Annotated in this window: 109 protein-coding genes and 1 pseudogene (1 of these 110 running past the window's edge); 53 read left to right on the top strand and 57 right to left on the bottom strand. The window is 33.5% G+C overall.

The window, feature by feature from the left end:
• The 4 genes from nadC to priA all read left to right on the top strand — a co-directional run.
• On the top strand, positions 1–271 hold the final stretch of the coding sequence (gene nadC, locus BMW63_RS11945; RefSeq protein WP_074723702.1) for a carboxylating nicotinate-nucleotide diphosphorylase. The gene continues 587 nt to the left of window position 1, outside the view; 271 of the gene's 858 nt are visible here — the last part of the coding sequence; its start codon lies beyond the left edge, outside the window; its stop codon occupies positions 269–271.
• Between the two features lie 56 nt (positions 272–327).
• Entirely contained in the window at positions 328–1,260 is a 933-nt protein-coding gene (locus BMW63_RS11940) for a YihY/virulence factor BrkB family protein (protein WP_074723701.1), read from the top strand.
• Positions 1,261–1,398: 138 nt separating this feature from the next.
• Positions 1,399–1,827, top strand: a complete 429-nt coding sequence (locus tag BMW63_RS11935) for a DUF2147 domain-containing protein (RefSeq protein WP_074723700.1) — start codon at positions 1,399–1,401, stop codon at positions 1,825–1,827.
• A gap of 48 nt (positions 1,828–1,875) precedes the next feature.
• On the top strand, positions 1,876–4,329 hold the full coding sequence (gene priA, locus BMW63_RS11930; RefSeq protein ID WP_074723699.1) for a replication restart helicase PriA: 2,454 nt from the start codon (positions 1,876–1,878) through the stop codon (positions 4,327–4,329).
• 8 nt (positions 4,330–4,337) lie between these two features.
• Here priA and BMW63_RS11925 read toward each other — a convergent pair whose 3' ends face one another.
• A complete protein-coding gene (locus tag BMW63_RS11925) occupies positions 4,338–5,033 on the bottom strand; it encodes a LytR/AlgR family response regulator transcription factor (RefSeq protein ID WP_074723698.1) in 696 nt (231 codons plus the stop codon).
• 164 nt (positions 5,034–5,197) lie between these two features.
• Here BMW63_RS11925 and rpsF point away from each other — a divergent pair, with 164 nt between their 5' ends.
• The 6 genes from rpsF to BMW63_RS18685 all read left to right on the top strand — a co-directional run bounded on the left by rpsF (position 5,198) and on the right by BMW63_RS18685 (position 9,852).
• Positions 5,198–5,539 carry a 30S ribosomal protein S6 gene (gene rpsF / locus BMW63_RS11920; RefSeq protein WP_074723697.1) on the top strand — a complete coding sequence of 114 codons (342 nt, stop codon included), beginning with the start codon at positions 5,198–5,200 and terminating at the stop codon, positions 5,537–5,539.
• Between the two features lie 5 nt (positions 5,540–5,544).
• Positions 5,545–5,841, top strand: coding sequence for a 30S ribosomal protein S18 (gene rpsR, locus BMW63_RS11915; RefSeq protein ID WP_074723696.1), 297 nt, complete (start codon positions 5,545–5,547; stop codon positions 5,839–5,841).
• 65 nt (positions 5,842–5,906) lie between these two features.
• Positions 5,907–6,344 carry a 50S ribosomal protein L9 gene (gene rplI, locus BMW63_RS11910; protein ID WP_074723695.1) on the top strand — a complete coding sequence of 146 codons (438 nt, stop codon included), beginning with the start codon at positions 5,907–5,909 and terminating at the stop codon, positions 6,342–6,344.
• 284 nt (positions 6,345–6,628) lie between these two features.
• Positions 6,629–7,102: a DUF6495 family protein gene (locus tag BMW63_RS11905; protein WP_074723694.1), complete on the top strand. Its 474-nt coding sequence runs from the start codon at positions 6,629–6,631 to the stop codon at positions 7,100–7,102.
• 76 nt (positions 7,103–7,178) lie between these two features.
• Entirely contained in the window at positions 7,179–9,182 is a 2,004-nt protein-coding gene (gene ligA, locus BMW63_RS11900; protein ID WP_074723741.1) for an NAD-dependent DNA ligase LigA, read from the top strand.
• Entirely contained in the window at positions 9,172–9,852 is a 681-nt protein-coding gene (locus BMW63_RS18685) for a lysoplasmalogenase family protein (protein ID WP_074723693.1), read from the top strand. The genes ligA and BMW63_RS18685 overlap by 11 nt, the downstream gene beginning before the upstream one ends.
• On the opposite strand, the gene BMW63_RS11890 is transcribed toward BMW63_RS18685, so the two are convergent.
• Both BMW63_RS11890 and BMW63_RS11885 read right to left on the bottom strand, forming a co-directional pair.
• The gene (locus tag BMW63_RS11890) at positions 9,849–10,760 is read right to left on the bottom strand and encodes a bifunctional metallophosphatase/5'-nucleotidase (RefSeq protein WP_074723740.1); all 912 of its coding nucleotides are present in this window, start codon (positions 10,758–10,760) and stop codon (positions 9,849–9,851) included. The genes BMW63_RS18685 and BMW63_RS11890 overlap by 4 nt on opposite strands.
• 121 nt (positions 10,761–10,881) lie before the next feature.
• On the bottom strand, positions 10,882–11,661 hold the full coding sequence (locus BMW63_RS11885; RefSeq protein ID WP_074723692.1) for a 5'-nucleotidase C-terminal domain-containing protein: 780 nt from the start codon (positions 11,659–11,661) through the stop codon (positions 10,882–10,884).
• Positions 11,662–11,708: 47 nt separating this feature from the next.
• Here BMW63_RS11885 and BMW63_RS11880 point away from each other — a divergent pair, with 47 nt between their 5' ends.
• The 13 genes from BMW63_RS11880 (at position 11,709) to BMW63_RS11820 (ending at position 24,488) form a co-directional block, all read left to right on the top strand.
• Positions 11,709–12,227: a DUF6913 domain-containing protein gene (locus BMW63_RS11880; RefSeq protein ID WP_074723691.1), complete on the top strand. Its 519-nt coding sequence runs from the start codon at positions 11,709–11,711 to the stop codon at positions 12,225–12,227.
• A gap of 6 nt (positions 12,228–12,233) precedes the next feature.
• Positions 12,234–13,115 carry a 4-hydroxy-tetrahydrodipicolinate synthase gene (gene dapA, locus BMW63_RS11875; RefSeq protein WP_074723690.1) on the top strand — a complete coding sequence of 294 codons (882 nt, stop codon included), beginning with the start codon at positions 12,234–12,236 and terminating at the stop codon, positions 13,113–13,115.
• 137 nt (positions 13,116–13,252) lie between these two features.
• Complete coding sequence (locus BMW63_RS11870) at positions 13,253–14,047, top strand: outer membrane protein assembly factor BamD (protein ID WP_074723689.1); 795 nt, start codon at positions 13,253–13,255, stop codon at positions 14,045–14,047.
• An 8-nt stretch (positions 14,048–14,055) separates the two neighbouring features.
• A complete protein-coding gene (locus BMW63_RS11865; RefSeq protein ID WP_026709525.1) occupies positions 14,056–14,373 on the top strand; it encodes a DNA-directed RNA polymerase subunit omega in 318 nt (105 codons plus the stop codon).
• Positions 14,374–14,380: 7 nt separating this feature from the next.
• Positions 14,381–15,592, top strand: a complete 1,212-nt coding sequence (coaBC, locus tag BMW63_RS11860) for a bifunctional phosphopantothenoylcysteine decarboxylase/phosphopantothenate--cysteine ligase CoaBC (protein WP_074723688.1) — start codon at positions 14,381–14,383, stop codon at positions 15,590–15,592.
• On the top strand, positions 15,585–16,469 hold the full coding sequence (gene porD, locus BMW63_RS11855) for a type IX secretion system protein PorD (protein ID WP_074723687.1): 885 nt from the start codon (positions 15,585–15,587) through the stop codon (positions 16,467–16,469). The genes coaBC and porD overlap by 8 nt, the downstream gene beginning before the upstream one ends.
• 57 nt (positions 16,470–16,526) lie before the next feature.
• Complete coding sequence (gene recN / locus BMW63_RS11850; RefSeq protein ID WP_074723686.1) at positions 16,527–18,179, top strand: DNA repair protein RecN; 1,653 nt, start codon at positions 16,527–16,529, stop codon at positions 18,177–18,179.
• Between the two features lie 91 nt (positions 18,180–18,270).
• Positions 18,271–19,461, top strand: a complete 1,191-nt coding sequence (gene fabV / locus BMW63_RS11845) for an enoyl-ACP reductase FabV (protein ID WP_074723685.1) — start codon at positions 18,271–18,273, stop codon at positions 19,459–19,461.
• Between the two features lie 113 nt (positions 19,462–19,574).
• Complete coding sequence (locus BMW63_RS11840) at positions 19,575–20,381, top strand: enoyl-ACP reductase FabI (RefSeq protein WP_074723684.1); 807 nt, start codon at positions 19,575–19,577, stop codon at positions 20,379–20,381.
• A gap of 127 nt (positions 20,382–20,508) precedes the next feature.
• On the top strand, positions 20,509–21,507 hold the full coding sequence (locus BMW63_RS11835) for a glycosyltransferase family 2 protein (RefSeq protein WP_074723683.1): 999 nt from the start codon (positions 20,509–20,511) through the stop codon (positions 21,505–21,507).
• Positions 21,508–21,509: 2 nt separating this feature from the next.
• Complete coding sequence (coaE, locus tag BMW63_RS11830; RefSeq protein ID WP_074723682.1) at positions 21,510–22,106, top strand: dephospho-CoA kinase; 597 nt, start codon at positions 21,510–21,512, stop codon at positions 22,104–22,106.
• A 59-nt stretch (positions 22,107–22,165) separates the two neighbouring features.
• Positions 22,166–23,749, top strand: a complete 1,584-nt coding sequence (locus BMW63_RS11825; protein WP_074723681.1) for a sensor histidine kinase — start codon at positions 22,166–22,168, stop codon at positions 23,747–23,749.
• 22 nt (positions 23,750–23,771) lie between these two features.
• Complete coding sequence (locus tag BMW63_RS11820) at positions 23,772–24,488, top strand: response regulator transcription factor (protein WP_074723680.1); 717 nt, start codon at positions 23,772–23,774, stop codon at positions 24,486–24,488.
• 162 nt (positions 24,489–24,650) lie between these two features.
• Here BMW63_RS11820 and BMW63_RS11815 read toward each other — a convergent pair whose 3' ends face one another.
• From BMW63_RS11815 to BMW63_RS11780, 8 genes are all read right to left on the bottom strand, one after another.
• Complete coding sequence (locus tag BMW63_RS11815; protein ID WP_074723679.1) at positions 24,651–25,391, bottom strand: acyl-[acyl-carrier-protein] thioesterase; 741 nt, start codon at positions 25,389–25,391, stop codon at positions 24,651–24,653.
• Positions 25,392–25,467: 76 nt separating this feature from the next.
• Positions 25,468–26,385 (bottom strand): tRNA (adenosine(37)-N6)-dimethylallyltransferase MiaA, encoded by a 918-nt coding sequence (gene miaA, locus BMW63_RS11810; RefSeq protein ID WP_074723678.1) that lies wholly within the window; start codon positions 26,383–26,385, stop codon positions 25,468–25,470.
• A gap of 155 nt (positions 26,386–26,540) precedes the next feature.
• Positions 26,541–27,377, bottom strand: a complete 837-nt coding sequence (locus BMW63_RS11805; protein WP_074723677.1) for an ion transporter — start codon at positions 27,375–27,377, stop codon at positions 26,541–26,543.
• A gap of 28 nt (positions 27,378–27,405) precedes the next feature.
• Complete coding sequence (locus tag BMW63_RS11800; protein ID WP_074723676.1) at positions 27,406–28,767, bottom strand: exonuclease domain-containing protein; 1,362 nt, start codon at positions 28,765–28,767, stop codon at positions 27,406–27,408.
• Positions 28,768–28,838: 71 nt separating this feature from the next.
• Positions 28,839–29,501, bottom strand: a complete 663-nt coding sequence (locus tag BMW63_RS11795; protein WP_074723675.1) for a YggS family pyridoxal phosphate-dependent enzyme — start codon at positions 29,499–29,501, stop codon at positions 28,839–28,841.
• Between the two features lie 37 nt (positions 29,502–29,538).
• Positions 29,539–30,759: a DUF1015 domain-containing protein gene (locus tag BMW63_RS11790; RefSeq protein ID WP_074723674.1), complete on the bottom strand. Its 1,221-nt coding sequence runs from the start codon at positions 30,757–30,759 to the stop codon at positions 29,539–29,541.
• A 62-nt stretch (positions 30,760–30,821) separates the two neighbouring features.
• Positions 30,822–31,709: a 3-hydroxyacyl-CoA dehydrogenase family protein gene (locus BMW63_RS11785; RefSeq protein ID WP_074723673.1), complete on the bottom strand. Its 888-nt coding sequence runs from the start codon at positions 31,707–31,709 to the stop codon at positions 30,822–30,824.
• Between the two features lie 58 nt (positions 31,710–31,767).
• Positions 31,768–32,733 carry a Gfo/Idh/MocA family protein gene (locus tag BMW63_RS11780; RefSeq protein WP_074723672.1) on the bottom strand — a complete coding sequence of 322 codons (966 nt, stop codon included), beginning with the start codon at positions 32,731–32,733 and terminating at the stop codon, positions 31,768–31,770.
• A gap of 143 nt (positions 32,734–32,876) precedes the next feature.
• Between BMW63_RS11780 and BMW63_RS11775 the strand changes: the two genes are divergently transcribed.
• Entirely contained in the window at positions 32,877–33,518 is a 642-nt protein-coding gene (locus tag BMW63_RS11775; RefSeq protein WP_074723671.1) for a protein-L-isoaspartate(D-aspartate) O-methyltransferase, read from the top strand.
• 25 nt (positions 33,519–33,543) lie between these two features.
• On the opposite strand, the gene BMW63_RS11770 is transcribed toward BMW63_RS11775, so the two are convergent.
• Positions 33,544–34,593, bottom strand: coding sequence for a Fic family protein (locus tag BMW63_RS11770; protein WP_074723670.1), 1,050 nt, complete (start codon positions 34,591–34,593; stop codon positions 33,544–33,546).
• Positions 34,594–34,676: 83 nt separating this feature from the next.
• The gene (smpB, locus tag BMW63_RS11765) at positions 34,677–35,129 is read right to left on the bottom strand and encodes an SsrA-binding protein SmpB (protein WP_074723669.1); all 453 of its coding nucleotides are present in this window, start codon (positions 35,127–35,129) and stop codon (positions 34,677–34,679) included.
• 149 nt (positions 35,130–35,278) lie between these two features.
• On the opposite strand from smpB, the gene BMW63_RS11760 reads away from it, so the two are divergent.
• Both BMW63_RS11760 and BMW63_RS11755 read left to right on the top strand, forming a co-directional pair.
• The gene (locus BMW63_RS11760; RefSeq protein WP_074723668.1) at positions 35,279–36,790 is read left to right on the top strand and encodes a S8 family peptidase; all 1,512 of its coding nucleotides are present in this window, start codon (positions 35,279–35,281) and stop codon (positions 36,788–36,790) included.
• A 90-nt stretch (positions 36,791–36,880) separates the two neighbouring features.
• Complete coding sequence (locus BMW63_RS11755) at positions 36,881–37,102, top strand: VF530 family protein (RefSeq protein WP_074723667.1); 222 nt, start codon at positions 36,881–36,883, stop codon at positions 37,100–37,102.
• An 8-nt stretch (positions 37,103–37,110) separates the two neighbouring features.
• Here BMW63_RS11755 and BMW63_RS11750 read toward each other — a convergent pair whose 3' ends face one another.
• The 3 genes from BMW63_RS11750 to BMW63_RS11740 form a co-directional block, all read right to left on the bottom strand.
• The gene (locus tag BMW63_RS11750; RefSeq protein ID WP_074723739.1) at positions 37,111–37,662 is read right to left on the bottom strand and encodes a DUF3575 domain-containing protein; all 552 of its coding nucleotides are present in this window, start codon (positions 37,660–37,662) and stop codon (positions 37,111–37,113) included.
• Between the two features lie 119 nt (positions 37,663–37,781).
• Complete coding sequence (locus tag BMW63_RS11745; RefSeq protein ID WP_074723666.1) at positions 37,782–38,333, bottom strand: GNAT family N-acetyltransferase; 552 nt, start codon at positions 38,331–38,333, stop codon at positions 37,782–37,784.
• Between the two features lie 21 nt (positions 38,334–38,354).
• Entirely contained in the window at positions 38,355–39,206 is an 852-nt protein-coding gene (locus tag BMW63_RS11740; RefSeq protein ID WP_074723665.1) for an aldose 1-epimerase family protein, read from the bottom strand.
• Positions 39,207–39,390: 184 nt separating this feature from the next.
• Here BMW63_RS11740 and BMW63_RS11735 point away from each other — a divergent pair, with 184 nt between their 5' ends.
• The gene (locus BMW63_RS11735) at positions 39,391–41,661 is read left to right on the top strand and encodes a M1 family metallopeptidase (RefSeq protein WP_074723664.1); all 2,271 of its coding nucleotides are present in this window, start codon (positions 39,391–39,393) and stop codon (positions 41,659–41,661) included.
• A gap of 77 nt (positions 41,662–41,738) precedes the next feature.
• Here the strand turns inward: BMW63_RS11735 and BMW63_RS11730 are convergent, their stop codons facing one another.
• Complete coding sequence (locus BMW63_RS11730; RefSeq protein ID WP_074723663.1) at positions 41,739–42,779, bottom strand: agmatine deiminase family protein; 1,041 nt, start codon at positions 42,777–42,779, stop codon at positions 41,739–41,741.
• 197 nt (positions 42,780–42,976) lie between these two features.
• On the opposite strand from BMW63_RS11730, the gene BMW63_RS11725 reads away from it, so the two are divergent.
• The gene (locus tag BMW63_RS11725; RefSeq protein WP_074723662.1) at positions 42,977–44,506 is read left to right on the top strand and encodes a choice-of-anchor I family protein; all 1,530 of its coding nucleotides are present in this window, start codon (positions 42,977–42,979) and stop codon (positions 44,504–44,506) included.
• Between the two features lie 80 nt (positions 44,507–44,586).
• Here the strand turns inward: BMW63_RS11725 and BMW63_RS11720 are convergent, their stop codons facing one another.
• Both BMW63_RS11720 and BMW63_RS11715 read right to left on the bottom strand, forming a co-directional pair.
• Positions 44,587–45,474 (bottom strand): carbon-nitrogen hydrolase, encoded by an 888-nt coding sequence (locus BMW63_RS11720; RefSeq protein ID WP_074723661.1) that lies wholly within the window; start codon positions 45,472–45,474, stop codon positions 44,587–44,589.
• A 257-nt stretch (positions 45,475–45,731) separates the two neighbouring features.
• Positions 45,732–46,664: an NAD-dependent epimerase/dehydratase family protein gene (locus BMW63_RS11715; protein WP_074723660.1), complete on the bottom strand. Its 933-nt coding sequence runs from the start codon at positions 46,662–46,664 to the stop codon at positions 45,732–45,734.
• Positions 46,665–46,850: 186 nt separating this feature from the next.
• Here BMW63_RS11715 and BMW63_RS11710 point away from each other — a divergent pair, with 186 nt between their 5' ends.
• Positions 46,851–47,570 carry a hypothetical protein gene (locus BMW63_RS11710; protein ID WP_074723738.1) on the top strand — a complete coding sequence of 240 codons (720 nt, stop codon included), beginning with the start codon at positions 46,851–46,853 and terminating at the stop codon, positions 47,568–47,570.
• A 49-nt stretch (positions 47,571–47,619) separates the two neighbouring features.
• On the opposite strand, the gene BMW63_RS11705 is transcribed toward BMW63_RS11710, so the two are convergent.
• The 8 genes from BMW63_RS11705 to clpB all read right to left on the bottom strand — a co-directional run bounded on the left by BMW63_RS11705 (position 47,620) and on the right by clpB (position 57,033).
• A complete protein-coding gene (locus BMW63_RS11705; RefSeq protein WP_074723659.1) occupies positions 47,620–47,970 on the bottom strand; it encodes a hypothetical protein in 351 nt (116 codons plus the stop codon).
• Positions 47,970–48,317, bottom strand: coding sequence for a DoxX family protein (locus tag BMW63_RS11700; RefSeq protein ID WP_074723658.1), 348 nt, complete (start codon positions 48,315–48,317; stop codon positions 47,970–47,972). Before BMW63_RS11700 ends, BMW63_RS11705 begins: the two co-directional genes overlap by 1 nt.
• 368 nt (positions 48,318–48,685) lie before the next feature.
• A complete protein-coding gene (locus BMW63_RS11695; protein ID WP_074723657.1) occupies positions 48,686–49,372 on the bottom strand; it encodes a M24 family metallopeptidase in 687 nt (228 codons plus the stop codon).
• Positions 49,373–49,697: 325 nt separating this feature from the next.
• Positions 49,698–50,150, bottom strand: a complete 453-nt coding sequence (locus BMW63_RS11690) for a Gmad2 immunoglobulin-like domain-containing protein (protein WP_074723656.1) — start codon at positions 50,148–50,150, stop codon at positions 49,698–49,700.
• Positions 50,151–50,319: 169 nt separating this feature from the next.
• The gene (locus BMW63_RS11685) at positions 50,320–51,117 is read right to left on the bottom strand and encodes a DUF1853 family protein (protein WP_074723655.1); all 798 of its coding nucleotides are present in this window, start codon (positions 51,115–51,117) and stop codon (positions 50,320–50,322) included.
• A gap of 796 nt (positions 51,118–51,913) precedes the next feature.
• On the bottom strand, positions 51,914–52,468 hold the full coding sequence (locus BMW63_RS11680; protein ID WP_175460282.1) for a toxin-antitoxin system YwqK family antitoxin: 555 nt from the start codon (positions 52,466–52,468) through the stop codon (positions 51,914–51,916).
• A gap of 374 nt (positions 52,469–52,842) precedes the next feature.
• On the bottom strand, positions 52,843–53,934 hold the full coding sequence (locus tag BMW63_RS11670) for a hypothetical protein (protein ID WP_074723652.1): 1,092 nt from the start codon (positions 53,932–53,934) through the stop codon (positions 52,843–52,845).
• Positions 53,935–54,426: 492 nt separating this feature from the next.
• A complete protein-coding gene (gene clpB, locus BMW63_RS11665) occupies positions 54,427–57,033 on the bottom strand; it encodes an ATP-dependent chaperone ClpB (RefSeq protein WP_074723651.1) in 2,607 nt (868 codons plus the stop codon).
• Positions 57,034–57,191: 158 nt separating this feature from the next.
• Between clpB and ytxJ the strand changes: the two genes are divergently transcribed.
• Positions 57,192–57,584, top strand: coding sequence for a bacillithiol system redox-active protein YtxJ (ytxJ, locus tag BMW63_RS11660; protein WP_074723650.1), 393 nt, complete (start codon positions 57,192–57,194; stop codon positions 57,582–57,584).
• Positions 57,585–57,659: 75 nt separating this feature from the next.
• Here the strand turns inward: ytxJ and BMW63_RS11655 are convergent, their stop codons facing one another.
• The 15 genes and pseudogenes from BMW63_RS11655 to BMW63_RS11585 form a co-directional block, all read right to left on the bottom strand.
• Positions 57,660–58,820: a hypothetical protein gene (locus BMW63_RS11655; protein ID WP_074723649.1), complete on the bottom strand. Its 1,161-nt coding sequence runs from the start codon at positions 58,818–58,820 to the stop codon at positions 57,660–57,662.
• On the bottom strand, positions 58,804–59,802 hold the full coding sequence (locus BMW63_RS11650; protein WP_074723648.1) for a DUF2157 domain-containing protein: 999 nt from the start codon (positions 59,800–59,802) through the stop codon (positions 58,804–58,806). The genes BMW63_RS11655 and BMW63_RS11650 overlap by 17 nt, the downstream gene beginning before the upstream one ends.
• 152 nt (positions 59,803–59,954) lie before the next feature.
• Positions 59,955–61,235 (bottom strand): argininosuccinate lyase, encoded by a 1,281-nt coding sequence (gene argH / locus BMW63_RS11645; RefSeq protein ID WP_074723647.1) that lies wholly within the window; start codon positions 61,233–61,235, stop codon positions 59,955–59,957.
• Between the two features lie 172 nt (positions 61,236–61,407).
• Positions 61,408–62,484 carry a M20 family metallo-hydrolase gene (locus tag BMW63_RS11640; protein ID WP_074723646.1) on the bottom strand — a complete coding sequence of 359 codons (1,077 nt, stop codon included), beginning with the start codon at positions 62,482–62,484 and terminating at the stop codon, positions 61,408–61,410.
• Between the two features lie 118 nt (positions 62,485–62,602).
• Positions 62,603–63,388, bottom strand: a complete 786-nt coding sequence (gene argB, locus BMW63_RS11635; RefSeq protein WP_074723645.1) for an acetylglutamate kinase — start codon at positions 63,386–63,388, stop codon at positions 62,603–62,605.
• Complete coding sequence (locus BMW63_RS11630; protein WP_074723644.1) at positions 63,378–64,325, bottom strand: N-acetylornithine carbamoyltransferase; 948 nt, start codon at positions 64,323–64,325, stop codon at positions 63,378–63,380. Before BMW63_RS11630 ends, argB begins: the two co-directional genes overlap by 11 nt.
• Positions 64,326–64,437: 112 nt before the next feature.
• Positions 64,438–64,820, bottom strand: a pseudogene (locus tag BMW63_RS11625) (GxxExxY protein).
• A gap of 68 nt (positions 64,821–64,888) precedes the next feature.
• Positions 64,889–65,650: a glutamate 5-kinase gene (gene proB, locus BMW63_RS11620; protein ID WP_074723643.1), complete on the bottom strand. Its 762-nt coding sequence runs from the start codon at positions 65,648–65,650 to the stop codon at positions 64,889–64,891.
• Positions 65,651–65,849: 199 nt separating this feature from the next.
• Positions 65,850–67,046, bottom strand: coding sequence for a glutamate-5-semialdehyde dehydrogenase (locus BMW63_RS11615; protein WP_074723642.1), 1,197 nt, complete (start codon positions 67,044–67,046; stop codon positions 65,850–65,852).
• A gap of 5 nt (positions 67,047–67,051) precedes the next feature.
• Positions 67,052–68,188, bottom strand: coding sequence for an aspartate aminotransferase family protein (locus tag BMW63_RS11610; protein WP_074723641.1), 1,137 nt, complete (start codon positions 68,186–68,188; stop codon positions 67,052–67,054).
• Positions 68,189–68,258: 70 nt separating this feature from the next.
• Complete coding sequence (gene argC, locus BMW63_RS11605) at positions 68,259–69,236, bottom strand: N-acetyl-gamma-glutamyl-phosphate reductase (RefSeq protein ID WP_074723640.1); 978 nt, start codon at positions 69,234–69,236, stop codon at positions 68,259–68,261.
• A gap of 252 nt (positions 69,237–69,488) precedes the next feature.
• Positions 69,489–70,682, bottom strand: coding sequence for an argininosuccinate synthase (locus BMW63_RS11600; RefSeq protein WP_074723639.1), 1,194 nt, complete (start codon positions 70,680–70,682; stop codon positions 69,489–69,491).
• A 68-nt stretch (positions 70,683–70,750) separates the two neighbouring features.
• Complete coding sequence (locus BMW63_RS11595; RefSeq protein ID WP_074723638.1) at positions 70,751–71,368, bottom strand: GNAT family N-acetyltransferase; 618 nt, start codon at positions 71,366–71,368, stop codon at positions 70,751–70,753.
• A gap of 456 nt (positions 71,369–71,824) precedes the next feature.
• Positions 71,825–73,009 carry a hypothetical protein gene (locus BMW63_RS11590; RefSeq protein WP_074723637.1) on the bottom strand — a complete coding sequence of 395 codons (1,185 nt, stop codon included), beginning with the start codon at positions 73,007–73,009 and terminating at the stop codon, positions 71,825–71,827.
• A gap of 145 nt (positions 73,010–73,154) precedes the next feature.
• Positions 73,155–74,816 carry an MFS transporter gene (locus BMW63_RS11585; protein WP_074723636.1) on the bottom strand — a complete coding sequence of 554 codons (1,662 nt, stop codon included), beginning with the start codon at positions 74,814–74,816 and terminating at the stop codon, positions 73,155–73,157.
• A 323-nt stretch (positions 74,817–75,139) separates the two neighbouring features.
• On the opposite strand from BMW63_RS11585, the gene nagB reads away from it, so the two are divergent.
• The 3 genes from nagB (at position 75,140) to BMW63_RS11570 (ending at position 81,023) form a co-directional block, all read left to right on the top strand.
• Entirely contained in the window at positions 75,140–77,077 is a 1,938-nt protein-coding gene (gene nagB, locus BMW63_RS11580; RefSeq protein ID WP_074723635.1) for a glucosamine-6-phosphate deaminase, read from the top strand.
• Positions 77,078–77,109: 32 nt separating this feature from the next.
• On the top strand, positions 77,110–79,134 hold the full coding sequence (locus BMW63_RS11575; RefSeq protein WP_074723634.1) for a beta-N-acetylhexosaminidase: 2,025 nt from the start codon (positions 77,110–77,112) through the stop codon (positions 79,132–79,134).
• 269 nt (positions 79,135–79,403) lie between these two features.
• Complete coding sequence (locus BMW63_RS11570; protein ID WP_074723633.1) at positions 79,404–81,023, top strand: ABC-F family ATP-binding cassette domain-containing protein; 1,620 nt, start codon at positions 79,404–79,406, stop codon at positions 81,021–81,023.
• Positions 81,024–81,092: 69 nt separating this feature from the next.
• On the opposite strand, the gene BMW63_RS18150 is transcribed toward BMW63_RS11570, so the two are convergent.
• Positions 81,093–81,266, bottom strand: coding sequence for a hypothetical protein (locus BMW63_RS18150; protein WP_175460281.1), 174 nt, complete (start codon positions 81,264–81,266; stop codon positions 81,093–81,095).
• 208 nt (positions 81,267–81,474) lie between these two features.
• On the opposite strand from BMW63_RS18150, the gene pyrR reads away from it, so the two are divergent.
• From pyrR to BMW63_RS11525, 8 genes are all read left to right on the top strand, one after another.
• A complete protein-coding gene (gene pyrR / locus BMW63_RS11565) occupies positions 81,475–82,014 on the top strand; it encodes a bifunctional pyr operon transcriptional regulator/uracil phosphoribosyltransferase PyrR (RefSeq protein WP_074723632.1) in 540 nt (179 codons plus the stop codon).
• 60 nt (positions 82,015–82,074) lie between these two features.
• Positions 82,075–83,001 (top strand): aspartate carbamoyltransferase catalytic subunit, encoded by a 927-nt coding sequence (locus BMW63_RS11560; RefSeq protein WP_074723631.1) that lies wholly within the window; start codon positions 82,075–82,077, stop codon positions 82,999–83,001.
• Between the two features lie 52 nt (positions 83,002–83,053).
• A complete protein-coding gene (locus tag BMW63_RS11555; RefSeq protein WP_074723630.1) occupies positions 83,054–83,386 on the top strand; it encodes a ribonuclease Z in 333 nt (110 codons plus the stop codon).
• Between the two features lie 58 nt (positions 83,387–83,444).
• A complete protein-coding gene (locus tag BMW63_RS11550; protein ID WP_074723629.1) occupies positions 83,445–84,350 on the top strand; it encodes a ribonuclease Z in 906 nt (301 codons plus the stop codon).
• Between the two features lie 101 nt (positions 84,351–84,451).
• Positions 84,452–85,096, top strand: a complete 645-nt coding sequence (gene pdxH / locus BMW63_RS11545; protein WP_074723628.1) for a pyridoxamine 5'-phosphate oxidase — start codon at positions 84,452–84,454, stop codon at positions 85,094–85,096.
• 225 nt (positions 85,097–85,321) lie between these two features.
• Positions 85,322–85,825: a CAP domain-containing protein gene (locus BMW63_RS11540; protein ID WP_245744950.1), complete on the top strand. Its 504-nt coding sequence runs from the start codon at positions 85,322–85,324 to the stop codon at positions 85,823–85,825.
• A gap of 622 nt (positions 85,826–86,447) precedes the next feature.
• Positions 86,448–87,137 carry a CAP domain-containing protein gene (locus tag BMW63_RS18450; protein WP_245744948.1) on the top strand — a complete coding sequence of 230 codons (690 nt, stop codon included), beginning with the start codon at positions 86,448–86,450 and terminating at the stop codon, positions 87,135–87,137.
• A 495-nt stretch (positions 87,138–87,632) separates the two neighbouring features.
• Positions 87,633–88,136, top strand: coding sequence for a CAP domain-containing protein (locus tag BMW63_RS11525; protein ID WP_074723626.1), 504 nt, complete (start codon positions 87,633–87,635; stop codon positions 88,134–88,136).
• 121 nt (positions 88,137–88,257) lie between these two features.
• Here BMW63_RS11525 and BMW63_RS18680 read toward each other — a convergent pair whose 3' ends face one another.
• On the bottom strand, positions 88,258–88,521 hold the full coding sequence (locus tag BMW63_RS18680; protein WP_074723625.1) for a transposase: 264 nt from the start codon (positions 88,519–88,521) through the stop codon (positions 88,258–88,260).
• A 757-nt stretch (positions 88,522–89,278) separates the two neighbouring features.
• Between BMW63_RS18680 and BMW63_RS11515 the strand changes: the two genes are divergently transcribed.
• Complete coding sequence (locus tag BMW63_RS11515; protein ID WP_074723624.1) at positions 89,279–89,782, top strand: CAP domain-containing protein; 504 nt, start codon at positions 89,279–89,281, stop codon at positions 89,780–89,782.
• Here the strand turns inward: BMW63_RS11515 and BMW63_RS11510 are convergent.
• Positions 89,779–90,030 carry a hypothetical protein gene (locus BMW63_RS11510; RefSeq protein WP_074723623.1) on the bottom strand — a complete coding sequence of 84 codons (252 nt, stop codon included), beginning with the start codon at positions 90,028–90,030 and terminating at the stop codon, positions 89,779–89,781. The two genes, BMW63_RS11515 and BMW63_RS11510, sit on opposite strands and share 4 nt — an antisense overlap.
• A 90-nt stretch (positions 90,031–90,120) precedes the next feature.
• Here BMW63_RS11510 and BMW63_RS11505 point away from each other — a divergent pair, with 90 nt between their 5' ends.
• Both BMW63_RS11505 and BMW63_RS11500 read left to right on the top strand, forming a co-directional pair.
• Positions 90,121–90,669 carry a DUF1697 domain-containing protein gene (locus BMW63_RS11505; protein ID WP_074723622.1) on the top strand — a complete coding sequence of 183 codons (549 nt, stop codon included), beginning with the start codon at positions 90,121–90,123 and terminating at the stop codon, positions 90,667–90,669.
• A 365-nt stretch (positions 90,670–91,034) separates the two neighbouring features.
• The gene (locus BMW63_RS11500) at positions 91,035–91,493 is read left to right on the top strand and encodes an SRPBCC domain-containing protein (RefSeq protein ID WP_074723621.1); all 459 of its coding nucleotides are present in this window, start codon (positions 91,035–91,037) and stop codon (positions 91,491–91,493) included.
• A gap of 112 nt (positions 91,494–91,605) precedes the next feature.
• Here the strand turns inward: BMW63_RS11500 and BMW63_RS11495 are convergent, their stop codons facing one another.
• A complete protein-coding gene (locus tag BMW63_RS11495; protein ID WP_074723620.1) occupies positions 91,606–92,349 on the bottom strand; it encodes a Dph6-related ATP pyrophosphatase in 744 nt (247 codons plus the stop codon).
• Between the two features lie 102 nt (positions 92,350–92,451).
• Between BMW63_RS11495 and BMW63_RS11490 the strand changes: the two genes are divergently transcribed.
• A complete protein-coding gene (locus BMW63_RS11490) occupies positions 92,452–94,518 on the top strand; it encodes a M1 family metallopeptidase (RefSeq protein WP_074723619.1) in 2,067 nt (688 codons plus the stop codon).
• Positions 94,519–94,577: 59 nt separating this feature from the next.
• Here the strand turns inward: BMW63_RS11490 and BMW63_RS11485 are convergent, their stop codons facing one another.
• Positions 94,578–95,099 (bottom strand): DUF7935 family protein, encoded by a 522-nt coding sequence (locus BMW63_RS11485; RefSeq protein ID WP_074723618.1) that lies wholly within the window; start codon positions 95,097–95,099, stop codon positions 94,578–94,580.
• A gap of 138 nt (positions 95,100–95,237) precedes the next feature.
• Between BMW63_RS11485 and BMW63_RS11480 the strand changes: the two genes are divergently transcribed.
• From BMW63_RS11480 to BMW63_RS11470, 3 genes are all read left to right on the top strand, one after another.
• Positions 95,238–96,005, top strand: coding sequence for a sulfite exporter TauE/SafE family protein (locus BMW63_RS11480; protein WP_074723617.1), 768 nt, complete (start codon positions 95,238–95,240; stop codon positions 96,003–96,005).
• Positions 96,006–96,116: 111 nt separating this feature from the next.
• Positions 96,117–98,450, top strand: a complete 2,334-nt coding sequence (locus BMW63_RS11475; RefSeq protein WP_074723616.1) for an ATP-dependent helicase — start codon at positions 96,117–96,119, stop codon at positions 98,448–98,450.
• A gap of 73 nt (positions 98,451–98,523) precedes the next feature.
• On the top strand, positions 98,524–99,144 hold the full coding sequence (locus tag BMW63_RS11470) for an L-threonylcarbamoyladenylate synthase (RefSeq protein WP_074723615.1): 621 nt from the start codon (positions 98,524–98,526) through the stop codon (positions 99,142–99,144).
• Between the two features lie 255 nt (positions 99,145–99,399).
• On the opposite strand, the gene BMW63_RS11465 is transcribed toward BMW63_RS11470, so the two are convergent.
• From BMW63_RS11465 to BMW63_RS11455, 3 genes are all read right to left on the bottom strand, one after another.
• On the bottom strand, positions 99,400–100,233 hold the full coding sequence (locus BMW63_RS11465) for an OmpA/MotB family protein (RefSeq protein ID WP_074723614.1): 834 nt from the start codon (positions 100,231–100,233) through the stop codon (positions 99,400–99,402).
• A 72-nt stretch (positions 100,234–100,305) separates the two neighbouring features.
• Positions 100,306–101,292 (bottom strand): glycosyltransferase family 2 protein, encoded by a 987-nt coding sequence (locus BMW63_RS11460; protein ID WP_074723613.1) that lies wholly within the window; start codon positions 101,290–101,292, stop codon positions 100,306–100,308.
• A gap of 9 nt (positions 101,293–101,301) precedes the next feature.
• The gene (locus BMW63_RS11455) at positions 101,302–101,748 is read right to left on the bottom strand and encodes a type I restriction enzyme HsdR N-terminal domain-containing protein (RefSeq protein WP_074723612.1); all 447 of its coding nucleotides are present in this window, start codon (positions 101,746–101,748) and stop codon (positions 101,302–101,304) included.
• 101 nt (positions 101,749–101,849) lie between these two features.
• Between BMW63_RS11455 and holA the strand changes: the two genes are divergently transcribed.
• Genes holA through ettA form a run of 3 tightly spaced genes read left to right on the top strand, consistent with a single transcriptional unit; the run spans position 101,850 to position 104,820 of the window.
• Entirely contained in the window at positions 101,850–102,854 is a 1,005-nt protein-coding gene (gene holA / locus BMW63_RS11450; RefSeq protein ID WP_074723611.1) for a DNA polymerase III subunit delta, read from the top strand.
• 45 nt (positions 102,855–102,899) lie between these two features.
• The gene (locus tag BMW63_RS11445; protein ID WP_074723610.1) at positions 102,900–103,082 is read left to right on the top strand and encodes a CAL67264 family membrane protein; all 183 of its coding nucleotides are present in this window, start codon (positions 102,900–102,902) and stop codon (positions 103,080–103,082) included.
• A 43-nt stretch (positions 103,083–103,125) separates the two neighbouring features.
• Entirely contained in the window at positions 103,126–104,820 is a 1,695-nt protein-coding gene (gene ettA, locus BMW63_RS11440; RefSeq protein ID WP_074723609.1) for an energy-dependent translational throttle protein EttA, read from the top strand.
• A gap of 448 nt (positions 104,821–105,268) precedes the next feature.
• Here the strand turns inward: ettA and BMW63_RS11435 are convergent, their stop codons facing one another.
• Both BMW63_RS11435 and BMW63_RS11430 read right to left on the bottom strand, forming a co-directional pair.
• Positions 105,269–105,685 (bottom strand): thiol-disulfide oxidoreductase DCC family protein, encoded by a 417-nt coding sequence (locus BMW63_RS11435; protein ID WP_074723608.1) that lies wholly within the window; start codon positions 105,683–105,685, stop codon positions 105,269–105,271.
• A 71-nt stretch (positions 105,686–105,756) separates the two neighbouring features.
• Positions 105,757–107,925, bottom strand: a complete 2,169-nt coding sequence (locus BMW63_RS11430) for an endonuclease MutS2 (RefSeq protein ID WP_074723607.1) — start codon at positions 107,923–107,925, stop codon at positions 105,757–105,759.
• A gap of 217 nt (positions 107,926–108,142) precedes the next feature.
• Here BMW63_RS11430 and BMW63_RS11425 point away from each other — a divergent pair, with 217 nt between their 5' ends.
• Positions 108,143–108,835: a uracil-DNA glycosylase gene (locus BMW63_RS11425; RefSeq protein WP_074723606.1), complete on the top strand. Its 693-nt coding sequence runs from the start codon at positions 108,143–108,145 to the stop codon at positions 108,833–108,835.
• 512 nt (positions 108,836–109,347) lie between these two features.
• On the opposite strand, the gene BMW63_RS11420 is transcribed toward BMW63_RS11425, so the two are convergent.
• The 5 genes from BMW63_RS11420 to porX all read right to left on the bottom strand — a co-directional run bounded on the left by BMW63_RS11420 (position 109,348) and on the right by porX (position 113,773).
• Entirely contained in the window at positions 109,348–109,722 is a 375-nt protein-coding gene (locus BMW63_RS11420; protein WP_074723605.1) for a DUF4258 domain-containing protein, read from the bottom strand.
• A gap of 35 nt (positions 109,723–109,757) precedes the next feature.
• Positions 109,758–110,957 carry an alanine dehydrogenase gene (locus tag BMW63_RS11415; protein WP_074723604.1) on the bottom strand — a complete coding sequence of 400 codons (1,200 nt, stop codon included), beginning with the start codon at positions 110,955–110,957 and terminating at the stop codon, positions 109,758–109,760.
• 97 nt (positions 110,958–111,054) lie between these two features.
• Entirely contained in the window at positions 111,055–111,525 is a 471-nt protein-coding gene (locus BMW63_RS11410) for a GNAT family N-acetyltransferase (protein WP_074723603.1), read from the bottom strand.
• 212 nt (positions 111,526–111,737) lie between these two features.
• Positions 111,738–112,145 (bottom strand): tRNA (adenosine(37)-N6)-threonylcarbamoyltransferase complex ATPase subunit type 1 TsaE, encoded by a 408-nt coding sequence (tsaE, locus tag BMW63_RS11405; RefSeq protein ID WP_074723737.1) that lies wholly within the window; start codon positions 112,143–112,145, stop codon positions 111,738–111,740.
• A 74-nt stretch (positions 112,146–112,219) separates the two neighbouring features.
• Positions 112,220–113,773, bottom strand: a complete 1,554-nt coding sequence (porX, locus tag BMW63_RS11400) for a T9SS response regulator signal transducer PorX (RefSeq protein WP_074723602.1) — start codon at positions 113,771–113,773, stop codon at positions 112,220–112,222.
• 660 nt (positions 113,774–114,433) lie between these two features.
• Between porX and BMW63_RS11390 the strand changes: the two genes are divergently transcribed.
• The gene (locus BMW63_RS11390) at positions 114,434–115,117 is read left to right on the top strand and encodes a hypothetical protein (protein WP_074723600.1); all 684 of its coding nucleotides are present in this window, start codon (positions 114,434–114,436) and stop codon (positions 115,115–115,117) included.
• Positions 115,118–115,343 lie beyond the last annotated feature (226 nt).

Genomic DNA, 115,343 nt, shown 5'->3' with positions numbered 1-115,343 from the left:
TTTAAAAATTATCGTGGAAGCCAGAGATTTAAACGAGGTCAAGGAAATAGTTGCCTGCGGTGGAGTTTACAGAATACTTTTGGACAATTTTGATTATCAAATGACTAAAGATGCAGTAGCTTTTATTGGAAATAAAAGCTTGACGGAATCCTCGGGAAACATTAATGAAGAAACTATAAGAGCATATGCTGAATGTGGCGTGAATTATATATCTTCGGGCGCGCTAACACATTCTGTGTATAATATGGATTTAAGTTTAAAAGCGATATAAAATAGCTATTTTCGCAACCTTATCCCGATAGTTATCGGGACTGTAACCTGAATACAATGAGTCAAGAAATTGAAAATAGAATTGAAAAAATCCCGCTACTTCGTAATTTCGCCCATTACTTAAAGGGTATTAAATTAAAGTGGTTGGCTGGCTTGTCTCTTTATGATTTAATGGAATTATACGTCATCGGTATTGCCGAAGGTGCTTTGTCAAATAGGGCAGGATCTATTGCATTTAGTTTTTTTATGGCTTTGTTTCCCTTTGCCTTGTTCATTCTTAACCTTATCCCATACATTCCTATTGAAGGTTTTCAACAAGATTTCTTGAAATTTGTATCTGAAGGAGTACCTCCTAACACTTATTATGCGATTGAAAACATAATAAATGACATACTACACAACAGTCACTCTGGTTTATTGTCTACGGGTTTTATATTGTCTATATTTTTAATGGCAAATGGATTAAATGCGATTTTAGGTGGCTTTGAAACTTCAAAGCATGTACTTGTAAAGAGAGGTTTTTTTCGTCAATATTTGATTGCCGTGGGAATGTCGGTTTTTTTATCCATGTTGTTATTGGTTACCGTAGGTATCATTGTTGTTTTTGAAGTATTTATTCATAAACTAACTGCGGATCAGGTCTTAAATGAACAAATTCCGTTGATAGTTATGGGGCGGTATGGCTTTTTAATTATGATGATCTTAATTACGACGTCAATACTTTTCAAGTTTGGAACAAAACATGATAAAACAAGAGCTTTCATTTCCATTGGTTCTGTATTTACTACAATTCTGACCATCATTATTTCCTACTTTTTTGGAATTTGGGTCATACAATTCTCTCAATATAATCAACTTTATGGTTCTATTGGGACTTTATTAATTGTGATGTTTTATATTTGGATTAATTGTATGATTTTACTTCTCGGATTTGAGTTAAATGCCGCAATAAATAACTTAAAAAGAAATAATAATATTAAATTAATATAAATGTTTTTTGCTAATTTTATAGTATGTTTGGTGAAAATTAGGTGCTTTTCTGCCAGATAAATGGACTGGTTGTAAGTAACACGCTTCAAATTATAAATAGAAATAGGTTTTCTCTCCATTTGAATTATAAAAAAAATTATGAAAAAAAGTATCACATTCGTATTGCTGTTTGTATCAACATTGTTTTACGCTCAAGGTCAGGGAGTTATTGGAAAATGGAAAACGATTGATGATCAATCCGGTGAGGAAAAGTCAGTTGTAGAGATTTATGAAAAATCAGGAAAAATTTACGGAAGAGTACTTGAAATCTTTGACGCAAGTCATAGAAAAGACCGCTGTATTGACTGTGAAGGAGAAGATAAAAATAAACCTGTAATAGGTTTAACAGTGATAAAAGGGCTTAAAAAAGATGGGGACGAATATAATTCAGGAAAAATTTTAGATCCAAAAAACGGAAAAGTATATAAATGTTTTATTACTTTAGAATCAAAAGATAAGCTTAAGGTACGTGGTTATATAGGCTTTGCTTTATTGGGAAGAACTCAATATTGGTATAGAGTTAAATAATTTATTTTATATAAGTAACTACATTAATTAACGTCCAATATCCAAATAATGCTTTTTTTTGCCGAAGTAATTTTACCGCTTTCCCTTGCCAAAACGTTCACGTATAGTATATCGGAAGCAGAGTATCATTATATCAAGAAAGGAATGCGAGTAGCGGTTCCTTTCGGTAAAAGTAAGGTATATACCGCACTTGTGGTTGAAACACATCAAAATCAACCCACATTATACGATGCTAAAGAAATTCATCAAATACTTGATGAATTTCCTATTGTAACTGAGATTCAGATTGCGCATTGGCAATGGATTGCATCCTATTATATGTGCGCCATCGGCGATGTTTATCGCGGTGCGATGCCAAGTGCATTGTTACTAGAAAGCGAAACCGTAATTTCTCAAAAAACAGATGTCTTAGTTGATGAACGTGGGCTTTCTGATGATGAGTTTTTAGTATATCAGGCTTTGCAGCAGCAATCATCGCTTAAGGTTCAGGATGTCATCTTAATCTTAAATAAAAAAAATATTTTTCCTGTCATTCAAAAACTGATTGATAAAAATATACTTGTGCTTCAGGAGGAGGTGCTTGAGAGTTATAAACCTAAATTAGTCCGTTACATTCGTTTACATTCTAAATATGAATCGAATGAAGGTTTGGCAGTGTTATTAGAAACGCTAAAAAATGCCAGTAAACAAAAAGAAATTGTTCTAAGATATTTTCAATTAAATGCTAGCAGTAAGGAGCCTATTACTGTAAAAAAATTAGTGGAGGCTGCTGGTTCTACCTCTGCAATTGTAAAAGCTCTTATAGAAAAAGAAATATTTGAAGATTACTATATCCAAGAGGATCGTGTTAATTTTACGGGAAACTCAAGCAGAAAGGAATTGCACCTGAGTGGAGCGCAACAAAATGCTTTTTCAGAGATTAAAGATAGTTTTAACCAGAAAGAAGTTTGTCTTTTACATGGCGTAACTTCTAGTGGGAAAACGGAGATCTATATCAGGCTTATAGAGGAGCACCTACTTACCGGAAAGCAAGTCTTGTATTTGTTACCAGAAATTGCACTTACCACTCAATTGGTCGGGAGATTAAGAGCTTATTTTGGAAATAAAGTGGCTGTTTTTCATTCGAAATACAATAATAATGAGCGTGTAGAAGTGTGGAATCAAGTTTTACAATATTCCGAAAAAGCACAAATAGTAATAGGAGCGAGGTCGGCCTTATTTTTGCCGTTTGCTGACTTAGGATTTGTAATCGTGGATGAAGAGCACGAGCAAACCTTTAAACAAGTTGATCCTGCGCCTAGGTACCACGCCCGTGATGCTGCAGTGGTGTTGGCAAATTTTCATAAAGCAAAAGTTTTATTAGGTTCGGCAACGCCAAGTATCGAAACGTATTTTAATGCTAAGTCGGATAAATATGGTTTGGTCGAAATAAAAGAACGATTTGGCAATGTAAAAATGCCTAATATTGAGCTGGTTGATTTAAAAGATAAATATTTCCGAAAAAAGATGAAAGGTCACTTTAGTGATGTATTGATCGAAGGGATTACTAATGCTGTTGCACTAGGAGAACAAGTAATTTTGTTTCAAAACAGAAGAGGGTACTCTCCTGTAGTGGAGTGTATGACTTGTGGGCACGTACCGCATTGCCAGCAATGTGATGTAAGTTTGACGTATCATAAGCATAAAAATCAATTGCGATGTCATTATTGTGGGTATTCCATTGCTAAGCCTACTCATTGCCACAGCTGTTCTAGCGTTGATTTGGCCACTAAGGGTTTTGGAACAGAACAAATCCAGCAAGAATTGACGATTATTTTTCCTGATTATAAAATAGGAAGAATGGATCAAGACACTACTCGCGGCAAATTTGGGTTCGAAAAAATCATTGATAATTTTAAAAACAAGGAAGTTGATATTCTGGTAGGAACTCAAATGCTAGCCAAAGGACTTGATTTTGATAACGTAAGTTTAGTAGGAATCATGAATGCCGATAATATGCTGTATCATCCCGATTTTAGGGCTTTTGAAAGAAGTTTTCAAATGATGACGCAAGTGTCAGGACGTTCAGGGCGGTCAGAAAAGCAAGGAAAGGTAATTATTCAAACGTATAATCCAGAACACAACACGATACAGCAGGTGACTAATAATGACTATATAGGGATGTATAACGAACAATTATATGACAGGCAAATTTATAAATATCCCCCATACTTCAGGATTATTAAAATCACATTAAAGCATCGTGATTTTGACAAACTTAAAGAAGGTGCTTTGTGGTTGTATCAGGTAATGAGCCAAAATCTAAATATTCCAGTTTTGGGACCTGAAGAACCTGCTATAAATAGGATAAGAAACGAATACATCAGAACAATAGTCATAAAGATTCCAACAAATATCTCAATAGGAAGTAATAAAAATATTATACAGAAAATTTTAAATAGCTTTGATTCAGTTGCTCAATACAGAGCAATTAAAGTAGCGATAAACGTTGATTTTTATTAGAGTAAATTTTATGCAAATGAAAGTGCTTTTACTAAATCTTCTTTTTTGTTTCTACTTAAAGGTATTTTAGTCACACCTATTTCAGCAAATTTACTATTGAAACGTTCTACTTTATCAATGTTAATGATATAGGATTTGTGAACCCTTACAAATTTCTTTTTCGATAAATCGTTCTCAAAAGATTTCATAGTAGAAAGAACTAGATTGCTGTCATCTTCGGTCACGACTCTTACATAGTCACCAAAAGCTTCAATCCATTTTATTTTAGCAGTAAAAATCTTTAGTTTTTTCAAATTACTTTTGATGAAAATATGTTCACCTTCTTCTTCTTTGGTATCTTTTCTAAGTAGATATAAATCCATAGCTCTTTTTACAGATGCATTAAATCGATCTAATGCAATCGGTTTTTGAAGATAATCCGTAGCGTCATAATCAAATGCTTTCATAGCATACTCGGCTTTGGAAGTGATAAAAATAATTTGAGGTTTAATTTTTAATCCATCCAAAAAATCGAAGCCACTAATTACAGGCATTTCAATATCAAGAAATATTAAATCTACATTATGTATGGACATACAACTTTTTGCTTCTATCGCATTTGAAAAATCTCCTATCAAATGTAAATTTTGATGATTATTTACTAACTTCGAAATGATCATTCTTTGGATTGAACTATCATCTACAACAACACAGTTTAGCTTCATAATGTTAGCATTTAAGATTTGGAACAGTAAATATATCTTTTTTTTTCAAATAAATATATTTTTAGATCATTTTTTTGTCATACGTCGATTAAATTAAAATTATTGTTGATTATTGAAAAATAAAGGCTACTTTTGCAGCCAAATTAACAATAAAATAAATTTTTATGAATCATTATGAAACTGTTTTCATTTTAAATCCCGTTTTATCTGATGTTCAGGTGAAGGAAACAGTAAGCAAATTTGAAGATTTTCTTACTAGTAGAGGTGCTACGTTTGTCTCTAAAGAGGACTGGGGTCTTAAAAAAATGGCTTACGAAATCCAAAACAAAAAATCTGGATTTTACCATTTGTTTGAATATAACGTATCAGGAGAGGTTTTAATCGCTTTTGAAACTGAATTCAGACGTGACGAAAGAGTTATGCGTTTTTTAACGGTAAGTCTTGACAAACATGCTATCTCTTGGGCTGAAAGAAGAAGAGCAAAACTTAAATCTCAAAAAGCTTAATTATTATGGCAACATTACAACAATCTGCTTCAGGAAAAAAAGACGGAGATATCAGATATCTTACTCCTTTAAACATAGAAACTAACAAACAAAAGAAATACTGTCGTTTCAAAAAATCTGGTATCAAGTATATCGATTTTAAAGATGCTGATTTCTTATTGAAATTCGTGAATGAGCAAGGAAAAATTCTTCCTCGTCGTTTAACTGGTACTTCATTGAAATACCAAAGAAAAGTGTCTGTAGCTGTAAAGCGTGCACGTCACTTAGCTTTAATGCCATACGTGGCCGATTTACTTAAATAATATTTTAACTCAGTTGTTGGTTTTCTGAAACATGAAACCTAACTTCTATAATAAAGGACAACAACATGGAACTTATATTAAAACAAGACGTTCAAAACGTCGGATTTAAAGATGATGTAGTAACTGTAAAAAATGGTTATGGTCGTAATTTTTTAATCCCACAAGGATTTGCTCATTTAGCTACCTCTTCTGCAAAGAAAGTATTAGCTGAAAACCTAAAACAAAGAGCACATAAAGAAGCTAAAGTGGTAGGTGATGCGCAAGTACTTGCTGAAGCCTTAAAAGCTATCGAAATTAAAATTACTGCAAAAGCGGGTGGAGAAAAATTATTCGGTTCAATCACGAATATCGACATCGCTAATGTATTAGCAAAAGGTGGTCAAGTAATTGATAGAAAATTCATCACTAGTGGTATCGTTAAGCGTACTGGTAAATACACTGCAAGTGTTCGTTTACACAGAGATGTAATTATCGAATTGCCTTATGAAATTGTTGCAGAATAATTTCATTTAGTTAACGTTTTTATAGATAAATTTAAAAATCACTCCTCGGAGTGATTTTTTTTTGCCGGTTTTTGATGTTACACAAACTAAACATTTAATTACGATGCTATTTTACTGTTAAGATGGCAAGTACAATTTGGAATTATATATACTTTCTTGTCTCAATTATTAAATAAAAATAGAAAAGCCTTCTTGTAAAAGAAGGCTTTTCTATTTTTAAATTTTAAATTTGCTGCAAAATTAAAACAACAAAAGCGAAATGCTTTGTAGTAAAATAAAATTTAATGAAATATACAAGATTAACAAAAGAACAATTTGAAGAGTTAACGCAAGAGTTTACTACTTTTTTGGCAACTCAAACAATTGATAAAGCAGAATGGGATATCATTAAAAAAGACAAACCTGAGGTGGCCGAGCAAGAACTAGACGTTTTTTCAGATTTAGTTTGGGAAGGGGTTTTGACAAGAGCTGAATATTTAGAGCATTTTTCAAAAAACCACATTTTTCTTTTCCAGAGTTATGATACGCACGTACAGTCTATAGTTCTAAAATCATTGGTTCCTGAGGTTGACTTTTTAACGAAAGAAGGGTTGCAATGGCTTAGTGATAATATGTTTACAGAAACAATCGAAATGAAAGTGGGTAAAAAGGAGTTTACAGAAGAGCGTAATACTTCTATTTTTGCTTTGATACAACAGGGTGCTTTTTTAAGTGATGGGCAATTGTATAAGCAAATAAATTCAATTATTGAAGGGTAATAATTCATAATATTTCTTTTAAATTGGTTATTTTAGTATGCGATTTTCAATTACTAAAATAGCCAATTTTTTTTCTATGGATGTTCAAAATACGATTCAAAAATTAAGGGATGAATTAAACCAACACAATTATAATTACTATGTATTGGACAGTCCTACCATATCGGATTATGAATTTGATATAACACTAACACAACTTCAAGATTTAGAAAATAAGCATCCCGAATATTTTGATGAAAGTTCCCCTACGCAACGCGTGGGAGGTACAATCACGAAAAATTTTAAAACAGTGCGTCATGAGTATAGAATGTATTCTTTGGATAATTCTTATTCTAAGGAAGATCTAATTGATTGGGAAAAACGCATACAGAAAGTATTAGGAGATGTTCCATTAGAGTATACCTGTGAATTAAAATATGATGGGGCATCCATTAGCATTACTTACGAGCACGGAAAATTAAAAAGAGCCGTGACCAGAGGAGATGGATTTCAAGGGGATGATGTTACTAGTAATATCAAAACAATAAAATCAGTTCCACTGCAATTAAAAGGCAATTTTCCAGAAAAATTTGATGTACGCGGTGAAATTATTCTGCCTTTTGCGGGCTTCGAAAGAATGAATCAAGAACTCATTGAAATTGGGGAAACTCCTTATTCGAATCCTAGAAATACGGCTTCGGGTAGTTTAAAGCTTAAAGAAAGTGCCGAAGTAGCAAAAAGACCATTGGATTGTTTATTGTATTTTTTAATTGGAAACAATCTCCCTTTTAACACACAGTTTGACGGCTTAGAAAAGGGCAGGAACTGGGGATTTAAAGTGCCAAAAGAAGCTAAATTAGCGAATAACTTAGAAGAAGTTTTTCAGTTTATCGATTATTGGGATGTACACAGGCATGAATTGCCTTATGAAACGGATGGGGTTGTACTAAAAGTAAATAGCTTTCAGTATCAGGATGAATTAGGCTATACTGCTAAATCTCCGCGTTGGGCGATTGCCTATAAATTCAAATCAGAACAAGTTTCGACGAAATTAAATTCTATTTCTTACCAAGTGGGAAGAACAGGAGCGATTACTCCAGTTGCTAATTTAGAAGCAGTACAGTTAGCAGGAACAGTTGTAAAACGAGCCTCATTACATAATGCAGACCAAATAGAAAAATTAGATATCAGAGTTGGCGATACTGTTTTTGTAGAAAAAGGAGGCGAAATAATACCAAAAATAATAGCCGTTGATTTAAGCAAACGCCCGGAAAATACTGAAAAAACAAAATATATAACGAACTGCCCAGAATGCAATACGAAATTAGTTAGAAATGAAGGAGAAGCAAATCATTATTGTCCTAATTTCTATGGATGTCCGCCGCAAATCATAGGCCGAATTCAACATTATATTTCGAGGAAAGCCATGGATATTGAAGGGCTCGGTGGGGAAACAGTGGCCTTATTATTCAATAATGGTCTGGTGCATAATTATGCGGACTTATATGAATTAACTGTAGATCAAATACTTCCTCTAGAAAGAATGGCGCAAAAATCAGCCGAAAACTTAGTTAATGGCGTACAAAAATCAAAAGATATTCCGTTTGAAAATGTTTTGTATGCATTAGGGATTCGATTCGTGGGAGAAACAGTGGCTAAGAAATTAGCCAAGCATTATAAAACTATCGTTTCTTTAAGTCAAGCTACGTTAATGGATTTAGTTTTAGTTGATGAAATTGGCGAACGCATCGCGCAAAGTGTACTTGATTTCTTTTCTAATGAAGAGAATGTTAGGATCATCAACCAACTTAAGCAACATGGTGTACAATTTGAAATCATAGAAAAAGTAAATCCTAATGCAACAACTATATTAGCAGCTAAAATTTTTGTAGTTTCAGGTGTTTTTGAAAAATTTTCTCGGGACGAATTAAAAAAAGCAATTGAAGAAAATGGAGGTAAAGTAGGAAGTTCTATTTCGTCAAAAACAGATTATGTAATAGCGGGGGACAACATGGGTCCCGCTAAATTAGAGAAAGCAGCGAAGTTAAATATTTCAATCATAAGTGAAACTGATTTTATAAAAATGATAAATGAAGCTTAAATCAGTTATTAAGGTTTTGTATTTTTTAGCCTGTATTTTTACAATAATATTTAGTACAATTGGCAAGATTGATTGGATGCTATGGTCGAAGGCTTTTGTGTTGCCTTCAGCTTTATGGTACTATTTAGATGCTACAAATTATAAAATAGATTTTCTACAAGCAGCCGTTTTCTTATCCTGTTTTAGCGGTGATATTTACAGATTACTATGTCCAAATAATTATGTAACGGGGGAAGTTTTATCTTTTCTCACCGCCTATATTCTTTTGCTGTATTATATTTTTCCTAGCTTTATAAAAATTAATCTAAAATACAGGTATAATTTACTCTTAATTGTATTAATCCTCCTTAGCCTGAGTACTTTATCTTATTTTATATTGACCTTGAAATTTGAAAAAATGCAAATTAATATATTGTATTTGATTCTTTATAGCGTCATATTAGAAACCTTATTTTGTGTTGCAATGGTTGAATATAATCGTAGAATTACCCTTGTCTCAGTAAATTTATTAATGTTAATAATTTTCTTTATCTTTTCAGACATGTTTTATATGATTAATAAATTTTACCTATCATTTAGTGTTTTCAACTTTACTCAAATATTTACACAGGTTTTTTCCTATTATTTTTTAGTCAATTTCTTTATTCTAAATGGCAAGCAAATCAATTAAACTAAAATGGATTTTCCTTCCGATGCTTTTCTTTTATTGGAATCAAAATAAAAATCAATTCGACCAAGGTTGATTCCATAACAACCTACTTGATTCACTAAAACTTCATTTCCAATACTGTTTTTCGTAACGGTTGGTTTATCAAGAAAAGTGTGCGTGTGTCCACCGATTATCAGATCAATATCTTTTGTTAAGGCTGCAAGTTGCAAGTCACAGATTTTCGTTGGCTCGTTTTTATAGTTATATCCTAAATGTGACAAACAAATAATTAAGTCGCATTTAAGTTCTTCCTTTAATATTCTAGCCATTTCCTGTGCTGTTTCAACAGGATTGTTGTAGACCGTTTCTTGATACATTTTTTTATCAACTAAACCGTCAAGTTCAATTCCAATACCAAAAACACCAACTTTAATTCCGTTTTTATTGAAAATTTTATACGGTTTAATCAAGCCATCCAATTCTGTATTCTTAAAATCATAATTAGCAGATAAGAATTCGAATTTTGCATGTGGGATTTGCGCGTATAGACCGGCAACGCCATTATCAAAATCATGGTTTCCTATGGTCGAGGCATCATATTCCATCATGCTCATTAATTTAAATTCCAGTTCACCGCCATAATAATTGAAGTAAGGCGTCCCTTGAAAGATATCACCCGCATCAAGTAGTAATACATTTTCATCTTCCTTTCTGATTTTTTGGATCAATGCCGCTCTTCTGGCAACACCGCCCATATTAGGATTTCTGGGATCATCTGCAGGAAAAGGATCAATATGGCTATGGACATCGTTAGTATGGAGTATGGTGATTTTTTTGACATTCAAAGATACAAAACTGCTTAATGATACACCTAAACCTAATACTGCAGTACTTACGGCCGTTTTTTCTAAAAAATCTCTTCTTTTCATTTTTTCTTTTTTGGAGCTTAATACCGCTTTCCGTTGCAATCTTTTTCTTTTTTTTAAAAATAAAAAGGATTTTCACTACAATCGGGGATAGGGCTATGATTATTTTAAGAATATTTGATACTTATTCGACAGTGATGCGAATATCTTTAATTACAGGTATAGTGTCTACTTCTTTAAAGTAATCAATCAAGATATTTCGTAATTTATAATCCAAATTATATTTTTGAATCCCTTTGCTGAAAAAAGACATATTGTCTCCTCCATTCGATAAATAGTCGTTAGTTCCTACATAGTATACTTTATCTTTTTCCAGTGGTTTATCTTGTACCAGAATATTTTTAGCATGATTATTTTTGTCGATAGTAAACGACATACCAGACAAAGGATGGGGTTGCTTTTCAGAGAGGAAATAATCTACAATTTCATAAATTTGTTCGCCTTTTAACGCTACAACAACGAGGCTATTTTCAAAAGGCATAATTTGGAAAGCGTTTCTACTCGTTACATTTCCTTTTGGAAGAATAGATCTTATCCCACCTTGATTGAGTAAACAGATATCAATACTCTTATTTTCTCTTTTAGTAAAGACACTATTTCCTCTTTCTAAAACAACATCGGCCATTAAGTTGCCAATAGTTGTTTGCCATTTTCCGGTACTTTTTTCTAAAGTTTCAGGGCAGTAGGCCAAAACACTGTCTAAATCTTTAGTAATATGCTCTCTGTAGGGTTTGATAAAGTTTTCAATTTCAGATACTTGAGATTCTTTCTCGGTAATGGGTAATTGTTTGCCTTCAATTCGCGTTAGCCTCAGTGTTTTAGTTCCACAAGAGTGGATGAAAAAAAATGTTAAGAATATAACAAAAAGTTTTAAAACATCGTTATACTTTTTTAGATTTACCATTTGTTATGAGACTTAATTAATTAATTTTGTAAAACAGTAAAAGTAGAATGTTTTTAAATTATATAAAAGAATTCTCTGTAAAAAAAATATTAAAAAACAGTTTGCAAAATGTAAATAGCGATTCGGTGTCTGAAATAATTAAGACTGTAGGTGTAGTTATAGATCAACGCCATTTTTCAGAATCAAAATCTTTTATAAACGAGTTAATTGCAAATGGTATTTTAAAAGAAAATATAGATGTTATTGTTTACAGAGAAACATTAAAAAATAGCACTAACAATGTGCGAGCTATTTTTAGTTCTAAACATTTAAAGTGGAATGGCAAAATAGATAATTCTGCTGTTAACGATTTTATTGACAAAGAATTTGATTTGCTGATTAGTTATTATGATATTGAAAAATCAATTTTATTAATAGTAACTCATAATTCCAAAGCACATTTCAAAGTTGGTTTTGCGGCTATTGATAAAAGATTAAACAATTTAATGATCAATACCAATGCAGAGAATTATAAGGTTTTTACTCATGAATTATTTAGGTACTTAAAAATATTAAACAAAATATAATTTAACATGCAAGCATTAATAGGAACTGGTGTTGCTCTTGTGACTCCATTTAAAGCAGATTTCTCAATTGATACAGAAGCATTATGCAGAATCGTAAACTTTTCAGTAGACGGAGGGATTGAATATCTTGTAATTTTGGGGACAACAGCAGAGAATGCTACATTATCTCAAGAGGAAAAAGAGTTGGTTATTAAAACAGTGGTTGACTGCAATAAAGGCCGTTTACCTTTAGTATTGGGAGTAGGAGGAAATGATACAAGAAGGATTGTTGAAGAATTACTAACTAAGGATTTATCTGATTTTATTGCAATACTTTCAGTTTCTCCTTTTTACAATAAACCTACGCAAGAAGGTATATATCAACATTTTAAAGCCATTTCGGAAGCATCTCCAATTCCTGTAATCATTTACAATGTTCCAGGAAGAACTTCAAGTAATATGTTGCCAAAAACAGTACTACGTTTAGCAAATGATTTTGAAAATATTGTTGCTATCAAAGAAGCAGCCGGAGATATGGTGCAGGCCATGCAGATAATAAAGAATAAGCCAAAAGACTTTCTGGTAATTTCAGGGGATGACATGATTGCTTTACCCATTGTTTTAGCAGGTGGTGCAGGAGTTATTTCTGTAATTGGGCAAGGTTTTCCGAAAGAATTTTCTGAAATGATTCGTTTGGGATTGAATCGCAAAGTAGATGAGGCCTTTAAAATTCAATACCTTTTGTCTGATTGTGTTGATATGATTTTTGAACAGGGGAATCCTGCTGGAATCAAACAAGTGTTTGAGGCACTGGGAATAGCAGATAGTTTTGTGCGTTTACCATTAGTTCAGGTTGATGAATCTTTATCTCAAAGAATAGCTCAATTTGTTAAAAATACAGCTAAATAAGTGAGTAAAATCCCGCTTATTTTTAAGCGAAGAAATATTTTGTAGTAGCTAAATTAATAACTAAATTTGCCACCGAAACTTCGGTATGATTTTTTGTGGGTTATGCGTAACCTATTAAGTCAATTAAAATAAATAAAATGAAAAAAATTATATCTTTATTGCTTGTTGTTGTTTTTTTTGCTTCATGCAATGAATATCAAAAGGCATTGAAAAACGATGATGTATCCGTTAAATTTGAAGTGGGTACTAAATTATATGAAGCTGGAAAGTATACTAAGGCAATACGAATTTTTGAACAAATTGCACCTGCTTACAGAGGAAAACCACAAGCAGAAAAGTTGTTTTATATGTTTGCACAGTCCTATTACAAAACAAAACAGTATTATTTAGCAGGGTATCAGTTTGAAAGTTTCGTTTCAGGATATCCTAAAAGTGAAAAAGTCCAAGAAGCTGCTTATTTAGGGTCAAAAAGCTATTCTATGTTATCACCAGTCTACAGCTTAGACCAAACAGATACGTTTAAAGCGATAGATAAATTACAGGTTTTTATCGATACCTACCCTAATTCAGAATATTTAGGTGAGGCAAATAAAACGGTAAAGCTTTTAACTGAAAAAATAGAGCAAAAAGTGTATGAAAATGCCAAAGGATACAATACAATTTTAGATTATAAATCAGCAATTGTAGCTTTAGATAATTTCATCACTGATTATCCTGGGACACCATTTAAAGAGGATGCATTGTTTTATAAATTTGATTCTGCATACCAATTAGGAATAAACAGTGTTCCTTCAAAAATGGAAGAAAGGTTGAATGTAGCAAAAACAGCCTATTCAAGTTTGATTAAATTTGATGCCGAAACGAAATATAAAGAGAAAGCGAACGAAATGTTAGCTCGAATTGAACAAGATTTACAAAAATTTACTAAATAAATAAAGTCATGGATTTAAAAAAGACGAATGCTCCGGTAAATACAATAACATACAATAAAACTGTTATTGAAGAACCTACTGGAAACGTGTATGAAGCGATAACCATTATGGCTAAAAGAGCAAATCAAATCAATTCTGAAATTAAAAAAGAATTAACTGAAAAACTAGAAGAGTTTGCTACATATAATGATAGTCTTGAAGAAGTTTTTGAAAACAAAGAACAGATTGAGGTTTCAAAATTCTATGAAAAATTGCCAAAGCCACACGCTTTAGCTGTTCAAGAATGGTTAGACGGTAAAATTTACCACAGAGATTCAAATAAATAAAAGTACAATGTCAGTTTTAAGCGGAAAGAAAGTTTTACTAGGAATTTCTGGTGGAATTGCCGCCTATAAAACAGCGTCGTTAGTACGACTATTCATAAAAGCAGGTGCACATGTCCAAGTGATAATGACACCTGCTTCTAAGGATTTTGTAACTCCTCTTACCTTATCGACCTTATCTAAAAACCCGGTGCATTCCAGTTTCTTCAATCAAGATGATGAGAACGAAAAATGGAATAATCATGTTGAGTTAGGGTTATGGGCAGATATAATGGTAATTGCTCCAGCGACAGCTAATACGTTGTCAAAGATGGCAAATGGGACTTGTAATAACCTATTAATTGCAACGTATTTATCTGCAAAATGTCCAGTTTTTTTTGCACCCGCAATGGATCTAGATATGTACAAACACCCTTCTACAATAGCTAGTTTTAAATTGTTACAAGCATTTGGGAATACAATTATTCCAGCTGAAAATGGTGAATTGGCGAGTGGTCTTTCTGGGGAAGGAAGAATGGCTGAGCCTGAGAATATCATTCGATTTCTGGAAGCAGACTTGGAAAGTAAACTACCTCTAAAAGGAAAAAAAATACTAATTACCGCAGGTCCTACCTACGAAGCAATAGACCCAGTTCGTTTTATAGGAAATCATTCCTCCGGTAAAATGGGGTTCGATATTGCTAAGAGTGCTGCTAATCTAGGAGCTTCGGTTATTTTAGTGTCAGGCCCCACGCATTTTACGATAAATCATTCTTTGATTCAAGTGGTTAACGTTGTTTCTGCACAAGAAATGTACGAAGCATGTCATCAGTATTTTGATGAAGTGGACGTTGCGATAGCTGCTGCTGCCGTAGCTGATTATAAGCCCAAAAGTGTGGCTGCCCAAAAAATAAAAAAGTCAGCAGATAATTTTGTGATTGAACTCGAAAAAACAAATGACATATTGGCTTCTTTGGGAAGTATAAAGAAAAATCAGTTTTTAATTGGCTTTGCTTTAGAAACAGAAAATGAAATTGAAAATGCAAAGGCTAAAATCCAGAAAAAAAACTTAGATTTGATTGTTTTAAATTCTTTGCAGGATCAAGGAGCTGGTTTTGGTAAACTAACCAACAAAGTGACCTTTATTGATAAGAATTTTAATATTGAACCGATGGAACTAAAATCGAAAGAAGCAGTTGCCGACGATATATTAAATAAAGTAATATCAAATTTTAATGAATAAAATATTTACCTTTTTCTTACTACTATCAATTGGACTTATTCAAGCACAGCAATTAAATTGTACTGTAACGGTGAATTCAGATAAATTAGGCAATGCTAATCTACAGGTTTTTAAAACCTTGGAGACATCCCTAAATGAATTTGTAAATAAAACAGATTGGACAGGACAGACATTAAAGCAAAATGAAAAAGTTAATTGCTCCATGTTTGTTACTATTTTAGCAAACAATTCAGATCAGTTTACAGCTACGTTGCAAGTACAATCTTCAAGACCTATTTTTAATTCTTCCTATTCTTCACCAGTACTAAACTACAACGATAAGGATTTCAGCTTTAGATATACTGAATTTGAAAATTTAATTTTTAACCCTACAGCATTCGAATCTAATCTGGTTTCTGTAATTTCTTTTTATAGCTATATGATATTAGGAATGGATCAGGATACTTTTTTGGCTGAATCAGGGAATACTAATTTTGAAGTAGCACAAAATATCGCAAACGTTGCACAACAAAGTGGTTATAAAGGATGGAGTCAAACTGACGGAAATCAAAATCGTTATTTCCTTATTAATGATATGTTATCAGGATCATTTTCAACGGTACGTAAAACTACATTGGATTATCATTCCGGTTTAGATCTAATGGCAAAAGATGTGAAAGGAGCGAAAGAAAAGATAAAAGAATCGTTAATCGATCTGGGAAAACTAAACAGTTCTAAACCCAATGCCTTTTTGACACGTATATTCTTCGATGCAAAATCAGATGAAATTCTTTCCATTTTTTCAGGAGGTCCAAGTAGTACCATATCGGATTTAATCGAGAGTTTGAATAAAACTTCTCCATTGAATTCTAGTAAATGGGAAATGATTAAATACTAAATTTATTAGCTATTTTTTTACAGTTAATTTAAATCTTCATAATAAAATATACCATAAATGATAACCACTCTATCGATAAAAAACTATGCTTTAATAGAAAAATTAAGTATAGATTTTTCAAAAGGATTTTCAATTATTACAGGAGAAACGGGTGCTGGGAAATCAATTATATTAGGTGCCTTAGGGCTCGTATTGGGAAAAAGAGCTGACTTGACTTCTTTAAAAAATAAGGAAGAAAAATGCATTATTGAAGCTCATTTCGAAATATCTAAATACAATTTATCTCCTTTTTTCGAAAGCAATGAATTGGATTATGAAGATGATACAATTGTTAGGCGTGAAATTCTTCCTTCTGGGAAATCGAGGGCTTTTATAAATGACAGTCCCGTGAACTTGCAAGTATTACAAGAATTGAGTTTATTTTTGATTGACATTCATTCACAACAACAAACAAGAGAATTGTCTGATGAGAATGTTCAGTTTGATATCATTGACGCAATAGCAGACAATGCAGAGAATATCCAACAGTATCAAGTGCTCCTTAAAAGTTATAAAGCAGATAAAACAAAGCTAAATTCACTCATAAAAAAACAAGGAGAATCGCTAAAAGAGCAGGAGTACCATACTTTCTTATTGAATGAATTGGTTGAAGCTAATTTAAAATCAGGAGAACAAGAGATTCTCGAAGACGAGTTTGAAAAGTTAAATAATGTAGAGATTATAAAAGAATCACTTGATAAATCTTTGGCTGTAGCCAATGAAGAACAAATTGGAATTCTATATAATTTAAAAGAAATTAAAGCTTCTCTACAAAAAATAGCTGCTTTTTCGACAGAATATAATTCGCTTTTAGAACGAATTACAAGCCTTGCAATAGAATTTGACGATATTTCAGATGAACTGAGTCGGTGTTCAGATAAATTAATAAACGATCCAGTGCAGTTGGATTTTATTGGTCAGAAGTTACAGCTTATTTATAATTTGCAAAAAAAGCATCAGGTTTCGACTATTGAGGAATTGATAGAAATTCAAACTCAATTAGAAAATTCAGTTTTTGAATTGGGTAATTTAGAATCAGAAATTGAAAAACTGACGCTAGTTATTCAAGAGAAGGCTGATTTATTAGATCAAAAGGCAACGGCTATTCACGATAAACGATTAGATGCAATTCCAATTTTGTCTCAAAAAATGATTGTAATTTTAGATACATTAGGTATGCCTAACGTTCGTTTTGATATTCAGGTAAAACAATTGGAATCCTATTTTGCTAACGGAAAAGATGAAATTCAATTTTTGTTTTCAGCTAATAAAGGAACTGATTTTGGGATACTAAAAAAAGTGGCTTCCGGTGGGGAAATGTCTCGTATTATGCTCGCAGTTAAGGCAATATTAGCACAGTATTCTAAATTACCAACGTTAATTTTTGATGAAATTGATACTGGAGTTTCTGGAGAAATTGCTATTAAGATGGGTGAGATAATGAAAGAAATGAGTCAGACCATGCAAATTTTTGCCATTACCCATTTACCACAGATAGCTGCCAAAGGGAATGCGCATTTCAAGGTCTCTAAATCAACGGTAGGAGAGGACACTCAGTCTGAATTAAAGCTCTTAACAGAGGAGGAACGTATCATTGAAATTGCCCAAATGTTATCCGGAGCAGTAGTTTCAGATTCTGCGCTAAATCACGCGAAAGCCTTGCTGAACTAGTTTTTTGGGTTATATTTGTTCTTTTTTGGAAGAAGGATGAAAATTTTACAAATAAATTGAAATACTAAATCAACGATTAAACGATATAAAAATGATTATAGAACCAAGAATGAGAGGATTTATTTGTTTGACAGCTCACCCTGATGGATGCGAACAAAATATAAAAAATCAAATTGAATACATTAAATCAAAAGGTGCTATCAATGGAGCTAAAAAAGTATTAGTAATTGGTGCTTCAACAGGTTTTGGATTAGCTTCAAGAATTTCTAGTGCTTTTGGATCAAATGCAGCTACTATAGGAGTGTTTTTTGAAAAGCCACCTACAGAAGGTAGAACTGCTTCTCCAGGTTGGTACAACTCTGCAGCTTTCGAAAAAGAAGCACATAAAGCAGGTCTGTATGCAAAAAGTATAAACGGAGATGCTTTTTCGAATGAAATAAAAAAACAAACATTAGACCTTATAAAAGCTGATTTAGGACAAGTAGATTTAATAATCTATAGCTTGGCTTCACCAGTTCGTATGCATCCTACTACAGGTATTTTACATCGTTCTGTATTAAAACCGATAGGTGGTACTTTTACTAATAAAACAGTAGATTTTCATTCTGGAAAAGTATCAGAGATTTCAATTGAACCATCTAGTGGTGATGATATTGAAAATACGGTTGCTGTAATGGGAGGTGAAGATTGGAAAATGTGGATCGATGCGTTAAAAGCAGAAAATTTATTGGCTCCAGGTGCAACAACTGTTGCTTATTCTTACATAGGGCCATCATTAACTGAAGCGGTTTATAGAAAAGGAACAATTGGTCGTGCTAAAGATGACTTGGAAGCTACCGCATTTACTATCACAGACAGTTTGGCTGACATTGACGGTAAAGCCTATGTTTCTGTAAATAAAGCTTTAGTAACACAAGCGAGTTCAGCGATTCCAGTTATTCCTTTGTATATTTCGTTATTGTATAAAATAATGAAAGAAGAAGGAATTCACGAAGGTTGTATCGAACAAATTCAACGTTTGTATGCTGATAGATTGTTCTCCGGAAAAGAAATACCTACAGATGAAAAAGGAAGAATTCGTGTTGACGATTGGGAAATGCGTCCTGATGTTCAAGAAAAAATAGCCAAGTTATGGCAAGAAGCAACAACTGAGAACCTAGCGGACCTTGGAGATTTAGAAGGATACAGAAGTGATTTTCATAATCTTTTCGGATTTGGATTTGCTGGAGTAGACTACAAAGCAGAAGCAAACGAAATGGTAGGTGTTGAGAGTATTGCATAATACGATTTAACAGCAGTGAATTTTTGTAAAACACTTTAATTTCATATTGGTTTATCCTTTAGAAATTAAGGTGTTTTTTTATTTTAAATCAAACACTTTAAATAGTAATTGGCATGTATAATTTATTGAAAGGAAAAAGAGGTATTATTTTTGGTGCGTTGGATGAAAACTCTATCGCTTGGAAAACAGCGGAAAGAGTTCATGAAGAAGGAGGTGTTTTTGTTCTTTCGAATGCTCCAGCGTCAATAAGGATGGGTTCAATTGATGCACTTGGTAAAAAAACCGGGGCACAAATTATTGCTGCTGATGCGACTTCGGTGGCTGATTTAGAAAATTTAGTAGATCAAGCTATGGATATTCTAGGAGGCAAAATAGATTTTGTTTTGCATTCAATTGGAATGTCTATCAATGTTAGAAAAGGAAATCATTATACGAATCAGAATTACGAATATACTGAAAAGGGTTGGAATATTTCTGCTGTTTCTTTTCACAAAGTAATGCAAGTATTGTATAAAAAAGACGCTATGAATGAATGGGGAAGTATTGTCGCCTTGTCTTATATGGCAGCGCAACGTGTTTTTCCGGATTACAATGATATGGCAGACAATAAAGCGTACTTGGAATCCATCGCCCGTAGTTTTGGCTATTTCTTTGGAAGGGATAAAAAAGTGCGAGTAAATACTATTTCCCAATCACCAACTGCGACGAAAGCAGGTCAAGGAGTGAAAGGATTTGATGGTTTTATTGCGTTTGCTGATAAAATGGCGCCCTTGGGGAATGCAAGTGCTGTAGATTGTGCGAATTATACCGTTTCTATGTTTTCAGATTTAACTAAAATGGTCACGCTACAAAACCTATTACACGATGGAGGATTCTCTAATATGGGAGTGAGTCAAGAGGTAATGGAAATGTTTGAATAACGAGAAAAAGCCTACTTAAATTTTATACAGAACCATCAATTATAAGTTGATGGTTTTTTTATGAATACTACATAATAGTATATCTTTGCAGCCTTATTTATTTTTTAACTAATACCCTATTAAATAGATGTTTTTTTCTTTAATTATCCCCGTTTACAATAGACCTGAAGAAGTTGATGAACTATTAGAAAGTTTATCAAAATCAAATTATAATGAAGATTTTGAAATTGTAATTATAGAGGATGGCTCTTCTCTAAAATGTGATGATGTGGTTCAAAAATACGATGATAAATTAACTATTGCCTATTACTACAAAGACAATTCTGGCCCTGGGGATTCTAGGAATTACGGAATGAAAAAAGCAAAGGGCGATTACTTTATTATTTTTGATTCTGATTGTATTATTCCTGCAGAATATCTTAACGAAGTGGATATAGCTTTAAATCAAAATTATGCGGATTGCTTCGGAGGTCCTGATCGTGCACTTGATAGCTTTTCAGATATACAAAAGGCAATCAATTTTGCTATGACTTCATTCTTGACTACTGGAGGAATAAGAGGCGGTTCTGAAAAAATAGGTAAATTCCAACCAAGAAGTTTCAATATGGGATTGTCTAGAAAAGCGTTTGAAGCATCAAAAGGCTTTGGAAACATCCATCCTGGAGAAGACCCAGACTTATCAATCCGATTATGGAATTTAGGTTTTGAAACCAAACTCTTCGCAAATGCGTATGTATATCATAAGAGAAGGATTGATTGGGACAAGTTTTCAGTACAAGTTAATAAATTTGGTAAAGCAAGACCAATACTTAATAGTTGGTACCCGCAACACAATAAGCTTACGTTTTTTTTCCCCTCTGTTTTTATTATTGGATTTGTGATAGCAGTACTATTATTGATTTTCAATATTGATTTATTACTAAAGTTATATTTCATTTACTTTTTGGTACTATTTTTGGTCTCAACATATCAGAATAGAAGTATTAAAATTGGCTATTTATCGTTAGTAGCCGTATGGAAACAGTTTTATGGCTACGGAATAGGTTTTATAGAATCATTTATAAAAATTATTATTTTGAAGAAAAAGCCACAAAATGCTTTTCCTGAATTGTTTTTTAAAGTATAATTATGACTAAAATTATAGGTTTAACAGGAGGAATCGGCAGCGGAAAAACTACGATTGCAAAGTATTTTAATTCTTTGGGACTACCTGTTTATATAGCAGATGACGAAGCAAGGAAAATTATGCAAACTCCTAAAGTTATAGGTGCCATTAAAGAAACATTTGGTGAGACACTTTTTGAAGGAACAATTCTGAAAAGAGATAAACTAGCTGAAATCGTGTTTAAAGCCCCTGGAAAATTAAAAGAACTTAATGCGATTGTTCATCCTGCAGTTAAGCAGCATTTTAAAGAATGGCTTATGGAACATAAAAAGTTTCCAATTATAATTTATGAAGCAGCCATTTTATTTGAAAGCGGAAATTATAAAGACTTCGACCTAATAATTACGGTCACAGCACCATTAGAATCACGCATTCAACGTGTAATTGAACGAGATAAAATAACGAGAGAGCAGGTTTTGGAAAGAATAAATTCACAATGGACTGATGAACAGCGGGTTTCAAAAAGTGATTATGTTATTGAAAACATTGATGTTGAAATGGCTAAAAGAAAAACGGATGAAATTCTTAAAATTTTGAAGATTAAACAAAACGAGTGTTAGATGTTAATGTTTGGTTAATATATTATCATTCATACTGTTAAAATGTTAATTTTGCTCTGATGAATAAACTTTTTTTTAGATTACTAGTTTTGTTAATGAGTTTATCCTTAATTGGTATAATTCTTGTCCAGGTGTATTGGTTCGATAGTTCATTTAAAAATAATGATGAACAATTTAAATTTCACGTAACGCAGGTTATTGGTAATGTAGCAGATAAACTTCAAAAACAAGAAGCGTATAGTTTTTATAATAGATACAATACCATAAAAGATAGCACGGGCCAAACGCCAAAAAAAGAAGATTTAACAGAGTTTTATTATGTACAGAGAAATACAAAAACGAATAAAACTATTGTCTATTCCAATAGTGTTATTTCTGAAGATTATGATATTTCATCGTCATTATTTAATAAGAAATTTAATAATGAGAAGTTCAAGAATTTTAGTTCTAAACGGGTAACAGAGGTATATAACAATAACACGGTTGATAAATCAAGTTTATCTAATAATCTACTTCCTGACGTAACGATTGAAAAATCAGGTAATCTAGATGTACTAGATAAAGTGCAATTTGAAATCTCTTACAAAGATATTGCAGCTGCAATGCCACTGCAAGAAAGGGTTTCGGTAGAGACTTTACAGAAACTAATAAAAAAGGAATTAGAGGTATCTGGAGTAAAAACAAAATTTGAATTCGGAATTTACAGTAATGGCATTGCCACGAACGTAAAGTCGCCTGATTTTAAATATGATGAGGGAGCAACCTATACGGTACCAGTATATGCGGACAATGAGGGAAATGAAAAATACAAGTTATTAGTTAGTTTTCCGCACAAGAAAAAATTCTTGTTATCTGAATTGATAAGTATAACCGTATTGTCGATTATTTTTACGTTAATTATTATTGTGGCTTATACAAGTGCATTAAATCAATTAATACGCCAACGTCAAATTTCTGAAATTAAAACAGATTTCATTAATAATATGACGCATGAGTTTAAAACACCTATTGCCACAATTAATTTGGCTTTGGATGCAATTAAGAACCCAAAAATAATTGATGACAAGGAAAAGGTTTTCAAATACTTGCAGATGATTCGGGATGAAAATAAACGGATGCATGCCCAGGTCGAAAATGTGTTAAGAATTTCTAAACTCGAGAAAAAGGAGCTTGATATAGAAAAAGAATCGAGTAATGTTGAAGAAGTTATAGTTGATGCTATTGAGCATGTGAACTTAATTCTAGAAGATAGAGAAGGACAAATTACAACTCATTTTGAAGCGGCGAGAACCACCGTTTTAATGAATGATGTACATTTTACAAATGTAATCGTTAATGTTCTTGAAAATGCAATTAAATACTCTCCTGATGTACCAGATATTGATGTGTATACAGAAAATATTAAAGATATGATCCTTATTAAAGTGCAGGATAAAGGATTAGGAATGAGTAAAGTAGCTCAAAAAAGAGTTTTTGAAAAGTTTTATAGAGAACACACTGGAAATATACATAATGTGAAAGGTCATGGCTTAGGCTTAGCCTACGTTAAAAGGATTGTAGAAGATCATAACGGTCAGGTATATGTAGAAAGTGAAAAAGGGAAAGGGAGTACCTTTATAATAAAATTACCCCTAATAAATTAAAATACCGCAAATAAATTATAATATGGAAAATATAAATAAAAAAATACTTTTAGTAGAAGACGACCTTAATTTTGGTGCAGTACTTAAAGATTATTTAATGCTAAATGATTTTGATGTTACTTTGGCTAAGAATGGTATGGAAGGATTTGAAAAATTCAAAAAAGACACCTACGATTTATGTATTCTGGATGTAATGATGCCGTATAAGGATGGTTATACATTAGCTAAGGAAATAAGAGAGAAAAATAGCGAAGTACCTATTATTTTCCTTACTGCAAAATCAATGAAAGAGGATGTTTTAAAAGGATACAAAGCGGGAGCTGATGATTACTTGAACAAACCTTTTGATTCCGAAGTGTTGTTGATGAAAATAAAAGCGATCATTCAAAGAAAATCTTCTGATTCTAAAACAGAGCAAGTTCAATTTGAATTCAATATTGGGAAATTTCATCTTAATTCTAAATTGAGATTTTTAACTTTTGATAATCAAGAACCAATTAAATTGTCTCCAAAAGAGAATGAATTATTGAAAATGTTAATTCTTCATGAAAATGATTTAATGCCTAGAGAATTAGCCTTGACAAAAATATGGAGAGATGATAACTATTTCACGTCTAGAAGTATGGACGTGTACATCGCTAAACTAAGAAAGTATCTTAAATTAGATGAAGATGTAGAAATCTTGAATATTCACGGCGAAGGTTTTAGATTAGTTGTAAAAAACAAAGTAGAAAAATAAAATAGAGAAGGCTTCGAGAAATCGAAGCCTTTTTTTGTGCTTTTTTCCAGTCTCGTCCTAAAGACGAGACTACAATCTTTTTTGCCATGCCGAATTGTCGTTATTGGCATAAAAGGATATTTGCCTCTATTTGGGCTAGCATTTTGTAGAAATAAGATGTTTTTATTTCCAATTCAATTGTAAAGCAAAGCAGGTTTTATCTTCTTTTGTGATACTAAATGTACTAGATTCTTCTGATAGATTCTCATGTATTACAACGGTATCATTTAAAGATAATTCTTTCATAAAATTCATTTCAAAACTATTCAGCTTTTGATTCAGAATTAATTTTTCGTCCACATGGTCTAAGCACCATTCTAGGTATTTTACATTATTAACATGATTGACAATATCTAAATCAGATAAGTAAACCACTTTCTTAAAAACCACTTCCTTCTCTGGATTGACCGTTATTTTAGAAAAACTTTCTACGGTTGGTTTTCTTTCGGGATACAGTTCGAAATGTTCGTATGGTAAGGCTAATGCTTCCGGACGGCGTTTCTCTGTATTAAATACAGCCCAAAAAGTTTCTGAACCGACAATTTTAATGCCGTTTATATGCATTTCTAATGCACGCACAGAACGGGAGTTTTCTAGGGTGTTAATCCATGTTGTTACCGTGACTACATCTCTCCATTTTGGTAATGCGCTAATTTCAACACGCATTCTGCTTAGTACCCAAGCTTGACTGAATTCCTGCATATCAGAAAAACTAATACCACCCATATCAGAATGTGCCGCAGCAGTTAATTGCAGAATATTACATAAGTCAGTGTATTTTAAATAGCCATTAGGCATGCATTGGGTGAAATTGATTTCCCAATCCTTACTTAAAACAGAAGTGAAATTTGGAGCTATTGGCATGAAAATTTAAGATTTTTGATTAACGATTTAGGATTTTAGAATGGCATGTGGCATAACTATTTCCAAAATCTAACTTTTATTTTATGGAGTTGACGTAATCGATAATTGTTGTATAAGGTGTTTCAAAATCAAACCATTTTGTGTTTTCATCTCTTTTGAACCAAGTGAGTTGACGCTTGGCAAAACGTCGAGTGTTTTTCTTGATTTCTTCGATAGCAAATTCCAAGCTAAAATCTCCATCAAAGTAGCTAAACAATTCTCTGTATCCTACGGTTTGTAGGGCATTCAACTCTTTGTTTTTATATAGGCTTTTGGCTTCTGCCAATAATCCTGCGTTCATCATAATATTGACGCGTTGGTTAATTCGGTTGTACATTACGCTTCTTTCTGCTTCAAGACCGATAAGAATAGGAGTGAAGCTGCGTTCGTTCGTTTTCTGATTCAAAAAGGAAGAGTACGGCCGTGCTGCGCCAATGCATACTTCTAGAAAGCGCATCATCCGCTGCGGGTTTTGAAGGGTTTGCGGATTTTCTTTTGTTATGCTTTCAAAGTAAGCGAAATCAAGTGTTTTTAATTGCTCTTGCAAATAAACGATACCAAGTTTTTCATACTGTGCATTTACAGCTTCGCGTACTGAAGGATCTATTTCAGGGAACTCATCAAAGCCTTTTAAAACAGCATTTACATACAAACCAGAGCCTCCTACGAGTATTACATAATCATTTATCAAAAATAATTCATCGATTTTTTTAATCGCGTCTTTCTCAAAATCACCAACGGTATAATTCTCAAATATGGATTTATTTTGGATGAAATGATGCGGAGCAGCAGCTAATTCGGTTGCGGTAGGAGTGGCGGTTCCAATTGTCATTTCCTTGAAAAATTGTCGGCTATCACAAGAAATAATTTCGCATTGAAAATGATTAGCCAAAATAATACTTAAGGCTGTTTTTCCTATGGCTGTAGGCCCGACAATGGTGATGAGATGTTTCATATTTATTTTTAGCCCAGATAGCAACGTAAACCCCGGATGACTGCAAGTTAGTATTTATTGACGTAAAAGAGCGCCTTTAGAAGCTCCTTTTATGTCTTAGAAATACAACTTGTAGGAGGAGGAGTTGTAGTGCATAGCTGGAATTGCTTCATAGCTTATTTAGTATCAAATGAATGTCCGCAATGGGGGCAAAAGTTAGCATTTTCTGGATAATCTTCGGTACCGCAGTTTGTACATGGTTTTTTATGAATAGCGACTTTATCATGAGTTCTTTTGGCGATTTCGGCAGTTACGATACCAGTAGGTACTGCGATGATGCCGTATCCCAAAATCATAACAAAAGAAGCGATAAATTGTCCTAATGGTGTCTCAGGAGAGATGTCTCCATAGCCAACGGTAGTTAGGGTGACAATTGTCCAATAAATACTGGCCGGAATACTGGTAAAACCACTTTCCTTACCTTCTACTAGGTACATTATCGATCCAATGATAATGGTGGAGATCAATACAAAGTATATGAAGACTATGATTTTGCCCTTGCTGGCTTTAATGGCTTGGTTTAACTGCAGTGACTGACTTGTAAACTGTGGATGGTTTAGTATCTTGAATAATCGCAGTAGTCGTAACGAACGTACGACGGTCAGAATACTGGTTCCCATAAAGAAAATGGACAAATACATGGGCAAAATAGCGAGCAAATCAATGATGCCATAGAAACTGGACATGTATTTCCAGGGTTTATTGATTGTAATGATTCTTAAAATGTATTCGATGGTAAATAATCCAGTGATAATCCACTCGAGAAGTACAAGGTAGGAATGGTATTTTAAATCAAATTCAGCAACGGTTTCCATCATTACTAAAACGACGCTTAATAAAATAAGGCCAAGGAGGATTAAATCGAATAATCGACCCGCTTTTGTGCTTGTTCCATAGATTATTACATTTGCTTTTTGTCTAAAACGGTCATACTTTGATTTCAATTCAGCCATAAGTAGTTCGGATATTTGAGATTATATCTTAGAAATTTATGATTTTGAATCCTTTGTTTTTTCTAATATGTCCCTGAATGATATTACGGGTATCACGATTATTTTGCATTGGAATAATGATGTTTTTCAGGATTTCGATTTTCGTAATCTGATAATTTAAATCATAGAAAGTATACCCTTTGTAAACTCCATTTTCAACTAACACAGCACTGCGTTCATTGATCGTTCTTCCTTTCTCAATGATTACCATACTTTTGTTTTCAAAAGAGCTTTGCGCGATGAAATTAGCTACTCTTTCATTATACTCGACGGCAGGAATAGTGCCTATGCAAGCTCCGTCGCATTCATTAATGGTTTGTTGGTAACAACAAGTTTTAGAAGTATATAAACCCGTTAACTTCTGGCATAACTTGAAGTCTGATGTTATTAGGGACAAGGCATGTTTACCTTCTTGTATATTGATATAAGAAAGGATTTCTTTCTTTCTACCGTCGGCCTTTTCAAGCTTCAAGTTTAAGTATCCGTTAGTATCTTTCTCAGCATAGATAGACCACGAATAATTGCTCTTTTTTGACATCCTGTTGTAAATAGGCCTGTTGATTTTTATTTCTTCTGTTTCCTTTAGAAGGGCTATTAATTCACTGCCAGTTTCTTCAAAAGTTACCGTAAACACTTCGGCTTGAATTTTTTTGGCACTTCTCGTTATTCCAGTAAAATGCTGGTTTACTCTTTTTTTAATGTTCTTACTTTTTCCAATAAATATAATTTTACCATCCTTGTTGTGAATATAATAGACACCTGTTCTTGACGGTACACTTTCAACGATTTCAAGTAAGTTTGGAGCAATTCCTTTTTGAACTGCCGCTTTAATGAGATCTGTGATAATAGTTTTTTCTAAATCTTTATCCAGTAACATTTTGAATAATTTGACTGTTGCCAAAGCATCACCACTGGCACGATGTCTGTCAGCCATTGGAATTCCTAACGCTCTAACAAGCTTTCCTAAACTGTGTGAAAGTTGTTCTGGCATTAATTTTTTAGACAACTCTACTGTGCAAAGTGTCTTTGTATTAAAATCGTAGCCAAGGCGGCGAAATTCTGTTTGTAGAATTCGGTAGTCAAAATCGGCATTGTGTGCTACAAGTACGCAATCATTTGTCATTTCGATAATGCGTTTTGCCACTTCAAAAAACTTGGGAGCTGATTGCAACATGGCATTATTGATACCCGTCAGTTTTACTACAAAAGGCTGAATTGGAATTTCAGGATTGACTAAACTGATGAATTGATCTACGATTTCATGACCATCAAATTTGTAAATGGCGATTTCGGTAATTCCTTCTTCATTGAATTGTCCTCCTGTGGTTTCTATGTCTAGTATTGCGTACAAAATAAGTATTCAGTGTTCAGTTTTTAGTAATCAGTTTTTTAGTAGCTATTTTGAAATGTGAAATCAAAAAATCAATTTCTTCCTCCAAAGATACTACTTCCTATTCGAACCATCGTGCTTCCACAATCGATGGCCAGTTTATAGTCTCCTGACATTCCCATTGACAACGTAGTCATTTGGCAGTTGTCAGTTTGCTTTGATTCCAATTTATCAAAAATTGATTTCAAATGCATGAATTCTTTTTTGACTTGCTCTTTATTATCGGTAAATGTCGCCATTCCCATTAATCCGGTAATTCGTATGTTTTTCATTTCCTTAAACTCCCTTGAAGCTAGGAGGGAATTTAGTTCTTCATTGTCAAGACCAAATTTGGTTTCCTCCTCAGCAATGTGCATTTGTAATAAGCAATCAATAACTCGGTTATTTTTTAAAGCCTGCTTATTGACTTCCTTCAGTAACTTAAAACTGTCCACACCATGTATCAAGCTAACGAATGGAGCCATAAATTTTACCTTATTTGTCTGAACGTGACCAATCATATGCCAATGAATATCTTTCGGCATGGCCTCCCATTTCTCGGCCATTTCCTGAATTTTGTTTTCACCAAAAATGCGTTGACCTGCATCATAGGCTTCCATCAAATCTGGAATAGGTTTAGTCTTGGAAACAGCAACTAGCGTTACATGTTCCGGTAAAGTATTTTTTATAGAAAGTAAATTTTCAGTTATTGACATTATGTTATTTTTAATTTATAGATTTTTTCAATAGAACTTAAAGTTCATAGATGACTATTCCGCTTCTAAACTTTGGTTCGATATAGGTGCTTTTTGGAGGCATAATTAAATCCGCATCTGCCAAAGCTTTAATCTCATTAATATTGGACGGAAAAAGAATAAATCCTACTTCGAATTCTCCTTCATCTATAATTTTTTTTAATTCCAGAATGGATTGCTTTCCAGAAACGTATTCTATCCGTTCATCATCGCGTAAATCCTTTATCGCCAAAAGCGGTAAAAGTATTGTTTCGTATAAAATTTGCGTATCTAGACTTTCTAAAGCTGTTTTGAAAACAAATTTTTCCTTTCTTACTATTAAACTATAGAATTCATTATCAAGATACATCCCAAATTGTTGCTTCTCAGTAGGTTGAAATGGTTGTTGCTTTAGATTTTCAATGATAAAATTCTTATCTAGTTCTGTGATAAAAGCCTCTTTTTCAAAACCATTTAAGTCTTTTACTAATCGATTAAATTCGTATACCTTAACATTGTTTTCAGAAATTAAATAACTCAGTAAATAGTCTTTAGCAGTATTCTCCGAGTTCTTATTTTCTTCCGACAATAATGCCGCAGCTGCTGAACGGTGGTGGCCATCAGCGATATACAGCGTAGTTATTTTTTTAAAAATATTCTGAATCCAATTGATCTCTAATGCGTCATCAATTTTCCATAAATAATTAATTTCTTTTTTAGTGCTGGAAAATTCAAAATCAGCTAATTTTTGAGTTCTGTTAAAAATCCAATTTTCTAGCGTTTTATTATCGGGATAGGTCATTAAAACGGGCTCCGAATTGAACTCTGAAAATTTCATGTAATCTTTAAGCAATTGTACTCTAAAAGCAATAGTTTCCTCGTGCTTTTTAATGCTATTATTGCGATAGTCATCGATGCTAGTTCCAACAATAATACCTGTAAAAGAATGTTTATTAGTTATTATTTTATGAATGTAAATAGCTGGATTTTTGTCTTGTACTAAAATCTTTTCTGTCTTGAAATCCTGATACTTTTGATTTACTTGGCGGTATCTTTTTTCAAAGGATACTGTCTCCTGATTCGTATAAGCCGGTTTTAAAACATGAAGAAATGAAAGGGGATTAAAATCCAATTGCGCGGCTAATTCAGCAGTGACGTATTCTTCGTAAGAACGACAGCTTACAAGGCAAACTTTATCACGTGTAGGGCGTACCGCTTTAAAAGGAATTATTTTAGCCATTATTTATAGTGTTAAGTTGCAGTCTCAAAATTCAGTAGAAATTGCGACTGCTAACTTTGACTTTATACGAATTGTTTAGAGATTTTCTCTGCTTTTTTGCTTTCTGAGTAATCGTAAAATCCTTCTCCAGATTTCACTCCTAATTTTCCGGCGCGAACCATATTCACTAATAGTGGGCAAGGAGCATATTTTGGGTTTTTGAAACCGTCATACATCACGTTTAGAATTGCTAAACATACATCAAGTCCGATGAAATCTGCTAATTGCAATGGTCCCATAGGGTGACCCATTCCGAGCTTCATAACGGTATCAATTTCATACACACCCGCTACTTTATTGTACAAAGTTTCGATAGCTTCATTGATCATTGGCATCAAAATTCTATTAGCAACAAAACCAGGATAATCATTTACTTCAACTGGTGTCTTTCCTAGTTTTTCTGATAAAGTCATAATTGTTTTAGTTACTTCATCACTTGTGTTGTACCCACGAATGATTTCGACTAATTTCATGATAGGCACCGGATTCATAAAGTGCATCCCGATAACTCTTTCTGGATGAGAAACGACAGCTCCAATTTGAGTAATAGAAATCGAAGATGTATTAGTAGCTAATATTGTGTCTGGTGAACAAGCCTCGTTTAATTGCTTGAAAATATTAAGTTTCAAATCTACATTTTCGGTTGCTGCTTCTACCACCAAATCAACACCTACAACTCCGTCTTTGATATCAGTATAGGTAATTATGTTTGTTATTGTTTTTGCTTTATCTTCTGCGGTAATGACTCCTTTTGAAATCATTCTATCTAAATTAGCGGCAATTGTTGCCATTCCTTTATCTAAAGATTTTTCAGAAACATCAATTAATTTTACTGTAAAACCACTTTGAGCAAATGTATGGGCTATTCCATTACCCATTGTTCCTGCTCCGATTACTGCTATTATTTTCATTTATTGTTTATTTAATTCTAAAGTTTTCTCGTTTAACTTTTAAATTCGAAATGTTGTTCTATTTTTTAAAACAATCGATAATTTGATAAGCAACTCTTAATGCTTCCGTAGCTTGTTCTAAAGTCACAACAGGAGTTGAATTTGTATTGATCGCATCTGCAAATGTTTCTAGTTCCTCCAAAATAGCGTTATTTTGCTCCACTTCTGGATTTGAGAAATAAATTTGCTTTTTTACGCCTTCCGCATTTTGCAAAATCATATCAAAATCGCCAGGAGTTTCCGGAGCATCTTTCATTTTTACGACTTCACATTTTTTCTCCAAGAAATCAACTGATATGTATGCATCTTTTTGAAAGAAGCGGGTTTTTCGCATATTTTTCATTGAAATTCTACTGGCAGTCAAATTAGCAACACAGCCATTTTCAAATTCGATTCGGGCATTTGCAATATCTGGAGTGTCACTAATTACAGATACACCACTGGCACTTATGTTTTTAACTTTAGATTTTATTACACTTAAAATTACATCAATGTCATGTATCATTAAATCTAAAACTACAGGAACATCTGTACCGCGAGGATTAAATTCGGCCAAACGATGGGTTTCGATAAACATGGGATTTTCAATCATGTTTTTAGTTGCAATAAATGCAGGATTGAATCGTTCTACATGTCCCACTTGTCCCTTCACATTGTACTCATTGGCCAAAGCAATGATTTCTTCCGCTTCTTCAATCGTGTTTGAAATGGGTTTTTCAATAAAAACGTGTTTGCCTGATTTGATGGCAACTTTCGCACATTTATAATGAGAAAGTGTTGGGGTTACAATGTCAATTACATCAACTGCATGAATAAGAGTAGCAATTGTACTAAAATGTTTGTATCCAAATTCTTTAGAAATTTTCTCAGCATTCTCTTGATTTGGGTCATAAAACCCAACTAATTCATATTTTTCAGACTGTTGTAATAAACGTAAATGTATTTTTCCTAGGTGACCAGCGCCTAATACTCCAATTTTCAGCATAATGATGTTGTTTCCACAAAAATAGGAATAAAATGATTAATCCGTTAAGGATAAACGACAATTATTTGGGGATTTAAAAATTATAATTTGTTAATTATAATTAGAATTTGTTTTCTATTTTTACCAAAATAAAATAAAAAACTTTGAAAGACACAGCCAAACATCAAGGACTTCGGAATCAATTAGTAAGCGTTTTACAACAAAAAGGGATTACCGATCTAACTGTTTTGGATGCGATAAAAAAGATACCCCGACACTTATTTTTAAATTCTAGTTTTGAAGATTATGCCTATCAGGATAAAGCTTTTCCTATTGCTGCCGGTCAAACAATCTCGCAACCGTACACCGTAGCCTTTCAGTCCCAATTATTAGAAATTAAAAAAGAGCATAAAGTTTTGGAAATTGGAACAGGATCAGGATATCAAACAGCGGTTTTATGCCTGATGGGAGCGAAGGTATACAGTGTGGAGCGACAAAATGAATTATTTAAACAAACCTCGGCTTTGTTACCAAAATTAGGGATTCGTCCAAAACATCTTTCTTTTGGAGATGGTTATAAAGGATTACCGAGTTATGCTCCTTTTGACAGTATTATTGTTACTGCGGGTGCACCATTTATACCACAACCGTTGATGGCGCAATTAAAAATAGGAGGTAGGCTTGTGATTCCGTTAGGGGATGAAGTGCAAATTATGACTTTGTTGATAAGAGTAAATGAAACGCAATTCGAGAAACATGAACTGGGAGAATTTAAATTCGTTCCTTTATTAGAAGATAAAAATTAAATAAAAGCCTCTTTTAAAGAGGCTTTTATTGACTAACAGTTTCTATATAATGTTCTAGACTTTGTTTTTCAATTTGAGCTACAAAAAGTATAAAATCGTCTTTGTTTTCTTTTGTTATCGCTCCTTTTAGTGCTTGGTAATATAAATTTCGGTTGTCGTTGTCCGCTTTAATACTTGCTACTAGGTAACCATGTTGTAGGAGAATACTATTCATAATCAGTCGCGATACTTTCCCGTTTCCATTGATAAAAGGATGAATAGTTAGAAAACGTTCTTTTACAGTGGCTGCCAATATAATGGGATGTATCTTATTTTTATTACCTTCATACCAATTAAAAAGGGCTTCTACTTCTTGTGGAATAGCGGCGGGGTCACATGGATTAAAGCTTTTATCTTTTATCGTAATAGCTACAGCGCGATATTGACCGGCTTCTTTTGGTAAAATTCCCCTTAAAATAATAGAATGCAAGGAGACGATTTCTTTTTCAAGAAGAGCTTCATTATTTTGAATCCTGTTTTTGATAAATTCAATTGCTTCCTGATGGTTAATTGCCTCCAGATGTTCACGCATACTTTTGCCGGAGATTGTTTGACCTTCATTAATAACCAAATCGGTTTCTTCTAGCGAAAGTGTATTTCCTTCCATCCAATTGCTACAAAAGGTATATTCCACTTCTAACGCTTGCGTGATTGAACTAGTTTTAATTTGGGAAAAAGTTTTCAGTTTTGACTTAATAAAATCTATTTCATCTAAAATTTTTTGAAGAAGGGTCGAAACTTTTTTAACAGGCAAGATGCTATTCAATTTAATTTCTTCCTCGGCTGCTCGCAATGCTTTTAAGGCAAATTCATCTTGTCCAATTTCATGTATAATTTTCTCTTTCAACCAAGAAACCATTATGGTTTCCAAATCAATTTCTAGAAGTTTAGCTAATTTTGTGACTTGATCTTTGGTTGGTTTTCTGCTTCCGCTTTCGAATTTACTAATTAATGCTTGATCGATGCCTAAAAGCTGAGCTACTTCCCTTGTTTTTAAGTTTTTTAGCTCACGTGCTTTTTTGAGTAGTGTCTTCATTTTTAAGTCAGGAGTTAAGTAGTCTTGACAAATTTAGTCATCATTTTACATAATAAAAAAAGGAAAATGAATTCCCTTTTTTATTAAAATTCTTTTTTAATTCGGGCTAAATCGCGTTTAGTATCTTGTTCTTTTAGTGATTCTCGTTTATCATAGGTCTTTTTACCTCGACAAAGACCTATTTCTAATTTTGCTAATCCTTTTTCGTTAGTAAATAACTTTAAAGGGACGATGGTAAGTCCTTTGGCTTGAACACTACGTGCTAAACTTTTTAATTCTCTTTTGTTTAACAATAGTTTTCGCTCGCTACGTGCTTTGTGATTGAATTGATTTCCAAAAGTATATTCTTCAATATAGGTATTTATAGCAAAAAGTTCGGTACCACTAAACTCGCAAAAACTTTCAGTGATATTAGCCTTTCCTAAACGGATTGATTTGATTTCAGTTCCCGCCAAAACAATTCCCGCAGTGAATTTCTCGATTATTTCATAATCGTATCGGGCTCTTTTATTAAGTATGTTGATTGTTTTTAGCATATAAGTACAAATGTACAAACTATTTATTCAACAAAAAATTATTAAAAACTATTATCACCTGTTTAAATGTAGATCTTAATTTGTAGTAATTATCATTGTTAATCTAGATTTTGTTATATTCGTTTAATTAATATTAAAAAACAAACAATATGATAAAAAATTTATTAAGAATTTCGGTTATTTCGATTATGTTTTTTGCTTCTTGTTCTAAAGACGATAATATCAAGGAAGGTAGTATAGTTATAGAGGCATCTCAAAAAGATCCTCTAAGTGCACTCGAAATTAATGCAAAAATTGATGAGTCAATTAATACAAAAGGGTCTTTTAATTGGAAGGAGTCATCAAGTCATTTGCTTTGGAGTGCAATAGCTCAAGGGCAAAACATTGTAACTATAGGATTTGGAAATTCAAAAGATGATATCGAAAGAGCAAAATTATCTGATAATGAGAAAATACAAAATGATTTGCTCGCAATTATTATGAAATATGAAGGAACAAATTTAGACAAGACTTTAATTTCATCCGATGAATATTTAAATTTAATAGATGTTGTTATTTCTAAACAAGAAACTATTATTGCTTTAAGGAAAAGTAAATATATCCGATATATTGAACCAGGTGATTACAAATATTTCGAAGGTAAAAGAGTGTTAGAGAAAATGGCCTCAGGTTCAGGTTCAGGTTGTGGGTATGACGCTTCTACATTAAGCACTGCAGATTATACTTTTATTACGCCAAATTCAAAAGCACCGTGGACTTTTTATAAACATAATATTCCAAGTGCATGGAGTTATAGTACAGGTAGAGGAGTTACTATAGCCATAGTTGATACAGGAGTTTCGCCAAATCAAACGTTATTAGGTTCTAGTTTTAATGATGGAAATTCGTCAGGAAGAACCATTCAGAAATATGGTGTTTATGTTGATTCTATTTGGCCTTGGAGTACAACCACAGATGGCACAAGTGATTTGTGTGGTCATGGTACGAGTATGGCTTCAGTAGCTGCTGCTCCTAGAAATGATAATGGTTTGCCTGTTGGCGTGGCCTATAATGCCAACTTAGTGACTTATCGTGCTGCGTCTAATGTAGTTTTAGAAGGATATCACGAGCAGAACGGCGTTAAGAATGCATTTACTGCCTTAGGTAATCGAAGTGATGTGAAAATTATTTCGATGTCTATGGGACATATTTTTTCTGTGGGAAAAATTGAAGATGGAATAAAATATGCCTACAGTAAAGGAAAATTAATATTTTGTGCTGGTGGTACATCAACAAGTTTTACGACTTTTGTAGGAGTAATTTTCCCTGCATCAATGTCAGAAACTGTTGCAGTTACAGGTGTAAAAGAAGGATCAACCTATGAAAAATGTGATGTTTGTCATACAGGAAGTAAAATTGATTTCACTGTAGTTATGCAAAGATCAGGTTCTGGAAATACAGTTCCTGTAGATAGTTATTATGACAACCAATCTGATTATGTGGGTGGTTCATCAGTTGCAACAGCGACGACGGCGGGAATTGCTGCTTTAGTTTGGGCAAAAAATCCAAGTTGGAATAAAGACCAAGTTTTGACTAAAATGCGTCAATCAGCAAGTTTATATCCAAATAAAAACCCAGAATTTGGTTATGGAAATATTAATGCATTACTGGCCGTTCAATAATTGTATCAAAATATTAAAAGGAAAAACCATCAAAGTAATTTTGATGGTTTTTTTTATATTTGTTTCTAAAGGAATGAATACTTTTGTTCTATGGAAAAAAAAGACCCCCTTCACGGAATAACACTTAAAGCAATACTTGAAAAGTTAGTTGACTATTACGGATTTGACACTTTGGGCGAATTAGTAAAAATTAAATGTTTCAATGATAATCCGAGTGTAAAATCAAGCCTTACTTTTCTAAGAAAGACAGATTGGGCAAGAAAACAAGTAGAAGAGCTGTATATTCAATCAGTGTCTAAATTCGATAAATAGAACGTGGTTTAATTGATGCGATACGAGACCATTACACCACCACGATATGGCAACCATTCTCCGCTTTTATTCCAATGTTCCGCGGTTTCATACCGTTTCCCAGTACTTAAATAGTATCCATGATAAAATCCTTGTTGATTCCCACCGCCTACAAAGCAGTCTAACATAAAATGATCATTTATTTTTTTCTGATAACCAATTGTTGCTCCCATAACGTATCCAAATCCTTTTTCATATTTATCTGTATTTAGATAGTTCCATTTTTGGAAATTAAATACAGTACCACCTATATGAGCTCCAGCATAAAAGCCATTGTATTTTTCATTAAAATGATAACGGTATTCCGGAATTACGATATAGAATTGTTGTGGAGCCCCATTGAAAGACTTCCAAGGAGATGCCAAGATATCTAATTGAAAAGTAGATTTTTTACCAATACTGGTTTCTATACCTACATTAGGAATGGTCAACAAAGTAGTTAAAGCATTTACTTTTACATAAGTTTGACTTTGTAATTGAATTGAAAGTAAAAGAACAAGCAAAAAAAGAAGTTTTTTCATAATATAAATTTTACTGGCCAACACCTAAGTTAAATTGTTGTCAGTTTCGAGTGCAAATATAAAATAAAAGTACAGATGCTTGTAATGCAAGTATGATAAAATTCACAAATATAATACTGTTAAAATTTATTTAATCTCGAATAAATAATAGTATCCAAAAAACGTCCTTCATAAAATTCATTTTCTTTTAAATGCGCCTCTTTTACAAAATTATTTTTTTCTAAAACTTTGGCTGAACCTATATTTTTGGGGTCAATTATAGCCTCAATAGAATGTAATTTCATTATCTGAAAGCCATATTTTATTGCCTCTTGAATCGCTTCTGTAACAATACCTTTTCCACCATATTCTGGAAGCAACATATACCCAATTTCGGCACGAAAATGCTCGGTTTTTATCCTGTAAAAACCTATAACCCCTATTAATTTAGGACTCCCTTTGAGCGTAATTGCCCAATTTATGCCTTCGTTACTTTCAATTTTAGCATCAATCATCACAATATGTTCCAGCGCTTCTTCGGTAGTTATTAACAAGGGTCTTGGAATGTACTTCATCGTTTCGACGTTAGAACGTAATTCGAGAATGGGCTCAACATCATTTTTATCTACACGTCGTAAATACAGTCGTTCGGTTTCCAGATTTGGAAATGGAGTGAAGTTTATGGATAACATTTTTTAGTAGTATTTAGTTAATTATAAGATTTCAATACTGAATGCTGCTTCAAATATCTGACCTGATTCTATTATTTGAATGCCTTCTTTCTCCATTAGATTTCCTGTACTTTCAACTGAATCTGAATACCCAAACCAAGGCTCTATGCAAAGAAAAGGCGCATTCATTTTTGTCCAAATTCCTAAATGTGGAAATTTTGGATAACGTACTCTAATTAATGGCGTCTGATTTTTTAAAATTGTTAAATGTTTAGATTGCAATGACTTAAAAATTAACGCATCATTTTCGAATAATTCATACTTTAAACGAACCAAATTATTAGGCGAATCAAGCATCTTAGTCTCATTAGAAATCAAATCATTTTGTAACAGATTGTATTCTAACGGCTCCTCTTTTTCAAATTGTAAACTATAGTCCTCAAAATTTCCAGACAGGGCGAAAGCAGGATGCGCTCCTATAGAAAAAGGCATTTGTGATGCGGTTTTATTTACAACCTTGTAACCAATAAATAGGCTGCTGTTCTCTAAGGTATACTTAATTTGGAGTTCGAAATTAAAAGGATATCTATTTCTGATATTATCAGATGATTGAATTGAAAAAGTAGCACTATTATCTTTTTTATCGATTAATTCAAATACCATATCTCTAGCAAAACCATGTCCTGATAAACAATATTCTTTACCATCATATTGATATGAATTATTTTTAAGTGTGCCCACAATGGGAAATAAGATAGGGGAGTGCTTACCCCAAAAATCTGGATTCCCATCCCAAATATATTCTATTGAATTGTTATTTTCCAAAGAACATAATTCAGCACCTAACAGTTTAATTTGTGCGGTTAAATTGGAGTTTTGTATTGTCGTTATCAAAATGAAAGTCTTATTACGTGTTAATTTTTTATGAATGTAAATATATTTTTTAATTTTTATTATAAATAACGAAAATAGATTTATTGCGTTTTTAGTAAAATTTTCTTAATTTTTTATAAAAGCATTGAATTTACTGTCATAGTATTATTATTTTTTATTAATTTGCTTACAAATAGTGAAAAATATGAAAAACATTCGATTCAAGGCCATAGTCCACATGGCTCTATTATTAGGGATTTCATCTCTCTGGGCGCAAGAAGTTCCTGTAACTACAACAAATGCCCAAAAATCTAATTACAATTATCATGATGCTTTTGCCCCATTTTTTTATACAAAAAACGGCACATCAACACGTTCTGCTAGCGGTCAGCCAGGTGCAGAATATTGGCAAAACAGAGCAGATTATGTTCTTACAGCAAAATTAAATGCTCAGAGTAATGAGATTATTGGTACAGATGTAATTACCTATACTAATAATAGTCCTGATGAGATGTCTTTTATTTGGATGAATGTAGATCAAAATTTATTCAAAGCAGATTCCCGCGGTAATGCAGTTGTTCCTTTGACTGGTAGTCGTAATGGAGCACAAGGAGAAGTTTTTGACGGTGGTCATAAAATAAAATCGGTTAAAATTGTTAGCACGAGTAAAGGAAAATCTACTGAAGTTAATGCTAAATTTACAATTACGGATACGAGAATGCAAGTTTTTCTTCCGCAAGAACTGAAAGGTAAAGGTGGTTCTGTAAAAGTTAAAATTGATTTTTCTTATATTTCTCCATTGGAAGGTTCAGACCGCACTGGAGTTTTGGACACTAAAAACGGAAAGATTTTCACCATCGCGCAATGGTATCCACGTATGTGTGTGTATGATGACGTAAGAGGATGGAATACGAATCCCTATTTAGGAGCTTCAGAATTTTATTTAGAATATGGTGATTTTGATGTTAATATCACTGCTCCTGCTAATCATATTGTTGTTTCTTCTGGGGAGTTAGTAAATCCTACTCAGGTTTATAGCACGATTGAACAAGGTAGATTAGCACAAGCCAAACAAAGCGATAAAACTATTTTTATCCGTACACAAGAAGAAGTAGCTACTTTAGCAAATAGTACGTCTACGGCAACTAAAACATGGCATTATAAACTTAAAAATGCTAGAGATTTATCTTGGGCATCTTCAGCGGCATTTATTTTAGATGGAGCTAAGATTAATTTACCAAGTGGAAAAAAATCATTGGCCCTATCAGCTTACCCAGTTGAAAGTTCCGGAAATGAGGCTTGGGGACGTTCAACAGAATTTACCAAGGCGTCCATTGAAAATTACTCTAAAAGATGGTTCGAATATTCTTATCCAGTAGCTACAAATGTAGCCGGAAATGAAGGAGGAATGGAATATCCCGGAATTGTGTTTTGCGGATGGGAATCTAAAGGAGAAGACTTATGGGGAGTTACAGATCATGAATTTGGACACAACTGGTTCCCTATGATTGTGGGGTCTAACGAACGTCTATTTGGTTGGATGGATGAAGGATTCAATACTTTTATCAATTCACTTAGTTCTGTTGATTTTAATAAAGGAGAGTATAAAAGTGAAGATTCTGACTTACACCAAAGAGCTGAAATGCTAACTGGTAGTGATTTAGAAACTATTATGAGTTCTCCTGATAATATGAAAGAGGCAAATATTGGTATTTTAGCTTATTATAAACCAAGTTCAGGACTAGTTATATTACGTGAACAAGTTTTAGGAGAAGAACGTTTTGATTTGGCTTTTAGAACTTATGTAGAACGTTGGGCTTTCAAACACCCTACACCGGATGATTTCTTTAGAACAATGGAAAATGTTGCTGGTGAAGATTTGAGTTGGTTTTGGAGAGGATGGTTTCAATACAACTGGCGTTTTGATCAAGGGATCAATTCTATTAAATATGTGAAAAATGATCCGAAGCAAGGGGTTGTAATTACTGTTGAGAATTTTGAAAAAATGCCAATGCCTATCATTTTGGATATAAAAACAAAAAGTGGTACTATAGAAAGAGTAAAATTGCCTGTTGAAATTTGGCAAAGAAATACAGAGTGGTCATTTAAGCATGATTCAGCGGAAGAAATTGAAAGCATCACTTTAGATCCAGATCATGTTTTCCCAGATAGTAATGAAGCCAATAATGTTTGGACCTCTGCAAAAGGAGCTGTTGAGAGAGATGTGATTTTGGATGGATATTTAGGAACGTACTCGAATGAAAAATCTCCAATGAAAATTACTTTTTCAGAAAAAAATAATGTACTTACCGCTGAGATTAGTAATTATCCTAACTTTTCAGTAGATCCAATAGGAAAAAATCTTTTTGAATCGAAAAGAGCTGGGCTTCAATTTCAATTTAATGAAAGCCAAGATGGTTTTGATATGATAATATTAGGTAATGGTCAAAAAATACCATTTACAAAGGATAAGTAATCTTTTTTACAAAGGATAGCAAAAAAAAACACCAGCTTTATAGCTGGTGTTTTTTTATATAAAAATATTTAATTTTTTTATGCTGGTATTTGCTGACTCAGACAATGCAAAGTTCCAAAACCCCAGATTAAATCGATAGCGCTAATTCCAATAACTTCTCTATCAGGAAAACATTCTGCAAGTATATTCAGCGCTTTGCGATCATTGGCATCATTAAAAGTAGGAACCAAGATACATTTATTTAAAATTAGAAAGTTAGCATAACTTGCCGGCAGTCTTAAGTCTTCAAAATCTAAGCGTTTAGGCATGGGCAAAGCCACTATAATAGGAGCTTTACCATTTTCTAATTTAGCATTTTGCAAGCGTTTTAGATTGTCTTGTAATGGTATATAATTGGCATCGTTTGGATCTGTTTCGACAATGGTTACAATCGTATCTTCATTGATAAAACGACATAAATCATCAATATGACCATGCGTATCATCACCTTCAATTCCGTTACCTAACCAAATTACATTAGAAATCCCTAAGTATTCCTTGAAAACTGCTTCATAATCTGCTTTAGTAAAATTAGGATTTCGAACCTGAATATCAGGATGTAGTAAGCATTCCTCAGAAGTTAATAAAGTTCCTCTTCCGTTGCTATCAATTGCTCCACCTTCTACAATTACCGGTTTTCCTTTGTATAACACTTGGGTAAGTGGAATATCAAGAATATTTGCTACTGTTGCAGGTATATGTTTGTCTAATTGATAGTTTTTATATTTTGCCCAACCGTTAAAATTGAAATTTAAGGCTTCTCTAGCGTCTCCATTTTTGATTACAATAGGACCAGAATCACGCATCCAACTTCTATTTGTTCTTTGGATAATAAACGAAACATTAGCTAAGTTAACCCTTGCCATTTCTAGCATTTCGGTTACTTTTTCTTTTAACTTTTCGTCAATCACTACTAAAAACACCGTTTCGTATGTGGCTACTTTTTTAATAAATTCAACGAAAGCCCATTGAATGGCTTCGTATTTTCCAGGCCAATCTTTTCCGTTATGAGGAAAGCAAAGTAATATCCCTTGTTGGTTTTCCCATTCTGCAGGAAATCTTCTATTGTTTGTAGTCATAATCAATTTCTATTATAAAAACACAAAGGTAAACATTCAAGAACAATTTTGAATATTTTTTGATTTGTTCACACCATTTTGTCTTTGAAGGATTTTTTTTAACGCGACTACTTTTGTTAATCATTCGATAATATTCTAATAATCTGATTTCAATAGGATCCTGTTATTTTTGGCAAAACCAAAAAAACAAACATACAATGAAAAAGTACGCACTACCATTATTAGCAGCAATTTGTTTATTATCGAGTTGCAGCAATCAAAATTCCTCAGAAGAAGGAACAATTGAAGAAACGATAAACGAAAACCCTTCTAGTTTTAAAGAAATTGGTTCTATCATTATCGGCAGCGAAGGTGCAGCAGAAATCAGTGCTTATGACGAAGTCTCTAAGAAGCTTTTTACAGTGAATAATAGTAGTAGTAATAAAATTGATGTAATCGATTTATCAGATCCTAGTAATCCTAAGCTAATTGCGAGCATTGATTTAACCACTTTTAACGGGGCTTCTAATAGTGTGGCTACTTATAATGGCAAACTAGCCGTAGCACTAGAAGCTACTCCTAGCAAGCAAGATTTAGGAAAAGTAGTTGTTTTTGACACTTCAAATTACGCTGTTCTAAAAGTAATTACTGTTGGTTCTTTACCCGATATGATTACTTTTTCACCCGACGGAAAGTTCATTATGACGGCAAATGAAGGAGAACCGAATAGTGATTATTCAATTGATCCAGAAGGTACCATTTCCATTATTGAGGTGGCAAAAGATTACGCGGTAACAACGTTGAACTTTAGCAGTTTCAGCAATCAATTAACTTCGCTAAAAATTAATGGATTTAAAATTTCAAGTCCTACAAATGATTTTGCTAAAGATATTGAACCTGAATATATCACTATTTCGGCCGATTCAAAAACGGCTTGGGTTACTTTACAAGAAAATAATGGCGTTGCCAAAGTAGATTTAGCAGCAAAAAAAATAACAGCTATTTTTCCTTTAGGATTTAAAGATTTTAATTTAGCCGAAAATGCGATTGACATCAGTGATAAAGATGGCGGCGTTTTATTTAACCCTTGGAAAGTAAAAGGAATGTTTATGCCAGATGCGATTAGTAACTTTGAGGTAAACAAGACCACTTATTTTGTGACTGCAAATGAAGGTGATGCTAGAGAATATGATAATTATATTGATATAAGTAGAATAGGGAGTAGCTCCGTTATATTAGACCCGTTAAAGTTTCCTAATGCTTCTGTCTTAAAAGAAGATGCAAAAATGGGACGATTAAATATCGTTAACAAAATGGGCGATACTGATGGCGATGGCGATATCGATGAATTAGTTAGTTTTGGGGGAAGGTCGTTTTCTATTTGGAACGGTAACACGGGACAAATAGTTTTTGATAGCAAAAATGAATTAGACAGAAAAGCACAAGAATTTGGTACTTATGATGATAAACGTAGCGACGATAAAGGGGCAGAACCAGAATCTGTTGTAGTGGCTAAAATGGGTGCTAAGACTATTCTTTTTGTAGGCTTAGAAAGATCGGATAATTGCATGGTTTATGACGTAAGTAATCCAAATGCACCAAAACATTTGCAAACACTAAAAACAGGTGATGCTCCAGAAGGCTTACTCTTTATTCCAGCTTCAAAAAGTCCAACGAAAAGAAGTTTAGTAGTAGTGAGCAGCGAAGGGGATGGAACAATCAAAATTTACCAACCAGATTTGAACTAAGGAATTTTAAGTTTCCTGCAAAATAAAAATGGACTAGAGCGCGATTTGCTTTAGTCCACTTTTTTTTTCCTTAATTTTATTTAATCGATTGCTCTTTTAGTAATATCTCCAAAAGCATCAATTCGTCTGTCTCTAAAAAACGGCCAGTTTTGACGTACATTTTCTTGCAAGTCTAAATCGACTTCGGCGATCAGGATTTCTTCTTTGTCGTGTGAGGCTTGCGCCAAAATTTCGCCTTGTGGTCCCGCAATGAACGAAGATCCCCAAAACTGAATTCCATCTGTATCTGGTAGATATTGTTCTAAACCTATTCTGTTTGCTGCCGCAACATAAACGCCATTAGCTACCGCATGCCCTTTCATAACGCTCATCCAAGCTCCGTGTTGGTTTACTCCATATTCCTCTTTTTCTCCCGGATGCCAGCCAATTGCTGTAGGATAAAACAACACTTCTGCACCTTGTAAAGCTGTTAAACGAGCTGCTTCGGGATACCATTGATCCCAACAAATAAGCGTCCCTACTTTTCCTTTCTTGGTTGGAATGGTTTTAAAGCCTAAATCTCCTGGAGTAAAATAGAATTTTTCATAAAAATGAGGATCGTCTGGAATGTGCATTTTACGGTATAATCCTGCTTCTGAACCATCAGTGTCGATAATATAAGCGCTATTGTGGTAAATTCCGGCCATTCTTTTTTCGAAAAAAGGAACAATTATTACCACACCCAATTCTTTCGCTAAAGCACTAAAAGCAATAAAGGAAGTACTGTAAAGCGGTTCTGCCAATGCAAAATTGTCAACGTCTTCACTCTGACAGAAATAATGACTGCTGTACAATTCCGGTAAAGAGATTACCTCAGCACCTTGACTGGCTGCATCGCGCACCCAACTTAAACATTTTTTGAGGTTATTTTCGGCAATATCATTGAGGTTTAATTGGATAACAGCAATCTTATATTTTTTGTTTGGCATCGTATAATTTTTAGACTGCAAAAATAGTGAATTTTATAAAGAGTAGAAAATGGGGAGAATGGAAAAGTTTGTTTAATGTATTTCTGACTCTCATTAGCTCAAAAATGAAGCGAAAAAAGTATTGAGAACTATTTTTGATAATGAATTTTCTTGTTCTTGATGCAATTTTCTAGCAAAAATTACTTCCAGAAACAAGTTTGCGGTAAAATGAACTAACATTATTGACAAAAAAATGAATACACTCAAAAAGGTTGAATTTACTTTATACTGTAATCCTTGATGATTATTTTGATTCCCTCTAAATACGTTGTTACTACGAAATCTGGAAATCTAGTTTTGAATTTTGAAGACTCAAAGATATTGTCAATTGCATAGCGGGGTAGTAATTCCTGTGTTTCCTTGAGGTTTTTATCAAAAAAGGAGCCTATTTTTAGTACAATCCAGGGCAATACTTTGTATTTTACTTCTCTTCCTAATTGGTGTCCAATTTCGGCAATAAATTGCTTATAAGTTAATCTATGATCGTCACAAGGTAAATGCCAGGTTTGACTATATGCATCAGCCGTATTGCCTATCAGTGCCATAGCTTTGCTCGCATCAGGAGTAAAGATAAGTGTTCGTAAGACATTGTCTTTTAAGAAAATCTTAGGTTCTTTACCGTTTTTAAGATTTTCGAAAATTAGGCTATTGGTAAGTCCCTTGGTTTTGTCTGGGCCGTAGAACTCGGGCGCCCTGCAAATAACAGCTTCAATTTCTCTATTGGCAATGGCTTTTAATAGTATTTCTGCAGCCATTTTTTTTCCTCTTCCTTTTTTTCCTTCTGAGGTTAAAGGCGTTTCTTCGATTTGGATTTTACTGTTTTGAGGATAGGCGTAGGTGTTATCAAAATAAACTAGTTTACAGCGATTCTTTTTACAAGCTGCTATCACATTTTGCATTACAATTACCCAATCTCTAAGCCATATTTCAGAGTCATATGGCAGTCCCACTGTTAGATAGGCGATCTTCGTATTTTCTAGTGCAGAAATAACATTTTCTGGATCAAGTAGGTCCGCTTTAAAAAGAAGATCCTCTGGATGCACTTTTTGTGGATTGCGTCCCACTAATTTAATTTGTTCAGTATAGTTTTTACGTAATTCACGGGCTAATTCTTCTCCTATTATTCCGTTTGCTCCTAATATTGTTTGCATTTTATGTTTTTTTGTCGCTAATTTGTACGAATGCTAAGATAAGCATAATAGGGACGGTATCTTTCGCTCCAGGAAGCTACAATAGGAAATCATAATGAAGATATAAGTTTATATAATCAGAGTTAAAGTCAAAAAAGAAGAAAAAGCGACTATTTTTGTTACTTAAAATCAATCAAATACATGATTATGAAAACTATTTTTAAAGTAGCTCTAATTCTTAGTACACTGATTTTCAGCTTCACTTCAGTATTCGCTCAATCAAATGATAAAAAAGCCGATGAAATCGTGAAAAATATGCTAACTGCGATGGGCGGATTAAAAAATTACAATAAAACTCATTTTATCCAATGGAATTTTGGGAACAGAAAATTATTTTGGGATAAATGGACTGGAAATGTTCGCATAGAGAATCCAACAGAAGATCAAGTAATTTTAGTAAATATCAATACTTTAAAAGGTAAGGTATACGAGAATGGTATTTTAGTAAAAGATCAGACTAAAGTTAACGGTCTACTTAGAAAAGCAAAGAACTGGTGGATTAATGATTCTTATTGGTTAGTGATGCCTTGGAAATTGCAAGATCCTGGAGTAAATCTTACTTATGTTAAAACGGATAAATTACCAGATGGCAAAACAGCGGATATTTTACAGCTCACTTTTAGCGCTGTTGGTGTAACTCCTGATAATAAATACTTGCTGTATGTCGATAGAGAAGATCATTTAATAAAGCAATGGGCGCATTATAAAAACTTTAATGATGCTAAGCCAAAGTTCGTGAAACCTTGGAATAACTATCAAAAAGTGGGTAGCATCTTGCTTTCCTTTGATAGACCCAATGAAGATGTTGGACCAAAAAATGTAATGGTTAAAAATAATATTGATTCCTCTCTATTTACTGAATTATAAAAGAGCCAGTCTACTTTAGACTGGCTTTTTAGTGTTTAAGATTAGAATTTTAATTCAAGAAGATTTGCATTGATACAAAAAAGAGATATAAATTTAAACCAAAATAAAATAAAGCAGGTAACGAAACCCACAAACCGTCTTTAATTTTTAGTCTGACTGCTACGCCTAAAAACATCAATAGAGCTAGGCCACCGGAGGAGATCAGTAAAATAGAGTTGTAGAGTAAGCCCACAAGCAAACCTAAACCTCCCACTATCTCTAAAATTGCAGTAAGCACTCCGAATTTACTTAAACCAAAGCGGATAAATTCACTTTTCATATTTGGAGTTGTAAAGTAAGCTACACCATAACCTAAAAAAGAGAGACTTGAAAAAACAATTAAAACTTCTAGTAAACTCATTAGGCAATTAAATTTAGGGTTACGGCAGCGATAAATAGACTTAGTAGCATAAGAAACAATGAGGGAATACGCTTTTGCCACGGGTTATTCACTTTGAAGTGAAAATACTGAGCACTTAACATCAGGAAAGCCATCAAAAGTGCTGGGATTAGAACTAGCGAAGGATACCAAATACCTGCTATTAGCAAAGTTGCCAATGCTATTTTAGTAGCTCCAACAATCGTACGAGTCAGATCACTCAGCCCATATTGCTTAAATTCTTTAACGATATTATCAAAGCGAAATACCCATACAATAACAACAGAAATAGCGACAATGAGTTGCGCAATCATTGATAAATTTTCCATTTTAGTTTTTTTTAATTTCCTTACTTATTTGGCTTTTCAGGTTCTGCCCCGTTATTTTTGAGTGATTTCTGGTCTTCACTTTTTAATTTAATGTTTGATTAATTTTTAGAATCTATTTAGGTATTACTTTAGTGTCATAATGCTTTGTCAGCAATTAGTCTTAGTCGTATTTACCGGTATCATGACTAGAATCTTCTACGAAGTTAAAATTTCTTGTTAAAAATGATTAAAAATTTTACAAATTTTGAGCGATTTCACAAAAACCGCCCTCCAAAATCTACACAAAATGGTATGCAAAGGCAGAAAGCTTTGTATTCTGTTTGTTTTTATAGAAAGACTTTATAGAGCTGGGTTATTTCACTCCCTTTTCACGATAATAACTGCTCGAAAAAGCCACCTATTTCTAATTTTCTGTCTATAAAGTGAATTTCATAAATCCAAAACCTTTCGTCTCCATTTAGGTCTTTTTCGTTCATTAGCAAATTGTTATTGGGATGAATATAATTAATTTCTTCATCGCCTAAAATTTCTTCATGTGGAAAATTACCTATTAAATGACCACAGTGATGGTTTCCGTATTCCCATCCATATTTTTCAGCTAACTTTTTAGTATACTGATAAAAATCAGCACCTGTTAATTTGTCTTTATTTTGATAATAGTATTCTTTTCCTTCTTTCCAGGCAAGTTCTACATCTCGTTTTAGTTTTAATTTTTTTTGATTGTTACCAAGTACAAACGTTTTACCAACATCTGCCTCCCAATTTTCAAAAACGGGACCGAAATCAAAAAACAAAATATCGTCTTTTTGAATTGTTAAATTGATTGGATTTTCTTTGTAGGGTAATAGCGTGTTTCTTCCTGACCTAACAATGCGTTTGTGCCAGAATTTTTTAATACCAAATAATTCAAATGCTAAGTTAAATACTTCCGTATTTAGTTGATGCTCCGTTTTTCCTTCCGTTATTAGGCTTCGATTTTCAATTTCTTTATAAAGAATTTCTGCTTTTCTCTCGGCTTCGATTAAGTTCAGTATGCGTTCCTCTTTAGGCATCATTTTTATAATTAGTGGTGACGGAAACTAGTATGTCGTTGTTTCTGCAATGTACTAAAAGATATGCGATTATACTTATTGTTGTAAATCGTTTTTCTCTTTCTAATTATCTATAAGCATCAGAATTAAACTAAGTACTAAATATGAAGTTGGGAGACTTCGTACCCATCCCATTCCAATCCTATTTATTTTTTATAAGCAAGACTACGGATAGCTTTGGTATCAAATTAGATACTTACATTATGTGATTTCTCCTTCGAGAAAATGACATAGTAAACAAAAATAGGATTGACAATATAATCAATGTAATGACATTGCACTTTCGCCGTTATTTTAAAGGTATTGGTAATTCATGTGTGCGGCTACCATCTTTTGCACTTTCTTCAAAGAGAATAAGAATTAAAGTTGAATACTCCTTTTTTTTCTCAACATCAACTGTAAAATCAAAGTTGCCCCATTCTGGTGCACCGGCATCGCTCGTTGTGAACCCCGTTTTCAATTCGTTATGTCCATCCTCAACCACCCAACTAATATTTGCTTCCCAAACTTGAGCTTGTCCTTTTATATGGAATTTATTTCCATCTACTTTTTCTACCGTTACTTGGCGAAAATGTTCATTTGAAAATGCTATCGCTACTTGTTTTTGGGGTTCAATGGGCTTTGCTATTTGAACTGTATCGATAGAAGTCGAGCTCTCATTGCTGTTAGTATCGTCGCTGTTTTTTTTATTGCATGCAATTACAAGAACGGCTAATAACAAGATTATTGATTTTATTTTCATTGTTTTACTATTTTTATTTTTTTACTTTAAAATATTTTCGGTATTACAGGAGTATTGATCTATCGCGAGGACTAAAATATGAATTTACTTGGTATTAGCAACAGATATTCGATCATACTAATTATTACAGTCCGTTTTTCTTTTTGTAATCAAATCAAATCAATTTAACCTACCACCAAACAATAAAAAATTCTAAATACGAATCTTTGTGTTTTTGCCAAATTAATGGAGCTTGTTTTTCATTAATAGAAGTGGTAATGTGTTTTTCTATACCATTAAAGTCCGTCCAAATTTCGTTTTCAGATGGATCCATTCCCCATTCCTTTTTTGAAGGTATGAAATAAGTTTTTGCAGAGTTATCAAGACTAACAAATGTTTCAAGATTCAAATAGTACCCTTTTACAGCTTTTTGATAAATAGGGCTAAAACTACCCTTGTATTCATAAGGAATAAACAAGGAAACTAATAAACATAGTGCTTGAGAAACATCGTTTATTGCTATAGTATCAAACGTTGATGTAGTGCAATTATGGTATAGTAAAGGAAATTGTTTTGCTTTTAATTTATCTAATTTCTCTTTCAAAGAATCATTCCTATTCGGGCCAATCCAGTTATTTATTGGTTCCGAAGAAATACTTGGGTCAAATAGATAAAACTTATAAGCTAACTCCATATGAATTAACTGCTTTGTGTCTTCATCTTCAATGATAAAATCAATTTCACCTATGGTTTTCGTGTCTTCAATGATCTGAACATTTTCATGTAGGACTTTGTAGTTGGTAGAGGACTTAATTAATTCAGAAACAATTTTTTCCACTAAATGGCCTAATCTTACATTAGTTGGTAATTGAAATTCTAGATCCCTTATCAGATTTAATGCTGATAAATCAAAAGTCTGTAAACCAGTAATAGAAAAATCTAGACTATTGGCTTTTACTATTGAAGCTATCCTTGACTTCGTTTTCATTTTATAGTAGGTGTTAATGTATTTTGTTTCCGCAAAGATACAGCGAGAAAAAGTAGTGATTTACCAAAAATTATATAGAATTTCTACAAAATTTGTCATTTCGACGAAGGAGAAATCTCCGCATTACAGCCACAGCAATTTTTCTTTCGCAAAGAGACTCAGAGAGAGCCTAGAGATTCGCGAAGATTGATATAGAATTTCTACAAAATTTGTCATTTCGACGAAGGAGAAATCTCCGCATTACAGCCACAGCAATTTTTCTTTCGCAAAGAAACTCAGAGAGAGCCCAGAGATTAACGAAGATTTACTACAAAATTTGTCATTTCGACGAAGGAGAAATCTCCACATTTAAGACTCATCAATTTTTATTTCGCAAAGAAACTCAGAGAGCCCAGAGATTCCTGAAAATTTCTAAATAATTATTACAAACTAGGTCATTGCGAGGAACAGCTAGTCCACCGTGGCGGAAAGCAATCACACTAAGAGATTTTTCAAATGAGTGTCAAATAATATTCTAGAATAAAAGATTTTACAAAGTCCGGAGACTTCACACAGCCCAGAAAACAATTCTGCGCTAAAGATTGTGAGTATATCCGTGCGATCGGGCTTCACAAAGAATTCGCAATCAAATGCCACTCCGTTTGTCATTCTGAAAGAATCTCTACGAACTCTAATTTCTCAATTCGGAGCAGTAATTTTTACTACCATGTGAACCGCATTAGAAATGCTATGATTTCGTTTATAATGTAAGTAGGTACTCGCTGCAAACGAGCACTAGATGGGGGTTGGCCAATCGTTATTTTATATATTTGCTATCTTTAAAGTTTTGAACTTCTAATAAATTTCCATTTATATCATATACATTTAGTGTTCCGTTTCCGTCTTTTAGAGTGCCTTTATCTAATTTCTTTCCATTACCATCAAAACAATTAAGTATATTCATTAGTTTTCCATCAGTGTATAATCGTTCAGTATAAGTTTTTCCATTAGTGTGGTACCAATTCCATTGCCCAATCAATTTTCCATTATCTAATTTTCCAATTCCCTCTTTATTTCCGTTTTCGTAGAAAAATTTCCACTCTCCGTCTTGTTTTCCATTATTGAATTTACCGATCTGATGCAATTTTCCATTTTCGTGAAAAATTTCCCAAACACCTATTTCTGCTCCCTTAAGATATTTCCCTTTTTGAAATATCGTTCCGTTTTTATGATAAAATTTCCATTTTCCATCTTTTAAATCATTTGATGTTCTCCCGATTTTTTTTAATTCACCACTGTCATAAGTTTCTTTTGTCATTTTACAAGAAACAAGTAATAAAGTCGCAATAATTACAGTTATAATTTTTTTCATTAATTCATTCTTAATTTTTTGATGTTTCATTTTATAATTTTGTCAATAGGGCTACTCGTTGCATTCGAGCACCAGATGGGCATATCCGTGCGATCGGGCATTACAAAGAATTCGCAATCAAACGCAACTCCGTTTGTCATTCTGAAAGAATCTCTACGAACTCTACTTCCTCAATTCAAAGCAGTAATTTTTACTACCATGTGAACCGCATTAGAAATGCTATGATTTCGTTTATCATGTAAGTAGGTACTCGTTGCAAACGAGCACCAGATGGGACTCCATAGCGTTGACGGCATGTAATAGGTTCCGTTCAACCGCGGCTTTATTGTTTGGCTTTTCAAGCCCAACAAAGCCTTAGCTGTTGGCAGAAGTGACTATTTTTCGATTAGTATTAAGTTTTCTTTAATGTATTTTTCTAATGATTTTGGAATAGATTGAAAATATTCATTATCTACATTTTCCCAATAATTATTTTCAAAATCACTTGGTCTTTTAAAAGTATATGGACTATCAAACTCTTTAGATTTTATTTCATCAGTGTATTCTTTTTCAAGTAAAAAGAATTCGTGTGTTGCTTCAACTTTTTGAAACTCATTTTTCTTTTGTCTTTTTATGTCATAACTTCTGATTTCTTTAAAGTAAATAATATTTTCAAAATTCATTTTAGCAGGGTCATCGTTATTATAAATCGTATTGATGGTATAATTATTGAAATCGCTTTCCATTCCAAAAAGTTTCATTATTTTAGGATTTGTTTTTGAAATAATTTCCAATTGTAAATTTGAATTAGAATTAGATTTTGTGATTTTTCCCTTTTCTATGTTTTCTTTTTTGTCAAAAACAAGGATGTTTTCATTGTTTTCAGGTTTTAGATTATACTCATTTGTGAGGTTCTTATATTTTGTGAAATGATTAAATATTGGAACTCCTGCAACCATAAAATAAAAATTTTTACTTAATTGACTAATCGATTTGTTTTCAAAAGAGCGATAGCAAATTATTTTCATTTTTATTTTATCAGATTTTAGAGAAATATAATATTCAACAATTCCATCTATAAAATAATGAGGTCTGTCTTCATTAATTTGAATACTCCTAAAGTAACCTTTTAATTTTAGGTATTTATATGTTTTAGGTTTTGCTTTAATTACAACTTCTTCAAGTTCGGTTACAATTCGATTTAAAGAAATTATAGGCGTGTTTTTGAATGTTTCAATGTTTATTTCGGTAGTTTTATATGTAGAATTCACAAAAGTTAAACTCTTTGTTTTTGAACTATAAATTTTATTTTCTAAATCAGAAGAGATATTTCCATTAGTATCTGACAATCCAATTAAATTTCCATTCTCAGAATAAATTTCTACAAATGGTATTGTTTTTTCTGAAAAAGCTTCTTTGATTTTATGTTGAGAATAAATAGACGTAAAAATTAACGTAAATAAAATTAAGAATAAATGCTTTTTCATTTTTTTTTTTTTTTTTTTTTTTTTTCTTTTTTTTTTTTTTTTTTTTTTTTTTTGTTTTTTCTCCGATTTTTTTCAGTCATTTCTGCAAACTAGTATATATGCTTTATAACATATCGCCTCTTTATAGCTTGAATACACGCCACTTAATAGCGCATATCTCATCAATCAAATATATACTATTTTATTTACAAATAATCGAATAGTTCATGATCTAAACGAAAAAAAATCTAATAGATGAATTTTACAGCATGTCATTGTCGCTCAGAATTTCCTTGCTCAACGATTAGTTTACGTTATTATGAAAAACTAAACCTTCTAACTAGCCCTGATCGAGGCGGCATCCTCGTAGTGAAACGAAGAGATATAGCCAAGAGCAGGAGGGAACGTGCTTACAAAAACAACTCCTTATGCTCCTAAAAATCAGCATAAAAAAAAACACCAGCCTTGCGACTGGTGTTTTAATACTACAACTAAAATATAAAAAATAATCAATTATTCTACTAACTCTGTTTGGTTTCTAAAAACCAATTCCCCGTTGAACGCATCGAGCAGTATGATACTGTCTGTAGCAATTTTTCCGGCTAGAATTTCTTTAGAGAGGCTGTTCAATACGTCTCTTTGTATTACACGTTTCACTGGTCTGGCACCAAATTGTGGATCATATCCTTTTTCGGCCAGATAAGCGATAGCTTCGGGTGTGGCATCCATGGTGATTCCTTGCAATGCAAGCATTTTAGTCACGCTTTTCAGTTGTAAACTAACAATCTTAGTGATATTAGCACTGCTCAAAGGAGTAAACATCACAATTTCATCGATACGATTGATGAATTCTGGACGTACAGTTTGTTTCAATAAACTGAGCACTTCGGTTTTTGCGGCCTCTGTGGCTTCTTCCATGCTGCCTTTTAGGTTTTCAAATTTCTCCTGAATAATCTGGCTTCCCATATTAGAAGTCATGATGATAATGGTATTTTTAAAATCGGCGAGACGTCCTTTATTGTCGGTTAATCGTCCTTCGTCTAATACTTGCAACAAGATGTTAAACGTATCGGGATGTGCTTTTTCTATCTCATCTAATAATATTACAGAATACGGTTTTCTACGCACCGCCTCCGTTAACTGACCGCCTTCGTCATAGCCTACATATCCCGGAGGCGCGCCCACTAAACGGCTCACGCTATGACGTTCCTGGTATTCACTCATGTCGATACGGGTCATGGCATTTTCATCATCAAAAAGGTATTCTGCCAATGCTTTTGCCAACTCGGTTTTACCAACACCTGTTGTTCCAAGGAATAGAAAGGTTCCCACCGGTTTTTTCATGTCTTGTAATCCGGCGCGGCTTCTACGTACGGCATCACTTACTGCCTCAATCGCTTCTTCCTGACCTACGACACGTTGGTGCAATTCGGCTTCCAGATGCAATAGTTTTTCGCGTTCTCCTTGTAGCATTTTCATAACTGGTATTCCAGTCCATTTGGCTACTACTTCGGCAATATCTTCGCGGGTTACTTCTTCTTTTATTAGGGAACTTCCGCCAGCTTGGTTTTCGACTAGCTCCTTATGTAAAACTTCGAGACGCTCTTGAGCTTCTTTGATTTTACCGTAACGAATTTCGGCTACTTTACCATAATCACCTTCGCGTTCTGCTCTTTCGGCTTCGTATTTATAATCTTCAATTTCTGTTTTTATCGCTTGTACATTATCAACAACATCTTTCTCTGATTTCCATTTGGCATAAATTTCGTTTCGCTCTTCTTTAAGATTGGCCAAATCCATTCCTAAAATTTTGAGTTTGCTTTCGTCTTTCTCTCTTTTTATGGCTTCAAATTCGATTTCGAGTTGCATTACTTTTCTATCCAAAACATCAAGTTCTTCGGGTTTTGAATTGATTTCCATGCGTATTTTTGAAGCGGCTTCGTCCATTAAATCAATGGCTTTGTCCGGCAGAAAACGGTTGGTAATATAGCGTTGCGATAATTCGACTGCAGCGATAATCGCCTCATCTTTTATCTGTACTTTGTGGTGTGTTTCATATTTTTCCTTGATACCTCGCAGGATTGAAATTGCACTTTCAGTATCTGGTTCTTCGATAATTATTTTCTGGAAACGTCTCTCGAGAGCTTTATCTTTTTCGAAATATTTTTGATATTCATCCAATGTGGTTGCACCAATAGCGCGCAGTTCTCCACGAGCCAAAGCTGGTTTCAGGATGTTTGCCGCATCCATTGCGCCTTCGCCTCCTCCAGCGCCTACAAGTGTATGAATCTCATCAATGAATAAAACAATATCACCTTCGGCAGCAGTTACTTCTTTTACCACTGATTTTAGACGTTCTTCAAATTCTCCTTTGTATTTAGCTCCCGCAATCAAGGCACCCATATCTAGTGAGAATACGATTTTATCTTTCAGATTGTCTGGAACATCACCGTCAACAATTCGATGCGCTAAACCTTCGGCAATAGCCGTTTTACCTACGCCGGGTTCTCCCACAAGCATGGGGTTGTTTTTTGTACGACGCGTTAATATTTGCAATACTCTTCTAATCTCTTCATCACGACCAATTACAGGATCTAATTTCCCTGCTTTGGCGAGTTCGTTAAGATTTTTGGCATATTTATTTAAAGAATTATACGTTTCTTCAGCAGAGGCGGAAGTTACTCTTTCTCCTTTTCGCAATTCGTCGATTGCGGCTTTCAATCCTTTTTCGGTTACGCCTTGGTCTTTTAATATTTGGGCGGCTTTACTTTTCGAATTAAAAATAGCCAAAACTAAATGTTCGATTGAAACAAATTCATCGTTCATTTTCTTAGCAATAGATTCTGCTTCGTTTAAGGTAGAATTTGCCGTTCTAGAAAGCATTATTTCGCCTCCCGTTACCTTAGGAAAACTCTGAATCGTACTGTCTAAAATTTGAATAAATAGCGGCACATTTACATTTAGCTTTTTCAAAATAAAAGGAGTCACATTTTCGTCCACTTCAAGCATTGCCTTAAACAAATGTTCATTCTCAATTTGCTGTTGGCCTAAGTCCTGTGCTAACTGCTGTGAAAGCTGAATAGCCTCCTGTGATTTTATGGTAAATTTATTTATGTTCATGATTTTTTTGATGTTTATAGCTATATAACTACAGTTAATTGATAACTTTGCTACTAATCTTCAATTTACATTCCATTACAATAGTACAGACAAAATGGCTTATAAAATATGATTATTATCATGAAACCAAGTCAAAATGACTTAATAACAGACAAAATATGAGTTTTTTAAAAAATATCTTTGGTAGTTCTTCGGAAGACCAAAATGAATCTACACCTAAAATGAACTGGAATGCTTTAACTGATTTGGAGCAGCTAAATGAGATTGTTTCACTTTCTAATGAAAAACCAGTGGTTATCTTCAAACATAGTACTCGCTGCAGTATCAGTAGGATGGCTTTGAAACAATTTGAAAATGAATTTAACTTCCCAGATAAAGTTACACCTTATTTTTTAGATTTGATAGCACATCGTGAAATTTCTAACGACATAGCATCACGTTTTGGTGTAATGCATCAATCACCTCAATTGTTGTTGATTAAGGAAGGGAAATCAGTTTATGATGTTTCCCACAGCGATATCGATGCTGAAGCCTTGAAGAGTAAGGTATAGTTCTTATAAAGGATAAAAAGTAAGCCACGAATTCACTAATTAATAATTTGATTAGTGAATTCGTGGCTTTTTATTTTAAAATTCTCCACCAGAACCTCCGCCACTAAATTCACCGCCGCCAAATCCTATATTTGACTCGGTTGTAATTTCCGGCTTTAAGCCCAGTTGCGAAGAAATCAGTATTTCGGCATTCAAAAAAGCATTTGTTTTTGTTAAACGATCAGGTTTGAATGTCACTCCAGCTTCTTTGTCTTTTAGTTTTTTTATTACGAAGTAAGTAAATCCAAAGAGGAATACTCCGCCAAGGTTTAATGCAATTTCAATAGGTAAAATAGCATAATAAAATCGGATGGTATAAATAGAAAAACCAAGTGCTAAGAACCCAATCCAAAGCATTATTCTATCTTTTTTTAAAATCGAATAAATTAAATAAAATAAGGGCACTGCAAAGGTAAAACCGTAAAAGAAGAAGGCGAATGAGATATCATGACCTGGAACAATGGCCGCATCAAGCAGAAGAACTGAAAGTTCTCGCACTACTAGATAATTTCCGGAAAGATAAAAGAGAATAAGGCTAAAACTATTCGCTAATAAAACTCCTTTGTAGTAAAAATTGGGTACTAATTTAGAGATTATTGTTTTACTTAAAAAATAGATTGCTGCAGCAAATAACATTATTACAAAAGGTAAAATGGTTTTTCCGGTAGTACCAATTTCAAACATGGCGTATGTTAGCGTTGCTGTTAGTGCTAAACAAAATAGTAGTGCCATGGAGAGATGTAAATAACGGAGATAGTTAATTAATGCGGTTAGTGTGATAATAGAAGCAATTACGATTTCGTTTCCATTGGTTAAAAGTCCTATAGCTATTGCCAAATTTAATTGGGATCCTATTATAAAGGCATCATCTAATCCCTGGCCAAAAAATTTTAGACGGGTCAAGGCTTCTGCTCCTGCAAAACCAACCGCGGCATATAGAAATAGAATAACTTCAAAATTTTCACCTATTGCATTTTCGCTAATTAAAGTTAAGAAACCACAAATAGAGGAATATAAAAAACTTCCCAGTATGAAAAAAGCCAGTCTGATTAATAGGTTGTTACTACCTTTAGGAATTGTTAATTGTTTAGAAATCACTTTATATTGTTCACTATCTATGAAGCTAGCTTCTTTTAAAGAATGTGCTTCTTCGACTAGAGTTAAATTCTCTAACTCTACTTTATCGTATACTATCATCGTTGCTGTTTTTATTGAATTTTTTAATAAGGCGAATAAATAGGATTATAGAAACGATCAAATAAAAGGGGATAAAAAAGGAGAAAGCAATTAAAAAATCATCAATCTTTAGAAATTGAATGGCTTTGAATAATAAGATATTAACTCCAATATAGGCGTAAATGATAGTGAAAACAAAAAGAGAAACAGATTTGACTTTGTAACTGGATATATAAAAGTAATACAACGCAGCAGCTAAAATAACTGCGAATACTAACCAGTATGGCTCAAATAAATTATTGACACAGGAAATACTTATAAGGTGTAATCCAAAAGTCAAATACACTAAAGTAAAATGTTTTTTTAATGTAATCTGGTTACTATAAATAGACCAAAGAACAAGTACTATTCCTAAGCCAATTGCTGAATAGCTTAAGGTGTTTGTTTCGTAAAAATCATTATTAAGTAGCGATTGCGGACTAACTGTTAAACCAATGTATGCGGCTAGACCGGTGATTGCAATAGATAAGATGCTTTTGTTATCAAAATAGTAGGCACAAAAGAGTCCGATGGCAGTGGGAATTAAAGTAGCTAACCCATAATGAGTGCCAAAGGCAGTGTATTGAAATTGTAAATAGCCTATAAAAATACAAGTCAAAAGAACAGCCGCAAGAATAAGGTAATCAAATATGGGGTTGTCAAAACTTGTTTCTCCTTTCTGAAATCCAGTGCTATTTTTAAAACTAAAAAAATAACAAACAATAGTTACAATTAATAATATAGATAAGATAGCAATATGACCAATCGTATCAATATTTTGATAAATCAATATTCCAATCCCTGCCGTAAAAGACAAAATAGAAAGGTATAGAAACAGTTTTAACTCGAGATTTAGTGAAAAAATTTCCAAACTTCGATATGCTTTAACTTGTTTGAATTGGGTATCCGTTATTAATTTTTTCTCAAAAAGGGCTTGAGTTGCTTGTTCTTCAAAGGGGTTCATATTTATAATTTAAATTGGCTACTTTCAAATATATGCAAAATGTGTTAATTTTCGGAGTTTAAAATTACTTTGATTTGGACTGATTTAAAAAACAAAAAAATCCATTCGTTTGAAGGAATGGATTTATAAAATAGTTAGGTATGAAGTAGTTTTTAGAAAGCCAAATTCATTTTATCCTTAATCTCTGCTAAACACAAATTATTGATACTTCCTTCATGGGTATGTTTAGTTTCTTTTGGAGACTGAAAGGTACCGTTTTCAAGCTGTTCTGCAACGGCTTTGTAGGCATCTCTAAAAGGGATTCCCGCCACCACCATTTCGTTTAAAGTATCTACGGTAAATAAGTAGTCGTATTTTTTATCGGCTAAGATATTGTCCTTTACTTTGATGTCTTTGATCGAAAAAATGGCAATATCCAGACAAGCTTTTAGGTTTTGAATGGCCGGGAATAATCCTCCTTTCAATAGCTGTAAATCTCTATGGTAGCCGCTTGGAAGATTATTAGTAATTAAGGTAATTTCGTATGGCAACGCTTGAATCTTGTTGCATTTACCACGGATTAATTCAAATACATCTGGGTTTTTTTTGTGTGGCATAATGCTAGAACCTGTAGTTAAATGTGCAGGCAAACCGATAAAATCAAAATTCTGACTCATGTACAAACAGACATCCATAGAGAACTTCGCCAAAGTTGCTGCCACGCTACTCATTGCAAAAGCTAAAATTTTCTCTGATTTTCCACGGCTCATTTGTGCAGCAACCGAATTGTATTTTAAGGTTTCGAAACCCAATTCTTTTGTAGTGAATGTTCTATTGATAGGGAAGGAGCTTCCGTATCCTGCTGCAGAACCTAGCGGATTTTGATCCACCACTTTTAAAGCAGCATTCAACATCGTGATATCATCAATCAAGGTTTCGGCATAAGCAGAAAACCACATTCCGAACGAGGACGGCATCGCGATTTGTAAATGGGTATATCCTGGTAATAATACATTTTGATGTTTCTCGGCTGATTCCATCATCAAATCAAACAAGGTTCGTACTTGCTCTTTTAAATCTGTAATAACATCCTTCAAATACAAGTGAACATCAACTAATACTTGGTCATTACGGGAACGAGCGGTGTGAATCTTTTTACCCGCATCACCTAATTCTACCGTTAGTAGATATTCGATTTTCGAATGTACGTCTTCAAAGCTGTCTTCGATTACGAAATTTCCTTTTTCGACATCAAGGATGATTTCTTCTAAAGCCGAAACTAGAGATGTAGTTTCTGAATCGGTCAAAAGTCCAATTTGGCCCAGCATTTTGGCATGAGCAATAGAGCCCAAAGCATCGTATTTTGCCAGTACTAAATCGAGTTCTCGGTCATTGCCAACGGTGAATTGTTCGATTTGCTTATCAGTAGGTATTCCTTTTTCCCAAAGTTTCATAGTGGTGTGTTTTGTTTCGCAAAGATACTCGAAGGTGACCCAGAGCATCGCAAAGTTTTATATATTAATCTTATTGTTACCGCAAAATGCTAGCCCTGATAGCAGTGGAAATCCTTTTATTTTTTATCTAAAAAATAAAAGATTGTAACGGATAGCGGGAAATTGCTCCCAATTATTCTATTTTCTTAAAGAAATCCCCCAGTATTTTAATATACAATTGGATTCCTTCTTCGATTTCGTTCACATATATAAATTCATCTGCAGAGTGTGATCGCAGCGTATCTCCAGGGCCTAATTTCAATGATTTACAGCTCAAAACCGATTGGTCAGAAAGAGTAGGAGAGCCATAAGTCGTGCGACCTAAAGCAATTCCGGCTTGCACTAATCCGTGCGATTCTGGAATAGAAGACGAACTTAAATTCATAGATCGGGGAGTAACTTCGGCATTGACATTATCTTTTACGATTTGTAAAATTTCATGATTCGTATAACAGTCGTTGACACGGATATCGATAACCAAATCACATTCTGACGGCACGACGTTGTGTTGTTTTCCGGCATTGATTTGGGTAACGGTCATTTTTACAGGGCCTAATTGCTCTGATATTTCGTCGAAAGTATAGTTTTTAAACCATTCCATAACTGGAATCGTTTTGTAAATGGCATTATCGTCATTTTGATGTGCGGCGTGACTTGGCGTTCCTTTTATCTTTACGTCAAGAACTAATAATCCTTTTTCGGCTATTGCCAATTGCATTAAAGTAGGTTCTCCTACAATAGCACATTCTAGTTCCGGTAAATGTTGTAGGACACTATTTAAGCCTTTTTTACCGCTGCTTTCTTCTTCGGCAGAACCAACAATTACAATATTATAAGGCAAATTTTCTTTAGCATAAAAATGAACAAAAGTAGCCAACAAAGAAACCAAACAACCTCCTGCATCATTACTCCCCAATCCGAACAATTTCCCGTCTTTTACAATCGCCTTAAACGGATCGTTTGTGTAGGCTTGGTTGGGTCTTACAGTATCGTGGTGTGAATTTAAAAGTAGGGTAGGTTTAGCGGCGTCAAAATGCATGTTGTAAGCCCAAACATTATTGTTTTCTCTTTTGAAAGGGATATCGTTTAAATTGAACCAGTTTTCAATTAGTAAAGCGGTCTTATCTTCTTCACTTGAAAAGGAAGGAGTCTCAATTAGTGCTTCTAAAAGGGAAATAGCTTCTTGTGTAAGGATTTCGATGTTTTTCATTTTATTTTTGTTTTTGCCACAAAGGCGCAAAGGCGCAAATTTTATTTTTTATTAGATATGCGATAAACAATATCCGTTGCTACACCTTCTCCTTTGGAGAGGGCTGGGTGCGGACATTTTATAGTTGTATTGTTGTACAAATAGTATCGTCGTTTTGTAACATGCTATGGTGGCCAATTCGTATTTTTTGAACTCCTTTAGACAAGCTATTGAAGCAATTATCTAGTTTTGGAATCATTCCTGAATGAATGGCTTTTTCTACTTTTAATTTCGAATATAATTCGGCATTCATATTTAAAATTACAGAGGAATTATCTTCTGAATCGAATAAAACGCCTGGTTTTTCAAAACAATAATTCAAAGTCACCTCAAATACTTCTGACAAGGCAATGGCTAATTCACTTGCAATAGTATCCGCATTTGTATTTAATAACTGCCCATTTTTATCATGGGTTATCGCACAAAAAACAGGAACTATTCTGCTAGAAAGTAAAGTTTCTAGTAGGGGCGTATTCACTGATTTCACATCGCCTACAAAGCCGTAATCGATGGTGGGATGGTTCCTTTTGTCAGACTGAATTAAATTTCCATCCGCTCCAGAAAATCCCATCGCATTAGTATTATGTGCTTGTAATTGAGCTACAATGTTTTTATTGATTTGCCCAGCATAAATCATTACTACCACATCAAGCATAGGCGCATCAGTGATACGACGTCCGTCAATCATTTGTGGAACTAAACCAATGCTTTGAGCCATTTTTGTCGCTGACTTTCCCCCGCCATGAACAAGTATTTTATAGCCTTCAATTTTGGAGAAATAAGTTAGAAACTGTTGTAGCTCTTTGGGATCATCAATAATGTTTCCACCAATTTTTATTACTATAACGGATTTTTTATTGCCCATTTTTTAATATTTTTTGCAACACTAATTGTACGGCATAGGTTCTATTGTTGGCCTGTTCAATTACAATTGAATTTTCGCTGTCTAGTACTTCATCGGTAACAATTACATTACGTCTAACTGGTAAACAGTGCATGAACTTGGCTTTATTAGTCAGTTTCATTTTATCTGCTGTTACTGTCCAATCTGGATCACTATTAGTGATTTTTCCATAGTCTTTATAGCTACTCCAGTTTTTAGTATAGATGAAATCGGCATTTTCAAATGCTTTATTTTGATCGTATTCAATCTTCGAATCTTTTGTAATTTCTGGATTCAATTCGTAGCCTTCAGGATGCGTAATGACAAAGTCTGCATCTTGCAACTGCATCATTTCCACAAAGGAATTGGCTACAGCCTGAGGTAAAGCTTTAGGGTGTGGTGCCCAAGATAAAACTACCTTTGGTCTGTGTGCTGTTTTGAATTCTTCCATGGTAATCGCATCAGCAAGAGACTGCAAAGGATGTCCTGTTGCGGCTTCCATATTAACGATAGGCACAGTGGCATATTTTAAAAATCCAGCCATTACGGTTTCGGCATTGTCTTTTTCTTTGTCTACCAATCCAGCAAAAGCTCTAATAGCGATGATATCACAATATTGAGACACTACTTCTGCAGCTTCTTTTATATGTTCAGAAGCGCCCTGATTCATGACAGCTCCATCTTCAAATTCCAGTGTCCAACCTTCATTTGTGAAATTCATGACCATGACATTCATACCTAAATTTAGAGCCGCTTTTTGTGTACTTAATCGTGTTCTTAAACTTGGATTAAAAAACAACATCCCTAAAGTTTTGTTCTTTCCTAGTTTTTTATTTTTAAGCGGTTGGCTCTTAATTTTAATTGCCGACTTTACCCATTTAGAGAGTGAGTCGATATCTTTTATTGAAGTGTAATTCATAATAGGTTTTATTAGACACTGATTAAACGGATTCGCTATCGCGAAGACACGGATAAGAGCAGATTTTTTTAAATGCTTTATGTTTTTCTTTTGCGCTACTCAAGGCGCAGATTTATTTTTTTCTATTGTTTTTAAATATTTTTCTTTTAAACTCTGATTTTTTGCCAAAATTGAGAAGCAAACCTACTTCGCAATCTGTGCTTCTTAAGTAATTCAAAATTTGGTTTTCAAAATCTTTAACAATATAATCTACTGCTTTTAATTCAAGAATAATTAATTTCTCTACTATTAAATCAGCATAATATTCACCAACTTCAGTCCTTTGTAGTAAACTTTGATTTTCTTTTGAGCTTCAACTTGATATCCTTTATTTTTCAATTCTAAATACATTGAATTTTGATACACTTTTTCCAAAAATCCATATCCTAATTCGCTATAAACTTCGTAGAAAGTTTTAACAATAGCATCTGTTAATCTTTGATGTAGTAATTCCATATTTTAAAATCTGTTTTTATCAGTGTTTTCGCTGTAGCGAATCCACGTTATCCGCGTACCATTTTTCGTTACACGATCTTTGTAAACGGAATGCTGTTGTTTATCGCATTCAAAATGAAATTATCATTTAAACCATTTACAATCCAAGTCTCGATATTGGCTGCTTTAGCAATGGCCGCCGCTTCGATTTTAGATTGCATTCCACCAGTTCCTTGCGATGATTTGTCATCACCTACTTCTTTTTCAAGACCTTGTAAGTCTGTAACTAAAGTAATGGTTTCAGGTACTGTATCGTGTATAGATGATTTAGTGTAAATTCCATTTGTATTAGTTGCGATAATTAGTATATCCACTTTTAATAAAACGGCAGCTAGAGCGGCTAATTTATCGTTGTCACCAAACTGAATTTCATCTGTGGCTACGGTATCATTTTCATTAATAATCGGAATGTAATTGTTCTCGACTAATACATTGATTGTATTGACAATATTGACTTTTGATTGGTCTTTTTCAAAGTCGGAATAGGAGAGTAGACACTGCGAAGTAAGCAATCCTAAATCACTGAAGTTCTCATGGAAGATCCGCATTAAATGAGGTTGTCCAATAGAAGCCAAAGCTTGTTTAACTACTATTTCTTTGCCTTTACTTTCCAGTTTTACAAACTGTTTTGCTGCAGCGATAGCACCTGAACTTACAATGATAAATTCGTATTCTTCGTTTAAAGCGGCTATTTGCATTCCAATATCCTCAATCTTTCCTCTCGAAATATGATTGGTTTCTCTGGTTAGTGTATTTGTACCTATTTTTAGTAATATTCTTTTTTTAGCCATGATTTTTATTTAACCAAATAGGTTTCTATGTGTTTTCTTTTAACCGCAAAGGGCTCAAAGATTCTTTTATCCTTTTTTATCTACAAAAACGCAAAGTTCGCAAAGCTTTGTGTTAGTATTTTTTCCTTATTTCCAATTACTATTTTCTTAGACTGATTACTGAACACTAAACTAAATACTGAACACTGATTACTGCAAACTACCTAATCTGTCCTTCCCCGTAAATATACCATTTATTGGTAACTAGGTGCTGCAATCCTATTGGTCCTCTTTGATGCAATTTATCAGTACTGATGGCAAGTTCACCACCAAGACCCAATTGACCGCCATCAGTAAACCGAGTTGATGCATTATGATACACTGCTGCCGTATCTACGTTTTCCATGAATTCCTGCGCTACAGCATCATTTTTCGTGATGATAGAAGCCGAATGTCCGCCACAATATTTGTTTATTTTTTTAATTGCTTCTTGATCAGAATTGGTAACTCCAATGACGATTTTGTAATCTAAGAACTCCTCATACCAAATCAAATCAGATTCAATTTCTTGTACTCCGGTCGCTTTTGCAACAGTATCATCTCCTAGTACCGTAACATTAAATAGTTGAAGCTCTCTGATAATTTGCTTGGCAAAAATTTCCCAATTTGGTAAATTTGTATCAATAAGTACTTTGTCTAAAGCATTACAAACAGAGATGTTTGATGTCTTTCCGTTGATGATAATAGCAATAGCTTTTTCAATATCCGCTTCAGCATTTACATACACAAAATTATTTCCTCTACCACTTACAATTACTGGGCAAGTAGCGTGTTTCTTAACAAAATTAATTAGGTTTTCACCACCACGAGGAACAATTAAATCGACTTTTTGTGTTGGCTTTTCAAGAAATACTTGCGTTTCTGTTCGGTCATAATTCAAATATTCGACCCAAGAAGTAGCAACATTATTATCTGTTAAGGCTTGATGCCAAAGACTGACAATTTTTAAATTAGAAAGTAGTGATTCTTTTCCGCCTTTAAGCAAAATCTTATTTCCTGATTTGAATGCTATTCCGCCCGCTTCAACAGTAACATCTGGTCTTGATTCATAAATGATTAAAATAGTTCCAAAAGCAGCTGTTTTATTACTGATTTTTAAACCATTATCATGCGTAAAATTAAAACGCACTTGCCCCACAGGATCTTCTTGGCTGGCTAGTTGTTGTAAAGAAAGAATCATTCCGTCAATTTTAGCATCATCAACGAGCAAGCGTTTCTCCATAGCCAAATCATCACCAGAATAGTTGGCAAGATCTTGCTGGTTTGTGGTTTTTATAGCTGTTCTTTCTTGTTCGAGAAGCACAGCCATTCGACTTAAAACGGCATTTCTTTTGTCTATTGGTAAAATTTGACTCATGATTATTATTTTAGTTCCACTAATGATTCTTGCAAAGCCACAATAAAAGTATCAATTGCGGCTGTTGTAATTGTTAAAGGAGGAAGAATTCTTAATAGGTTTTTATTATTAGCTCCACCAGTGAAAATGTGTTTTTCGATTATCATCTTTTTTCTCAAAGCGCTTACGTCAAAATCAAATTCAACTCCTAACATTAATCCTCTTCCTTTGACTTTGATAATTTCAGGAATCACTTTTATTGCTTGCATAAAATAGGCTTCTACTTTTTTTGCGTTTTCCATCAAATTCTGGCTTTCGATTACCTCTAAAACGGCAATACTTGCGGCACAGGCCAAATGACTTCCACCAAAAGTAGTTCCTAGTAAACCGTAACTCGCTTGAAAATGAGGAGCAATTAGAATTCCACCGATTGGAAAGCCGTTACCCATTCCTTTTGCCATACATATAATATCAGGTTTGATGTCATGAAATTGATGTGCAAAGAACTTCCCGCTTCTTCCAAAACCAGATTGTACTTCATCCAAAATTAAAACAACATCATTCTCCTTACACACTTTTTCTAAAGCTTGAAAAAACACGGTCGTTCCTTGGTCTAAACCACCTACACCTTGAATAGGCTCAATGATTACACAAGCGACATCTCCTTTTATCAATTCGGCTTCCACCAAATCAATTTCGTTCAAAGGCAAGAATGTAACTATTTGTTGTGCGTTAATAGGTGCAACAATCTTTTTATTATCGGTTGTTGCTACCGCTGCAGAAGTACGCCCATGAAAAGCATTGTGAAAAGAGACTACTCTGGATTTATTGGTATGAAAAGAAGCCATTTTTAAAGCGTTTTCATTGGCCTCAGCCCCAGAACTGCATAAAAACAAACTGTAATCTGTATAACCCGAAAGTTTTCCTAGTTTATCTGCCAGCTCCACTTGCAACGGATTCTGAATTGCATTCGAGTAAAAACTCAAATTATCCAGTTGGGCCTTTACTTTGGCTACATAATATGGTTGTGTGTGTCCTATAGAAATTACTCCGTGACCAGAGTATAAATCTAAATATTCGATTCCTTTATCATCTGTAATAATACAATCTAATGCTTTTACTGGAGTGATAGGGTATAATGGGTAAACGTCAAATAAGTTCATTGTGTGTGTGTATAAAAGTTTAAGGTTTGAAATTTCAAGGTCGTGTTAACCTGAAACTTGAAACAAATTTTTAGAATCCGCTTGGTTTCAAGTGCAATCCTGTAGATTCTTCTAATCCAAACATTAAATTCATGTTTTGGATGGCTTGTCCTGATGCGCCTTTTACTAAATTATCAATTATTGAAGTAATTAGTACCCGGTTTCCTTTTTTCATTAAACTAATGATGCACTTATTCGTTTGTACTACTTGTTTCAGATTGATGTTTGTATTGGTAACGGTTACGAAAGGTTGGTCTTTATAAAAAGCTTCATATTTCGCAACCAGATCTTCTAAACTTTCTTCTACAGTAGTATAAAGCGTAGCAAAAATTCCTCTTGCAAAATCTCCTCTGTTAGGCACGAAAATCAATTCGTTTGTATAATCAGCTTGTAATTGATTCACACCTTGGTTAATCTCACCTAAATGCTGATGATCGAATGCTTTGTAATGCGACATATTATTTGATCTCCAACTGAAATGTGTAGTTTCTGATGGGCTAACTCCTGCGCCAGTACTTCCCGTTGTAGCATTGATATGCACATCGTTATTTAATAGTCCGTCAGCTGCAAGCGGTAATAAAGCCAATTGGATAGCCGTAGCAAAACAACCTGGATTTGCGATATAGTTGGCGTTTTTAATATTGGCTTTATTCAGTTCAGGCAAACCGTAAACAAATGATTTTCCTTCAAATTGGTTGTCTTTTGTCAATCTGAAATCATTTCCTAAATCGATGATTTTAGTATGGCTGGCAAATTGATTTTGTTCTAAAAACTGAATCGATTTTCCATGACCCAGACACAAGAAAACTACATTGACATTCGGGTTTACCGTATCAGTAAAATTCATTTCAATATCACCCATCAAATCATGGTGCGCCACTGATAAAGGTTTACCTGCATTTGTAGTGCTGTAAACAAAATCAAGTTTTGCTTTAGGGTGAAACATTAGAATTCTAATTAATTCTCCTGCCGTATATCCTGAACCTCCTATTATTCCAACATTAATCATAATATCTATTTTTTAAAACATTTTTTGTTTAAACCATTAAGGAATTAAGGAAAATTAAGTTGAATGAAACTTAATTGCGTAATGGTATAAACAGATTGTAAAAAGTTTCTGTGTAAAACGAAACTTCCTTATTAGCCCCGATTGCAGTGAAAATCCTTTTACTTTTTTTCAAAAAGGAAAAGATTGCAACGGAAAGCGGGACGGAATTTCCTAAAGAGCAAAATGTTTCTGCTCCTTATAAAAAGCCTTAATTTACTCGTAAGTTTCATTGTTTACAGACGAAAATATGTTTTGGGCATTTCCAAGTATCTTGATAAATCCTTTTGCATCATCAGATGTCCAAGCATTGTTCATTTCACCGTATTGTCCAAAACCGGTATTCATCAAATCGTTATCTGATTCAATTCCGTCAAGCGTAAAGTGATATGGTTTTAAAGAAACGATCACTTTCCCGTTTACTGTTTTTTGAGTGTCTTCAAGAAAAGCTTCAATGTTTCTCATCACAGGATCAAGAAATTGTCCTTCATGAAATAACATTCCGTACCAGTTTCCTAGCTGCTCTTTCCAGTATTGTTGCCATTTACCAAGAGTATGTTTCTCTAGTAGATGATGTGCTTTTATAATAATTAATGGAGCAGCAGCTTCAAAACCAACTCTTCCTTTAATTCCAATAATAGTGTCACCTACGTGCGTATCTCTACCAATAGCAAAAGCATTTGCTAATTTTTCAAGAATTACAATATTATCAATAGGTGACTTTTTTATATTGTTGATTTCCACCAATTCTCCTTTTTCAAAGGTTAAGGTCACTTTTTCTTCTCCTTCTTTCTGTAATTGCGAAGGATAGGCATCATTAGGAAGTGGTTGATTTGATGTTAAAGTTTCTTTTCCGCCAACACTTGTTCCCCAAAGCCCTTTGTTGATAGAATATTGTGCTTTTTCCCAAGAATAGTGTACCCCATTTTTTGATAAATAATCCACTTCTTCTTGTCTTGATAGTTTCAAATCTCTGATGGGAGTAATGATTTCAATTTCGGGAGCGATGGTGTGGAAAATTAAATCAAAACGAATTTGGTCATTTCCTGCACCCGTACTTCCATGAGCAATTGCAGTTGCACCAACTGATTTTGCATATTTTATAGCTTCAATAGCTTGAAAAACACGTTCAGCACTTACGGATAAAGGATAGGTATTGTTTTTCAATACATTGCCATAAATTAAATACCTGATTGCTTTGTCATAATATTGATCTACAATGGTTAGGTTAGCGTGTTTTGCGCTTCCTAATTCGTAGGCTCTTTCTTCAATTGCTTTTAATTCGGCATCATCAAAACCTCCAGTATTGATTAATACGGTGTGAACTTCATATCCTTTTTCGTTTTTTAAATACTTAAGGCAATATGAGGTGTCTAAACCTCCACTATATGCTAATACAACTTTTTTCATTTTTTTGAGCTATTATGGGCTATTGGCTTTAGGCCTTTAGCAGATTATATTTTTTGTTTTATTCTAAATTAGTCTTCTAAGAAAAGGGCTTGTTTGATTTTTTTCAATCGGTTCCAAATCCGTACATTAAAAGGGTGCTTTGGTGGAACTTTCGCTTTTTCCTTCGGGTCATAAAGCATTCCAGTACACAAACACATTTTGTTTTCTTTACTTTTTAGAATTTCATAATTAGTACAGGTTTGACATCCTTTCCAAAAACTTGGATCCGTAGTCAATTCAGAAAATGGCACGGGTTTGTACCCTAGTTCAGAATTGATTTTCATGACGGCAAGACCCGTTGTGATTCCGAATACTTTAGCATTTGGATATTTTTCTAACGAGTAATCAAAAACCTTGGATTTAATTCTTTTGGCCAAACCTAAATTTCTGTAATCGGGATGTACGATCAATCCTGAATGTGCGACATAGTTGCTGTCTTGCCAACTTTCGATATAACAAAAGCCTGCAAAAGTACCATTGTCTAAAGCGATAACGGCATCCTGATTTTCCATTTTTTTTAGGATATATTCAGGAGTTCTTTTGGCAATCCCCGTTCCTCTCAATAAGGCAGATGATTCTATAGTATCGCAAATAACTTGTGCGTACTTGAAATGCTCTTCCTGGGCTATAATAATAGAGATGTTCATTACAAGAGTTGAATTTTTGAGTTAAAAAATGATTTGTAAGTTAGTTTTGAAATACATTCTTTGCTTCCTTGAATAAAAAAACTAAAATACGAATTTATAGTCCAATAAGCTGAATAACAATAGAATAATATAAATGGTATACTGATTTTGGAAAATACTATTCCAATAGAAAATAAATGTGATTTCAAAACGAAAAAATAATAAATGAATAAAAATATTTACAAAACAACTTTGGAAACTATACTAATAGCGTCCGTACTTCGGGTGAAGTAGTAGGTTTGATTGTCCGTGAGATTGGATTAATATTTACAATTGTATTATTCATTAGTGCAAAAGTACACTATTTTTCATAGCAGAATACTTATTTTACATTTTCTAACAAAATTTTAATTCTTTGTTGAATTTTAAAAAAAAACTCCTTGAGAAATATGGTTCTCAAGGAGTTTTGTTATTCGTTTAATTTCTAAATGGATTCCTGCTTATTATCTCTTTTATTTTCAATTTTAAATCTTCGGCAGTATCATAAACCATCTGCTCATTGGTTGGAAAAAGCAACCTATTATTATCAAAATACGAAGCGTAATTATCGTCTGAGGCGCGCTTGTCTCCTTTGTATTTAGAGTAAATATTTTCAAAGATATTTTCGGCAGTCAAAGGAAATGATTTTAGAAGACGGTTGTCTTGGTAACTAACATAATCAACAATAGCTGTAATTTGGCACGATTTAAACTGTCTGAATTCATAAATACGAATGGTTACATCTCTAAAATTATCTACCATGATTACTTTACCATCCTTGTCTAAGACTTCTTTTCCCCTATCGTCTAACAGTTTCTTCGAACCCTCTTTTACTTTACGTTCTTTTACAAATTCTTTCTCATTGATTTGCTCCGGTGAAATGTATATTTGATTGAAACGAATAAGCATTCCGTAATCATACTTAATGCCTTTTTGCTTAGAGGAATGGTAGACTGTCCATTTATCATTTAATCCGTAGGTACTGAAGTCCAATAGATCATTTTGTAAACGGGCAGGTATAATCATATTGGTTTGGTTAATTGTTTCCACCATGACATAATCAGAACCTTTGAAGAGTGCATTGTCCATAAGACTCAAAACATCTTTATAATTAGGGTTTATCTGATTCAAATATCCTAAATCATCATACGCTTTCCGGAAATTCATTTTATTGTCGGTTAATAACAACTTTTTTGAATTAGCATATAAATACGCAGAAAGGGCATTTTTACTATCAATGATTTGGTCATTATAATTGTCAAAAGGAAATATTGCATTTCGCCCTTCTCTAATCAATCCCAAAGGAAGTACTGGTTTAATTTTTTCCTGACGCGAGTTGAGTTGCAGATACATATTGTACATTTTTTCCAGCTTGACAGGATTTGCATCTTTGGCCAATAAATTTATAGCGTTCAAATCGCGCTCTTTGGCTTTAGCAAAAGCTTCTTCTAGTAAATAGATGTAATCCTGTTTTCCTTTTTTTTCTTTGTTGGTACGCAAGTTAGAAACTGCTTTATTTATTGCCGCATCGTAATTACCGGAACTTAATAAGTTTTGAGTACTCTTTACACCGCATGCTGCAACAAGGATAATAAAAGAGAGTAGGAGTAAAGATTTTTTCATATTTAATAATTTTAGACAAATATATTTTTTTAAAATTCAAAACTCAAAATAATACCGAAAAAAAAGAACCATCAAAATTCAATTTGATGGTTCTACTGTTTGAATAATAATTAAGCCCCTTTTTTAATAAAAGTATTGATTTGTATTAGTGAGCTCCACCCACTTCAATATCGTGACCAATTCCTTGTTTTTGCAATATTCCTATTACTTTCCATCCAAAGAAAGCCAAATATCCAAAGCACAAAACAGGAATAATATACGAAGCATGGATTCCTATTATATCAGAAAGTTTTCCTTGTAATGGGGGAATAATCCCTCCACCCAGAATCATCATTACTAAGAATGCTGAACCTTGAGAGGTGTATTTTCCTAAACCAGCGATAGCTAATGAGAAAATAGAAGGCCACATAATACTACAAAATAATCCACCGCTCATAAATGCAAAAATAGCGACAGTTCCAGTAGTTGATAAACCAATAATCATGGCAATCATACCCATTAATCCAAAAATCATCAATGTTCTTGCAGGTCTGTCTTGACCTAAGAAAAAACCAGCTATTTGAAAAACGATAACAAAGGCATAAGCATATAAAGGCGTCACGTCTTGTCCACTGATGTAATTTACAAATAGAACTACTCCAAAGGCAACATAAGGAACAACAATAAGTAAAATTTTCTTTAATTTATTAGAAGGATTAAATACTGAAATCGCACCAGCCCAACGTCCGATCATTAAGCTTCCCCAGTACATAGAAATATAAGGAGCTAAAGCAGATCCTGTAATTTGACCAAATAAATCAGTCTTTAACAACTCACCTAAATTACTTCCGATAGTTACCTCGACACCTACATAGGTAAAGATACCTAACATACCTAAAACCAATTGTGGGTATTTCATTGCTCCCCATCCTTCTGGATTTTTTTGAGCTGTAGTATTAGCAAACAAAAGACCTAAAACAACAACAAGTAGTGTTGCAACGGTTAACCCTAATCCTAAATAATCTTTCTCATTATTATCTATAAAATGAGCAATAAATTGAGGGTCTTCATAACGTGAAAAAATATAGGCAAATATTCCAACTAATACTAAAGTAATTGCGATTAGCGTTTTCATTGCTTTGTTTGCCGTTTCAAATGAAGAATCACTTTTTCCCGACGGTAATTTTTTTGAAAAATAAAATAAGGCTGCAGCCAATAGGAATAAGCCTCCAACAAACACATATAGAATTCTCATAGAATCCAATGAATTTGCTTTTTGTGCAAACTCTTCGATACTAACACCAGATATCACACCAAATAAAGCAAAAGAAACAACTATCGGTCCTATAGTAGTTCCTAATGAGTTGATTCCGCCTGCAAGGTTTAATCTGCTTGATGCCGTGTGAGCTTCTCCTAGTGAAGCTGCAAAAGGTTGTGCAGAAGTTTGCTGCAATGAAAAACCTAAGGCAACAATAAATAAGGCTCCTAATATAAACAAATAACTCCCTTGAGTAACAGCTAATATCATTAATACTGCTCCAAAAGTACTAATCAATAATCCATATATTATTCCCTTCTTGAATCCCCAACCATTCAAAATGTCTTTTTTAGCTAGGCTACTAAATACAAAAAGAAGTAATGCGCCAATATAATAGGCACCATAAAATGCAAAATCAATTAGCTGACTTTGAAATTGATCTAAACCGAACTTGGCTTTGCAAAAGGGAATGAAAACACCGTTTGATGCTCCAATGAATCCCCAGAAGAAAAACACCGTGATGAGCGTGTATAACGCGGAATTATTTGACTTAGTTTGTTCTGTACTCATAGTGGTAAATTGGTTAATTTTTTATATGTAAAATTTCAATTTTGGTAATTGAAAGAGCGTAAATATATTTGTTACTCAAATTAAAAAAAAACAATTTCGAATAAATCTTATTATAATTATAGAATAATTACTTTTTGTTATAAAAGCATGATTTTTTTTCAATTTTTTCTCTTATTAACATCTTATCGAATAGAATTAATTTCTAATAAAGACTTGAAATTACACTTTTATTAACTTAACCGAAGATTTATTTGGTAAAACAACGGTACTTATAACGAGTCGAAATTTTCATACCTTTATGATTCAGTAATAAACAAAACAATATGAAAAGTAATTTTAACAACAAGCCAGAGATCAGCTATGAAAGCCCCGGTAAATTTGAAGACACGCGGTTTGAAAAGATCCATAACGTAATTTTCAAAAATGCTGCACAAGCATCTATGATTGTTGCTAAAGAAATTGCTGACTTAATTAAATCCAAACAACAGAAAAAAGAAAATTGTATTCTTGGCTTGGCTACAGGCTCTTCGCCCATAATGGTATATGAAGAATTAGTGCGGATGCATAAAGAAGAGGGGCTTAGTTTTAGAAATGTAATTACTTTTAATTTGGATGAATATTATCCGATGCGAATAGACAATAACAAAAGCTATCATTATTTCATGCACCAACATCTTTTTGATCATATTGACATAAAGCTGGAAAACATCAACATACCAGACGGAACCGTCTCTATTGAAGAAATAAAGCAGTATTGTATCGATTATGAAATCAAAATAAAAAATTCGGGAGGACTTGATTTTCAGTTGTTAGGTATAGGACGTACTGGACATGTAGGATTCAATGAGCCAGGATCGCATATTAATTCTGGAACCCGAATTATTACTCTGGATCATATTACACGTGTCGATGCTTCGTCTGATTTTAACGGTACTGACAATGTTCCCAAAAGAGCAATTACCATGGGTGTTTCCACTATTTTACAATCCAAGAGAATTGTTTTGATGGCTTGGGGACAAAACAAAGCCGATATAATCAAAAGAACAATTCAGGAAGACATCAGCGCTGAAGTTCCCGCTTCGTTTTTGCAAAATCATCCGAATACCACTTTTGTTTTGGACCAATCGGCAGCATCAGAATTGACCCGATTTAAAACACCTTGGTTGGTTGGTGACTGTATTTGGACTCAAGAATTGAAGAGTAAAGCTATTGTTTGGCTGTGTCAAAAGACGGATCAAGCAATTTTAAAGCTGACCGACAGAGATTATAATAATAACGGAATGTCTGATCTCTTGGCGCAAGAAGGATCTGCGTATGATTTAAATATTAATATGTTTAATGTATTGCAACGTACCATAACGGGATGGCCGGGTGGAAAACCCAATACAGATGACACCTATCGGCCGGAACGAGCGAGTCCAAGTCAAAAAAGAGTAATCCTTTTTAGTCCTCATCCGGATGACGACGTGATTTCGATGGGAGGTACTTTTTCGAAATTGATAAAGCAAGGTCATGATGTCCATGTCGTATATCAAACCTCTGGAAATATTGCAGTTACGGACGATGAAGCCTTAAAATTTGCAGAAGTGGGGAATGATTTTGTTGGAATGGGCACTGCTGAAATTAATTTTGCTTCAGTAATCGAGTTTTTAAATAACAAAACGGAAAATCAAGTTGATTCAATAGAAGTTAGAAAGCTAAAGGGATTAATAAGGCGCCGAGAATCTTTCGGTGCAACGAGGTACATTGGATTGCAAGATAAAAACATTCATTTTTTAGACATGCCTTTTTACGAAACAGGGCATATAAAGAAAAAGCCAATAAGCGATGAAGATATTACTATTGTCGCTGCTATTATCGCAAAAATAAAACCACATCAAGTTTTTGCAGCAGGAGATTTAGCAGATCCACATGGTACACATGAAGTTTGCTTGAATGCCATATTTGCGGCAATGAAACAATTAAAACCCCAATCATATATGCATGATTGCTGGTTGTGGTTGTATCGCGGTGCTTGGCATGAATGGGAACTTCATGAAATCGATATGGCAGTACCGTTAAGTCCAGACGAAGTGCTGTTAAAAAGGCACGCTATTTTGTACCATCAGTCCCAAAAGGATATGGTGATGTATCAAGGGGATGATTCAAGAGAATTTTGGGTAAGAGCCGAGGACCGCAATAAACATACCGCCACGCTTTATGATAACTTAGGGCTACCTGAATATGAAGCCATTGAAGCTTTTAAACGATTTGATTATTAAAAAAACAAAAAATTAAACGCATAAAAAAATCTATGAAATACATTGTTATACTATTGTTGGCCGCTTTTGTGTCGAATGCTCAAATTAGAAAAGAGCAATTAGACCTTATGCCTTGGCCACAAAACATAAATTTGACTTCAGGTACTTTTATGTTGACCAAACAATTCAAAGTCAATATTACAGGTAACTCGGATGCCAGACTATTTATAGGCACAACTAACTTTCTAAGAAGATTAGATAGTAGAACTGGATTGTTTTTAGGACAGGAATATGTCACAAAAATCAATGAATTTCCTGAAGCAGAATTACTGATAAACTGCGGTCGAAAGGGAAAGGTTGGATTAAACGAAGACGAAAGTTATCAGCTTTCTATAGTATCAGGCAAGATTACACTTAATGCGACAAATGATTTAGGTGCTTTACATGGATTGGAGACCTTATTGCAATTAATGCAAAATAATGGCACCTCTTTTTATTTTCCAGCAGTAGAAATTACGGATTCGCCGCGGTTTACTTGGAGAGGGTTGATGATTGATGCAGCAAGGCATTTTCAACCTGTTGATGTTATCAAGAGAAATCTTAATGCGATGGCTTCAATGAAAATGAATGTCTTTCATTGGCATTTAGTCGATGATCAAGGTTGGAGAATCGAAATAAAAAAACATCCAAAGTTGACCCAGTTGGCTTCAGACGGAGATTATTATACCCAAGAAGAAATTAAAAACATTGTCAAATATGCTGATGAACGCGGGATTATGGTAGTACCTGAAATAGATATTCCCGGCCATGCTTCCGCTTTACTTTCTGTTTATCCTGAAATAGGGAGTAAACAAAGTGTTGGCATGCCTTATACTGTTGGACGAAGATCCGGAATTTATGATTCGGCACTTGATCCTACGAATCCTAAAACATATCAATTATTAGGCGAAATTTTTGACGAAGTATGTCCACTGTTTACCAGTAAATATTTTCACATTGGCGGAGACGAAAACAACGGTAAAGAGTGGAATGCAAATCCTGCTATTGAGGAATTTAAAAAAGGAAATAAAATAACAAGTAATCATGACTTGCAAACCTATTTCAACATGAAGTTGATACCGATGTTAAAGAAGCATGATAAACGACTGATGGGGTGGGAGGAGATTATGACCAAAGACATGTCTAAAGACGCTATCATTCATGCATGGAGAGGAGGCAACGAAGGAGTTACTCCCGGTGGCGCTCTAATTACAGCTGCAAAAAATGGTTATAATACTATTTTGTCTAATGGATATTATATCGATTTAATGCTTAGTGTTGATGGTCATTATTTAAATGATCCATTACCTAAAAATATTGCTCTTTCTCCGGAAGAAAAGGCACGAATACTAGGTGGGGAGGCGGCCATGTGGAGCGAACTGGTTACGCCTTTAAACATAGATTCAAGAATCTGGCCAAGAACTGCTGCAATAGCGGAGAGATTATGGTCAAATGATACTATTACAGACTTAAATAGCATGCATAGAAGATTAAAAGTCATTTCGTCCAGACTGGAAGAAGTAGGAGTAATGCATATTAGAAATAAAGAAGTGATTTTGAGAAATATTACTAATCATCAAGACACGAGGGCGTTGAATGATTTTACGAATATTTGTGAACCTTTAAAAAATTACAAACGTAATGGTGGTGGGAAAAAGTATTTTATGTATTCTCCACTAACGCTATTTGCTGATGCTTGTACAGCCGATGCTTCTGACGCTTATGATTTTAATAAGGCAGTAAATCAATATTTAGAAAATAAAAGTCCTGAAAATCAAATTGTGGTAACGAGTTTTTTTAGAAAATGGATAGCCATGAATAATGATTTAATTGCATTGAGTGCTAACGCTCCATTGATTCAGCCTGTTTTACTTATGTCTAATAATTTAAGCATGATTTCAAAGCAGCTTTTGTTAGCGATTGAAGAAAAACAAAATATTGATAAAAAAGCATTAAATGAGTTATTAGAACAATTAACTATTCGGAATTCGGCCGATGTAGAATTAGCGGTTTATGCTAGTTTAAAAAGGCTGCTATAACTGCCAAAAGGAGTAGCTGAAAAGCGATAGTAGAAGATTTCTTTTTCTTTAATCTTTTTGTTGGTTAACAGCTGCTTCATTGATTTTTTATTCTTTAACTGTTTTATAATAAGAAAGATAGGTTTTAAATCTTTGAAAAAAGTAAAAAGAAATATTTTTTTCAGATATTTTTAAGCTTTGGAGTTATTGATTTCACAAATATGTATTTACAGATTTAAAAAATCGTAATTTTTTTTGTACTTTTGCACAAATTTTATAAAAAAATATACATGCTAACAATTAATAATTTATCAGTTCAGTTTGGCAAACGAATTTTGTTTGACGAAGTAAATACCACCTTCACACATGGTAATATTTATGGAGTTATCGGAGCTAATGGAGCTGGGAAATCTACATTTCTTAAAATAATTTCAGGTGAAATGGATCCGACATCAGGACATGTCCATTTAGAGCCAGGGAAACGTATGTCGGTTTTAAGTCAAAACCACAATATGTTTGATGAACATACCGTATTGGAAACCGTAATTATGGGGAACAAGACATTATATTCTATCAAAAAAGAAATGGACGAGCTCTATTTAGATTATAATGATAAAAATGCAGATAGAATAGGAGAATTACAAGTGCAGTTTGAAGAAATGAGTGGTTGGAATGCAGATTCTGATGCCGCTTCAATGCTGTCAAATCTAGGTATTGGCGAAGAGCATCATTATACTTTAATGGGAGATCTAGAGGGAAAAATAAAAGTTCGCGTCCTTTTGGCACAAGCTCTTTTTGGAAACCCAGATTTACTGATAATGGATGAGCCAACCAATGATTTGGATTTTGAAACCATAGCTTGGCTAGAAAATTTCTTGGCAAACTATGAAAATACTGTAATTGTTGTATCGCATGACCGTCACTTCTTAGATTCTGTATGTACACATATCTCGGATATTGATTATAGTAAAATAAATCATTATTCAGGAAATTATACTTTTTGGTATGAATCAAGTCAGTTAGCTGCAAAACAACGTGCACAACAAAACAAAAAAGCAGAGGAAAAGAAACAAGAATTAGAAGAATTTATTCGTCGTTTTTCTGCGAATGTAGCCAAGTCTAAACAAGCTACTTCTCGTAAAAAAATGATTAGTAAATTAAATATATCTGAGATAAAACCTTCAAGTCGTCGCTACCCCGCGATCATCTTTGATCAAGAGCGTGAAGCAGGAGATCAAATATTGAATATTCAAGGTTTAAGCGCATCTATTGATGGTGAGGTCTTATTTAAAGGAGTTGATTTGAATATGGCTAAAGGAGATAAAATTGTTTTATTCTCTAAGGATTCTCGTGCAACGACTGCTTTTTACGAGATATTAAACAGAAACCAGATGGCAGATTCGGGTACTTTTGACTGGGGAGTTACTACCAATCAAGCTTATTTACCAGTTGAAAATCATTCATTTTTCGAGAGTGACTTGACACTTGTAGATTGGTTGCGTCAATGGGTAAAAACAGAAGAGGAACGTGATGAAGTTAATATTCGTAGTTTCCTTGGTAAAATGATTTTCTCAGGAGAAGAGGCATTAAAAACATGTAGAGTGTTATCAGGAGGAGAAAAAGTGCGTTGCATGTTGTCTCGAATGATGATGGAGAGAGCAAATGTATTGATGATTGATGAACCTACAAATCACTTGGATTTAGAGTCTATTCAAGCATTTAATAATTCATTGAAAAACTTTAAAGGATCGGTAATCTTTACTACTCATGATCATGAGTTTGCTCAAACTGTGGGTAACAGAGTAGTGGAATTAACTCCTAACGGAGCTATCGACAGTTATATGACATTCGATGAATATTTAGACGATGAAAAAGTTCAGGAATTGAGAACTAAGATGTATACTAAATAAGAGCGATAAAACTATTTTAAAAAACTCCTGTAGTCGATGCTGCAGGAGTTTTTTTATATTAAAATTTGGTTACTTTTTACCAAATAATTTACTCACGATAAAGAGAATTACCGCTAGAATCGCGATTACTATAAAAATACCCACACCCATTCCAGCTTTAAAAATTCCTTCTACTACTGAACATCCTGTTAGGGATAATATTACTGTTAACAACAACAATATTCTAATTATTTTATTTTGCATAATTTCTACTATTTAGTTCTAAATTTGATTTGTTAGCTTTGATAAAATTAATAAAATAAGTCAAAATTACTTTTATATAATTCTATATATTTGTTATACTATTTTTATAATTGCTCTTTTGTCTCAATGATTTTTTAATCTCGAATGATAATTATAAAATCCTAAACTGGAATTCGTATATTTGCGAGACTAAAAACAACACTTTACTATGACTCAAAAAGTATTGCTCAATTCCAAAGAAGTCAATATCATTCTGCATCGTTTGGCTTGTCAGCTAATTGAAAAACACCTTGACTTTACAGATACTATTCTGATCGGGATTCAGCCTAGAGGAACTTTTCTTGCTGAGCGACTTAAAAATATTTTGGAAAACGAATATAATACACCCGAAATAAAATTAGGGCTGTTAGATATTACGTTCTTTAGAGATGATTTTCGCAGAACGGACAAACCTTTGGAGGCAAATGAAACTAAAATTAATTTTATTGTCGAGAACAAGAAAGTGATATTTATTGATGATGTTTTGTTTACAGGGCGAAGCATTCGATCTGCCTTGACCGCTATTCAATCTTTTGGTAGGCCGTCAGAAATAGAACTACTTGTTTTAATTGACAGACGCTTTAGCCGTAATCTACCTATACAGCCCGATTATAGAGGGAGACAAGTTGATGCTATTAACAATGAAAAAGTGAAGGTAGAATGGAGCGATAATAACGGTGAAGATGCAGTGTATTTAGTGACTAATTAGAGGATTTAGATTAAATAGTAAAGAATCTAATTTTATAAAAACAATAATAATCGTAAACGAATGAAAGAATTAAGCGTAGATCATTTATTAGGGATAAAATATATTAACAAGAATGATATTGACCTTATTTTTGAAACAGCCGATCATTTCAAAGAAGTCATTAATCGTCCCATTAAGAAAGTACCTTCTTTACGAGATATTACGATTGCCAATATATTTTTCGAAAATAGTACCCGAACAAAACTCTCCTTTGAACTGGCACAAAAACGATTATCTGCAGATGTTATTAGTTTTTCAGCAGCTCAATCGTCTGTAAAGAAGGGGGAAACACTAATAGATACGGTAAACAATATTCTTTCGATGAAAGTGGATATGGTAGTGATGCGTCACGCTAATCCTGGAGCAGCTTATTTTTTGTCTAAAAATGTAAAAGCAAGCATCATAAATGCCGGTGATGGTGCGCATGAACATCCTACTCAGGGACTATTAGACAGTTATTCGATAAGAGAAAAACTAGGTGAAGTAGGAGGTAAGAAAGTTGTAATCGTAGGAGATGTATTGCACTCCAGAGTTGCATTATCTAATATCTATGCTCTGCAAATGCAAGGTGCAGAAGTTAAAGTTTGCGGACCAAAAACCCTAATTCCAAAACACATTGAATCACTGGGGGTAACAGTAGAGCCTAATTTGCGTAAAGCACTAGAATGGTGCGACGTTGCTAATATGTTGCGCGTGCAAAACGAACGCATGGATGTGAATTATTTTCCATCGACTAGAGAGTACGCACAACAATATGGTGTAGATAAAACACTATTAGATTCTTTAGATAAGGAAATTGTAATTATGCATCCGGGACCTATAAACAGAGGAGTAGAGATTACTTCTGAAGTGGCCGATTCCCATCAGTCCGTTATTTTGAATCAAGTTGAAAATGGTGTAGCAATACGAATGGCGGTGATTTATCTTTTAGCATCAAAAATTCAGTAATATAAAAAAAGGTAGTAACTTAGCTAGATAGTAATTCTGAAAACGCAGTATAATGAAAGTAGATCAAAAAGGACACACAATTACAATCAAAGACACTCAAGGGGATTTCACTTCTTTTTTGATGAAAGTAACACATCAATATAAAACCTTCGAAAAACATAATATTATAATAGACCTTTTGCATCATAAAGACTTGACTGTAGATGACGTTAAATTATTCTTGCCTTTGTCTAAGCAACATAAAAAAGCAAAAAAATCTTTTATAATTGTTATTTCTGAGTTGGATTATAATGCAGTTCCTGATAAATTAACTGTTGTTCCTTCTCTACTGGAAGCGCAGGATATTATCGAAATGGAAGAAATTGAAAGAGATTTGGGTTTTTAAAAATATTTAATTCTTAATGGATAATTTATCTAAATGTCTTTAATCGAAAAGCATAATTTTGAAACTAACAATACTAGGCTGTTATGCAGCAACTCCCCGCACTTTTACCAATCCCACTTCGCAAATATTAGAAATCAAGAATAGACTATTTCTAATCGATTGTGGAGAAGGTACACAAGTACAGTTACGTAAAAACAAAATAAGATTTTCTAAAATCAACCATATTTTTATTTCGCATTTGCATGGAGATCACTTTTTTGGATTGATAGGTTTAGTGTGTACGTTTACATTACTCAATCGAAATACCGATTTACATATTTATGGTCCAAAAGGGATTAAAGAAATTATAAAATTACAATTGCGATTAGCCAATTCATGGACTAATTATGGTTTGCATTTTCATGAATTAGAATCAAATGAAAGTCAAATTGTTTTTGAAGATGATAAAGCTATCGTAAAAACAATCCCGTTGAAACACCGCATTTATACCAATGGTTTTTTATTCGAGGAAAAAATGGATAAAAGGAAACTGAATACAGATGCCGTTCAGAATTATGAAATTGACAAATGTTATTTTCAAAATATCAAAAACGGGAAAGACATCACCTTAGACGATGGAAGGCTAATTAAAAATGCACAATTGACATTTGATCCAACGCCCCCAAAGAGTTATGCTTTTTGTTCTGATACAGCCTATAATGAGGCTATTATTCCAATAATAAACGGCGTAGATGTATTATATCACGAGTCAACTTTTTTACAATCAGAAGAAACGCTGGCGGGAAAGACAATGCATTCCACGGCAAGAGAAGCGGCTACAATCGCTTTGAAAGCAAATGTGAAACAATTGGTTTTGGGGCATTATTCGACGCGTTATGAGAATATCAGTCTTTTTAAAGAGGAAGCGGAGACTATTTTTTCTAAAGTGCTTTTAGCTGACGATGGACGAAGTTTTGATTTTTAATCGAAGTCATTAGTTTTTAGAAAATAATAATAAACAGTCTTGTTTTTAGTTTTTTAAAAATAGATAATATATTAAATAGGATAATCTTAAAATAATAAGAAATGCAAGATTTAAGTAATTATAGAAAGTCATATGAAAAGAGCGAGTTATTAGAATCTAACATTCCGGAAGATCCAATTAATCTTTTCAATCGATGGTTTCACGAAACAGAGGATTTTGGAGGAACTGAAGAAGTAAACGCAATGACTGTGGCAACAATTGGTTTGGATGGGTTTCCAAAATCCAGAGTGGTGCTGTTGAAAAGATTCACAGAAGAAGGATTTATATTCTATACCAATTATAATTCAGAGAAAGGCAAGGCTATTGAGGCCAATCCAAATATATGTCTTTCTTTTTTTTGGCATAGTATGGAGCGTCAAGTAATCATAAAGGGAATTGCTCATAGAACCTCTGAGGTCATTTCTGATAATTATTTTGATTCAAGACCTGAAGGAAGTAAGTTGGGAGCGATAGTTTCTAATCAAAGTGAAGTCGTTCCTTCTCGTGCTTATATCGAGGAAAATTTAAAACAATTAGAGGTAGAATATGAAAGTATGGTAATTCCAAGGCCAAAACATTGGGGTGGCTTTTTAGTTGTTCCTGTTGAAGTTGAATTTTGGCAGGGAAGACCCAATCGTCTGCATGACAGAATCCGGTATAAAAGCGTAGAAGATTTTTCTTGGAAAATTGAAAGACTTTCTCCTTGATATGTAAGAAAATGATATTGTCTGATGTTAATTTATTGTCATTTGTCCATTTTATAACATGGTTTATCGGCAAAAAAAGTAGTTTTGAAATCTAAAAAAAAAACAAGATATTTAACATTTATAAATTTTTTTAGTCTATCTAACTAATTTATAATCAAACTACTACAAATTTTTATGAAAACAAAATCATTTTTTGCATTATTACTTACAACCGTGATATGTACTTTGAATTCTTGTTCCACGGACTCTTATGAAACTCCTGGAACATCAGCTGAATCTTTAGCATTAGAAAAACGAATACGTACAAAAACACCTGTTCCGACACCAACTACTGATCTACATAATTACTCGTATAGTAGTGTTGAAATTCAACTTATGGATTTAATAAATGCTTATAGAGTAAGTAAGGGTTTGAATTCATTAGTAAAAACTAATTACATATCTATAAAGGCTGAAGAACACAATAACTACATGTTATCTACTAATATACTTAGTCATGATAATTTTGCAGTGCGTTCTCAAGATATAATGAAAACTTTGGGAGCTAGATCAGTAGGTGAGAATGTTGCCTATAATTCTAGTACAGCACAAGCTGCTTTTGATGCATGGATGGCTAGTCCAGGACATAAAACTAATATTGAAGGAGCTTTTACTAACTTTGGTATGTCAATAAGAGTGAATTCATCTACTGGCAGAAAATATTACACCAATATTTTTGCTAAAATATAATTTAGTATTTTTATAATTCTAAAGGCTGCATCAATTTGATGCAGCCTTTTTATTTTAGATCAAATTAGTAATTTGATATTGTGATCTCCTAGAATAAGATAAAGTAAATGAAAAAGGAGCAAATTAAAGAGATTCAAAAGCTACGTATACATCACATTCAACAAACACATGAATATTTATAGTTTGATAATTAATTTCCACAAATAAAACATAACAAAAGTGTTTTCAATTAATTGGTTTATAAACTATTGAGTAAAAGGCATAATCGACAGAAATAATATACTCCAATTATTTCTTTTGTAAGAATAAGTTCAAAACAGCTAATCAAGAAGCTGCTATTTAAAGGATTTACAAATTTCGTATGTTTTATGTGATCTAAACGAGATTTAATTTTTTGTTTATTCGAAATTTATAACAGCTCCCTGCTCCAAAAATAAAACGCTCATTCTTAAAGTAAGAAAAACACATAAACTGCAGTTAAACTTTTGTAAATTATTGATTTTAGTTAGTAGTTTATGGATGAAAAAAGTAGTTTTGGATTCTAATAAAAGATATTAAAAACAATTTTTTCCAAATAATTTTAGACACGAACTATTTGGTAATCAAACTACTACAAAATTTTATGAAATTTAAATCACTTGCCACATTATTACTTGCCTCAGTAATATGTACTATGAATTCTTGTACTACAGATCCTTATGAAGAACCTATTTTACCTGTTGAAATAGTAGCTCCAACACCGACTCCAACACCGACTCCAACACCGACGCCAACTCCGACTCCAACACCAACACCAACACCAACACCGACTCCAACGCCAACTCCAACACCAACTCCAACACCAACACCGACTCCAACACCGACGCCGACTCCGACTCCGACTCCGACGCCGACGCCAACTCCGACGCCAACAACTGACCCATATAGTTATTCTTATAGTGCTTCTGAACTTCAACTTATGGATTTAATAAATGCATACAGGGTAAGTATTGGTTTAAATACGTTAATAAAAACCAATTATATTTCCACAAAGGCAGAAGAACACAACAATTATATGATAACGACAAACATACTCAGTCATGATAATTTTACTGCGCGTTCCCAAGATATAATGAAAACCTTAGGAGCTAAATCAACTTCCGAAAATGTTGCCTATAATTCCAGTACAGTACAAGCTGCTTTTGATGCTTGGTTAGCAAGTCCTTCACACAAAGCAGCTATTGAAGGGGCTTATACTAACTTTGGAATGTCAATTAGAATAAATTCTGCTACTGGTAGAAAATACTATACCAATATTTTTGCGAGAATTTAATTATTTTCTTTTTTAAAATTAGAGGCTGTCTATTCCCTGTTTTCAGCCTCTAAATTTTAATTTAGGAAAGTATAGTGCTATATATTTTTAAAGACCACCTTTATTTCAATATTTATTATCCTAGAATCAGTACGCATTCATTTGAGAAATAATCAATTCTAAACTCCATCAAGTATTTCACAAATAAAGCTGATTTATATTGGATACGATAATAGCTCTTTCTTCATATTGAAATTCACCACGAATAATTAACGTATTCTTTTAAGATTAAGTGAAAGAATACTACTTTCCGTCATTTATTAGAATTTATTTATTTCTTGTTTCATTCATTATTAAGGTAAGTGAAATAATACAATACAAATAAAAAAGTGTATTTTATCAACTATTTTTGTTGTTTGTCGCAAATAAATGTATGTTTGAAAAGAAAAAAACGTGATAAATGCATATTAAAGAAGTTTGCCCCACAATCTACTTTAAACTTAAACTACTAAATTTATGAAGAAAAATTTATTTCGAGCAGTACTGTTAACGGCAGCTATATTCACTTTGAATTCCTGTTCGTCTAATACTTCAGAAGTATCTACAGTAGAAGCAAAGGTAAATGTTGATGTAAATTATACTTATAGTCTTAATGAGTTAGAAACGATACAACTGATAAATGATTACAGAGTAAGCCTTGGTCTTAATGCATTAGTAAAAATCAATTACATTTCTGTTAAATCAGAGTATCATGATAATTATATGATTAGTAATAATGTTGTTAATCATGATGGGTTTGTAGACCGCTCTGAAAACATTATAAAAACACTAGGAGCTAAAACAGTAAGTGAAAATATAGCTTATAATTATAATACACCTCAAGCTGCAATGACTGCTTGGTTGAATAGCCCCGGTCATAAAGAGAATATAGTTGGTAATTTCACTCATATTGGAATTTCAATAAGAGAAAACGCTGTAACAGGTAAGAAATATTATACCAACATATTTACAAGAATATAATTCGTTTATTTTTTTTAAAAAAAGAGGTTGTCTTTCCCCAAATGACAGCTTCTTTTTTTGTTTTTAGACTAATTTAGAATTATATGTTTTTAAATTAAACTCCACAGCTATTTCTACATTCTTAATGAACCAAGTTGAAAACTCGCGGAATAGCGATAATTAAAGGTAAAATAAAAAGGAAAAATTTAATCTTTCTAACTCCTCTAAATTTAGACATAAAAATTTTTATCTTCACATTTAAGGATTCAACAGAAGTATTTATGAAACCATAATAAAAATAGTTTAAGATTGTTTGATAATGATTTACAATCAATCTAGAAATTATATTGAAGTACTTTAATCGAACTTGATTTACTTTTTCTTTAATTAATTTTGACGAAACCATAAACCTTTTCATTTCAATGATATTATGCCGTTCTTGCGCTAGATTACAGGCTATTTAAATATCCGGAAAATAAGTAACGTCCTTTTTAACTTACTAAATATTTAGATTTGTTTTTTATAAAAAAAATAGTGTCTCTACTAAATTATGTCTAATGATTAGTAGTACTAAGCACCACTTGTCACTTATCTTCATTACGTCATCAACTCAGCGCGATTTTTATATATGTTTTACTTATCCATATCTGAAAATACTGCACAATAAGCTCAGTAAAAAAACTAATTCCTAATTTAAATTTCATACATCTTTTTTGGACAGAATTGATCTCTTTTTAGTAGGTATCTAAAACTTTTTTTACCGTCTTATAAATTGTCAATTTAAAAACGATAAGGATGATTTTTAGAATTATAATTTGATCTGTTTAGTATGGTACTCTTCTATTTGTAAATTAACTTGAATACTTTAATTTTAATTTTTTTTCTACAAATTTGTAAGTTTAATCCATTTAGAATATATAATTATTTTATAATAAACGTGTGAATATTGCAATCTAATGGCTTTAATTTTTTAGATATTTTTAAAATTTATATTCACTTAAAGTAATCCAATTATTACGTTATTAACAAAATGATGTAGTTTGTCGATTATTTATGTAGTTTTAACGGAATTGTATGTATGTTTGAAAAGAATTAGAACATATAGTAAAACAACATTGAAGAAGTTTGCCCCACAATCTACTTTAAACTTAAACTACTAAATTATGAAAACAAAACTACTTTACTCAGTACTTCTTTTAGCAGTTATTTTTACATTAAATTCCTGTTCATCTGATGCTTCAGAAGCATCTACGGTAGAAGCAAAAATATTAGTTGATGCAAATTATACTTATAGTCCAAGTGAATTAGAAGCAATGAAATTGATAAATGATTATAGAGTAAGTGTTGGACTAAATTCATTAGAAAAAATTAATTATATTTCTGTTAAATCAGAAGATCATGATAATTATATGATTAGTAATAATGTTGTTAATCATGATGGTTTTGTAGACCGTTCTGAAAATATTATAAAAACACTAGGAGCTAAAACAGTAGGTGAGAATATCGCTTATAATTATAATACTCCTCAGGCAGCGTTAAATGCCTGGTTGAATAGCCCTGGACACAAAGAAAATATAGTTGGTAATTTTACTCATTTTGGAATCTCAATAAGAGAAAATCCAGTAACAGGTAAGAAATTTTATACTAACATATTTGCAAAAATTTAATTAGTTTTTTTTAAAATTAGAGGCTGTCTTCCCCCAATTGACAGTCTCTTTTTTATTTTTATAAGGTAAAAATAATACAAATTTCCCTTGGTATTATTCATTCCATTATTTAAATAGACTTTTCTATTTTTTAAATATTGTATTGCAAAATCTATTTCAATATCGAACAATGCAGGGACCATTAGTTTGATTGCACAAACTTCTTTTAAATCAACAAATATTTTTTCATTAGCTACTTCTCTCCTCAACAAGGCTTATACTTTATTTATGAAATAAGAAATTGGGTAATTCATTATAAACACAATACCTTTGGAAGATTCAATAAAAAAAGATATAAAATGATAACCCATCTCGCACTTCTTCGTGGCATTAATGTTTCTGGTCACAATATGATAAAAATGGACGCATTAAAAACCACTTTGGAAAACATTGGTTTTACAAAAGTGCAAACGTATATTCAATCAGGGAATGTTTTTGTAACCACAGAAGAAGAAAGTGCCGCTAAAGTAGGTTTTATTATCAAGCAGGAAATTTTTAAAGTCTTTGGCGGTGATGTACCAGTAATCATTCTTAATACAGCAGATCTCCAAGCTTGTTTTACCAACAATCCGTTTTTAAAAGAGAAAGAAGCAGACACGAAGAAATTATATGTCGCTTTTGTTTCTAAAGAGCTTCGTTCTGAAAATATCAATGATTTAAAAATCAGTCAATTTAAGCCTGACGAAGCCCATCTAGACGGCAATCGGATTTTTATTAAATACGCTGTAGGAGCAGGGAAAACAAGGCTAGATCAGAAATATATCGAGAAAAAATTAAACCTGACGGCGACCATCAGAAACTGGAATACAGTCACAAATTTGCTAAAGATGTATCAAGAAATGAATTAAAATATAATCGGGATGGTTTTTACTTTACCAAGCTTAGACTAATAAATTGAGATGCAAAACAGTAAATTTAAAACTGACTGATATAACTAAAACTCCGGAATCTAGTGATTTCGGAGTTTTTTTATACTGGCGATTCTTCAAAATAAAGTTCATTATCACTCTATTTCTTATGATAATATTCGCAATTTATTTGAAGTTTTTGTTTTAAATTTATACTTAAATAGTTGATAATATATTTTTTAATACTCTTTAAAACAGGTTGTTATATTATTTTAGAGAATTAATTAAAATTAAACATGATCTCACGAGTAGGTACTTATCTCAACTTACATGAAAGGAAGATTTGAAATTTAAAGAACAACATTATGGAATCAAATGAGAAAATAGTTATTTCGGTCGAAGTTATAATTGACGCCCCAGTTGAAACGGTGTGGAAGAATTGGACTACACCTAAAAATATTATGCTATGGAATGCAGCTTCTCAGGATTGGCATACTACTTTGGCAGATAATGATTTACGAATGGACGGGATTTTCTGCTATAAGATGGAAGCCAAAAACGGGAGCGCCGGTTTTGATTTTAGAGGAAAATATGAGGTAGTTCAAGCAAATGAACAAATTTCCTATGTTACAGATGATGGAAGAAAAGTAAAAATTTTTTTTACTAAAGAAGAGTATAAAACCAAGGTGGTCCAACTTTTTGAAGCTGAAAATGAAAATCCGATTGAATTACAGAGAGAAGGATGGCAAGCCATTTTGAATAATTTTAAAAATTATGTAGAAATGCATCTTCAAGAAATAAGCTTTTCAAAATGGAAAGTCTAAAAATAACTTCATTTTTATGTTTCCTTTTTCAAGGACTCTAAGATTGATCACATCAGCCTAGTTAGGATTAAATAATTTTTGCAAAAAAAAAGAGTTACTTCGGAGTTTTTTATTATAAACGCGACCTCTGCAGTAGATCACAATACCAAAATCCATAATCAAAAGCATCAGTTGCATTTGTATCACAAGCGGTATTAGACGAATCTTCTTTTGGTTTTTCATATTTGCGATACACGATTTCTCCAATTTCAAAATCAATCGGATTTGAGAAAATAGGGCCATCAAAAGTGAAGGTATGAAACTCGCCATTTTCACCACAAACATCTACATTTTCAGGCAAATCGTTAATAAAATCCTGATCAATTATCCTTCCTACAAAGCTTTTGTCTAGAAATCGCTCGTTGACACAAACGACAATGGTTTTAAAGCCCAGTCCAATGAATTCCTGTAATAAGTCATCCGTTGGTACTTTCCAAAGTGGAAAAACGCCTTCAAATCCCATAATAGCAAGTTTTTCTTCTCGATATTTACGTAGGTCTTCGAGGAAAATATCACCAAAAATAGAGTGAGTTAGCCCTTTATTTTTTAGTTTTTCCAAAGTTGTTTGTACAACAATTTCATACACTTCCATTGTTGGCATTTCGGGGATTTGCATGATCTCCAGAGGCAGTCCGATGCTTTTGGCCTGTTGTTCCAATAATTCTACACGAACACCATGCATGGAAATACGCTGAAATTCTTGATTTACGCTGGTAAGCAAACAACTGATTTCAAATTCAGGATCGCGTAATACTTTATAAAGGGCTAGAGCAGAGTCTTTTCCGCTACTCCAATTAAATAGGGCTTTCTTTTTCAAGGTTTTTATATTGTGAATTTCTATCCGTAAACTTACAAAAATACTTCTGTTTGTTCCTTGAATCCTTTGTAACTTTGGCTTTTACTTATTAAATTTTATCGAATGAAATACCTGTTTCTTTTACTCTCTTCGTTAGCTTTCGCCCAACAAACTAAATTTGTTGATTTCAAATCGGTTTCGGGTCAATTAACTTTAGCTGCAAAAGACAAATCTGTTGCAGGTGCGGTACATTATAGTTTGGAGGTGCTAAAGCCAATTGACACCATAAAAATTGATGCACAAAACATGAGTTTTATCGATGTGAAACTGAATGATAAAGTGGTCTCTTTTATAAATACAACTAAGCAACTGCAAATCATTTTTCCGTTCAAAAATGGCAAAAATGAAATCAGTTTTATATATAAAGCGACACCAAAACAGGCTTTGTATTTTGTTGGTTCTGAATCTGCAGATGATTTGCAAATCTGGACGCAGGGACAAGGAAGATATACCAGCAATTGGTTTCCGAGTTTTGATGATGTTAATGAAAAAATGATTTTTAATATTAACCTCGCTTATAATCAGGAATATCAGGTTATTTCAAACGGAATGCTGACCAATAAAACGACCAGCCACAATATGACTTTATGGCAATATAAGATGGAAAAGCCCATGAGTTCTTATCTGCTGATGCTTGCCATTGGCAAATTTGATAAGCATACGGAGAAAACAAAATATGGAACTGAATTAGAATTGTACCTGGAGCATAAGGATGCAGACAGGTATGAACCGACCTACCGATATTCCGTTCGAATGTTTGATTTTCTGGAGAAGGAAATAGGAGTGAAGTATCCATGGAAAGTGTATAAGCAAATTCCGGTTCGTGATTTTCTCTATGCTGGAATGGAAAACACTTCGGCTACCTTATTTTCTAGTCGCTATGTAGTCGATTCTACTGGCTTCGAAGACCGCAATTATACCAATGTTAATGCACACGAATTGGCGCATCAGTGGTTCGGTGATTTAATCACGGCCGAAAGCGGTAAACACCATTGGCTACAGGAAGGCTTTGCGACTTACTATGCCTCACTTGCAGAACGAGAAATCTACGGGGATGATTATTTCTATTCCAAATTATATGAAACAGCACAACAAATCAAATATGCGTCCAGAACAGATACAATTCCGATTCTAAATGAAAAAGCAAGTTCCTTAAGTTTTTATCAAAAAGGAGCTTGGGCACTATTCGTTTTACATGAAGCAATAGGTGATAAAGCATTCAAAAAAGCGGTACGTAATTACTTAGAGAAATATTCATTCCAAACTGTAAAAACGCAAGATTTCTTTGATGAAGTCAATAAAGTTTCTAATTTTGATACCAATAAATTTAGTAAAGTATGGCTTGAATCTACTGTATTTAGTACAGAGAAAGCCAATGATTTATTAAATAAAAACAAAACTACTCAGTTATTACTTGAATTGGATAAAATTAAGAAAAAGCCATTATCAGAAAAAGCAGTATTTATGGCTGATATTCTTCAGTCACACGTATATTATACGGTGAAAGAAGCAGTTGTGAATCAGCTGAAAAACGAAAATTTTGAAGCTAAAAACCAGCTATTGGAGCTGGCTTTGGCGACTAACGATGTGCAAGTTCGTCAGGCTGTCGCCACTACAAATTCAAAAATCCCCGAAGATTTCAGAAAGCAATATGAACGTTTATTGAACGATAAATCATATCAAACGCAGGAAATAGCTTTATTTTATTTATGGAATAATTTTCCCGAAGAACGTTTTGTTTACTTGGAATTATCAAAAGACTGGATTGGTTTTAATGATTATAATCTAAGAACATTATGGCTGTCGCAAGCACTTTCCACTCCAGGATATGAGGCAAACAAAACAGCTTTGATCGCAGAATTAATCAATTATTCATCACCCAATTACGAGGCAATCACACGTCAAAAAGCTTTGGAAAAACTAATCGGTTTTCAATTGATTAATGATGCTGTTTTAAAGAATTTGGTCAATGCGACCACGCATCACATGTGGCAGTTTTCTAAATTTGGAAGAGACAATATTAGAAAATTATTAAAAGATAAGGAAATGGTACTTTCGTTTGAAAGAATACTGCCTCAACTCGATGAAAAAGAACAATTCCAGTTGAATAGGCTTTTAAAAGAATTGTAGTTTCTTTTAAAAGCCTAACTTTAATCACTTTATTTGAATAACTATAAAGGTTCTAAAAACTACCATAATTCCCCAACCTCATTCTTAATAAATGCCAATGCAGCACTACTTGGAGATGGTTTTTCCAATAAATCACTAATAACTGCTTCTCGTAAACCATCAGCATTCATTACTTTTTCATTTTTAGCGGCTAAACGGATCATTTGGATGGTTGCATTTTTTGCGGTAACAATAATAGACCAGCATTTGGCTGAAATATAGATTTGTTGCGCTAAATTATGTTCAAACTCTTGTTCAATTTGTGCTATAACAAAATTGCGATATTCATCTTTATCTTGTGAAACAGGTGCAATTCTTACCATCAATTGAGAGGGATTAATACGCTCCATTAACAAAGTCATACGCTCGTAAGCCTGTAACCGAATTGGTAGTATTGCTTGTTGATTGTCTTTTTGTAACAACCAACGTCTAGTGTTTTGTTGGTCTTTAAAATGCGCATTAAATAAATAGTACGCAACAGCGCCAGTAATTAATGATGGAATAGTGTAAGCTAATATTTCGATGATATTTATAGAATTCATGTTGATTTAAATTTTGTCAAGCAAAAATATACTTTTTGATTTAATTTCTCCTTATTTATAGTGCAATTTACAATGGCGAGTACTATTTTTGCGAAAAAAATATAGCTACATTTTTCGCTTGCTGAATTAGAAATATAAATGGAAACATACATTATTGTTTTACTTTGCGTTGCTGCTTTTGCTGCTGGATTTATTGATGCGATTGTTGGTGGAGGAGGTTTAATTCAGACTCCTGCAGGTTTGATATTACTACCTAATTTACCAGTTTCCACCGTTATTGGAACCTTAAAAATACCCGCTTTTAGTGGAACTTCATTTGCAGCATACCAATACCTAAAAAAGGTCACGATGAATTGGCGTTTATTATTGATTATGGTTGGTGTTGCGATGCCCTCAGCTTTTGCAGGTTCTATGTTATTGACTTACATGAGTAATGATTTTATGAAACCGCTTTTACTGTTTATTCTTTCATTATTAGCTATTTATACCTACGCTAAGAAAAATTTTGGACAGCATGTTGCTAAAAATCTATCGGAGCGAACTCAAATATTAAATGCTATCGTGATTAGTTTTATCGTTGGGTTTTATGACGGTTTTATTGGCCCAGGCACAGGAAGTTTTTTTGTAGTAGCCTTCATTGCTTTGATGGGTTTTGATTTTCTTCACGCTTCTGCGAATGCTAAAATGGTCAATCTCGCGACTAATTTTGGATCTATTTGTCTGTTTATGTTAAAAGGGAAGATAATTTGGGCAATTGCCTTACCAATGGCTGCCAGTAATGCTTTAGGTGGATGGCTAGGGGCGAAACTAGCGATTACAAAAGGAAATGGCTTCATCCGAATATTCTTTTTGGTTGTTGTTGTTGGGACACTAATTCGGTTTGCTTACGATGTGTTTTTCAAATAAGCCACGATAAACTTTAAGTGCATCGTTTTGATTTTTGAAGTCTTAATCAAAAGAAATGAAATCCGTTTTTTAATTCTTAAATTCTTATTTTTGCATAAATAGATAATTTCCATGCAAAAATACATTTCCCAACTTAACGAAGCACAACGCGAACCCGTATTGCAAAAAGACGGCCCTATGATTATTATCGCTGGTGCCGGTTCAGGTAAAACCCGTGTTTTGACGATACGTATTGCTTATTTGATGCATCAAGGAGTGGATGCATTTAATATTTTGTCGCTGACTTTTACCAATAAGGCAGCACGCGAAATGAAAAAGCGTATTTCTGACATTGTAGGGTCCAGTGAAGCAAAGAATCTTTGGATGGGAACGTTTCACTCTGTATTTGCCAGAATTCTACGATCGGAAGCGCATCTGTTAGGATATCCTTCTAATTTTACGATATATGATTCCCAGGATTCACTTCGTGCTATTTCTGGAATTATCAAAGAAATGCAATTGGATCGAGATGTTTACAAACCCAAACAGGTTTTAGGGAGAATTTCTAACTTTAAAAATAGTTTGATTACCGTAAAAGCGTATTTCAATGATCGTGATTTACAAGAAGCGGACGCAATGTCTAAAAAACCTCGTATGGGGGAATTGTATCAAAATTATGTAGAGAAATGTTTCAAGTCTGGAGCGATGGATTTTGATGATTTATTATTAAAAACGAATGAATTGTTGACTCGTTTTCCGGAAGTTTTGGCGAAGTACCAAAACCGTTTCCGTTATATTCTGGTAGATGAGTACCAGGATACAAATCATTCCCAATATTTGATTGTTAGAGCATTATCAGATAAGTTTCAAAATATATGCGTGGTAGGTGATGATGCGCAAAGTATTTATGCGTTTCGTGGTGCCAATATCAATAACATCTTGAACTTCCAGAAGGATTATGAAGGAGTAAAAACCTTTCGTTTAGAACAAAATTACCGTTCGACAAAAAATATTGTGGAAGCAGCAAATACAATTATTGATAAAAATAAAACCAAACTGGATAAAATTGTTTGGACGGCTAATGATTTTGGACCTAAAATAAAAGTGCACCGCAGTATGACCGATGCCGAAGAAGGTCGTTTTGTTGCTGGAACAATTTTCGAGCAAAAGATGCAAAATCAAATGAATAATGGCGATTTTGCAATCTTATACCGCACCAATGCACAATCCCGCGCGATGGAAGACGCATTGAGAAAAAGAGATATTCCGTATCGAATTTATGGTGGTTTGTCTTTTTACCAAAGAAAAGAAATAAAAGATGTATTATGTTATTTGCGATTGGTAATCAATCCAAAGGATGAAGAAGCATTAATGCGCGTGATTAATTATCCAGCACGAGGGATAGGAAATACTACGATCGAAAAATTGATGGTTGCTGCTAATCATTATAAAAGATCCATCTTTGAGGTGATGCAAAATATTGACAAAATTGACTTGAAACTGAATTCGGGAACTAAACAAAAACTATTGGATTTTGTTACCATGATTCAAAGTTTTCAGGTGATAAATGAAAATCAAGATGCTTTTTATCTGACGGATCATGTTTCTAAAAAAACAGGATTGGTTCAGGAATTAAAGAAAGATGCTACTCCTGAAGGAATGGCTAAAGTTCAGAATATAGAAGAATTATTAAACGGAATCAAAGACTTTACCGAAGGACAGAAAGAAATTGATGGTGCTCGTGGCGCCTTAGCTGAATTCATGGAAGATGTGGCTTTGGCGACAGATCTCGACAAAGATACCAGTGACGAAGACCGTGTGGCATTGATGACAATACATTTGGCTAAAGGGCTTGAATTTCCTCATGTTTTTGTTGTGGGGATGGAAGAAGACCTGTTTCCAAGTGCCATGAGTATGAGCACCAGAAGTGAACTGGAGGAAGAACGACGCTTGTTCTATGTGGCGCTGACACGTGCAGAACATCAAGCCTATTTAACCTATGCGCAATCGCGATACCGCTGGGGTAAATTGACAGATAGTGAACCCTCTCGTTTTATTGAAGAAATAGACGGGCAATATTTAGAATACCTAACGCCTGCAGAAAATAATTATCGTTACAAACCGATGATTGACAGCGATATTTTTGGTGATGTGGATAAATCCAAATTGCGTTTGGCTAAACCGGCTAATGGAACACCTCCGCAACAAATCAAAGGAAACACAGCCAACTCTGAAATAAATATTCGTAAATTGAAGCCTGTGGCGGGAAAATCCATGTCGGGAGGATCTAATTTATTTGACAACAAATTAGTTACTGGAAACATTGTGATGCACGAACGTTTTGGAAAAGGAGAAGTGTTAAATATAGATGGAGTGGGCGCGGATAAAAAAGCTGAGATCAAATTTGATGTGGGTGGCATAAAAAAATTATTATTGCGTTTTGCAAAATTGGATATAATCGGATAATTTTTTTTAAAGTTTATAGTTGTTGATATAACGAACTTTAGACTTTACATTTTAAAACTTTAAACAAAAAAAAATGGCTCAATTTATAAAAATATACCCAGACAAACCAAACGAAGCGGCTATAGCCAAAGTAGTAAAGGTTTTAAAAGATGGTGGTTTAGTTATTTATCCAACTGATACGGTGTATGGGTTGGGGTGCGATATCACAAATACAAAAGCATTAGAACGAATTGCTAAGATAAAAGGGATTAAGTTAGACAAAGCTAATTTTTCATTCATTTGCCATGACTTAAGCAACATTTCTGATTATGTAAGGCAAATAGATACGGCTACTTTTAAACTTTTAAAAAGAGCTTTACCTGGGCCATATACTTTTATTTTACCAGGCAATAATAATTTACCTAAAGAATTTAAGAAGAAAACAACGGTTGGAATACGTGTACCCGATAATTCCATCGCTTTGGAAATTGTTCGTCAATTAGGAAATCCTATCGTTTCCACATCTATTCACGATGAAGACGATGTGATCGAATATACCACAGATCCTGAACTTATTTTTGAAAAATGGCAGAATTTGGTTGATATGGTAATCGACGGTGGTTATGGAGATAATGTAGGTTCTACGATAATAGATCTATCAGGTGAGGAGCCAATAGTGCTGCGTGAAGGAAAAGGAAGTCTGGATATTTTATAGTACATTTAATTTTGGCAAAATATTTGATTATATAATAATAATATTTATATTCGCAAACAACATTTTGTAAGATATTAAAGCATGTACTTCTTAATTAATATTTAATTGGTTATTAAAAAAAGATTGAGAATACATAAAAGCAGGTCGAAAGACCTGCTTTTTCTTTAAAAAAAAGCATAAAAAAAACGTTCCATATTTCGGAACGTTTTTCTTTTTCTGTACTTTGAATTACAAACTACCTTATGAAATTAAAAACTATTTTTTTGTGTTTTTCATTTCTTTCTCGATCATTTCGTAGAATTGATCAATTTTTGGTAAAACAACGATACGAGTTCTTCTGTTACGTGCTTTGTTTTCAGCAGTGTCATTTGCTACTAGTGGAATGTAAGAGCTTCTACCTGCAGCAATTAATTGTGCTGGGTTAACACCTAATTCATTCGTTAATACACGAATAATTGATGTAGAACGTTTCACACTTAAATCCCAGTTGTCAAGTAATATATTATTACCTATGTAAGGAACATTGTCAGTATGACCTTCAACCATACATTCGAAATCTGGTTTGTCATTTACTACTTTAGCAACTTTCGCTAAAATTCCTTTTGCTTGATCAGTTACATTATAACTACCGCTTTTGAATAATAATTTATCGGCAATAGAAATAAATACAACTCCTTTTTCAACATTAATTTCGATATCTGGATCACTGAATCCTACTGATCTTTTTAGACTTGTAACCAAAGCAAGTGTAACACTGTCTTTTTTAGTTAACGCATCTTGCATTCTCGTAATTTTTAAATCTTTTTCTTTGATAGACTCTAAAGCTTTTTCAATGTTTTCTGCACCTTTAGTAGTCAATACAGTCATATCTTTGGAAGTACTAATCAACGTTTGGTTGTGTTCTTTTAAACCAGCAACTGTAGCCGTTAGACCCGCTTTGTCTTCTAAGCAAGTATTTAATTTTACAGTACAACTATTTAATAAATCTTGAGTCTCCTTGTTTCTCGCCTCTAAATCGGTGTATTTCTTCTTAGAAACACAAGACGTTAAAAGGGCTAATACGGATAAGGCAATTACAATTTTTTTCATAAATTTAATGTTTAGTGAATTACAAAAATAGTTTTAATAAAGTTAATAAAATATACAATTTAATGTTAAAAATCATCTCACAAAGACCTTGCCAGAAATTATATAGTATTGGTAAACGATGCTTTTGCTGGTATAGTATTTCTTCATCTGAAAATCTCCTCTTTTCTTGTAAGTTACTAAAAATAAAGTATAAAAAGAATAATTAGCTTTAAGAATTGCTGAAAAATGAGAAAATTTTCCTTGAAAAATAAATTGCATTCCTGCAATTCCATCTAAAATCATTCGGCTAAATAAAACACCCAACAAGTTTTCTTTGGGAACGTTTTTGGTTAACATTAGTAATGAATTTCTGAAATTCAAATAGGTTTTCTTTGGATTTCCCAATTGTAGGGTGGCTCCGCCCACGTGATACACTACCGATTTGTAATTGTATTTTATAGAATATCCCTTATTTATGGTTCGCCAACACAGGTCGATCTCCTCCTGATGAGCAAAAAAATCATCGTCAAATCCGTGTAGTTCTTTGTAGACATAGCTTCGAATAAAAAAACAAGCTCCTGAAGCCCAAAATATCTCTCTTTCATCATCATATTGTCCTTTGTCTTCTTCGATAGTTTCAAAGAGACGTCCCCGACAATAGGGATACCCATATTTATCGATGAAACCACCTGCTGCTCCAGCATATTCAAAGTACTTTTTATTCTTAAAATCTAATATTTTAGGTTGTACAATAGCAGTTTGAGGTTCATTTTTAAAAGTATCTATTATAGGTGCTAACCAGTTTTGTGTAACTTCTATGTCCGAATTAACCAAAGCATATATTTCAGCATCAATGTGTTTCAGTGCTTCATTATATCCCTGTGCAAAACCAAAATTATCGGTGTTTTTGACAATTTTCACAGTAGGGTAGTGCCTTTGTACAAAAGAGATGGACTCATCTGTAGAAGCATTATCTGCGACATAAATAGTGGCTTCTGGGGAAAACGCGAGTATCGAAGGTAAAAATTGCTCTAATAATTGGACACCATTCCAATTAAGGATAACGACTGCTATATTCATTTTGATTATTTAGATAGTATATTCAGGGAGTTCGAGCAGAAATTGGTATTTCTCATTTTCGAAATCCATTTGGCAAAAGTAATGATTCATTCCGTTGGTTACCATCAAATATTCTGCTTTCATAGTCATGTTGTAGCGGGCAATTTGGTCAAAGGTAGCTTGGGCAATTTTTATTTCGGGAGCTTTGCATTCGATTAAGACACAGATTGAGCCATCCGAGTTAAAGACTACAACGTCATATCTTTTTCGTAATCCGTTGATTTTAAGAACTTTTTCTACGTTAATCAGAGATTTAGGATATTTTTTTTCTTCCAATAAAAAACGAACAACATGCTGACGTACCCATTCCTCTGGTGTGAGAACGATAAATTTTTTCCTGATTTCGTCAAAAATAGACACTTTATTTTCGCTATTTTTGAAGCGGAAAGTATAAGAAGAAAAATCCAGTTGCTGCATCAGGCAAAAATAATTAAAATGTTTAAAGTTTACCGTTTAAAGTTATTGTTATTTGTAACATTGTGACTGAATACTGTAACTAAACACTGAATACTGAAAAAATGGACGAGGTTATAAAAATTCTGAATGATATAAAAAGCGGGGACATCAAACCGATTTATTTTTTGATGGGTGAAGAACCGTACTATATTGATATCGTATCAGACTACATTGAAAAAAATGTCTTGTCTGAAGAGGAAAAAGGATTCAATCAAACCGTTTTGTACGGTAGAGATGTTTCTATTGAGGATATCATTTCTACAGCCAAACGTTATCCAATGATGGCGGAACGTCAGGTAGTGATTGTAAAAGAAGCACAAGATTTGAGTCGTACTATTGATAAACTAGAAAACTATGCAGATAATCCAATGCCTTCTACCGTTTTAGTGATTTGTTACAAATACAAAACATTGGATAAACGTAAAAAAGTAACTAAGGTACTGGGGAAAAATGGTTTGGTTTACGAAAGCAAAAAGTTATATGAGAACCAAGTTGGAGATTGGATCAAACGAATATTAGCTAGTAAAAAATATACGATTGAACCCAAGGCCAATGCTATGCTTGTGGAATTTTTGGGAACAAACTTGGGGAAAATAAACAATGAGTTGGAGAAGTTGCAAATTATATTACCTAAAGGAAGCATAATCACTCCTAAAGATATCGAAGAAAATATTGGGTTCAGTAAAGACTTTAATGTATTTGAACTTCGCAAAGCAATTGGAGAAAGGAACCAACTTAAAGCGTATACCATTGCAGCAAATTTTGCGAACAATCCGAAAGAGAATCCAATGGTCGTAACTACTAGTCTGGTTTTTGGTTTTTTTATCCAATTATTGAAATACCACGGACTGAAAGACAGAAACCCGAAAAATGTCGCAGCAGTTATTGGAGTCAATCCTTTTTTTCTAAAAGAATACGATGTGGCACTTAAAAATTACCCTATGAAAAAGGTAAGTCAAATTGTGGCTTCCTTACGGGATATCGATGTAAAAAGCAAAGGAGTAGGGGCTAGTTCGATGTCAAATTCAGACTTGCTACGAGAAATGCTGTATAATATATTCAATTAGCAGTTAAATTCACGATATTTGCATTTTAAAAAACAGTCTTTAATTATGGGAATGAATAAGAATACCGTCTTAGGATGGGCTACTTTTATAATGATAGTAATGGGTGTACTCTTAATAGGTCTTGGTGCTTTTAGATATAGTGATGTTTCCGGATGGGGATTTGCTGCTGTTGGCGTTGGGTTCTTAGCAAATGCTTGGGTATTTAGCTCACTCAAAGGGAGACTGTAAAAAATGTTTTAAATATTGAATTTTAAATTAAAAATAATAAAAAATGGCAGACGATAAGAAAGTAATATTCTCAATGTCAAAGTTGAGTAAAACCTATCAAGGAGCAGATAAGCCTGTTCTTAAAAATATCTATTTGAGTTTCTTTTATGGAGCTAAAATTGGTATTTTAGGACTAAATGGTTCAGGTAAATCATCCTTATTAAAAATTATCGCTGGTACGGATAAAAACTATCAGGGAGATGTTGTTTTTGCACCGGGGTATACGGTTGGTTATTTAGAACAAGAACCCATTTTGGATGATAGCAAAACAGTGATCGAAATTGTTCGTGAAGGTGTTGCTGAAACTATGGCTGTATTGGAGGAATTCAACCAAATCAATGATAGTTTTGGTCTTCCAGAAGTTTATGAAGATGCAGAAAAAATGGAGAAACTCATGGATCGTCAAGCTTTGTTACAAGACAAAATTGATGCATTAGGGGCATGGGAAATTGATACAAAATTAGAAATTGCAATGGATGCTTTGCGCACTCCTGATGCAGATACACCTATAAAGAACCTTTCTGGAGGGGAACGTCGTCGTGTGGCTTTATGCCGTTTATTATTGCAACAACCAGATGTATTGCTTCTTGATGAGCCTACCAATCACTTGGATGCAGAGAGTGTATTATGGTTAGAACAACATTTAGCGCAATATGCAGGAACAGTTATCGCTGTAACGCACGATAGGTACTTTTTGGATAATGTTGCCGGTTGGATTTTAGAGTTGGATAGAGGAGAAGGGATACCGTGGAAAGGAAACTATTCTTCTTGGTTAGAGCAAAAGTCAGGACGTATGGCACTTGAAGAAAAAGTAGCTTCAAAACGTAGAAAAAACTTAGAACGTGAGTTGGACTGGGTTCGCCAAGGTGCTAAAGGACGCCAAACGAAACAGAAAGCACGTTTACAGAACTACGATAAAATGCTTAATGAAAATCAAAAAGAATTAGACGAAAAATTAGAAATTTATATTCCTAATGGACCACGTTTAGGTACTAATGTAATCGAAGCCAAAGGCGTTTCTAAAGCCTATGGGGATAAATTATTATACGATAATTTAAACTTTACATTACCACAAGCCGGAATAGTTGGGATTATAGGGCCTAACGGTGCTGGTAAATCTACTATTTTTAGAATGATAATGGGAGAAGAAAAACCAGATGCTGGTGAATTTGTAATTGGTGATACAGTTAAGATTGCCTATGTCGATCAAGCGCACTCTAATATAAATCCTGATAAATCTATTTGGGAAAACTTCTGTGATGGTCAAGAATTAATTATGATGGGAGGACGTCAAGTGAATTCTCGTGCGTATTTAAGCCGTTTTAACTTTGGAGGAAGTGATCAAAACAAGAAAGTTTCAACACTTTCTGGTGGAGAGCGTAACCGCTTACATCTTGCTATGACTTTGAAAGAAGAAGGTAACGTTTTGCTACTAGATGAGCCTACCAATGACTTAGATATTAATACGCTACGTGCTTTAGAGGAAGGTCTTGATAATTTTGCAGGTTGTGCAGTGGTAATTTCGCATGACAGATGGTTCTTAGATAGAATTTGTACGCACATTCTTGCCTTTGAAGGAAACTCTGATATGTATTATTTTGAAGGTGGTTTCTCTGAATACGAAGAAAACAAGAAAAAACGTTTAGGTGGGGATTTAACTCCAAAACGTTTGAAATACAGAAAACTAATTAGAAGTTAATTCTAGTTTTTACACAACAATAAAAAGGATGCCCATTTCGGCATCCTTTTTTTTTGGTTTCAAATTATAGTTAAGACGATGTGGTTAAAACAGCCACCCAATTTGTAGTCTATGTTAAAAGAGGAAAGTACCTACTGCGCTCCATATTTAGATACAACAATACATCTAAAAACCACACACGAAAGTATGAGATTTGAGGTACCTCGATTTATCTATCCTTAAATGGCTTAAAAGCAATCCTAATCTTATTTCTTTTTCTTGTCATTATTCATTAATAATATTACAGATGTGATTATTGCGAGGACAACAAATCCAAAGACAAAAACAATAATAAACGAACCATTATCCCAATTTACAAGTGCTATATTTTTCATATTAAATTTTTTTATAAATCAAAAATATAAATTTTGTCACTGAAACAATATGATAAAAATCATTAAATAATATTTTATGTTAAAAATTTTGATTTTAACTCCGGTGTAGGAATCATACAACTCTCTTTTTTGCCAAACCATTTGTATCTGTTTCTAGCAACCCAATCGTATATCAAGTCGCTTAATGAGCTTGGCAAAATTTTAAAAACACCCAGTAAACTATAAAAAGAACCAAGCTGAGAAGCAATTTCTAAAGCCGCTTCCGATTTGTGGTAATAAGCAATTCCAGGCTCGTATAGAATGATACTGTCCATTTTTTTGGAGTCAATCCCAATATGGTTACTAATCTTTTTCCCTAAATCAGACTGCAAAGCTACAAACCGGAAGAGGTCTTTTTTATCGTGTTTTATGATAAATTGTACTGCCGAATTGCACAAATTACAGACGCCATCAAAGAGGATTATTTTTTTTTCTTTAGGTAGTTTTTGCATTTTTTTTTATTGTGAGGCCAAAATAGTTTCTAAAACCGACTAAACGCTGATCACTTCAATGTTAATACTAATTATTTCTTCTTCATCGCTTCCACCAACTCTAGTTCGTCTAAACTAACTTTTGACGTAAACATGCCGTAATTTACAGTTGCTTTATTTTTTTCTATGGTATCAATACTTCCTACTGCTTTTCCTTCCAGCATTCGTACACGATCACCTATTCTTAAAATAGCCTTGACTTTTTCGATAACAGGTTTCAATTTCTTTTCCTTCTTTTCTTTCCTGATTTCCTCTACATGTACAGTAACTTCTGCAATGACTTCTTTCTTCTTGGCTACAATAGCTTTGGCTTCTTTTGGCGTTGCTTTCTTGCGTTTTGAATTTTCAATTTCGATGATTTTTAAAAACTCACCAATAAGGTCTTTTTTACTTTTGTTATTGAAATATTTTTCGGCAATGTCTTCAATTTTCTGACCTATGTAAATGGTCTTTTGATTGCTGTCATATAATTCCTGATAGCTTTCTAGTTTTTGCTTGATTTTGACATTGATTGTTTCCATTTTCTTTCCTTCCTCGCGCGCTTTAGTTTCTTCTTCCTTTAGCGTTTGTGAGGTCTTTTCCATCTTAGAACGCTCCTTTTGCAAGGTGGCAATAGTTTTATCAAATCGTACTTTTCCAACTTCAATTTTCTTCTTGGCACGATTGATCAGACTAAACGGAATTCCGTTTTTCAATGCTACTTCAAAAGTAAAGGAACTTCCCGCTTGACCCAAAGCTAATTTATACATGGGTTCCAATGACTTTTCATCAAACATCATATTAGCATTAGTCGCAAATGGCAACTCATTAGCCAAAATTTTTAAATTCGAATAGTGCGTTGTTATGATTCCAAAAGCTTCTCGATGGTAGAATTCTTCAAGGAAAATTTCAGCCAAAGCACCACCCAATTCTGGGTCGGAACCAGTACCAAATTCATCAATCAGGAACATTGTTTTCTTGTTACATTTCTTCAAGAAGTAGTTCATGTTCTTTAGTCGGTAACTGTATGTACTCAGATGATTTTCAATGGATTGATTGTCTCCAATATCTGTAAGTATTCTATCGAATAAAAAAGTCTCTGAGCGTTCATGAACTGGAATCAACATTCCGGACTGCAACATCAATTGGAGCAACCCAACCGTTTTTAAAGAGATTGTTTTTCCTCCAGCATTAGGTCCAGAAATTACAATGATTCTGTTTTCCTGTTGCAGTTCAATAGTTTGCGGATGCGTAATTTCTTTTTTCTGTTTGTTGTTCAGATACAAAATAGGATGGTAGGCATCTCTAAAATAAAGACGGCGATTGTCCGTAATTTGAGGCATGATACCATTGATTCGGTTAGCATATTTTGCTTTAGCAGCAATAACATCAATATCACTTAGGAAATCCTGGTATTGAATTAACAACGGTAAAAACGGACGGATATCATTCGATAATTGTTTTAAAATACGAGTGATTTCTTCGGTTTCTTCATATTCTAAATTACTTAATTCACGAGAATATTTCAGTGTGGTCTCCGGTTCGATATAAGCGATGCTTCCTGTTTTCGAACTTCCCAGTATTGATCCTTTGACTTTACGACGGTACATGGCTAAAACAGCCAAAACCCTGCGATTTTGAACAAAACTTTCTTTAATATCATCAAGATAACCTAAACTGTTGTATTGCGTCAGTGCAACACCAAAACTTTGGTTGACTTTACCACGAATTACGTTTATGTCTCTGCGAATATTCAATAAATCAGGAGATGCATTGTCTTTTATTTCACCGTATTTATCTACGATCGCATCAACGGAGCTGATAATTTCTTTGGTGAGATCCACTTGGGAGGCTCTGGTATTTAAATGCGGGTAATAGTCATCGAATTTTTTGAAATAATTCAATAAAAAATTAACCGTTGAAGATAAGGTTGCAATTTTTCTAAAACTTCCCACTTCTAGAAAACTATCTTCAATCGCCAGAAATTTAATTTCGTGGCTTATGGCATCAAAACCATGATTGGGAATCGCATTGTTATTTTGAAAGGAAGAGACATATTCAGATGTTTGCATTAAAGCTTGCATCAAAGTTTCTTTGTCTTTAAAAGGGGTTATTTCTAAGGCTTTTTGTTTTCCAATGTCTGTGTTACAGATGGTCGAAATGGTTTCGAGTACAGTTGGGAATTGTAAATCTTGTAATGTTTTTTCGGTAATGGATATCATTCTTTTTTCTAAATTGCAATGAAGCAAAGTTACAAAGATTCTGTGTTAAATCAGACTATCACTTAGTGTACTTTATGATATATCTATAGTTGAATTCTATTTTACTCTCTTTGGTAATGAAATAAAACAAAAATGGAGAAACAATCGACATTTTGTTATGCTAATTTAGGAAATGACTTCGTAATCTTACTGTATATTTGCGCAACAACTTTACATTATGAAAATCAATCTTGATCCCAAGTGGCAGGCTATTTTAACAGACGAAATTCAGAAACCTTATTTTCATGAATTAATGAAAAATGTAGATGAAGAATACAAGCTTCATACTTGTTATCCCCCAAATGAGTTGATTTTTGCGGCTTTTAACTATTGTAGTTTCAAAGAGGTAAAAGTCGTGATCATAGGTCAGGATCCCTACCACGGTAAAGGCGAGGCTAATGGCTTGGCTTTTTCTGTAAATGATGGGGTACGTATTCCGCCTTCGCTACGAAATATTTTCAGGGAAATAAGTGATGAATTAGAAACCTTATTTTTACCATCATCAGGTAATTTAGAGTCGTGGGCAAAGCAGGGTGTTTTATTGTTGAACGCTTCGCTAACGGTAAGGGAAGATACGCCAAACAGTCATAAACATTTAAAATGGAACGTTTTCACGGATGCCGTAATTCAAAAGATTTCGGAGGGTAAGGAACAGGTGGTGTTTTTACTTTGGGGTAATTTTGCGCATAAAAAAGGACTTAAAATAGACCGAAGCAAACATTTAGTTTTAGAGTCGGGACATCCGTCGCCGATGAGTGCAAATCAGGGAAAGTGGTTTGGGAATAAGCATTTCAGTAAAACAAATTCCTATTTGAAGGCAAGTGGTAAAACCGAAATTGATTGGATTTTCAATAATGGGAGTCTTTTTTAATAACTCGAATTTTTTAAACAAATAGAAACATAGGTTTTTCTACTTCTAATACTGCTTCTAAATATAGCATAACCCAAATAATAAAAGCCTTCTATTCTATTTTATAAACTATAGCACCTAGTTTGTCACGCTAAAAGCGTCGTAGGATAAGTACGCAACTTTGCTGAGACGCTTCCAGCGTGACAAATAGTAAGACTGATTGTTATGCCAAACACAAGTACAGTATAGTCCGAACTAATTTTTGTCACATCGAGCGGAGTCGAGATGCAATAGTGGTTCTCGACTCCGCTCGAACTGACAATTGGACTGTTTTATAATTAGCATAGGTATTATCTAGACGACATGGCACTATAATATCTATCATTAGTATCATTCTCGCGTGAGGGATTGAAGCTTGCTACCGAAGTAGCGCGTAAAGCCCGACAGCATATAAAAATAGGGCTCATTACCGCAAAGTAATGAGCCCTATTTTTATATGGTGGCACGTCTAAATAATGAAACTGACTGCTATTTTATTTCTTAATGATTTCTTCCAGAATAGCTTTGTCCTCGCGGTTGCTTACTTTCAATATGATTTCTTGGTTTTTAGTAGTTTTCCCTTCAATCACGTAAAGTTTAGCTTTGTGAAATTCAGTATTGCTATTATCAAAATCAATATCTCCAAACTCTAATGTGTTTTTAATGTCGATAGTGTCAATCCATTTTTCGGCTAAAACTTGAGAGGCTTTTTCAGAATATTCAAATGGTTTATTCCTTAAATCATTTAAAACTCTGGCATTAGGAAAATAATTACAACGGGTATCTTTTCCGCTAAATACAAGAGAAACAAAAAATATACCTATAACTAACCCCACTAAATAGTAGGCAAAACGATGGAAAAACTTCATGAATTATTTTTTTGCAAAGATAACGGAAAGTTTACTTAAAATACAATTAAATTGATATCGTTATTAGGCAAATCAAACCAATCGCCAATGACTTTATTCGTCAGGATTCCGTGGTAAAAGTAGACTCCGTGCTTTAATCCAATATCACAGCGAATAGCACTTTCTAGTCCGCCATCTTCGGCAATTTGCATTAAGAAAGGAGAAATAATATTACTGATTCCCAGCGAAGCCGTTTTTGAATAACGTGAAGGAATATTGGGAACACAATAATGCACTACATTACTTTTAATGAAGGTCGGCTTTTCATGAGACGTAACCTCTGAGGATTCAAAACACCCTCCTGTATCAATGCTGACATCGACAATTACTGCGCCTCTTTTCATATGTTCTACCATGGTTTCAGTAACTACTACCGGACAGCGTTCAATACCCGTCATAGCTCCAATGGCAACATCACACCGTCGTAATGCCTTAAGTAACGATTTAGATTGTATAGTGGAGGTAAAAATACGTTGATTCAGGTTATTTTGCAGTCGGCGTAGTTTTGTGATGGAATTATCAAAAACTTTTACGCTTGCCCCTAATCCAAGGGCGGTTTTAGCAGCAAATTCTCCCACTGTTCCTGCACCTAAAATAACGACATCTGTTGGGGGAACTCCAGTTATATTTCCAAATAGTAGCCCTTTTCCGAATTCATTTGTAATCATAAGTTCAGCCGCAATTAATATCGAGGCAGTTCCTGCAATTTCACTAGAAGATCGTACAGCAGGGTAGCTGCCGTCTTCATCTTTTATATATTCAAATGCTAAAGCAGTTATCTTTTTTTTGCTCAAGGCTTCAAAATAACTTTTCTGCATCGTTTTTAATTGAATCGACGAGATTAGAATAGTCTGATTGTTCATCATAGCAATCTCAGCAAGAGTAGGAGGGCCAACTTTCAAAATCATTGGACAGCTAAATACTTTGGCTGTATCTTTTGTCACTTCGGCACCAGCATCGCTATATTCTTTATCAGAATAACTAGAACTTTCACCGGCTCCTGATTCTATCATTACACGGTGTCCGTTGAAAGACAAGGAATTAACAGCATCTGGAGTAAGGCAAATACGACGTTCCTGATAACTCGTTTCTTTGGGAATACCAATAAAAAGATCGCTTTTTTTTCTGGCTACCTCGAGTTTTTCTTCTTGTGGTAATAATTGTTGTTTAGTAAAAGGAGTGAGTGCTATTGACATTGATAAAGTGATTATTAGAGGTAAAATTACGCAAAAAGATTAAAAAAAGTTCCTTTCTGCAGGTATAAATATTCAAAACAAAACAATCTACAGTTCCTTATATTCGTTTTTCCATTTTAATATCGGCTCTTTCATAAACGCCATCTTCTAAAGGTATTTCCTTAAATCCATATTTTTCATACAGTCCAATTGCAGTAGCCAGTTTTCTGTTAGAGTATATAATAATCTTTTCAAGATGCTTTTCTCCGGCGGCTTTGATGCAATGTTCCATCAGTTTTTTTCCTATTCCCAGCCCTTGCAAACCATCAGTAACGGCCATTTTACTCAATTCAAATTCTGTATCATTCATTTTTATCAATGAAACGGTACCTACAATGACATCATTGTATTTAGCATAAAATATCATTCCGCCTTTGTCAATGATTTCTTCCTGAGGATTAGAAAGTACTCGCTCGTCTTTGGGTTCTATTTTAAAATATTTAGTAAGCCATTCTATATTTAATGTTTTTATCGGTTCCTTTAAATCAGAAGAAAAAGGGATAATTACAACTGTATTCTCTGCGTTCATGATAGATTTTATTGGTCTCAAATAGAGTTTAAAACTATGTACTTTCAGTGCATCTCGCTTTAGCTTCTAAAAAATGTTAACTTCGCAGATTGGCAAATTTAAAATAATTGATTTAAGATAATTTGCGAATCTGCGGTAAATATTAGCAATACAACATGCAGACTTTAAGTCTGACAATCAAATCTATGGACTTTAAGTCCATAGTGGTTTAGTTAGCTCAATTCTAACAAACGTTTGCCACCGGCAATTTCCTTTATAGTGATAACAGAATGGGAATCGGGGATTAGGTTTGGGATATTTTCGGCCCATTCGATAAAACACCAATTTCCCGAGTAAAGATATTCATCTACTCCCATGTCTAATGCTTCTGTTTCAGTTTTTAAACGATAGAAATCAAAATGATAAACAGTCTTATTATCGACAGTATGATATTCGTTTACTAAAGAAAAGGTTGGACTGCTAGTTGCTTCCGTAACGCCTAGTTCTTTGGCTAATTGTTTGATAAAAGTAGTTTTGCCAGCACCCATATCTCCGTGAAAAAGAATCACTTTATTCGGGTTTTTAGCAACAATCTTGCGTGCTGTCTTTTCGATTTCATCTAATGAAAAAGTAATTTCCATGGTCATATTTCTTAGTGTTTAAGAACATAGTCGTTAGTTCTAAATCTAGGGGATTAGAACTAACGACTATGTTCTTACTTTGGATTAAAGATCAAAAACGGAATAATCATTTCTTCTAATGAAATTCCACCGTGCTGATAGGTATTTTTATAATAACTTACATAATGATTGTAATTATTTACATAAGCCAAAAACAAATCATTTTTTGCAAAAATATAAGAACTACTCATATTAATGGCAGGTAAGCCTATTTTTTTTGGTTCTTTGACAGCATATACGTCTTTGTACTCATAGGTAAGACTACGTCCTGTTTTGTAACGCAAATTAAGACTCGTATTTTTATCCCCTACGACTTTCGACGGGTTTTTTACATTTATTGTTCCATGATCTGTGGTTAAAATCAATTTGAAACCAAGTTTTTGAGCCTGTTGGATGATTTCTAACAGCGGAGAGTTCTTGAACCAACTCAAGGTCAACGAGCGATACGCTTTATCATCAGAAGCGAGTTCTTTTACCACGTCCATTTCTGTTTTAGCATGCGATAACATATCAACAAAATTATACACCACAGTAACTAGGTCGTTGTCTTTTAATCCTTTAAAATTTTCTACCAGTTTTTTACCAGCGGCCAAATTGGTGATCTTGAAATAATCTTCTTTAATATTCAGTCCTAATCGTTTTAACTGTGCCGATAAAAACTCTGCTTCGTACAGGTTTTTACCGCCTTCTTCGGGGTCATTTTTCCAGTACTGCGGAAACTGTTTTTCCATTTCTAATGGTGTTAAACCAGAGAAAATAGCGTTTCTAGCATATTGGGTTGCCGTGGGAAGAATAGAGAAGTACGGCACTTCTTTTTCCACTTTATAATAGTTAGACACTTCGCTCTCAAAGGTTTTCCACTGGTCGTAGCGCAAATTATCGATGACTACAAACAAAATGGGTTTGTCTTTTTTTACGATTTCAGGAACGACTAATTCCCTGAATAAAGTATGTGATTGAATAGGCTTGTCTGCCTTTGGTAAAAACCAATCTTCATAATTGCGTTCGATGAATTTTCCAAACTGCGAATTGGCTTCGGCTTTTTGAGACTCTAAAATTTCAATCATCCCATGATCGTTGATATTCTCCAGATTAAGTTCCCAAAAAATCAACTTCTTGTACAACTCCACCCAGTCTTCATAGGAATTCACCATCGCCATTTCCATAGAAATTTTTCGGAATTCTTTTTGGTAATCCAAGGTCGTTTTTTGCGAAATCAAGCGGGAGTGATCTAAGTTCTTTTTTAAACTCAATAAAATCTGATTGGGATTCACCGGTTTAATCAAGTAATCGGCAATTTTAGAACCTATAGCTTCCTCCATGATATACTCCTCCTCACTTTTGGTGATCATAATCATAGGAACGGCTGATTTTTTCTCTTTCATCTCAGAGAGCGTTTCCAGACCACTCATACCAGGCATGTTTTCATCTAGGAAAACGATGTCAAAATTCTCGTTATCAAATATATCTATGGCGTCGCGACCGTTATTGCAGGTCGTAACACTGTAATTTTTCTTTTCCAGGAACAATATGTGGGGTTTTAAATAATCGATTTCATCATCTACCCAAAGTATTTTTATCTTATCCATATATTTTATAAATCGTATTTGTCTTTTTGTTTTATAGCCAATCCAAAGAATGAGTTGGCGTACAATTAATTATTATCCTTAAACGAAATTAATGCCCGTTCATTGTGGCAATTTACAGCTTTTTGAAGCGCTAATTTCCTAATATTATGATAAAATTTCTTGATAAAAGGAGTAGTGGAGCGAAGCCCTTGGAAAAAGCAATATAACGGCTACAGTCATATTACTAGCGGCTGAAGGTTAAGAATCATGGCGTGCCCTTCGTGATTGCTGCGTTGCACTTCGCTAATCACTTCGGTCGGGCTATACGTTGCAATCTTTATTATTTTAAATAAAAAATAATAAAGGATTTCCACTTCTATCCCTCACGCAGCCTCGATACCGTCAATTAATATTGTTTTATAATAGGAATCGCAGTAAAAGTCATAATTGATACTTTATAATTTGTTATAGATGTTAATAACTCTTTCTGTTCTTTAAGATAAAATATCCTACATTTGAAAACCACGAAAAACAAAATTAATCCACAACAAGAAGATGCAGCGCATTTGTTTTTGTTGTGGATTTTTATGTCTTAGAGAAAGAGAGAATTTTAATAAAAAGAGGTATATAGTTGATGTTATATACAAGTTGGCGGTAACTTTAAAAAAAACATAATCTATAATGAAATATTTAATCTTAACCATTTTGACTTTATTAATTTCTTGTGCAAAGAAAAATGAATCAGAAAATTTAACTACAGATTCTAAAACAATAGAAATTGAAACTCTATTTAAAATGACAGACAAATCAGTGAAATTTTTATGGAGAGAAGATGAATATGACAAAGAATTGAAGGATACTGTCAATACCATTTTTATAAATCAAGAATATTGTAAAAAAATATCTGAACCAGAAAAAGCTGCACTCGGATTTGTTTCTAGCTTTATTGGGAGTGAATGTGATTGGGACGGTGAACCAAATAAAAAATATGATAATTTAAGTTGCAAAATCAATACTACACTTAATCTTGGTTATCAATGTTCTGAAACACATTTATCTTTTTTAAGAAAATGGTTTAAAAATGATAAAAAATCATTAAAGCGTTTGACAGATTGTTCTGCAATTCCATATACAGCAAGTTCTCAAGAAACATTTGATTATATAAATATTTTAACTAAAGGAGACACTATTATTATAACATTTAGAGCAAGTGGTGTAAATATGCGCAATGAAGAATCTTGGAGTTACAAAGAAGAAGACACATTTGTTTTAAAAAAAGACAATTTGTTTTTTGTGAAATCTAAAGAATCGGAAAATGAAAGTAGTTCATTTAAAATAGAAGAAGAAGAGGAAGAAGAAAACTAAAAGCTTCCGCCAACAGCGGTTTGGCTATATTGCGGTTTTTGTAGAAAAATCATGTTTACATTTCGCAATAAAGTTTATATTTAACAGAAAATAATCAGTCACGAATTCCGCAACATCGCCAAGCCGCGGGAACGTCAGGCTGTGAAAAAACTCCGTTTTTCACTTAATTAAGGCAAAAACAATCATTCTACACTTCAAAAGAAGCACGCTAAACAAGCTTATTTTT

This window comes from Flavobacterium frigoris, assembly GCF_900111075.1.
Lineage (GTDB): Bacteria > Bacteroidota > Bacteroidia > Flavobacteriales > Flavobacteriaceae > Flavobacterium > Flavobacterium frigoris.
This window is presented reverse-complemented; position numbering and strand designations above follow the sequence as displayed.

Coding starts and splice junctions, on each gene's coding strand:
- BMW63_RS11940 (WP_074723701.1), top strand. CDS start 328: ATGAGTCAAGAAATTGAAAATAGAATTGAAAAAATCCCGCTACTTCGT.
- BMW63_RS11935 (WP_074723700.1), top strand. CDS start 1,399: ATGAAAAAAAGTATCACATTCGTATTGCTGTTTGTATCAACATTGTTT.
- priA (WP_074723699.1), top strand. CDS start 1,876: ATGCTTTTTTTTGCCGAAGTAATTTTACCGCTTTCCCTTGCCAAAACG.
- BMW63_RS11925 (WP_074723698.1), bottom strand. CDS start 5,033: ATGAAGCTAAACTGTGTTGTTGTAGATGATAGTTCAATCCAAAGAATG.
- rpsF (WP_074723697.1), top strand. CDS start 5,198: ATGAATCATTATGAAACTGTTTTCATTTTAAATCCCGTTTTATCTGAT.
- rpsR (WP_074723696.1), top strand. CDS start 5,545: ATGGCAACATTACAACAATCTGCTTCAGGAAAAAAAGACGGAGATATC.
- rplI (WP_074723695.1), top strand. CDS start 5,907: ATGGAACTTATATTAAAACAAGACGTTCAAAACGTCGGATTTAAAGAT.
- BMW63_RS11905 (WP_074723694.1), top strand. CDS start 6,629: ATGAAATATACAAGATTAACAAAAGAACAATTTGAAGAGTTAACGCAA.
- ligA (WP_074723741.1), top strand. CDS start 7,179: ATGGATGTTCAAAATACGATTCAAAAATTAAGGGATGAATTAAACCAA.
- BMW63_RS18685 (WP_074723693.1), top strand. CDS start 9,172: ATGAAGCTTAAATCAGTTATTAAGGTTTTGTATTTTTTAGCCTGTATT.
- BMW63_RS11890 (WP_074723740.1), bottom strand. CDS start 10,760: ATGAAAAGAAGAGATTTTTTAGAAAAAACGGCCGTAAGTACTGCAGTA.
- BMW63_RS11885 (WP_074723692.1), bottom strand. CDS start 11,661: ATGGTAAATCTAAAAAAGTATAACGATGTTTTAAAACTTTTTGTTATA.
- BMW63_RS11880 (WP_074723691.1), top strand. CDS start 11,709: ATGTTTTTAAATTATATAAAAGAATTCTCTGTAAAAAAAATATTAAAA.
- dapA (WP_074723690.1), top strand. CDS start 12,234: ATGCAAGCATTAATAGGAACTGGTGTTGCTCTTGTGACTCCATTTAAA.
- BMW63_RS11870 (WP_074723689.1), top strand. CDS start 13,253: ATGAAAAAAATTATATCTTTATTGCTTGTTGTTGTTTTTTTTGCTTCA.
- BMW63_RS11865 (WP_026709525.1), top strand. CDS start 14,056: ATGGATTTAAAAAAGACGAATGCTCCGGTAAATACAATAACATACAAT.
- coaBC (WP_074723688.1), top strand. CDS start 14,381: ATGTCAGTTTTAAGCGGAAAGAAAGTTTTACTAGGAATTTCTGGTGGA.
- porD (WP_074723687.1), top strand. CDS start 15,585: ATGAATAAAATATTTACCTTTTTCTTACTACTATCAATTGGACTTATT.
- recN (WP_074723686.1), top strand. CDS start 16,527: ATGATAACCACTCTATCGATAAAAAACTATGCTTTAATAGAAAAATTA.
- fabV (WP_074723685.1), top strand. CDS start 18,271: ATGATTATAGAACCAAGAATGAGAGGATTTATTTGTTTGACAGCTCAC.
- BMW63_RS11840 (WP_074723684.1), top strand. CDS start 19,575: ATGTATAATTTATTGAAAGGAAAAAGAGGTATTATTTTTGGTGCGTTG.
- BMW63_RS11835 (WP_074723683.1), top strand. CDS start 20,509: ATGTTTTTTTCTTTAATTATCCCCGTTTACAATAGACCTGAAGAAGTT.
- coaE (WP_074723682.1), top strand. CDS start 21,510: ATGACTAAAATTATAGGTTTAACAGGAGGAATCGGCAGCGGAAAAACT.
- BMW63_RS11825 (WP_074723681.1), top strand. CDS start 22,166: ATGAATAAACTTTTTTTTAGATTACTAGTTTTGTTAATGAGTTTATCC.
- BMW63_RS11820 (WP_074723680.1), top strand. CDS start 23,772: ATGGAAAATATAAATAAAAAAATACTTTTAGTAGAAGACGACCTTAAT.
- BMW63_RS11815 (WP_074723679.1), bottom strand. CDS start 25,391: ATGCCAATAGCTCCAAATTTCACTTCTGTTTTAAGTAAGGATTGGGAA.
- miaA (WP_074723678.1), bottom strand. CDS start 26,385: ATGAAACATCTCATCACCATTGTCGGGCCTACAGCCATAGGAAAAACA.
- BMW63_RS11805 (WP_074723677.1), bottom strand. CDS start 27,377: ATGGCTGAATTGAAATCAAAGTATGACCGTTTTAGACAAAAAGCAAAT.
- BMW63_RS11795 (WP_074723675.1), bottom strand. CDS start 29,501: ATGTCAATAACTGAAAATTTACTTTCTATAAAAAATACTTTACCGGAA.
- BMW63_RS11790 (WP_074723674.1), bottom strand. CDS start 30,759: ATGGCTAAAATAATTCCTTTTAAAGCGGTACGCCCTACACGTGATAAA.
- BMW63_RS11785 (WP_074723673.1), bottom strand. CDS start 31,709: ATGAAAATAATAGCAGTAATCGGAGCAGGAACAATGGGTAATGGAATA.
- BMW63_RS11780 (WP_074723672.1), bottom strand. CDS start 32,733: ATGCTGAAAATTGGAGTATTAGGCGCTGGTCACCTAGGAAAAATACAT.
- BMW63_RS11770 (WP_074723670.1), bottom strand. CDS start 34,593: ATGAAGACACTACTCAAAAAAGCACGTGAGCTAAAAAACTTAAAAACA.
- smpB (WP_074723669.1), bottom strand. CDS start 35,129: ATGCTAAAAACAATCAACATACTTAATAAAAGAGCCCGATACGATTAT.
- BMW63_RS11760 (WP_074723668.1), top strand. CDS start 35,279: ATGATAAAAAATTTATTAAGAATTTCGGTTATTTCGATTATGTTTTTT.
- BMW63_RS11755 (WP_074723667.1), top strand. CDS start 36,881: ATGGAAAAAAAAGACCCCCTTCACGGAATAACACTTAAAGCAATACTT.
- BMW63_RS11750 (WP_074723739.1), bottom strand. CDS start 37,662: ATGAAAAAACTTCTTTTTTTGCTTGTTCTTTTACTTTCAATTCAATTA.
- BMW63_RS11745 (WP_074723666.1), bottom strand. CDS start 38,333: ATGTTATCCATAAACTTCACTCCATTTCCAAATCTGGAAACCGAACGA.
- BMW63_RS11735 (WP_074723664.1), top strand. CDS start 39,391: ATGAAAAACATTCGATTCAAGGCCATAGTCCACATGGCTCTATTATTA.
- BMW63_RS11730 (WP_074723663.1), bottom strand. CDS start 42,779: ATGACTACAAACAATAGAAGATTTCCTGCAGAATGGGAAAACCAACAA.
- BMW63_RS11725 (WP_074723662.1), top strand. CDS start 42,977: ATGAAAAAGTACGCACTACCATTATTAGCAGCAATTTGTTTATTATCG.
- BMW63_RS11720 (WP_074723661.1), bottom strand. CDS start 45,474: ATGCCAAACAAAAAATATAAGATTGCTGTTATCCAATTAAACCTCAAT.
- BMW63_RS11715 (WP_074723660.1), bottom strand. CDS start 46,664: ATGCAAACAATATTAGGAGCAAACGGAATAATAGGAGAAGAATTAGCC.
- BMW63_RS11710 (WP_074723738.1), top strand. CDS start 46,851: ATGAAAACTATTTTTAAAGTAGCTCTAATTCTTAGTACACTGATTTTC.
- BMW63_RS11705 (WP_074723659.1), bottom strand. CDS start 47,970: ATGAGTTTACTAGAAGTTTTAATTGTTTTTTCAAGTCTCTCTTTTTTA.
- BMW63_RS11700 (WP_074723658.1), bottom strand. CDS start 48,317: ATGGAAAATTTATCAATGATTGCGCAACTCATTGTCGCTATTTCTGTT.
- BMW63_RS11695 (WP_074723657.1), bottom strand. CDS start 49,372: ATGATGCCTAAAGAGGAACGCATACTGAACTTAATCGAAGCCGAGAGA.
- BMW63_RS11690 (WP_074723656.1), bottom strand. CDS start 50,150: ATGAAAATAAAATCAATAATCTTGTTATTAGCCGTTCTTGTAATTGCA.
- BMW63_RS11685 (WP_074723655.1), bottom strand. CDS start 51,117: ATGAAAACGAAGTCAAGGATAGCTTCAATAGTAAAAGCCAATAGTCTA.
- BMW63_RS11680 (WP_175460282.1), bottom strand. CDS start 52,468: ATGAAAAAAATTATAACTGTAATTATTGCGACTTTATTACTTGTTTCT.
- BMW63_RS11670 (WP_074723652.1), bottom strand. CDS start 53,934: ATGAAAAAGCATTTATTCTTAATTTTATTTACGTTAATTTTTACGTCT.
- clpB (WP_074723651.1), bottom strand. CDS start 57,033: ATGAACATAAATAAATTTACCATAAAATCACAGGAGGCTATTCAGCTT.
- ytxJ (WP_074723650.1), top strand. CDS start 57,192: ATGAGTTTTTTAAAAAATATCTTTGGTAGTTCTTCGGAAGACCAAAAT.
- BMW63_RS11655 (WP_074723649.1), bottom strand. CDS start 58,820: ATGATAGTATACGATAAAGTAGAGTTAGAGAATTTAACTCTAGTCGAA.
- BMW63_RS11650 (WP_074723648.1), bottom strand. CDS start 59,802: ATGAACCCCTTTGAAGAACAAGCAACTCAAGCCCTTTTTGAGAAAAAA.
- argH (WP_074723647.1), bottom strand. CDS start 61,235: ATGAAACTTTGGGAAAAAGGAATACCTACTGATAAGCAAATCGAACAA.
- BMW63_RS11640 (WP_074723646.1), bottom strand. CDS start 62,484: ATGAAAAACATCGAAATCCTTACACAAGAAGCTATTTCCCTTTTAGAA.
- argB (WP_074723645.1), bottom strand. CDS start 63,388: ATGGGCAATAAAAAATCCGTTATAGTAATAAAAATTGGTGGAAACATT.
- BMW63_RS11630 (WP_074723644.1), bottom strand. CDS start 64,325: ATGAATTACACTTCAATAAAAGATATCGACTCACTCTCTAAATGGGTA.
- proB (WP_074723643.1), bottom strand. CDS start 65,650: ATGGCTAAAAAAAGAATATTACTAAAAATAGGTACAAATACACTAACC.
- BMW63_RS11615 (WP_074723642.1), bottom strand. CDS start 67,046: ATGAGTCAAATTTTACCAATAGACAAAAGAAATGCCGTTTTAAGTCGA.
- BMW63_RS11610 (WP_074723641.1), bottom strand. CDS start 68,188: ATGAACTTATTTGACGTTTACCCATTATACCCTATCACTCCAGTAAAA.
- argC (WP_074723640.1), bottom strand. CDS start 69,236: ATGATTAATGTTGGAATAATAGGAGGTTCAGGATATACGGCAGGAGAA.
- BMW63_RS11600 (WP_074723639.1), bottom strand. CDS start 70,682: ATGAAAAAAGTTGTATTAGCATATAGTGGAGGTTTAGACACCTCATAT.
- BMW63_RS11595 (WP_074723638.1), bottom strand. CDS start 71,368: ATGAACATCTCTATTATTATAGCCCAGGAAGAGCATTTCAAGTACGCA.
- BMW63_RS11590 (WP_074723637.1), bottom strand. CDS start 73,009: ATGAAAAAATCTTTACTCCTACTCTCTTTTATTATCCTTGTTGCAGCA.
- BMW63_RS11585 (WP_074723636.1), bottom strand. CDS start 74,816: ATGAGTACAGAACAAACTAAGTCAAATAATTCCGCGTTATACACGCTC.
- nagB (WP_074723635.1), top strand. CDS start 75,140: ATGAAAAGTAATTTTAACAACAAGCCAGAGATCAGCTATGAAAGCCCC.
- BMW63_RS11575 (WP_074723634.1), top strand. CDS start 77,110: ATGAAATACATTGTTATACTATTGTTGGCCGCTTTTGTGTCGAATGCT.
- BMW63_RS11570 (WP_074723633.1), top strand. CDS start 79,404: ATGCTAACAATTAATAATTTATCAGTTCAGTTTGGCAAACGAATTTTG.
- BMW63_RS18150 (WP_175460281.1), bottom strand. CDS start 81,266: ATGCAAAATAAAATAATTAGAATATTGTTGTTGTTAACAGTAATATTA.
- pyrR (WP_074723632.1), top strand. CDS start 81,475: ATGACTCAAAAAGTATTGCTCAATTCCAAAGAAGTCAATATCATTCTG.
- BMW63_RS11560 (WP_074723631.1), top strand. CDS start 82,075: ATGAAAGAATTAAGCGTAGATCATTTATTAGGGATAAAATATATTAAC.
- BMW63_RS11555 (WP_074723630.1), top strand. CDS start 83,054: ATGAAAGTAGATCAAAAAGGACACACAATTACAATCAAAGACACTCAA.
- pdxH (WP_074723628.1), top strand. CDS start 84,452: ATGCAAGATTTAAGTAATTATAGAAAGTCATATGAAAAGAGCGAGTTA.
- BMW63_RS18450 (WP_245744948.1), top strand. CDS start 86,448: ATGAAATTTAAATCACTTGCCACATTATTACTTGCCTCAGTAATATGT.
- BMW63_RS11525 (WP_074723626.1), top strand. CDS start 87,633: ATGAAGAAAAATTTATTTCGAGCAGTACTGTTAACGGCAGCTATATTC.
- BMW63_RS18680 (WP_074723625.1), bottom strand. CDS start 88,521: ATGGTTTCGTCAAAATTAATTAAAGAAAAAGTAAATCAAGTTCGATTA.
- BMW63_RS11515 (WP_074723624.1), top strand. CDS start 89,279: ATGAAAACAAAACTACTTTACTCAGTACTTCTTTTAGCAGTTATTTTT.
- BMW63_RS11505 (WP_074723622.1), top strand. CDS start 90,121: ATGATAACCCATCTCGCACTTCTTCGTGGCATTAATGTTTCTGGTCAC.
- BMW63_RS11500 (WP_074723621.1), top strand. CDS start 91,035: ATGGAATCAAATGAGAAAATAGTTATTTCGGTCGAAGTTATAATTGAC.
- BMW63_RS11490 (WP_074723619.1), top strand. CDS start 92,452: ATGAAATACCTGTTTCTTTTACTCTCTTCGTTAGCTTTCGCCCAACAA.
- BMW63_RS11485 (WP_074723618.1), bottom strand. CDS start 95,099: ATGAATTCTATAAATATCATCGAAATATTAGCTTACACTATTCCATCA.
- BMW63_RS11480 (WP_074723617.1), top strand. CDS start 95,238: ATGGAAACATACATTATTGTTTTACTTTGCGTTGCTGCTTTTGCTGCT.
- BMW63_RS11475 (WP_074723616.1), top strand. CDS start 96,117: ATGCAAAAATACATTTCCCAACTTAACGAAGCACAACGCGAACCCGTA.
- BMW63_RS11470 (WP_074723615.1), top strand. CDS start 98,524: ATGGCTCAATTTATAAAAATATACCCAGACAAACCAAACGAAGCGGCT.
- BMW63_RS11465 (WP_074723614.1), bottom strand. CDS start 100,233: ATGAAAAAAATTGTAATTGCCTTATCCGTATTAGCCCTTTTAACGTCT.
- BMW63_RS11460 (WP_074723613.1), bottom strand. CDS start 101,292: ATGAATATAGCAGTCGTTATCCTTAATTGGAATGGTGTCCAATTATTA.
- BMW63_RS11455 (WP_074723612.1), bottom strand. CDS start 101,748: ATGCAGCAACTGGATTTTTCTTCTTATACTTTCCGCTTCAAAAATAGC.
- holA (WP_074723611.1), top strand. CDS start 101,850: ATGGACGAGGTTATAAAAATTCTGAATGATATAAAAAGCGGGGACATC.
- BMW63_RS11445 (WP_074723610.1), top strand. CDS start 102,900: ATGGGAATGAATAAGAATACCGTCTTAGGATGGGCTACTTTTATAATG.
- ettA (WP_074723609.1), top strand. CDS start 103,126: ATGGCAGACGATAAGAAAGTAATATTCTCAATGTCAAAGTTGAGTAAA.
- BMW63_RS11435 (WP_074723608.1), bottom strand. CDS start 105,685: ATGCAAAAACTACCTAAAGAAAAAAAAATAATCCTCTTTGATGGCGTC.
- BMW63_RS11430 (WP_074723607.1), bottom strand. CDS start 107,925: ATGATATCCATTACCGAAAAAACATTACAAGATTTACAATTCCCAACT.
- BMW63_RS11425 (WP_074723606.1), top strand. CDS start 108,143: ATGAAAATCAATCTTGATCCCAAGTGGCAGGCTATTTTAACAGACGAA.
- BMW63_RS11420 (WP_074723605.1), bottom strand. CDS start 109,722: ATGAAGTTTTTCCATCGTTTTGCCTACTATTTAGTGGGGTTAGTTATA.
- BMW63_RS11415 (WP_074723604.1), bottom strand. CDS start 110,957: ATGTCAATAGCACTCACTCCTTTTACTAAACAACAATTATTACCACAA.
- BMW63_RS11410 (WP_074723603.1), bottom strand. CDS start 111,525: ATGAACGCAGAGAATACAGTTGTAATTATCCCTTTTTCTTCTGATTTA.
- tsaE (WP_074723737.1), bottom strand. CDS start 112,145: ATGGAAATTACTTTTTCATTAGATGAAATCGAAAAGACAGCACGCAAG.
- porX (WP_074723602.1), bottom strand. CDS start 113,773: ATGGATAAGATAAAAATACTTTGGGTAGATGATGAAATCGATTATTTA.
- BMW63_RS11390 (WP_074723600.1), top strand. CDS start 114,434: ATGAAATATTTAATCTTAACCATTTTGACTTTATTAATTTCTTGTGCA.